Origin of the sequence: Chitinophaga varians, assembly GCF_014529945.1 — a bacterium.
Lineage (GTDB): Bacteria > Bacteroidota > Bacteroidia > Chitinophagales > Chitinophagaceae > Chitinophaga > Chitinophaga varians.
Window position 1 is genome coordinate 288357 of sequence record NZ_JACVFB010000006.1, and the last position, 115343, is coordinate 403699.

Genomic DNA, 115343 nt, shown 5'->3' on the forward strand with positions numbered 1-115343 from the left:
TGAATGGGGAATCGTGGCGGCAGTTCCGCTTTCCGGGAGGCGCCTGTCATGATTTCATCCAGACTGATCTGCGCGTGACTGATCAGTTTTTTCCTGCCGCCGGAGTAATGATAACAATAGAGCGCTCCTTCGCGGTCTACCGTTAGCAGGAAATCCACTTGGGGCGGATGTGTGTTCAGTAGGATCTGTATCTCCGGATGGGCGGAGGTTTTCCCGCTGGTGATCAGGTAATATTCTGTATCTGTTTCTTTTTTTTCTAAGGCGGAACGCAAGGCATCGGCCATATGCAGACCGTTGTCCAGCAATGTCAGGGAGCTTACTACGCCTGCGGGGGTATCCAGATTCATGGAGTAGGTATTATGCTCACCCAGGGCCATGACGATGATGGTAGTTCCCTTTTGCTGTTGCTGGTGGCAAGCTAATGCGGCGGCTATACCAAAGGCGCGGGGCGTGCCCCACATTTTCAGGGTGATGTCCAGCAGGATAACGACTGTCTTTTTGCGGTCCAGCGGGGGCTCTTCCCGACGCAGGTACAGGGCTTCATTGTTAGCAAGACGGGCAGTCAATAGCAGATCGTCCTGTGCCAGTTCACTGATCAGCAGGCGATCGTAGGAACCTTTGTTGCTAAGGTCGGAGTAGCCGCCCAGCTGATGGTTGCCGCTATTGTAAGTATGCATGGGTACATGGATTGTAGCCATGATATGTCTGGCAAGCCTGCTAATACCCGCGGTCTGTTCAATGCTTTCCAGTTGTGTCAGCAGGTCATTGTGGCCGGGTAATGGTAATTCGACCGGCAATGGTTGCGGAGGTATGACATCCGGTTGTAAAGCTGCCAGCAATGCGGCGCGGTCCGGGAATTTTTGGCCTGCCTGTGAAAGATACTCCAGGTCGAAGTGTATGGTATAGAAAATTGCTTCGCTGGTGCTGTAGTCGCCGGGCGTAAAGAATTCCAGTGCTTCAGCCGCCTGTTGGCTATTGGCGTGCGGTGTAATGCCATCGAACAATGTTTTCAACAGATGGGCCTGTTGGTGGTAGGCACGCAGTTCAGTTGGGAGGGAATGCACCAGTTCCAGTAAATGACAGGCATAGTTCAATTCGCTGATAATATCGATGGCTGGTTCCGCCATCTCCATCGCGTCATAATGCTCCTTCACTTTCTCTTTCAGCTGCCACGTCGTGAGGGCGGCATGGGTATGGCTTTCCTTACAAGTAGCCAGTATAAACAGGATGCTGCCCAGCGGTGGCCATCCCGGCGGTATCATCTTCCACAAAAGTCCTGTCAGGGCTTCTGTATAACAGACGGTGAAGCCGTTGTCCAGCTCTATGACCTGACCATCTTCGCCCCATTTCCAGCAATAGCCACGGGTAAGTTCAAAATACGTTGTCATAAGTTTCGGGTTGCGCAGGGCCGGAGTGGGTAGCGCGGATGCCGCGCCGGGTGGCCGGCACCAATGCATGTTGGGGAATACGTTCCCAGCTGCCGTCCGGATGAAACAGCAACAGGTATTCCTGTTGAGGGTCCAGCTGTTGTACGATCAGCGGTGCGATACCGGCTGGTTGTAAGGCAAAGCCGGCAGGCAGCAGCAGTTGCTGTTCTCTCACGTAAGCTTTACCGGGGATGGAAGGCAACGGGTGACCGATAATCAGCACCCTGTCCTGGTTATCGGCGGCAAAGGATAGTTGTTGCAACCGTATAGCCGGTGCTGTTTCTCCGTAGGTATGCCAATGGGCGAGGGTGGTGAGCAGGGCCGTCGTTTCGCCCGGTTGGGCTATTGGTATTAAGGTGATGCGAGCGCCTTCGTTAACGGGGTGCGGCATACCTGATACCGGCAGCGACACCGTCAGCCATTTGGGCAGTGGTTGCCATACGAGTGCATTATCAAGTATGTCCGTTGGCGTTAGATCACCTTTTCTGAATAGTCGTTGGGCACTGTCCACGTACCAGGTACAGATGGCCGGCAGCTGTAACAGCAGCGGATCGACCGGTTCCGTGGCGGGGATGCCTCTCAGCCATACAGCGGTGTTATCTGCCGCTGCTTCCAGGCGGGGCAGATGCCTGACGGTACCCAACGCGGTGTATTGCTGTAACGGCAGTTGCAGTATGATGCCTGTCCATGGCGGCATCATGACTGCTGCATGATTTGTTGCCATAAGCTGGTAATCGGTTGCATTACATATTCACGACGGGTAGGATTGGTAATCCATTCGCAACGGCCGTTGAGGTAACGCAGCCGGTCTTTGATAGCCGCTTTGTCGGCTGGTGAAAGGGCGCTGTCATTCCATTGAATGGTCATCTGCTGGAGCTCACGATATATTTCATCGGCGTCGGGAAGGCCGCTGTGGCGGGCGCGGGGGTGCTCCTGTTCACCGGCCGGCTCACTGTTGATCATCTCATCCACGATGGCAGCGATAATGGGTTGTTGTTCTTCTGTATCCCAGATATAACGCAGTACCCACATATCGGAGCGTTGCGCAGTAGTCCTTTTGCTGACCAATGCGCTGGCTGCGATGAGGCGCTGCAATTTTACCGCACGGCGGTCAGACACCTGTAAGCCGGCATTACGCAGTTGTTGTATGAGTGTGAGATAATCCGGTCTGACAGCATCCAGATTAACCAGACTAATCTGTTGTTGCAGTTGGGAGATATCATCATGGGTGATGGAGGCGGTGACGCTGTCGTTTGTCTGTTCCAGCTGCCATCCGGCCTGTAGCACGGCGGACAACTGTTGCGGATCTACGTAGTCACATTTCACTCTGATCAGAAAACGATCGTACAATGCCTGCAGCGCTTCATCTTCCGGCAGGTGGTTGCTGGCGCCCACGACCATGAGGGCCGGCAGTTGACGTGTTTCACGTCCACGGCGGAAAACCCGTTCGTTGAGCACCATCAGGAGGCTGTTAAGGATAGCGCTGTTGGCGTTAAGCAGTTCATCCAGGAAGATGAAAGCGGCTTCCGGCAACATGCCTTCCGTATTGGTGATCAGCTCACCTTCCCGCAGTTTGCGGATGTCAAAGGGACCGAAAATTTCGTTGGGTTCTGTGAAGCGGGTGAGCAGGTACTCAAAGGTACGGCCATCGATGTGGCTGGCCAGTGCTTTCACGACAGCGCTTTTGGCGGTGCCCGGAGGGCCCAGCAGGAAAAGGTTTTCACGTCCGGCGAGGCAGATGCCCATCAAATCAATGACATCATCTTTTCCGATAAAGGTGTGCTTTAGTTGCCGGAGCACGTGATTCAGTTTGTCTACGAGTTGTTCGTTCATCGTACAGGACGGTACCGCCAGGGGCGGAGATGGGTTAATGTATCGGTTTTTAGTCCCGAAAGCTGCTATGGAATCCGGGCCACAGCAGATCGGCATAATTGCCGAGGGCGGCTTTGACGGCGGTCATTACTGTGGGGTTGCTGCATCTGCCGGTGTCCTTGCTGGCGATGACGCGGTCGGTATAGGCCAGCAACAGCGAAGGGTGTCCGGTGATAGCAGTGATGGGGATGTCCGGAAAGATGTTCATGCCGGTTGACGAGAACGGCCACTGGGCGGCTGTTTCGGTGATGCGTTGTACCAGCGGATCTGCGGGTGCAAGGTCTTTGGCCATGCCGAGCAGGTCGGGAAGATAACGCAGACACAGGTCGGCGGAGTAAACGGCTTCCGGTGCGTTCGCTCCCGGATGTTTGGGCAACCATTGATCGATGCCGGCATTGTCGATATGCCGTAGTCTGATCAGTTGTGCTGCCCTGTAAATGAAGCCTGCTGCCCACAAGGCGGTATCGCCGTCGAAAGCGGGCGCTTGTCCGGGCATGTCGGTAATATCGTGCTGATAATAATTCAGGAGCACCGTCCGGGCTTCGGTCAGGTCATCCTGGGAAAAGGGATGAACCACAGTGGCTACAGTCACTTGTCCATCGCGGACCAGGGTGGTTATAAAAGAGGATAAGCTCATAGGTTGCTGTTGTCATCTATGCGTGCGGGATGGCATCAACTGCCAAAGTAATAAAAAACCGCTAAATAGCAGCATCCGGGTGAGGATCTTCTTCGCCTTCTTTCCATGAGCTGGCCAGAAATACATAGTCAACGATATATCCCTCTGCGGTGATGGTTTTACCGGCCAGTTTCATCAGCGGGTTGTTCATGAAGGGGTTGGCGCTGGCAGGGCGTATCAGGTAATCGCCCTGATCGGTGACAAAATAAACGCCAAGGTGCTCGCTTTTGGAGCGCTGGCCGAAGGTCCGCAATACCAGACGACCGGTAAGGCGGATGATATTTTTTTCGTGATGATTATCTGCTGACATATTCACGGTAGCCCAGTATTTGATTGTTTTTTTCTTTTACTACCAGCACTTTGGTACTGGTGCGCTCTCCACTGACTGCTGATTCCGAAAATACATGAAATTTTACAGATGGCATGGAAGTGCCTGATGCAGCGTTCGTCGGCAGGCTTTTCCGCTGGCTGATGAATGTTTTGGCAGGCGGTGGCGTGGTGAACTGCTTTTCTCCCAACAGCGAATGCATGGCCGCTTCCAGTGCGGGATCGGTGGCATGAGTGTCTGCCGTATGTTCCGGTGTGACCAGGAAATCGTCGAGCATTTTACCACGGGCCTCCAGATTATCGCGGCGGTTCTGAAGGGTGTTTACAAAAGGCTGTGTAACGCCGTCAGTGCTGGGATCTCTGTCGTTGATCACCGGCTGCAGTGACGGGTCGCCCAGCAGATAAAACTGGGCCGCTGTTTTCAGCTCAAACGGATCGAGGGTGGGACCCATTTCATGCAGGAAGCGCTGACGGGCTTCGAGCAGTGCCCTGCCGGTGGAGGCGCCATTGAGCACGTTGATCAGAAAAAACTGCGTCAGCAGGTCCGCCAGCCCCTGGCCGGTAGGTGGGCCGTAGGCGATGTTGGAAGCGCCCACAAAAGCGATGGCGTGATTAAGTAAATAGCTGTTGGCCATGCTCATCAGCCTGGCCGCATTTTTCTGCGGGTCGTACAGTTGGCCGCCATAGCAGCATTCAGCCGCCACTACGGTGCCGGTGCTCAGTTTGGCCGTGATGGTGTCTGAGCGCATGGCCAGCGGGAAATCGGCTGATTTCTGGCCATAGTAGCCAGGATTATACACGGCACCGTGGCAGTTGATGAAATGTGTTTTCGGCATCATCTGGGTAGACCAGTTGCTGCCGTTCAGGGTATCCGTGCCCGGGAATACCAGCAGGCTGTTTTTGTCGCCGAATATGTTTTGCAGGCTGTTTTGCGTTGAGTCCTGCCAGTCAAAAGTACTGGCAGCGAAATAAGGCTTGTACACCTGCAGGGGTTGTGATACTGTGTTCAGTATGTCTTTTATGAGTGATCGCAGATAGGCCGGATCAGCCACTCCCGGAACGTCCGGCAGGCGACCGATTACCCGTGTGGGCGCAATAAATTTGCCGGGATCAGTGTCATAGGGTGCCTCGCAGGCATAGGGCAGATCGCTGGGGATAAGGCTGTCAGGGTCATTGTCTTTCAACAGGTTTTTTAACCGCTGGAAGGGAACAATGTCCTGGGCGCCCACCAGCATGATATAACCGGGAGAATAAAACCGGTATAAATCATCGATCGCTTTTTTATGCTGGGCTTCATCCGTTACGTCTGTCACCGGGGCCGACTGGCAGGCCTGCATCTGTGTAGCATCATCCAGAAAAATCAGTTGTGTGGACAATTGCCTGCCGGCATCAGCTGCCTGCAACGCTTTAAGGTCGTCCAGTAACACCTGATGCTGGTCTCCATACTTCTTCTGTAAGGCCGTCTTATTGGTTATAATGAGCTTCGTTGTCAACATATGAATCGCGGGGCTTGCCATATATCCTTCATTAAAGCGCTAAAAATATTAAAATAAAAGGATAACCCGCAAGCTTCCGGTAACAATATTAACGTACCGCTACGCAAAGGACTTGCATAGTGAAAAAGGAAACCGTATTTTGTTGCAAACGTTTGCAGATGAAAACATATTTCCGGAACTTATGTCTTCTGAGCGGCCTGCTGGCAGGCCAGGAAGCCGCCGCACAGGTCATCGCCCGCTATACCGTACAGGCTGGCGATATCGCCCGTTACAACAGCATCGTACATATAAGGCTGGAGCAGCCGGCAGACACTGAAACCCTGCTGCTGGAAGAAGTGACGGGTAAAAAACGTATGCCCGTCGCCGTTACAGCGGCTGAAGGGGAACTGTGGTGGATACTGGAAGGCCATACGCCCGCAGGCGCCAACAGATCGTACGAACTGAAAAAAGCCAACCGGAAAACATCCACGCTCCCGGCCATGCAGGTAACCGATGACCGCCGTGCCCTCCTGCTGCAACAGGGGACAAAAAAAATTCTGCAATACAACTACGCTACGGTGGAACCACCCGCCGGCAGTGATACGGTATATCGTCGCAGCGCCTTTATCCATCCGCTGTGGGCCCCCAACGGTGCGGTACTCACCAACGCTTTCCCTAACGCCGGGCACCGCCATCATATGGGCATCTGGAATCCATGGACCCACACCTCTTTTGAAGGAAGGGAGACCGATTTCTGGAACGTTCAGAAAAAAGAAGGCAAAGTACGTTTCGTGAAAATGGAATCCGTTACCTCCGGCAACGCCTGGTGCGGCTTCAGCGCCCGCCAGGAACATGTGGCATTGCTGAAAAACGGCACGGAAAAAGTAGCCATCAACGAAACCTGGAAAGTGCGGGCTTATCCGGCCACCGACAACGGGAAGCGCCGCTTATGGGACATCACCTCCCTGTTCACACCGGCCACCAGCGATGGTATCACCCTGCTGCAGTATCGCTATGGCGGCGGATTCGGACTGCGTACCACCGCTTCCTTCACCGCCGGCACCAGCCAGGTGCTTACCGCTGAAGGCAAAACCCGTAAGGATGCTGACAGCACCCGCGCCCGCTGGGTGAAAATAACCGGCACCACGCCACAAGGCAAAGCCGGACTGCTTATCATGAATGCGCCGACTAACTATGACTCCCCGGAGCCACTGCGCGTGTGGCCCGAAAATATGGAAGGCGGTGAACTGATGCTCAACTATTCCCCCACGAAAATGAAATCCTGGACGCTTACTAACGGCAATGAGTATACGTTGACCTACCGTGTAATGGTGTACGATGGCGATATCACGCCGGCAGAAGCAGAAGCCGCCTGGAAGGATTTTGCTTTCCCGCCGGTAGCCCGGAAAGAATAAGGATCTATTTTGTGATGTCATGCTTTTTACTTTACTTCGTCACGGAAAAAGGTTGACCCATCCCCGGATTTCCTGATATTGAAAAACTAGCTACCATATGAAAAGTCTACAGGACCTAAAGGCAACGTTGACGAGTATCCACGAAAAAGATAAAAAGCAGATATTTCAGGCGCTGATCACCGCGGAAATACTGGCATTGCTGTTATTGGCAGTGGTCCTTACCTCCGTCCTCAAAAGCAGTGCTGAGATCCCGCCATTGCTGATCCTCATTTTTTGCTTCATAGCTATCGGCCCGGTAATCCCTTATGCCATCATGCTGATGCAGGCCAGCAAGCGCCAGCAGAAAATCGACGAATTGGTGGAATGCCTGCGGAAAGGGGAGACTGTCAGTAACCTGAACACCTACACCGATTACAAACTCATTTTGCCGCTGCGCATTATCCGTGTCCGGTTGTTCCCGATGGAATATGCACAGATCGTGATAGGTCCCGGCAGGAAGTCTTATAAACTACCGCTTTCCGAAGAAAATGTACAACCTTTCAGGGCTTTTGTGAGCATGGCCGGAACAAGCACCATCGCTGGCAATAACCCCTCTGCCAACTGGTCCGCCAATTAAACAACCATGCCGTAAGGCTGTTATAACTGTATGAAAACATTAGCCGAATTTAATACGTTTGTAGACCAACAACTGGATGCGCAACTGCAGCAACTGGAAAAACAACGCAAAGCCGGACAGGCCTGGGTACGCCGCATGCGCATCCTCGGTGTGGTGCCGGTCATCATCTTTTTCGTCTTCCTGATGTGGGTGGTCATCCCCCGGCAGGAAAACAGCGGTGCCAACAGTTTGTCTGTTTTCCTGATATTAGGAGCAGGGATCGTTATCACGCTGGGACTGAGTTTCGCACTCCGCCGTTATATGGCGAAACAAAAAGGCATGCAGGAAATGGTGGATTATAAACAGGACTTTAAAAATAAAGTGATACAACCCATCATCCGTTTTATCGATCCTGCGTTTACTTATCAGCCGCTGAACCATGCCAGTTATGAAGAGTTTACCGAGAGTGGGTTGTTCGCCCGCAAAGCGTATAATATCACAGGTAATGATCAGGTTTTTGGTAAAACCGGTGATCTCACTTTTCAGTGGTGCGACCTGAAGGTGACGCATATGCCTACTGTTACCCTGCGTGGACTGGGTGCTGACGTGGTTTTTGAAGGCACTTATTTTATGGCGCAGTTCCCCCGTTATTTTAACACACCGGTATATATCGTGCCGCGTGTGACGATGATGGAAAGTCTCACGTCTGCCACACAGACGGACACCGATTATATTGAAACCTGGAATCTGGGGAAAAAGGTAACGGCAGCGGATGCTGCTTTTAATAAAGTCTTTATGGCATATGCCAAAGATGCCGATGAAGCGCAGCAGTTACTCACCGTGTCTTTACTGGAAAAGATCACCCGTCTGCAGGAGCGTTCACAGGCACCTTTGTTTTTGTCGTTTTACAATAACCGCATTTATATCGGCATTAGCCATGGTGAAGACTACTTTGAAGCCGGTTTGCAGGATTCATTGACAGACCGTCGTCTGCTGACTAATTTTTACATGGACTTTGCGGGCTTGCTGGAGATCGTGGATGATCTGCGGCAGAACGGCAGTATCTGGACATCCATCGCTTTTTCCCGTTCTTAAAAGCCCTATCGTTTTTCTGTGGGGGAGTCGGCTGTTTCTTCCGCTTCTTCTTCCTCTTCGCCCAATTGTGGCTGCATCAGTGACTTGATTTTGGATTTCTTCAGTTTATCCACTTCCGCTTTCCATTCTTTGCCAAATACACGGCTCATGCGTTCATCGATTTCAAGGACGAGCGTAGATTGTTTATTCGTATAGGCGTAATCGTGATAATCTGCCGCCAGGAAACTGTATACAGAAGAAGAGATTTCATCATCCGTCATGGGGATGCCGCATTTGTAGGCCTGTTCCAGCAGGGTGTGATAGCGGCCGCTGTCTTTTCGCCGGCTGAGCTCTACTGCCTGATACCAGGAAGTAGCCGCCTGTGACAGATATTGGTGCTGTTCTGCCAGGGCTGCCTGTTGCAGGAACCATTCGATTGCCGTGCTGTAATTGCGTCGTACCTGGGCATAGGCGCCCTGGTAACCGTATGCCTGGATCAGGAGTGCCAGGCAGGCGTTGTCACCCATTTGTACACCCTGTTTGGCAATACGGGTGGCTTTTTCCAGCAGTAGTGGCAACTGAGGATCACGTTTGAAATTAAACAACATGCCGGCATAAGAAAGATGCGCCGTTACAAAGAGCCCTTTGTTCCCGCTGCGTTGTGTGACTTCCAGCATCCGTTCGCCCCAGTAGTGCAGCCGTTTGATGTCTTTGTCTCTGGCGGCATTGCCCATTTCGAACAGGCATTTGCGATACGCTATTTCCGGATCGTTGGGATTGCCCGCCGTAGCGAGGCGTTGGATGGCATTGGCCAGTTGCAGCGGTACATGAAACGAGATGATTTGTCCGGGAAACGGGCGGTCATTGATCAGCAGATAATCTTTTCCCACATGGTCTACTACGGTAATACGCACGCCTGCCGGAATGCCCAGTTTGAGCAGCCGCGTCAGCCAGTTGGCAAAACTGCGGGTATCGCTCACCTGCCATGGAAGCAGCGATAGCACCAGTGTTTTAGGCTGGTGAGGTAACGCTTCGCGGAAAGATGCTAACAATTGCAGCAGCTGTTTATCCTGTGGTGCGGCGGCCGGCAACTGCCGGAAAGGCGCAGGGTCCCACAACATCGCACTGTCTTTGGTTTCCATTTCCTGGAATAGTGCTGCGCTATTGTCGTAAGTGGTCAGCCAGTCTTTGATGATGGCAGCGCTAAAGGTGTCTTCATCTTCAAATGGCGTCAGGTGTGTTACAAACACTTCGTCCAGTTGGCCATGCGGCGAAGATTCCAGCTTAAAGAAGCCCTCATAGAGTCTCGCTTCTTCCGGTAATATCATGAAGCGGACAAGGCGCAGCGGATCATTCCCGCTGACAGCCTTGCGCCAGTGTGCCTGAATTTTATTAATCTCCAGCGCTATCGGGTTGTGTTCATTCATTAGCAGTTCAGGTTTACCATGCCTCCTTTAATGTCCGTTGTGGTGCCCCCGTCTACCTTAATAGAGGTGCCTTTGATGGATACTTGCGTATTGCCTTCCGTTTCGTGATGGAGAGCGCTCATTTTCATATTGGCAAGGCTTTTCAGCTCGTGCAGGGTGTCGGCGGTCGCGGTTATTTTATCAGCGCCGCTGGTAATTTTATTGGACTCATTATCGACGGTGATTTGGGCCGCTCCTTCCCCGATGATTACTTTTTTGGTGCCTTTCAAATGAATTTCCTTAGACAGGAATTCTATTTGGTTGGGGGCGTCTACCACAATTTTGTCTTCGGTTTTTACGGTGACCAGTGTTTGCGATTTCACTGTGATATTGCCCGATCCGTCCATGATCATGGTACTGCCGTTTTTATCGGTGACGGTCACGCTGCCGGTGTTATCATCGAGCTGTATCAGGTTACCGCTGCGGGTTTTGATAGCTTTCATATTGTTCTGCGCATCGCCGTAGCCACTTTTGGACTTGCCGTTGAACTTACTGCCTAATACAAAAGGCATCTCAGCGTTACCTCCTTCAAAGCCGATCACTACTTCTTCGCCTACTTCCGGTACAAAGTGAAAACCGGTACCACCTCCGGCGGCCGGTGATGCCTGGCGTATCCAGGGGCTCATGTCATTTTGTTGCTGCCAGAAGAACTGCACCCTTACGCGGCCGAGTTTTTCCGGATCGTTGTTGTCCTTTACGATGGCGCTCTGCATATCTGCTTTCGGCACCAGGTGGGGATTACTGTAGGGGGGCACTTTTACATCAGCCGGAATAGCGGTAAAAGAACAGTGATAGTTGCCGGGCGTGCTGGCATAGTGCGTTGCCGAGATAACGGTGTAGGCACTTTGTCCGGTATCGCTGGCGATGTTGATCTGCTGTCCGGGCATGACCGGCAGTTCGCTGATGCCGCTTACCCGAACAAACGCTGCTGCGTTGACTTTGTTCTGTACCTCCTTTACCTGCTTCAGTTCATCCTGTGTATAACCGTGATGCACAAACGTTTGTTTCTGGGAAGAAGAACTGTACAGGTCATCTGACGCAGCGGAAGAAAGGTGCATCAGCGGATGGGAGCCGGCGTCCGCTTTCTGCGATTTTTCGCTCAGGGGAGAGGCTTTCATCATATCGTACGATACATAGTTAATCCGTTGCGGTGTTACGGCAGCAACGGTTTTTAGCTGATGAAGCGTCACGTTTTTGGTGAGTTTCACTTCGTTTTTCTGGGTGTCGCCAATGACGAGGGCGCTGCCATCGTAATACATCCATTCGCCGTAGCGGGCGGAGATACGCACGAGGAAATCGAAGTCCGTCTCGTTATATTGTACGCAATAGGGGAGGGTGCCTTTATGAGCGGGCACCACCTGTGTCTTCAACAGGCCGGAGCTGGCATCCTGCAGGGCGCCCTGCATCACCTGTTGCAGGGATTTCTGATAGAAGGAGGTGCTCTGCGGAACATCGTCCAGCAGAATGGTGGGACTGACGCCTGAAACCTGAAAACCGATCGCCGCGCCATCTTCCTCGATGACGGCCATACTGGTGATCAGGCCTTTAAAGCGGAAGTTGTCGAAGTTGATGGAGATGCCTTTACCAATATATTTTTCGATGATTCCCTGTTGATAGGAGAGGTTGCTGCTCAGGCTACCGGGGCGCCACAGGAAGCTGAAGTAATGGTGGCTGCCGATGGCCTGTTCCAGCGTCACATTTTTAAACTCCACCGGTCCGGCATAGCCTTCAATGCCTATTGTTGACTTATTCAGAAATTTATCGTCACCCATAGTATTCAGGTTTAAGAATTTTTGTCAATGAATGCATACTTGTGGTCAGTCTTTCGGGTTGACTTTGATCACGCCTATTTTTTGAAAATCGATATCACCGCCTTTGACGTCTTCTACATGCATGTAGATAAAATATTTGTAGGGCTGCCCGGAAGCGTCCCTGGGGTTGGGGTCGAAGTTGCTGGTATAATTGCGGGTCAGTGATCCCGGAAGGGTTTTGTTGCGCCAGGATTGCTGATAGGCGTCTTCTGTGAGATAGAGGCCTACGAACTCCGTGCCCCAGTGCCTGTTATAGGCGTCCAGCATTCTGGCGAGGGGGCCGTATCCGCCACCTTGTTCGGGAGGGGCCTCTTGCGCCATGTTGATATTGTCCAGGTCTGCCTCTTTGAATTTATCGTTGCCCATGATGTCCAGCAGTTGCGTGGCGCCGGGTACGTAGTCGATGCCGGGGAAGTTGCCTTCACCTGCTTTTTTGCTGCTCAGGTCGGCCATGATTTCACCGGGATTTCCGGCCAGTACCCCTTTTACGAGGTCTCTTTCTTTGAACAACCCTTTATAGATATCATGTGCGCCGCTGAAGCGTTGAATACCCTTTCTGAACTTCATGAGGTTTACACCCACCGGCGCCTTGGTGAACTCCTTTATTTTATCTTGCACGGCAGCTGTTGTTTTGTCCTTCAGGAATCCGATGTCCCGGTTGATCTGCCTGTCTATGTCAGGGGCGGTATGCAGCCGGTAACGGGAAAGACTATCTGTTGCGGAGGCCGTCTGTGTTTTGTTTTCCGCTATGGTCGGCCACATAAAGGTGACCATCCTGCCGAATTGTATATCGAGTATGAAGGTGCCTACCTCCTGCACATATACGCCCAGCAGGTTGTTTTGCAGCTGGCAGTAGATGTGGGAGGCGGGTATAAGTGTTTTGGTGAGTCCGGCATTATGCAATACTACTGGCAGATGATAGGCCATGGCCGTTAGTCCCTGGTTGAGCCGTTGTTGCTCCGCTTTACTGAACTGGATGTCTGTGTTGGCATTGGTCAGAAAGCTTTCGTTATACCATTTTTGGTGATCACGTTGTTCCAGGTGTTCGCCCATATGGATATCCGCCAGGGTACGTTGCAGCGCCAGCAGGATAAAGCGGGCCACCACTTTGATATTTTCGGGGATATGCTCCATGGCTTAGTCCTCCCATTTTCTTTTATAAGCGACGTTACCGATTTTAAGTTCTCTTGCGGAGATCACGATGTGGGTGATCATGGGGCTGCTGCCGGAGTGATGGTAACTTTCATGAAACTGTACGCAGATGCCTTCCGTGAATTCCACGGTGCGGAGGCTGGAGTCATGATCGCGGCGTTTGAAAACGATGGTGCCGTCGCGTTTTTCCTCCGGGGAGATCATCCATTGTACCAGGTCGGTATCGCGGGCCGATTCCAATACCAGGGAGATGGTCCCGCCGCGGGGCATGGTGCTGGGTTTGCCGATGGCGTCAGTCCCCTGGGAGAAACCATAATTACATTCCAGTACATTGGCTGACTTTCCGCCTATAATCAGTTCTGCCTTAAAAGACATAAAAAAGTATTTTTTTAGTGTTAACAATCCGGTTATCCTATGGCTATACGCAAATAGACACAGGCATAACAGGTGATATACGAAATTTATATGGTCGTTGTGATCCTACTGTTGTAACAGGTAAATGGCGCGGTCCTATGAAAGATAATGGTGACGCATGTTTCCGGGCAAAAGGTCCTTGTGACGGGTCTCTGGTTCATGGATGCTGAAAGGTTTTTCTCTTTTCAATAAAGGTTGTACGAAAATAAATATTCTCGTGCATAAATCGTGTAAGTAAGATGATTTATTTTCGATCATGAATAATGTCTTTACCTATTTAATTGGTAGACATCCTTTCGATGTCCGGGATACTTTTTTTGTCGAATAAAAAATTTATGTATTAATTTTATGTTTAAAATAATTTTTGATTTTAATGAGATGAGATAGCAGTAGATCGTTTGTAATGTATACTGGTATTGTGTTTCTGGAAACTTCAAAAGCGTATACTGATAGGTGTTACCCCCATAGTAAATATTTATGAAAAAGATAATGTTAGCCTCTGGTAAGAATTTCTTGCAGATTGAATTTTATGTAAATGTTTTCGCAGTATCTTTACCCAACTGCTTTTGTTAAGCAGCTGCGTTGTTGTAACTGTTAACTTGATTAGAAAAACCTTGAATCATCCAAATGACCCTTTCAACATTGACCATATTCAGCGTTGAACTGCAATCCGCCATCCGGATTGCGCAAGCAATTGCAAAAGATCATCATCATGTGCAGTATGCCCCTGCGCACCTGCTCCGTGCAGCCATGCATAAGGAAGTAGGGCTGGCGCCCCTATTGCATCAGATGAATATAGACGTATACTATCTGGAAGAATGGGCCGAAGTCAGGCTGGATGAGTTACCCCGTACATCCCGCACTGTAGATGACATAGAACCCGATGATGCTGCTGCGGCAGTATTGCAGGAAGCCCTCAGTATAGCCCAGGAAGCCGATAAACCGGAAACAGATGCCTGGAGCCTGCTGATTGCGTTATGTACCCCCGGCGTGGGCTTTTCCTACGAACAATTAAAATCGTTCCCCTTTACCCGTGATCAGCTCATTGCTGCCAGCCAGCAAGGTCGCAGCAAACCCGACAATACCGCCAACGGTAAAACGACCACAGCGGCCATTAAACCGGCCTCGCTGAAGTACGTGTACCGGATGACAGACCCGCAACTGTTGCAGACCTATCACCCGGTCATCGGCAGAGATGGCGACATACGCGCATTGTCGGAGGTGCTTACCCGTAAGGACCGCGCCAGCGTATTGATCATCGGCGAAGGCGGCGTAGGCAAAACGGCGCTCGTGGAAGGACTGGCCCGTGCCATCGCACAAAAGCAGGTGCCGCTGCAGTTACAGCAATCCGATATATATGCCCTCGACTACGGCGCTTTTATTGCCGGGGCCGCCTATAAAAATGAACTGGAAGACAGACTGCTTCAGATCATTCAGCAGCTCAAACAAACGGGCAGGCATATACTCTTTATAGATAATCTTCATACCCTTCTCGATAAACAATCCGGCGGCGGCATGGCCAACGTCATCAAGGCTGCGCTGGGAAAAGGTGAGATCATCCTCATCGGGACCACCACCCCGGAAGGTTTCCGTAAACTCATTGAGCCGGACGCTATTCTGCGCCATCGATTTGAAACCATCACCCTGGGAGAGCCGGATGAAACACAGGCTGTCAGGATGATGAGCGCCGTAGTGCCCGTGTATGAAAGCTTTTATCAGTTGCAGGTGCCCCCCGATGCCACCCGTGAGGCTATACGCCTCTCCCGGCGTTACCTGAAAGAACGTTGCCTGCCAGACAGCGCTATCAACCTGCTGGACCGTACCATGGCCGCTATCCGCGCTATGCAGGACACAGGCGCTCCACTGTTGCTCTCCCTGCGGGAAGAGCTGGAAACGCTGCGTGGTAAGGAAGACTTACAAAGTGAAGACCTGCACTGGTTTTACCGGCAACTGACTGACAGACTGGGCGCACTGTTGACCGGTAAATTGCAGATAGAAACAGAACTGAACAAAGTAACGGATACCAACACGCTGCTGGATGCCCTGCAACAGCTGCTGGACCAGCTGGCCGATGTGGTGTCCGTGCAACATAAGACCGTAACACCTGTTGATCTGGCTACGATGATAGCCGGCATGACAGGCGTACCGCTGGGCAAAATCCAGTCACAGGAAAGAGAACGCCTCGTGGCCATGGACCTGCACCTGCGTAAAAGAGTAGTAGGACAGGACCACGCACTGAAAGCGGTGTCTGACGCCATTCTGGAGTCACGCTCCGGCCTCAGCAGACCCGGACAGCCCATCGGTTCTTTCTTCCTCCTCGGACCTACCGGTACCGGTAAAACGGAGCTGGCGAAATCCCTGGCAGACTTCTTGTTCCAGGACGAGCGTTGCATGATCCGCTTCGATATGTCCGAGTTTAAAGAAGAACATGCGGCAGCCCTGTTGTATGGCGCGCCTCCGGGATATGTGGGATATGAGGAAGGCGGCCTGCTGGTGAACAAAATACGGCAACAACCCTACGCAGTAGTATTATTCGATGAGATAGAAAAAGCCCATCCATCTGTATTTGATATCTTCTTACAGATCATGGACGAGGGTAAATTACACGACAGACTGGGAAAAACCGGGGACTTCTCCAATGCGCTGGTGCTCTTTACCTCTAATATCGGTAGCGACGCCATCGCCACTTCTTTTGAGCAAGGTGTGATCCCGCCGTCACAACAACTGATGGAACTGATGACGCGTCACTTCAGGCCGGAGTTCCTCGGCAGGCTGACGGAGATCGTTCCTTTCGGACCTATCCGGCAGGAAAACGTAGAGAAGATATTTGATATTCATCTGCAACATCTGCTGCAATTGTTGCAACAACAACAGATCACGCTGACGGTTACACCGGCAGCCCGGCAACATCTCGCGATGATGGGCTATTCGCCCCGTTATGGCGCCCGCCCGCTGCGGGAGGTGATCCGTGGCCAGCTCCGCAAACCACTGTCACGTATGATCATCGACGGCAGCCTCAGCAAGGATATGTCAGTAACGCTCGACCTCAAAGAAGATAAACTGGATTGGTCTATCCACAAGTAAAAAACCTCAAACAATAAAAAGGGACAGGGAATAGATCCCCCGGCCCTTTACTAATTTGGAAAATCTCAAAATGTTTTGTTATGAATGACAACTACGGAATTGGTGGCACAGAAGTCAAACTGGACGCCAATGAAGCCATTGCGGAAATATCGCATAACCGTACATTGTTTGCTGAAAAACTCACCCAGCAAGCACCTGTAAAGCCTGAAATTGTGGAAGGGCTGACTTCCGTGGAAGCCGTTTTTGAACACTTCAAGCCCAGCCTCAATGTAAGCTTTCATGATGCTGAGGGCCGTCCGGTGCCGGAAAAACTGCAATTCCACCACCTCGGCGATTTTGGCGTGAAAGGTATCACCGAACAAAGCGCTTTCCTCAACGACCTCGCCACAGAGAAAGAGCAATACCTGAAAATCATGAAAAACCTGAAGACCAACAAGATCCTTAAACAGGCACTCGCAGATCCGGAGGCAAGACAGGCCATGCTGAACGCTATACGCGGCATGCTGAAAGACCTGAACACAAAATAGTTAAACGGTTCCCCTATCCCGGAACATAATATCATTTCTTATGGCAGAATTACAGAAAAACGAGGAGTTGCAGGACCTGCAAAACGCAGGGCAACAGGCTGCAGCCAAACCAGAAGTTAACCTCGCCCAAAATATTGAGAGTCTGGTCAAATACGGCGGCTTCGATCTTATTGAAGCAGCCGTGGAAGGCGCCCAGAACCTCAACCCTGAACGCAAAGCACGCCGTAATATCTTCCTCACGGAAGCTGGTAAAAAATCAGAGAGGGATAAACTCAGAAAAACACTGTCACTCTGGGAAAAAGTGCTCTCTGAAGCTACAGAACTGCCGGAAATGGTGGACTTCTGTAATGAACACGCCGCCGAAGCAGAACAAGTGCTGAACAAAAACCTCGGCGAAGCAGTGGAAGGTACCCGCGAACTGGAACAGGCTTACCGTAACGTTGCCCTGTTCTTCAAAAATACCGAGTCCGACAAAGTGAAGAATATCTCCTTCATCAATGTGGAACTCGAACAACTGAAAGATCTCGATAACACCCGCTTTATCGACGCTATCCGCGAAGAACTGGTGGCCAACTACGACCGCCTTGATCTGCGTGATAACTACAGCTTGTTGGTTATCCCGGGTTATCTTGGGTCCAACAAGGTGCTGGAAAAATGGGCTAAAATAGCACATGAAAACAAGGCCATGCTGGTGACAGACTTCGCTCACCTCGACGCTCCGGACGACGTAATGGAGATGTTTGAACTGGCCAACCTCACCGGTGGCGAAATACATCGCTCCAACGTGATCATGTCCTGTAACTGGCTCGTTGGCCGCGGCAAATTCGATGAAGTAGGAGAGGACGATAACCTCTATGTGCCGCCTTCCGGCGCACTCGCAGGTAAAATCTACAAAACACTCATGTCTCAGGTAACAGCCGGTAAAAAATTCGGTGGCATGAATGAAGTAGATGGCGTACGCTTCGAACTGAAGAAAAGCGAAATCGCCAGCCTCGAAAAAATGGGCCTCGTTCCCATGGTGAAAGAATACGGTAAGGTAATGGCCTTCAGTGCCAAGACACTGTTCAACGGCGATAACCTCGGTCTGCAGACTTACTCTGTCGTACGTGTGTTCGACTTCGTGACCAAAGTGCTGATGGACTTCCTGAACCGCCGCGCTTTTGAAAACTTCAATGCCAATACCCGTAAAGACCTCATGAAGCAGATCATCCGCTTCCTCGATGGTATTACCGGTCCGGACAAACTGATCGAAGATTTCAACATACGTCGTTTTGAACAGGACCCTATTCAGAAAGATCGTATCCACCTGGATATTCACCTGAAGCCTTACTTCCCTGCCAAAAACTTCCTGATTAAAATGGAAGGCCAGAAAGGAGATGATGCGGCTGAGTGGGATACTACCTATGAACAGGATAAATAATCAGTCCAACTGATTACAGGCTGGCAGTGATCATCGTTGAACAAACCGGCAACGACCTGTACAACGTTGATCATTGCGGCATAACATAATTTTATTTCGGTTGTTTCTCAGGTAGATAAACAACCTGAGAGCCAACTCAACGTTAAGTGTAAATACAATGAAAGCGGTGCGCAGTATTTTATTTTGTTTGTTAATTGGAACGGCCCCCACAGCGATGGCACAGCAAATCGGAAGAACCGATACTGTGCTGACAAAAAGAGGCGCTTCTACCCTTATTACCAGCGGATCCCCTATCACCACGTTCCAGATCGGTGATGGAAAAAATACAGACTATGATTACCGGATCGTAGACGGAAACATGGCGGTAGTAAGAGCAGTCACAGCATCTCCCAAGCCTACCAATCTGATTGTCCGTGAAGGAGACAATATTCACTACATGATCCTCACCTATCGTGAGAATGCAGACTTGTCCAAACTGAAGTATGTGTTGTCAAGGAAACAGGCGGGTGGAAAAGAAACCGCTATGGCCGGCACTCCTGAGCCCAGGCATGGCGACAAGGATTCTGGTAATAAGAACCAGACGTCCTTTAAACTGCCTGACGAAGATGACAGCGCTCCACTGATCAGTGTGGATACCGTTACAGTAAGTGATCTGGCGGAAGATTTCAAAAAGGACAGCAAAGTCAATCACAACTACGAAGTGAAAATTGACGGTGTAAGCCTTGGTTATGCCAAAGCGATGACGCTCAGTTCGCTGAACTACTTCTGTTTCCATATCCGTAACAAAAACAAGGACCCGTACGAGTTTGTAAAGGCTACGCTGATACACAAAGAGAAAAAGGATACAGCCGTGCTGCATACCATGCCGCTGCTGTATAAGAAAGGTCCTGCTGCGATTGAAGCCCATGGCGAAGCACAGGAAGTATTTGTAGTGCCTTCCAGAACTTTCAAAAAAGAAGACGAGATCATCATCGTACTGGAACCTGCTGAAAACAAGCCGCAACTGGTGCTGTATGTGCCTGCGAGTACATTGCCCAAATATATGTTGACAAAATAGGAAAACGTGTCATGAGACGCTGGTATCTTATAGGGTTGTTTGTCTGCCTTCTCACTGTTCCGGCTATGGCGCAGCAGGTTGACTTCTGCGGCGAAGTGGTGCCAATGGAGCGGGACTTTGTGTCGTTCCGGCTTATGGACGTCATTAAAAGGAATCTTCGTTACCAGGGATATCTGCCGGCACTTCGTTCCAAGGCGGAGATGTATTTTCCGGTGATAGAACCTATTCTGCAACAGTATCAGGTGCCACTGGACTTTAAATACCTGCCTATTGTGGAGAGCGGCCTTACCAACGCCACGTCTCCGGTAGGGGCGCAGGGCGTATGGCAGATAATGCCGGGTACCGCCGCAGAACTGGGGTTAACCGTTGCCGGCAGTTACGATGAACGTAATCACCTGATAAAGGCCACCCATGCCGCCTGCCGGCTGATACGGATGTTGCATGATCAGCTACAGTCCTGGACCCTGGCCGCTGCAGCCTATAACTGCGGCGCAGGCAATATCTCCAAAAACATCCGCCGGCAGGGTAGTCGTGATTATTATCAGCTGATGCTGAATAATGAAACGGCGCAGTATATCTACAAAATCATCGCTATCAAACAGCTGTTTGAAAGCCCTGAGCTATACCTGCCAGGGTTTGGTTATAATGTCTTTGCCAAAAGCGACAGCAAAGGCTCCGTGTTTGCCAATCCGCAAACGCCGCCTCCCGGTAATATTCAGGATTTTAATACCATTCGCATCAACATCGGCAAAAAAGCGTTGCCGAAACAATCCACCACCGTATATACTGCCCGTTTGCAGACCAACACCGCTTTTCACGACGGAGAGCTGGTGAGTATTCATATGCTGGACAACATGCAGGCCAATGGCGTGTATGTGGGACGTAATGCCAGTTTATCGGGCAAAGGCTGGATTGTCAGCAACCGGGTGTATGTGGACCTCGGCTTTGGGAATACCGTGGTGCTTTGCGCTACAGATGGTAAAAAAGGGGTGCCGCTCGATCTGTTAAAGACCGGCGGCGAAGTAAGGTTGCTGAATACAGATAATCACATCAGTACATCGTTAATGAATACACGGAATGGGAATGTATTGGCAGACTTTTCTTCCAGCTGGAGCAGCAATTCCTCTTTTAAATAATGCAGATTGGCAGATGGGTATTTAGCGATGGACTGTTGTAGTTGCAGCTTAATATCCATAGTCCTTACATAACCCGCATTGCCGCCGGGTTGCAGGCTTACGCCTTTAGTTACGCCGGCTGCCTTCAGCTCCTTGCCGAAAATAGTGCGGCATAATGCTTTGATATCTTCCGGCGTCACAATCCTGTTGTGCGACAACAAGTGGGAACGATACAGATTGATTTTCTCATCAATGTTCAACCGGTCTTTGCCGCCTTGTGTATTGGTCAGCAGGGTAATGCTGCCTGGTTTGGTTTGTATGCTGCCATATTCCAGCAGTTTGCTGCCCATGCGGATATTATTGGCAGCAGTGCCGTTGGTGGAGTAAAATTCAATGAAGATATAAGCGGCATTTTCTTTCGGCTTCACCATCACATAGGGAATATTTCCTTTGTTGGAACCGGGTTGCAGCTGTTCTTCCAGCGAAGCGATCAGCTGGTGCAGTTCCCGCATGCGATTGGTGACGTAGTCATTTTTTACTTCTTCGAACAGCGAGCTTTCATCCCGTATCACTTCCATGAGATAGGCGATCACTTCTTTGGCCTCGCGGGTATCGAACCGGCCGATGCCGCTACTGCGGACTACCAGTTCTCCTTCCTGCATCTGGCCTGCTGTGGCGAAGTTGCGGACATAGTAATCTGTTCCTTCCAGGTCGTATACTCTTTTGATATCGAAGAAAATATCCGGTGTCTGGAGGGGGATAATATTGAGATAACGGTTCAGTTTCAGTGACTGTTCGTTGTTTTTTTTGTTGATAACAGGGAAACAGTTGATGCTGCAATAGAGATCTTCCAGCAGCGTATGATGCAGTGCTTCCGGGAATTCGATACGGATCCACTGTACTTCTTTCTGTAGCTTTTCTGCTTCCTGCCCGAAGGTGCTGACCAGCATCGCAGGCAGCGGGCTTGCACCTGTCTTATGGGTACGTGTATCCGTAATCGTGAGGAAGTGTTTGCGGAACCGTTGCAGAATATGCTGGCTGTAGCGGGCGTTGGTATCTACAGCCACTTCCACCATTCTTTCTATTTCTTCCTCGTCAACAGGGCGGCTGTGGTGATAGCCGGCTTTTACGGTCACCTCTGTATCGTTAATGAAAAAGCGCGCCAATGGCAGGTAGTGATAGAACATCTCCTGCTGGTGGACATTGCGCAGGTCAAAGAAGAATGACATGCCTTCGTAACTGAGGTTGGCATCTTCGAGCGAGAGTCCCAGCCACAGGTGATTAGGTGCCGCGTCCGGCAGGGTATGGCCCTGGAGGATTTGTTCTTTGAACCAGTTGTCGCGGGTTTCGTATAGTTTGCTGCCGATGCCCAGGTATTGCACATGGCCTTTAAAGAGGCGGTGTGTGGTGACTGGCGAAAAGAAAAGGTCCTGGCTGTTATGCCCGGCTTTGGTATGGTGATAGAATTGATGATCGGCCTGAATATCGGCGGAAGTTTCGGTAGACATGGCATGGAGGATACCAAAGGCAGGCTGGCTGCTGGTGATAGGTTCCGGCATCATGATCTGGGCCAGCCTTTCCACGAGGCGGGCGTGTGAAACATCTACTTCGCCTGATATTTTTTCCAGTTCGCTGGCACAGGCTTCCAGCAGGAGTTGTACGATGGGGTCAAAAGAAGTTTCCACTTCCGCGTCGGGGTATCCCCACAGGCGGGCAGCGGTTTTCAGCATACGGTCCTTTATCCGCTCTTTTTTTTCTTTCATGTATCAGGTAGTTGCACGCAAAGGCGCTATGGAGCGCGAAAGCGCAAAGATTTTTAGACAGTTGTTAATCGTACGACAGTGGGCTGATATAAAAGTAGCTGGTGTACTGGAAGGGGTTGTTGTTTTTGGCCAGTGTACCACTAACGGTGACCCGTATCTTTTTTTTCATCTTACGGGCGGGCGCCAGCATCAGCTCTTCCTGATTGACGGCCGCTACCACACGTATCTGTGCCAGTCGTTTTTCGTACCGTAGTACCGCCGTTTTAACGGCGTTTTCTATTTGTTCCTTCACCTCGTTGTTAGAGGCTTTGATATCAAAATCACTGTCCCACCACTGACAACCGTACTGGGGGTCGTCTTTATTTTCCCCCAGTACAGTAGTGATCAGCAGGTGAATATGTTGTGCTACGGATTCTTCCAGGTTGACAGCCGGCACGTCTTTCTTTTGCAGCAGCTGGGAGAAGTCCATGGGTAGCTTATAATATTTTCCTTTCATGGAAATCGATTAAAAAATACCCAGTAATTTTTTCCGGTCGTACATGATCCTGATCTCTTTCACGCATCCGTTGGCGTCTTTGACCAGGTTCACTTTTTCTATTTTGAATTTCTTTTTGCCGTATATGCGTGAGCAGAAGTGGGCAAAGTTATCTGTTTCCTTATCGTTGAGCAGTACACGGGCCGACAGGTTGTCGCACAGGTACTTGGAGAAATCGCCGGCGCTTTTTTGTTTGGTCGTCACCTGTGTGAGCATGAACAGGAATTCGTCATCGGCCACTGCCGGTGCGGTGGGGCCTTTGGGTTTTTCCGGCTCCACAGTGGGTGGTGGTGGCGGCGGTGGTGTGAATCCCGGATCGGGGGTGGGGTCCACGGCCTGCGGCCTTGCGGGGAAGACCGTGATACGTTTCATCACCATGTGGGCGGTGTCGCCATTGACGATCAGTGACAGGGTCCTTTCGCCTGGTGAGGAGAACGTGTAGGTGACGGCTGACTGCGAGTGGGCCTCAGCGTTATCCTGCAGGAGGCGCCAGGTCCAGCTGTGTGCGCCGGGTGTTTTATTGGAGAAGGTGACCGGTCTGCCGGCAAACACTTCACCGGGGCCGTCGATAACGGGGAAGATATCCGGGTGTGCTTCTGTTGGGGCCGTTGGCGCGGCGACGATAATGATTTCCTTGTTCCAGGCGCATTTGCCGGCAATCAGGGTGATCATGTAGCTGCCGGGTTTGTTGAAGGAGTGGTATACCTGTGCGCCGGTTTGCCGGGCAGAGGAGTCGCCAAATTCCCAGGAGAAGGTATTCCTTTTTTTATCCTTGTTATCGGCATTGAAGGTAATGACTTCGCCTACCGTGTAGGCTTTGCCGGAAGTATGTTGTTTGTTACTGAGAACGATGTCTGTGGTGGTGCAGTCTTCCTTTGAGTCCAGCTGGAATGCCAGCAGTACGACGCTGATCAGGAATAAGCCAAAGAAAGTCCACAGTACCATGGGGTCAACATGACTGGCAATTTTACCAAAGGGTCTGAACGAATTTACCTTGTGTTCATTTTCGGGTTTACGGGGGGCCATTGGTTTTTCAGGTTTTACAATTTCAGATCCACAATTTTAGTGTTTTTTTGGATAACTTGCCTATGTAGCCGCAGCGTTTTTTCTTTTTTCAAAAATTGAGTCACATATAAATGTAATATATTATTTTTGGGGCAGATAGTTAGCCCGGATAACCATAGGAACAGTTGAGATTAGATAGTTATGCTAACGACGACGAGCCCGAAAAACCTAAAATAGTAACCTCATGGTAAACAACGCCCAGAAAGCGGTGGTATTGGAAGAAGTGATCACACATGTTGCGGAATTCCCTTATGATGTAAGGGCGGAGGTGGTGGTGGGCGAACTGCTGGACAATCAGGTACGCAGGGAAGAAGTGGTGGTACAGCTAAAGAACGTGTTTACCCGATCATTTAATAAAGATATTCTTCATGTAAAACTGGATGACAGTCAGCCATATCAACCGTATATGGTGATGTCGCTATCACGGGATGGCATATATGACCGTTTGCCGGAGGGTTTGTTTCATGAATTCTCGGAGCAGCGTAAAACGCGGGGAACGGTGGATATGGTGGCCCGTTATAAGCGGCAGCAGCAGGAAGAGTTGCAGGCGCGGCGTTTTTTTCAGCCCCTGGAGAACGAGTTTTTTCTGCAGCGGGTATTTCTGGAGCAGCGGGAAAAGCATTTGTTGTTTGATGTGTTTGGTAAAGATGCCGACATGTTGTTCAGCCAGTTCTGGGATTTGCCTGAGGGGCTGCCTGGCGCTGCGGCCAACAGGCTGGTGAAGCTGTTACCATATATGCATCGTATAGCCGGCAACTACCGTATGATCCGGCTTTGCCTGCAGCTGGTGCTGGAGCAGGATGTGGAGATCAGTGTAGATCATACGCCGCAGGCTGTACGAACAGAGACCGGCGTACCGCTCGGCGAATGGCGGTTAGGAGTGGATAGTATGGTGGGGCAGGTATTTTATACAGATATGCCTAAGGCTACGGTGACCATCGGTCCGCTGCAACGCCAACGGGTATATGACTACCTGCCGTGGCAGCCTTATGGCCGCCTGCTGGAAACCTGCTATGGTTACCTTTTTGCGGCAGATATGGATATCAACACTGTACTAGTGCCTGATCCGGCCGACAAAAAGAAGACCCTTTCCGATCAGCAGGTGGAAGATGGACTGATGGGATATAATTTTTTCCTGTAGCCACTTTTTTATGCTGATGTGGAATTATTTTTGTTAACATTGTTAATGCGTAAAAAACGCTGTTATGTTAAAAACCCAAAAAAAAGAAAAACCTGACATACCAGAAGAGCTATGAGATACACCGCTAAATTCTATTTGATGCTGGCCGGCGTTATGGCCATAGGATCTATCATAGTGGCTTTGCTCAGCAGATACATTAAAAATTTCAGTCTTTTTAAAAAGAAGGCACTGTTGTATTTAGCATGTATGACGCTGATCTTTGCCGTGATTAGTTCCATCCCTTTCCTATTTACCCACAAGAACCTCATGGACCAGTATCTTTTTTATCAGGTATGGTTTCTCGGGCTGGGTATATTGCACTGTCACTTTATGTATACCCGCTTCTGGGCCAACGAAACGACGCTGGGGTCTGAACTGGCGTTTATTGTCGCGATCTGGTTGTTTGGAGGTGTCGGATTTGTACTGGTGAACCGTTTTCTTGACAAGGACGCGTTTCTTTATTACCCCATGCTCACCAGTATGTTTTCCTTTGTGTTGCCCACCTTTGTTTATAAAACCTTTGAGAGGATGATGGCTATTCCGGTGAAGGTGCACCGGTGGTGGCAATATCCCATGTATAAAGAGGTGCCGGAGGTAAATGACGACGATATGCGTGATTTGATCGTGATAGGGCTGGAAATGGAGAAAGGGAAGGCTGACCGTAACCGGACCTATTTCAGGGCCCGTACGCCCATTAAAATGGACCTGGGCGACCTGTTTTATCATTTCATCAATGACTATAACGACCGTTATCCGAATACGCCGATTGATTTTGTGGACGATAACGGGCAAGCCTATGGCTGGGTGTTCCACCTGAAGCCGAGGTGGTTTGGCGCTGCCAAAACACTGGATCCTCAGAAGGCCGTGTTTATGAATGGGATCAAAGAGAACAGCGTGATCATTTGCAACAGAATTATGTTATCCTAAACGTATTATTATGGCCGAGCCATTGAAACATTTTCCCGTGAACTGGGTGGACGGGATGAAGATAAAGAAGCAGCATTTTATCGATACTGAAAATGCGATGCTGGACCAGATCAGGGATGCGCTTGCCTGTGGTGTAAACGCCCTTAATTATGGTTTGTTGCCGCCGAAAGCAGAACATAAAGAATCGCTGCGTTGCTGGTTTGTGACCGATAACCAGCACCTGTGGCGGATAAAACTGACAGAATGCAGGGCGATAACCCCCGGTGGCGCCCGTATAGAGATACCGGAGCATACCGTGCATTCGTTGCGTTATGCCACCACTTTCCCGGAAGCTACCTACACCTGGGAGCCGGAACATACGGAAAGTACCTATTATGTGTTGATACAGATCAATCCATTTAACCGGCAACCGAGCGGTGAGCCATTGCTGGAAGAAGAGCCGCCACGCCTGCCATATGCCACGCCTGAATACAGCCTGTACGTATTGCCTGCCTCTCAACTGCCACAGGGACAGCTGGGCAGCTATCAGGCCGTGCTGGCCAAGATAACGGTAACGGACGGACGGCCGCAGATGGATGATGATTATATTCCGCCATGCAGTATTGTTGTTGCGCATCCGGCCCTTATCGACCTGTATCACGAACTCGATCAGTTCCTTGGACAAATGGAACTGTACGGTGTGCATATTGTACAGAAGATCTATGGCCGCAACCAGAATAATGACCTGGCACTGGTAGTATTGTACATTACGGAGAAAATGGTGCAGTTCCTCGGAACGCGTATCACCCAGTTCCGCTGGCTGGCACTGAATCAGCCGCCGGCACAGATGCTGGAGGTCATAGCCGGACTGGCGCGCACCATGAAAAATGCGATCGATCAGCGTGCCGGCGCGGGCAAGGAAGAACTGCTCAATTACCTGTCTGAATGGTGTGAACTGCGACAGGGTGAACTGGAAAACCTGATGATCAATTGCGCCAATATCCGTTATAAACACCTGGACGTACGGGAATGCCTGCAACCCATGATTCCGTTTGTACGGGCGGTGAATAAACTCTTTGAAAGCCTCAGCAGGCTGGATTACATTGGCCGCAAGCAGGACAGCAATATTTTTGTGAAAGAAGAATCTGCAGAAGATTCCGAATACCTGCGTAAACATAAAACCAAACGCTGGTTCTTTACAGATTGATAATAATAGTTGCAGGCTTTTGGCAGACAGCTTTTGGTGTACTCATTAACCGGGTAGTTGAATGAGTTTCGCCGGAAGCTGCGTCCAGAGCCAGCAACTATCTGCGATATTAAATTTATCTAAACCAATAACAGCTTAAAGCTCAGATTCGTATGCAAGTATTAAACAAGCAGGAGAGAACAGCTTCCTTCTTATGGTTCCTGTTATTTTTTGTGGTCACGGTAGCACTGTTTGTGCTGGCCATCTTTTTTAATTATCAGGTGCCATCCAGGGAAAATGCATCCCTTCGCAAGGAGTTGACCGCTTTCCGCCAGGAACAGGCGTTCCAGGCAGAGTTCCTGCAGAAGCTGGACAAAGTGAAACATAACCTCGACTCTATCAATCTCCCTAACCAGAATGCCAATTATATGGACCAGGTAATAGCCGGTTCACTGGCAGAGATGCGTAATTCCATTCCAAAAGATGTGGTAACACATTATGCGTTATATGACAATATCGTGCAGGCATGTCTGTCATTGCAGCAAACCAAACAACAGCTGCGTGAATTGCAGAATGCACAGCAAAATATCGCAGGACTGAAAGAGCAGGTGCTGGACCTGACCAGCAAGCTGGAAAGCAAAAGCAGGGACCTTGATAACTGCCGCCAGATGATGCTGCTTAATAGCCGCGCTCACTAACGACGGTGGATAACCGTTTTGTTCCGCATAAAAATTATTTGTTAATACTAAAAAAGTAGTTAGGATCGTTGACTGAAACAAAAAATTGACTTATATTTGAAGCTCATACTTTTTCCTTTTTAATAGGTATTTTTCTTTATTGTAACCTTAAAAATTAACCCGACATGTCCTTCAAGTCAATTTTCACAGTTAACGGAGAGAACTACAATGTTCAACACGTCTCCTACGACCTCAGCCAGGAAACAGATGCAACAGGCCGCCCTTCAGCGATCACTCGCGGCGGACGCATCAGAATGACCGTAGAGTCAACTGGTAAAACAGAACTCTTTGAGTGGATGGTAAACAACTTTGAAAGAAAAGATGGTACCGTTACTTTCTACAAAAGAGACACTGATTCCAAACTGAAAACGTTGGAATTTAAAGAAGGTTACCTGGTTAAGTTTGAAGAGTCTTTCGACTACGAAAACAAAAACCCAATGGTCATCACCTTCACCATTTCCGCCCGTGAAATTAGCATGGGTAATGCAAAACATGTTAATGAATGGGTGTGATAAACTCCAGACATTATTGAATTAGCAGGAGGGGCTTTCGTAAGAAAGCCCCTTTATATTTTAGACGCATGTGTGGCGATTCGGCTTATCATGTTGCTGCGGATATGCTGCGTGTATGCTTTGTTTTAAGTTGTACGGCGCCTGTCTGCTACGCTGCCGCGGAGATGTTTATTGTGCGTGCCTGATGCTAAGTTGCACTAAGTCCATTTGTCACGTTACTGCGAACAGGTTGCGGTTTGTGTGTATGCCTCGTGTGAAGTTATCTTGAGCCAGCCTGACCTTTGTTACGAAGGGCGTATGACAGTTAGCGTGCCTGCCTTGTATATTAAGTTGCCTTCAGCCTGTGTGTTTTTGGTAACTGCGGAAACGGCAGGAAAGCAGCAGGAAAAAGTGTAATTATTGTGTATATTTCTGTATGACCTATATACCACTATCAGAAAAAGATATACTGGACCTGCTGCATCAATTCGAATCCTGTACGCTGCCTAAGGCTGAATGGACACACGAAGCGCATCTTGTTGTGGCGATAGCTTATAACGTGCTTTATGGCCGTGTGGAAGCGCTCGGGCGAGCGAGGAAAAACATCATCCGTTATAATGAAGCGGTGAATACTCCCAATACGGACCATAGTGGCTATCATGAAACGATCACGTGTTTTTGGATATGGCTGACAGATTGCTTTTTGAAGACGCAGGAGGATAAGTCGATAGTAATGGTATGTAACGCGTTTATGCGTTCACGTTATACTTATAAACGGATGCCGTTGCATTATTATAGCAGTTCACTCCTCTTTTCAACGACGGCAAGGAAAGCTCTTGTGGAACCTGATTTATCTCCCCTTATTATGACGAACATAACCATTGAAAATTAATTCAGATATGGGTAGCGGTTATTATGACTGAAGGGAGGTGTTGCCTGTAATTGGCTGCTGCAGCTTGTTTACGGGTATTAATATGGACGAAGTATACACAATCTGTGTATCTGTTAACCCGGTATGCCTCGCCTGTTCCTGGTTTCTTTTGGCTGCATAACTTGCATGAATACAGGTGTTTAGGTGTATTGCGAATGACTTTGGTATGTCAATTGCAAAATGTTGATTAACCAAAACTGATGTTATGAAGTCAATGCTTAAAATTGTTGGCCTACTGCTGTTAACCGTTTTTTTGTTTGCCTCCTGTAGCAAAAATACTGACCCTGCAGATGTTGATATTTTTGCCGGAACATTTAGAGGAAAGATCACTTACAGAGATGGAGAAAGGAATATCACACAGGACAATGGAAGTGTGTTTGTAACAAAGGTGGGTACACGTTATGATTTCAGATTCTCTGATGCCATTCCTGATCTTACCGGTGTTGAATTTGAGAGAAAAGATGATAATACGATGGTGAATATAGGGTCGTCCGGAACGGGTGTGATTACCATCAATAAAGATAAACTGGTGATTGGATTTACAAGAAATAACCAGGTATGGGGAGCAGATTGTACGAGATAGGTTTCCGCGTAATAGTCAACAAACAGAAGCAGCCGGGCAATAGATCATGCCGGCTGCTTTTTGTTGGCACTGTGACCGAATTTATTTGATATTGTTATTGATGTGTACCTGCGCATAATGATCATCTCTCGGTTCACTTGGATGATAATCTTTTGCGTTGATCGTAACGGTGTCGTATTTGGTGGTGATGGTCAGTGAAAAGTCGTCCGATTTGAGATGGATGGCAGAAAAAACAATTGTTCCAGCTCCTTTTTCAATGAATGTTTTTCTGGTAAGCATGCCCGTCCTGACCTCGGTGTCCCAGTCTGTTTTTTTGCCATTTTCGTCCAGTAGCCCGTCTTTTCCTACACTACCGCCCACCATCAGGAATGGCTCTTTCGTGCCTGCGCGAAGCTCATATTTTACCTCTAATAATTCCGGTTTGGGAGGTGGGGCAACGGGTGGTTCAATGGGGGCTACTTTGTCATTTTTTTTACAAGCCACTGCGAGGGCCAGTGCTGACAGTAATAGATACTTTTTCATGGTTACCTTGGATTGTGGTGATAGGTTTGGTTGTGATACTTCTTCACTCACCGAAATTATGCCAGAACAGTGCTATGTTTCCATGTGTGCCCATAAATCCGGAGCTGGATAAGATGCCATCGAATGTTTCGTTAAACATGAAGGCTTCAGGCAATATTGCCTGAAGCCTTTTTGCACTCGTTATTTTTCGGCATTTTGCTGCAGCCAGTTTAGTCTTCGTTGATCGGGGAGGTGTGTAACGCTGAAGTTTTCAAACTTCGCCTGAAATCCTTTTCCATCGGGTGATGCAGCCATGAGGCCAATCATCACGGGATGATTGTCTTTTAAAGGAGCGTTGCGGGTCATTACGTAATGCTTGTCATCGTAGGAGTAATAGATCTCCACGGCGTCCAGTCTCCTGACGGCCTTGATCCAGATGAAAGGCGGTGTTTTGTCCAGTGGCAGTACGCTCCAGTCGCTGGTTTGGTTGGTGACCACCGTGCTTACATTAAACTTGCCGTCGTAGAACTCTACGCCGGTTTTGATGTAGTGTTCCTGGTCAATCCTGATCATCATTCCCATCTGATCAAACCGTGCCTGGTAGTCGCCGGTCAACTTTACTTTCGCTTCAAATTCACCACCGTAGGTTGCGTAATAGAAAGGCGCGTCATCTACTGTAAAACCATAATGTGATATACGCCAGTAATCCGTCTGGGGGGTAACAAACATAGACAGGGCGTTTTGTTTTACTTCCCATTTGGCCGGCTCATTGAACCACTGCATTTTCTCCAGCGACTGCGCTGAAAGCGTGTGCAACACAGACATCATCCACACACTCAGAATAAGTTTCTTCATACGGTATTTAAAATTTGAATCGGTTTCCGTTGGTGATTATTAACCATGTAAAATATATACCTTCGCAAAGGTAAATCCCTGTAAATGAATGGGCAATGGTTAAAAATAACCATATTTACTTATCATGAACATACTGGATACGCTCAATGACTATTTGCTGCTGCAGACATTTGATGACAGCGATGCATCCGTGAAACTTTCCCGGTCACAAATGATAGCGCAGGTGTATGCGCAGATGGAAAATTCCGTCAGCGTGTTAAGTGATCTGAAAAGCAATAAAAGTTACATCTATACCGGTGGAGTAGCTGCAACGCTGGGCATCGAACAATCGGCGGGCATGAAAGAAATCGGGTCTATCTGGGAGGAAGACATTCTCCGGAAAATACAGGAAGAAGACCTGATAGAGAAATACGCGCTGGAGCTGCGCTTTTTTCATCTGCTGAAAAGCCTCCCTGTAGCGGAAAGATCGGATTATCAGCTGGTGAGCAATATTCGCATGCGCGATAAACGAAACACCTATGTAGCGGTAAAACACCGTATGTTTTATATTCAGAGTACGGAAGATGGCAGCATCTGGCTGGCGCTATGTCTGTATAATCTTTCATTTGAAGCCGGTGCAGCAGCGGCGTATCAGGGATCGATCGTCAATACTAAAACGGGAGAAACGATTGGTGACGACGAGTATCAGGTGGATGACATCCTGACCAGCCGGGAGAAAGATGTGTTGCTGCTGATCAAGAAAGGGAAAAAGAGCAGGGATATTGCGGCGCTGCTTTCCATCAGCGTTAACACGGTGCACCGCCACCGGCAGAATATCCTGGAGAAACTGCATGTGGCTAATTCTATGGAAGCCTGCAGGATGGCGGAGTCACTAAAGTTGATCAGTTAACTTTCCTTTGCGAGGGCAGCGATGTCTTTGACTTCTAGAATTTTTTTAGAATAGCCATGGATGGTAACATTGATCATGGCCTTTCCTACTTCTTCCAGCGTAAGGAAATAATTGGGGAAGATACTTCTGAGGAAGTATAAGAAACTCAGCATTTTGTAAAGTGTCTTCAGGTTCTTCGCTCCCGGGGTAGCTTTCATAAACGCCGGACGGAAATTGTAAGCCGCTTTAAACGGAAGTTTTGTGAGATCGTTTTCTGTTTTCCCTTTCACGCGTGCCCACATTACTTTTCCTTTTTCGGAGCTATCTGTGCCTGCACCGGAAACGTAACAGAAGGTCATGCCCGGATTGACGGCTGCCAGGCTGCCGGCGAAGTTTAGTGTAAGCGTATAGGTGACAGCGTAGTACGCCGCCTCTTTCATGCCAACAGATGAAACGCCGAGACAGAAGTAACAGGCGTCATATCCTTTCAGCTGGTCCACGATAGGAGAGATGTCGCTGAAATTGTTGTGGAGGACCTCCATTACCTTGGGATGCACAAACCCTGACGGTTTGCGGTTGATCAGCAGGATTTTTTCTACGTTGGGATTGGCGATACACTCCTGCATCACGCCTTCCCCCACCATGCCGGTGGCCCCGGTTATGATCACTTTCAGTTTCATGGACGACAGTTGTTATGGGTGTGATAATTTCTCCCACCATTTTTCCCAGACTTTGCCGGGCTGGCTGAGATCTACTTTTTCTCCGATTTGTGGTGTAATGGCTGGTATGTGGGCAGCTTCCGCAAGTAGGGTAGTCTGATGGAGCGGTTCATACCACGGATGTTGCGCCAGTTTGAATTTGGAATTGTGTACCGGCATAAAGGCCGCTGCTTTCAGTTCCCCTGCTTCTTTGACCACTTCATTCGGGAGCGAATGGATATAAGGCCATCGCTCGTTGTATTGTCCGCATTCCAGTATGGCGAGGTCGAAGGGGCCGAAGCGTTCTCCGATCTCTTTGAACTGGGGGCCGTAGCCGCTGTCGCCGCCGAGGAAAAGCTTCTTAGTGGGTGTTTGTAATACGTAGGAGGTCCACAGAGAGATGTTCCTGTTAAAGAGCCTGCCGGAGAAATGTCGTGCAGGCGTTAGCGTTACATGGAAGCCTTCGAATGGCGTGATGCTTTCGTACCAGTTCTTTTCTGTCAGTTTACTTTTATCCCAGCCCCAGTATTCAAAATGTTGCGCTACACCCAATCCGCAAATCACTTTTCCTACTTTCGGCTGCAGTTGTTGTATGGTCGAATAGTCCAGATGGTCCCAGTGATCATGGGAAATCAGCAACAGGTCTATGTCCGGGAGGTCATCGACCTGGTAGTGATTGGAGCCGGGAAAGGCTTTTACTGATCCTCTTACCGGTGAGGCGTTGCCGCTGAAAACCGGATCTACCAGCAGTTTTTTTCCATCTACCTGTATAAAATAGGAGCTATGTCCAAACCAGACCAGCACATTTTCTTCGGGGCGAAGGTGTTTTAGGTCTGTGGTGACAAATGGAATAGGTGATGTTGGCTCCGTGTCTGTATGTTTACCAAAGAAATGCCAGAGCACTTTAAACATATTTTGTCCTTCTACCAGCGCCGGTGTGGGGATCTGGTTTTGGAACTGTCCGTTTTTATAATTGGGAAGCGTGTTGAAATATGCTTTCCGCTGTATGTCCGGCGCCTGGCCGTATTTTTTCTTCATTAATCCAGTTTTAATTTTTCTTCTTCCAGATCGATGTGATGCAGGAATTTCCTGACGATCTCTTCATCTATCTGTTCTTCGGTCTTATTCTTATTTAGCAGAAAATTGCGTTGTTCTTCGAGTATTTTTTTATAGATCGATTTGACGTTCTCGGGGAGGGCTACTGTTTTATTGAATTGCAGCTGGTTTTGCCATTGGAGTGCCTGTTGTTGCAGATGGAGGTTCTGTTCCATGTCTGCCGGGTGATTCTGTTGCAGATAGGTGAGTGATGTACGGGCCAGCTCTTCTCTGATCATGGTTTCTGTTTCGTCTTCCGGCAGGTGGTCATGAAAATCCGGGAGCTTTACTTTTTTGATCAGCAAAGGAAGTGTTAAACCCTGCAGGACCAGCGTTACGAGAATGACGATAAAGGTGATGTACAATATCAGGTTACGCTGGGGAAAGAGTACGCCGTTGTTGAAAGCTATGGGGATAGACAGCGCAGCTGCCAGGGACACCACGCCCCGCATGCCGGTCCATCCGAGGAGGAGTGGCGCTTTGAAGCCGGGGTTTCTGTCGGCCACGGTAATGAAACGTCCGGCAACGACCGTGGTGATAGCTGCTCCATAACCTGCCAGCAGTCTGCCGACGATCAGGGTGGCGGTGATTAAAAGCCCGTAGCCGGTAGCCTGATAGAAGCTGATACCTTCCGCTTTGAGGCCTGCCGTTATCTCGGGCAGGTCCAGGCCGATGAGGATAAAGACCAGTCCGTTCAACAGGAAGACCAGGCTTTGCCAGACGGTCTCTGTTCTTAAACGCGAAGTGCCGCTTAAAAAGCGGTGTCTGTGATAGGAGAGGAAAAGGCCGCCACTTACCACGGCGAGCACGCCGGACGCATGGGCTGCTTCAGCGCCGATGTACATGGCATAAGGCGTGACGAGGGTGAGGATGACGTCCATGTTGACATCGGTGGGGAGTAATTTATGGGCTTTGATGAAAATGAATCCGATCAGCAGACCGATGGCCACGCCGCCGACAACCATCCACACGAAGGTGAAGGCCGCCTTGTAGAGTATGAACTGGCCGGTGGCTACGGCCACCATGGCGAAGCGCATAATGATCAGGGAAGAGGCGTCGTTGAGCAGGCTTTCTCCTTCCAGTATGGAAGCCATTCTTTTGGGTACTTTGACGAATTTCAGGATGGCGCTGGCGCTCACCGCATCCGGCGGGGAGACGATGCCTCCCAACAGGAAACCCAGTGCCAGCGAGAATCCGGGGATGAACGCATTGGCCACCAATGCCACCGAGATGGCGGTGAGGAATACCACTACAAAGGCGAAGCTGCCGATGATCCTCCGCCAGTGCCAGAGCTCTTTCCAGGAATTGGCCCAGGCGGCTTCATACAACAGCGGAGGAAGGAAAATAATAAAAATCAGTTCGGGATCTATTTTGAGGACCGGGATACCGGGGATGAAACTGACGGCTAGTCCTGCCAGTACGAGCAGTACAGGGTAAGCCACTTTGATCCGGTTGCCCAGCATGATTAATAACACTATCAAAACGATGATGGCCAAATAAAAGGGGAAATGTTCGAGCATGCGGCGTGTATAGTTAAAGGTTGATTAAAGCACTCTCCGGAATATGATTACATATATTAAATTTAGTGCTTTAAATCGTTTCTGATAGTGATTATTTAAATTTAATAGAACGATGGTTTATCGCCGTATACACCTGGTTTGTTGACACCTACACTGGCCCTGACATCTTTCTCCGGATGTTTGATGATGTCCGTGATATAGGCTGCTACGGCTTTGCGGGCTACTTCTGTACCGGTGAAGGGCTCTCCCTTCCGGGTGGTTTCGTAGTCCGTTTCATTTTTGTCGGTCAGCCAGGAAGGTCTTACGAGGGTATAGTCCAGCGAAGAGGCTTCAATAGCATCAGCAGCCTGCCTGTATCGTACGAGGTCTTCCCCGATCATCTTTTCATTCCATGCGCCGAACTTACCCGGAATTTCATGGTAGATGCCCAGCGAGGTGATGAAGATGAGGCGTTTGACGCCATGGGCTTCCATCGCCTGTATGATAGCTTTGGCCAGCTTTTCCATCGGGCCGGCAAGATTGGCATATACGATATTCTGACCTTTGACGGCTTTGTCCAGGTCCTGATGCTTCAATACATCGCCTTCGATGACGGTGGCGGAAGCGGGTACATGCGGAATTTTCTTTTTGTTTCGGGCGAACAGCGTCAGCGCCACGTGGTCATCTTTTTCCAGTAGAGGGATGGCCTGTTGCGCGATAGCACCGCCCGCGCCTAATATCAGTACTTTAGTTTTTGCCATGACGATTGATCTTTAGGTGATTAAACAGGTCATTAACCTGACACCTGGTCAGGTTAATGACGAATAAGTGAACTAAATATTTTCTTTGAGGAAAGGAATTGCTTTTGCAAGCGCCTGAGACACTGCTTCCGGTTTATCATAGAGGTCGTAGTGGGAGACCCCTTTCACCACCAGTAATTCCTTTTTTTCTGATTTGGCCCTGTGGTGGATTTCGTAACCATCTCTGTAGGCGCCGAACCCGCCCGGTTTATCGCCAATGATCACCAAAATCGGTTGTGTCAGCAATACTTCGGCCAGGTGGAAAGCATCCCATCCGAGACCGGTGCTTAAGCGGGAAAACAGTACGCTGGTAGCGCCATTAGGCTTTTGTCCCCTGGGTGTTTTGTAGTAGTCGGTTGCTTCCAGCACATCGATGTCCTGAATACCGGCTTTTCTACCTTCTTCCACAGATGCGGGCAGCAGGTTGTTGACCATTGGCGTGCCGCCACGGGCTTCAGCCGTACGTTGTCTGGCCAGGGCTTCCAGGCTTTCCACCGGCGACGCGCCTGCAAAACCGTCCCTTAGTAACCGGCCGAAGTTGACACCGGTAACAGAGACCACAGCTTTGATACGTCTTTCGGTCATGGCGGCATTCAGTGAATATGCACCGCCGCCGCAAATACCGATAATGCCTATACGGTTTTCATCCACATAAGGAAGTGTGACGAGATAATCAACGGCGCAGCGGATATCTTCAACCCGTTCGTAGGGATCTTCGATAAATCGTGGTTCACCGCCGCTTTGTCCCTGAAAGGAGGCATCGATGACCAGCACCACAAACCCTTCTGCTGCGAGTGCTGTACCATATATGTTTCCGGAAGTTTGTTCCTTGCAGCTTCCGATTGGATGGACGCTGATGATGGCCGGATATTTTTTTGTTTCGTCGAAACCTTCGGGAACGAGCAGCAATGCTGCATTTTCCCATGCTCTGTTTTTGTATTTTATTGTCTGTGACATATACTATCTGTTAGAGATTTTTTTTAAAGAAAGGAGCCAATACGTTAACGGCTTCCGCTACATATTGAGGAACATCATACAGTGACATATGATTGGCGCCCTCCACGATATGAAAGTTTTTGTCTTTGCTGGCCACGCGGTTGAAGAGGTCGTCGCTCATCCATTTGCTGCCGGCCACGCTGCCTGCTACGATCTGCAGGGGCTGATTAAAAAACGCTTCGGCCTTGTTGTAGGCGTCATAGGAGATGATCTGGGTGAGGCTTCTGGCAGTAGCGAAGCCGGGGGCGGTGGGATACTGGCATCTGTCGGTATGATAGTATTCCCAGGCTTCCCGCAGTTCTGCGTTAGGGGCATCTTCCTCTTTCAGCGGGGCCAACGGCATGGTAGCTACGGCAGCGCCGCTGGCGTCGTTTGTTCTGGCGTTGGAGCCTGCAACCAGGTAGGGCAGTGCATCAGCATCTTTGACATTGTTATCCCAGCCATTGCGGAACATGGAACCTATGTTGACGGCGCTTACGGTGCCTACTGCTTTGATGCGGTGGTCGTTGATCGCGGCATTGGCAGTATAGCCGGCTCCGGCGCAGATACCCATGGCGCCGATTTTTTCCGGATCGATGTAAGGCAGTGTGGTAAGGTAATCGATCACAGCGCTGACATCTTCCGTTCTGATATAAGGGTTTTCCAGCTGACGTGGCTCTCCGGTACTCTCCCCCTGGTAGGAGGCATCGTAGGCGATGGTGACAAAACCCTGTTCCGCCAGTTTTTTAGCGTATAAACCGGCAGTCTGTTCTTTTACGCCCCCGCCGGGATGACTGACCACAATAGCGGGGTACTTTCTCTGCTGATCAAATCCTTCCGGAAAATTGATGATCGCAGACATCGTAATGTTGGTGTTGTTGCTATTAGGGAAATTTACTGTTTGTGACATAATGATAAGCTTTTAATTGTTGTTGATTTTGACAGTACAAAGTTAAAAGCAGTCATCCCCTGAAAATGTAGACGTATTACGTTAAAACGGAGACATTTTACTGTTTATGGCCGGTCTCTTCCATTCAATATCTTCTTTGGGACGTTATTACAAACAAAAAAGCAACCTGTTGGTTGCTTTGATGCTATGATGAAGCAGGCGTATTGACGCTTACTGATTGCGGAATACCCTGGGAGCGATGCCTGTTTTCCTGCGAAAGAAACGGGCGAAGTAGTTGGGGTAATCAAAGCCCAGACTATAGGATATTTCGCTGACTGATAAACTTGTGTTTTTCAGTTTGTCTTTTGCCAGTTGCAGCACGTAGTCATGGATATGATCAATAGGTGATTTGCCGGTAAAATGTTTGATGAGGTCTCCGAAATAATTGGGCGAGAGATTGGATCGCTGTGCGAAGAAGGCCACGGACGGTAATCCTGCCACGTGTTCATTTTGCGTGAAGAAGTCTTCCAGGTTTTTATAGAAATCGGCAATCACCTTGTGATATATTTTACTTCGGGTATCAAATTGCCTGTCATAAAAAATCCGGGTATAGGATAATATCAGGGTGATGTAGGAAGTGATCACTTCCCTGGAATAAAATTCTTTCTGAAATTCATCATGCGCTTTTTTGAAGATATCCCAGACGATGGTTTCTTCCTCTTTACTCAGGAAGAGGGCTTCATGATTGTTATAATGCATGAAGCTATAATCTTTGATGTGTTTGTTGAGGAATTTGGCGCTCACCAGGATAGTATAACCAGCATCGGGGGTTGTAATGTCCCAGTCGAGCGAATTATGGGGACAGTCCGCATACATATGCGACTTTGCCTGATCCTCCTGCAGGTTAGCGGGGGTAGTACGTTTGTCGAACGGTGGTTTGATGGCTATCAGATAGAAGTCGATGGTAACGGGGGCAGACTTTAGCCGGATATCCTGCTGATCTGCAAAATCGACGATATGGAGTTCTTCATTTTTAAACCCTTTGCTGATGTTTAAATAATTGCTGAACTCGCGTATGTTGAATATTCGTTTGGCCATAATATGCAAAGTTAAGGTCCGGAAGCGACGTGGTAAGGATACATATTCAAGGTAAATGGATACATTTTACTGATTTTTTCTCATTTGACGGTATACTTTCTTACATGACGGCTAAGGGCCGGCATAAGCCGGCCCTTAGATTTCAAAGAGAAACCTTAAGATATATTGTAACTGATGAAAATGCCGTGTATACATGACAGTTACCCTATCATGCCTGCTACCTGTTGGGTTATTGATACAGGTATCTCAATGCAATGATATCATTAGCATTGAAAGGACGGTTTACACCGTTGGGGATACATGCCAACATCCAGCTGTTGGGATCTCCGCCGGTAGGAGTGCCCGGGATGTTGATAGCGCCTACGCCGGCAGAACCTTCGTTACCGCCGGAGCCGCAGCTATAGGCACGGTTGAAATAGTCAGTGTGTCTGAAGCCGATAGTATGGCCGATTTCATGGGCAATAACGGTAGCCAGATAGTTCTGGTTCGGGTTGCTGCCCAGTGCGTTGGCATCGGAGTTCAGTTTGATTGGGCTTGGCGGGTTGCCGGTAGAGCAGTTAGGGAAACCAGCAGATTGTCCGAGGATGCCGGCGCCAAGGCTGGCATACTGGATCTGGATTTGTCCGCCACTGGATACGCGGGCAAATTTCAGCCGCAGGTTCAGTGCATTGTAACGGGCAATGGCGATATCGGTAGCGGTAGTATAACCGGCAGGCAGGCCACTGATAGAAACAGTGAGCGTACGTGGAATACCGGTGATCAGACAGCTGGTACGATATTGCTCATCGTTGGCAATACGTAATACAGGAGAATTGGGTTTGTAATTCAGTGATTCGTGGGTCAGGTAAATATCACCTTCTACTACGTAACCACCTTCCACAGAGCGAACATTATCGGTGTTGTATCCGAGGCTGGCAATCTGATTTTTTACGCCGTCGGAAACTTTTTGTTGTTCTTGCTGAACAAGATCCTGTGAGTTATCTCTTTTACAGGAATACACCACTCCGCAAAGAATGGCAACCATCAAGGAGAGGCCGGCGGCCTGTTTAATAGTGATTTTCATTTGTCAGGTTTTGAGGGTTTGGGTTTACATCAAGTCTGAAGCAGGTTGACAGATTTTGGTTGCTATCATTGAATTGGGCTATCGATTTTGGTCGCTACAGATATATGTATAAGGGCTCTCGTTAAAATGAAGTTAAATAGTGTCACTGCATTGTGTTTGCAAGCCGCTCCTTTTTTTGTTTTGCCGATAGCCAATCCTATCAATGATTGGCAGGAGTGTCAACTACCGTTAACAATTCGTTTAGTTATTCAAGTGTTAAGCATGGATGGTGCTGAATGTTGCTACAGGAGCAGGTTTGATGCGCTTTTTGAATGACGTAAAAAGTACTCTTTTCCGTTACTGACGGAGACTGTTATACGTTAAACCGGCAAATTGCTGCTTTCCCTATTTACTTTTTATAATTGACAAAAAGTTTTCGCAGGCAGTAAAAAACTATTTTAACTTTATTACAGGATCAGATACGCTAACAGGACATTTCCATGTTTACATGCTGGCAACATTATTATCAACAGGACCGAATACTTAAACTGCTTGAATGCATACGGATAGTTGGCGAGACATGCCAATTCATCGTTTATTCTTACTACCCCGGGAATACACATTAACAACAGCTTTTATTACTATTTATTATCAACATTGATACTATCGTCATGTGTCGGCAATGCCACAGGCGTGCTTCATGCGCCAGGTGAGCAATCAGCCCCATCGTTCTAATCAGTGCTAACAGGTTTTTATTTTCTTTTCGCCATGATTGCATCATGACAGCACCGCCTTATGGCGGTGCCTTGCCCTCCTACGTCATGGCAGTACGTTCTTCATTATTCTTTTATCATCGCGGGTCGTTTCTTTTTATCCTTTTACCATTTATTTCTAAAATGTGTGTTTATGAAGCGCTGGATCTTTACTTTGTTGATGTTTTTCACAGGCCTTTCAGCCGCATTTTCCCAACTCAAAGTTGGTTCTAACCCCAGTCAGATCAACAAGTCCTCCATTCTTGAACTGGAAAGTACCCGGCAGGGCCTTTTACTGCCGAGGATACCCGGCGCCAATCTTACTGCGGCGCCATTGAACACTGCTCCTGATGGTATGATCATTTATGTGACCGATTCTGCCAGTCTTTTTATCAGGAAGTACGGGCAGTGGCAGCGTATGTCTGCAGACAGTATCAGCACCTGGAACATTACCGGCAACGCTGGTATAGATTCTACCAAAAACTTCCTGGGTACTACCGATCAGCAGCCGGTGATCTTTAAAACAGGCAATACTGAAAGGATGCGCCTGACGGCCGGCGGCAGCATTACCATGAGCGCCGGCACGGTACCGGCAGGTACCAACCAGTTGCAGGTACTGATGATAGAACCGGCTACAGGACAGTTATTGCAACGTACCATATCAGCGGCAGCCTTCAGCAACGCTATCGCTTCGCTGAACGGATTAAGGGACACCGCACAGACATTTGCCGTAGACAGTGCCGTGGCTAAAGATTTTACCATTAGTTCCGCCAGTGGGGTGCACACCTTTAATATACCAACACAGACAGGCACCGGTGCTACCTCACGCGGGTTGTTATCTTATGGAGACTGGCTGCGGTTTGATTCCTCTGCCCGATTCCAGATATTACACACCTTATTTGCTGTTACACCCGATGCTAACGGAATCAGTGTCAGTAATGGAACACTAACGCTGCATGCAGCAGACGCCACTAATCCTGGTGGTGTTTCTACCGTAGATCAGACCTTCGGCGGCAACAAGACTTTCCAAAACAATCTGCATATCATACAAAATACCACTATCGACGGCAATCTGCTGCTGACGACCATCGGCAGCGCCGCCCCAACGGACAGCAACAATGTGTTGATCCGACGAACAGACGGCACCCTGGTGCAAAGACTACTGAATAGTAATGCCTTTAAAACACTGGCGACAGGCAAAAGCCCCGGCTCTGTCAATGATATCAACATCGACAGCAGTTCAGCTACGCAGACGGTGATCAATATTCCCGATGCATCTACTACCGTACGAGGCGTGGTGAATCTTCTCAGCGGGCAGACCTTCGCCGGTTACAAGGGCTTCAAAGACTCACTGGCGGTAGGTGTGGCGGAAGGCACCAAAGCCAACTCCAGTTTCCAGGTCAACGGCTCTATGTCTACCAACCTGACCAAAGTGACCAGCAGCTATGCCGTCACTGCGGGCGACAATACCATACTCGCTGACGCTACCGGTGGCGCGCTGACCATCACCCTTCCCAGCCCGGGCACTATTGCCGGCCGTATTTACACCATCAAAAAAATCGGCAGCGGCGGCATCGATAAAGAAGTGACCATCGCCACCAGTGGCGGTACTATCGATGGTTCCAGTAACTATATTATCTACAACGACTGGACGTTTGTGACGCTGCAGACAGATGGCACAGACTGGTACGTGATTAAGAAGTAGCGATCTATTCCTACTGCTTTCATCATTCAACTAGCTGTTATGGGAAGTACATTTCATGTGTGCCGTTTGATGATCTTCCTGCTGCTGCTTCCACTGTTTTCTATTGCGCAACAGTTAAAGCTGGGCAAGAACCCCGCCGTTATCAATAAATCATCTGTGCTTGAACTGGAAAGTCAGTCGCAGGGATTGTTGCTGACCCGGATACCGGATACCACGGTGGCGCCATTGACCACAGCGCCGGACGGTTCCATCCTCTTTTATCGGGGGGATAACAGTCTGCGTGTGCGCAGCAGCGGCGCCTGGAGAAAAGCGCTTTTTGCAGTAGACACTACCGATATCGCTAATTTTTTTCTTAAAGTACGCTCCCTTTTTAGCGCCGGTACTGGCATTGTATACAACAGTGCAACCGGTGTTATTTCGGTGTCAGGTTCTGCGGGAGGAGCGTGGTTGTTGGGCGGGAACGGCGTAACAGCTTTGCAGAACCTCGGCACCACTACTAATTTTGATCTGCCATTTATCACCAACAATACCGAGAAAATGCGCATCAGCAGCACAGGCAGTGTAGGCATCGGTTCCAGCGCCTTCAACGCCACCAATCCGGAACGCCTGTTGGTAGACGGTGGGACATCTACCTCTAACAGCGTCATACGCGGCCAGGGTAATGTCAACAGTAATGTGCAGATCAGCATACAGAACCTACATGGGGGCCAGAGCGCCAGAACGGATGTCATAGCCTATGCCAACAATGGCAATAGTTCCAACAATTTCATTGACATGGGCATCAACTCCGGTGGGTATAATAACGCTACGATCATTGGCAGCACCAATACCGCCTACTTATATGCTACCGGTAACAATTTTGTGATTGGCAACGCCAGCAACAACAAGAACCTGATATTTATTACCGGCGGTACCGCTACCACCAATGAAGCGATGCGGATAGACGGGACCGGGGATGTGGGAATTGCCAATACAGCGCCGGCAGCCAAACTGGATGTGGGTGGCAACTTCAAACTGGGCGCGGCTGGTACCGTGGTGAGTAGTATGATCAAATCGAATTTTTCATTGTCAGACAATACTACCAACATCACTAATACCACCAGCCTGACGAAGACGGCCACTGTTACCGGCGCCAATCTGAATGCATCAGTGATCGTGAATCCGCGGAGCGCGCTGCCACAGGGCCTGGCCATAGCCTACGCTTTTGTGAGTGCCGTGAACACCGTTACCATCAATATTATCAACAGCGGGGGAGGCGCCAGCGGTAACCAGAAGCTGGGCAGCGTCACCTTCGATGTCACCATTATCAATCCCTGATGCGTAACCGTATCATCCATATGGTTGTCTGGCTCGTGATAGGAACGAAAGTATGCGTTGCGCAAACGGGCGTATATGTGCCGCAGGGAGGCGATATCAGCGTGCATGCGCAGGATACCGTGGCCATCTTCAGCGATGTGAAAAATGATGGCCGTTTTGGTTCTTTGAAAGGAAGCGTGGTGAATTTCTACGGGAGTAAATGGGAAAACGCCAACGGGGCGGTTTTGCCGGATGAAAATGAATACAACAATACGCACCAGCTGCATATGGGCGGTATTTTCCGCTTCCTGCAGGTAAAAGGTATTAACAACGGAGCACAGCATATCTATGGGGGCTACAGCGCCAGCGCTGGTGCTGGCGCGAGCTTCCCTAACCTAAGTATTGGTAATGTAAATGATGTTTACCTGGATGATTTAAGCGACCTGAAAGTGCGCTATCACCTCAACTTTGAAACGGGACACTTGCTGCTGAACGGTTGGAACCTGGTGGTCGGGAATGGTTATCCCGGTGATATTACCGGTTATTCGGACCAGTCCTTTATCGTAACAGGTTCTCAACCGGGCGGCGGCTTTCTGTTCCGGGAACAGGTGGGTGCTGCAGACAGCACGGTGGTATTTCCCATGGGCACTACTACCGGCAGTTATTCGCCCATGGCATTGAGGAATAATAGCAGTGCGCCGAAAACCATACAGGCCAGGGTGTTCGACAGTGTTTACCGTTATGCCCTGTCAGGAAATATGGACGCATCCGGTTTCGTGCTGAAAACGTGGCACATCAAACAGGACTCCGGCTCGCTCAACAACGTAACCGTGGTGGTACAGCATCAGGTGGCAGATGAAGGCAGTAATTTTTCCCTGAATCGCGACAGTAGTTATATCACCCGCTATGGCAGCGGGTCCGGATGGGACACCGTAGCGCCTTCCGGCGTGAGGACCCCGGGCACATTGACCACCGGCCCCTTGCAACGCAATACTTACCTGAACGGCCGTACGTTCCGCGACGGTGGAGAAATTAACACGTTCCTGTCGGTAGCGACATTTAAGAATTTCACTTCCGACGTGGCCCTCTTTTTTGAAGCTTACCGGGAAACGATTCAATGGGTAGGTACCCACTGGCGCTCAACGAGGGAAGTGAACCTGGACCACTATGAATTACAACGGCGACGGGAGAACGAAGACAGTTTTTATACCGTGGCCAGTATTGCGCCACATAGCCTGAACGGTACCAGTAACGGCCCGCTGGACTACCATTACCGGGATGATGATTTGTATGACAACTGGACTTACTACCGGCTAAAAATATTCGGCCGTGACGGAAAAATATTTTATAGCGCCATTAAGCCGGTACCATGGCTGATCGAGGTTAATATATCACCCAATCCCAATGACGGTAATTTCCGGATAGAGCTGGTGGGCATACATCATCAGCTGCGCATGGTGATGCATGATGTGGCCGGCCGGGAAAGAGATAGCCGGATCATTACCAGCAACATTACGATGATATCAAAGGCAGATTTACCTGCCGGATTATATATCCTGACATTCTATGACATAGAAGACGCCAATCGCGAGGTGGTGACCAGTAAAGTGGAAATTATTCATTAATCAAATGAGTGTGCGGTCAGCGTAGCGCGGAGCCATCGTCTGATCAGTATTTTTTAAAAAAATAAAAAAAACAAAAAACCCGACTTCTTGTAAAACAGCAGTAAGCCCAAAAAAAGCCTGTGTAAAATCACAGGCTTTGCTGTTTTTATTTAGTTAGGGATGGAAACATTTTATATGGAATCAATTTTCTTGTTTTGAAAATTTATTCTATATTTAGAATATAACTATTCCAGACACGCAGCCATTCATCAGGACTCAATAGCGCAATTATCGATGAAGCCCTTTAATGTTTTCGTGGTGAAGCCCTCAAATACATAACCATCAAATGTCTACTAATATCTATAGGGGAGGAAGCCCCCACTGTTTGTATGACGGACAGACATGTCGTTACCTTGTCCATGTATTTTTCATTTGAATGTTCCTCTTCGCTTGCATATCTCACCCTCATAAATATCGCTTATGGACAAAACCACAGCAGGTCTGGATGCATTTCTGGCTATTTCCGTACCGCTCACCGGCTATTCAAAAATAGCCCTGGTAGCCACGGGAATGGCGCAGTCTTATCTGGACGCCGTTCACCGGGTTATCGGTACAGAGATGACCGATGAATACCTGACCCTTACAGCCCGTATTCTGCAGCAGACGGGCGGCAAAGAACCGGCGCTCGACCGGGAAATCAGGCAGCAGTTGCTGGCCAGCCTGAAATACGGGCCCCTCACCCGTAATATCATTCAAATGTGGTATTGGGGAGCATGGCTCCCGTTGCCTCCCGCCTGGATGGCGAAGTACGGCAAAGGCATTAAGGGAAATGAAAACCATTTTGTTTCCCCGGAAGCTTACCAGCAGGGGCTGATATGGAACGCCATGGGCAGTCACCCCGAAGGCTCCAAACAGCCGGGTTTTGCTTCCTGGAGCATTGCGCCGTTGTCATAATAACGGTCAGGTATAAACGGATACATCTCACTAAATCACCCACAACAATGGAAAACAAAGAATATGATGTAGTCATCGTAGGTTCCGGTATTGCCGGATCTATCGTTGCCAAAACGCTGACGCAGGCCGGTAAACAGGTATTGCTGCTGGAAGCCGGACTGGAAGCAGGAATGGCCTTCGATTCAGAAGGCGCTTATAAAAACTATCAGGATTATCTGCGGTCGTATTATATGGCACTGGCCAAGGTGCCCAATGCGCCGTATCCGGACATAAAAGACGCCGAATCACCCAATGTGCTGGACATGACGCAGATCAATGGTAAACCGGACACCAAAGGGTACTTTGTGCAGAATGGACCGTTGCCGTTTGCGAGCGACTATGCCCGCGCGGCCGGGGGCACTACCCTGCACTGGCTGGGCACCTGTCTGCGTATGCTGCCCAATGATTTTAAAATGCGCAGCAAATACGGTCAGGCCGTAGACTGGCCCATTGACTATGAATACCTGAAACCTTACTACGAAATGGCAGAACGGGAAATAGGCGTTTCCAGCGATGTGAGCGAACAGATTTATCCTAATATGGGAAATGACTTTTTTGGTAAGGATTATGTGTTTCCCATGTATAAAATTCCCCAGAGTTATATCGATAAATCGTTTATAGACGGCATAAAGGGGCTAAAAGTTTCTCTTAACGGAGACGTATATACGCCGGAGTGCACCAGTACGCCGCAGGGCAGAAACTCTACGCCGAACGAAAAGTATCGTTACGCCGCTACTGTGTGGAATAAGACCAGCCAGAAACTGGAGCTAAAGCCCTTCCCCAAAGAAAGCGATGTGTATGTGCCGGTAGGCGCCATCTGGGACCCATACTCCGGACAACGCTGCGAAGGCAATGCCAGCTGTGTGCCCATCTGCCCCGTGCAGGCGAAGTACAACGCTTTAAAAACACTGAAGAGCGCTAAAAAAGAACACCTGACACTACTCAGTCAGGCGGTGGCTACCCAAATTCATATCGATACCAGCAACGGCAATATCACCGGGGTGTCGTATAAACAATATCCACATCCTGACAGTAAAGACTATACGACCGGCACGGCCAAAGGCAAGATCTATGTGCTGGCAGCCAACGCCATTGAAAACGCCAAAATACTGCTGGCGTCAGGGGCCTGCAAAACCAGCGACCAGGTGGGGCGTAACCTCATGGACCATACGGTGCTGCTCACCTGGGGACTGATGAAAGACAAAGTATATCCTTTCAGAGGACCAGGCTCCACTACCAATATCCCCACCTTCCGGGACGGTGATTTCAGAAAGCATCATGCCGCCTGGATATCGCCTATTGACAACTGGGGCTGGGGCTGGCCTACCGGCTCACCGGACACAGACCTCGACCACGCCGTGTCTACGCTCAATTTGTATGGTAAAGACCTGCGGACCTACATCGGCGATTTACTGTCCAGACAACTATTACTGCATTTTGAATGTGAGCAGTTGCCGGAAAAGACCAACCGGGTGACCATCGATAACAAGTACCTGGACAATATCGGGAATTACCGGCCGATCATCAATTATAACGTGGCCGACTACTCGCTGAAAGCCTTCAAAGCCTCCAAAACAGTGTCTGACCAGATTTTTGCCGGCATGGGGGTACAGGACTATACAAACTACCCCGCTAACGAGCCTGACTATACGACTTATGATGGTCAGGGATACGTATTCCGCGGGGCCGGGCATGTGGTGGGCACACACTGCATGGGCACCACTGAAAAGAATTCTGTGGTGAACCGGGACCAACAGGCCTGGGACCATAAGAACCTTTATCTGGTAGGAGCGGGCAATATGGCGACGCTGGGCACTTCCAACCCCACGCTTACGTTGGCAGCGCTATCCTTCGCCGCCGCGGAAAACATTTTAAAGGCACTCAAATAATCATTCATCTTAATCCACCATCCACATGGAGACCAATCAACTCATTTCAGGCGTCCGTCATCGGTTGATACGAAGCGGAGAGCCTACCCTCACAGAGTTTAACAAGATCACCACCATAGAAGGGCTTCGTTCACACCTGCAGGTGGCGATAGAACTCGAACATTCCACTATTCCGCCTTATCTGTTTGCTTTGTATTCCATCCGGGAAAATACCAACGACACCTCCGCCCGGGCCATCAAAGGGGTGGTCATGGAAGAGATGCTGCACATGATACTGGCCTGTAATATCCTCAATGCAGTCGGCGGGACACCGGCGATATCCCATAAGGAGTTTATTCCGGAGTATCCTACTTATCTTCCTCACAGTAACAAGGCTTTTGAAGTGAATCTGCAGAAGTTCTCCAAACCGGCTATCGAAACATTCCTGAAAATTGAAAAACCCGCCGGAAAGGACGCGCCACCGCAGCCCGATCGTTACGCTTCCATCGGACAGTTTTATGAAGCGATCGTGGACGGACTGAAGAGACTGGGCGCCAAAGGCAATATCTTTACCGGTAAACGTTCCCGGCAAATCAGGCCCGAGCAGTTTTACGGCGGCGGTGGCGGCCTGATAGAAGTATACGATCTGGCCACAGCGGAAGAAGCCATCTCGGAAATAGTAGGACAAGGGGAAGGGATAGACGGTACCATTGAAGACAACAATCACCAGCTTTTCGGCGAAGAGCTGGAGTACGCGCACTATTTCCGTTTTAACGAAATCCACGAAGAGCGCTATTATAAGCCCACAGATACGCCAAAGGGTGGCCCTACCGGTGATAAGTTCCCGGTGGACTGGAACCAGGTGCACAACATAAAGGAGAACATCAAAATGAAAGATTTCAAAAAAGGTACCGAAGAGTGGGATATGATGTACCGGTTCAACAAGTGTTATTGCGATATGCTACGGGTGATACATCAGACCGTAAACGGGGAGCGGGAAAAGCTGGAACAGGCGGTGATGATGATGTACCAGCTGAAGTATCTGGCGCAGGGACTGATGAATGTGCCCATGGGTAATGGTTTATACGCCGCGCCCAGTTTTGAGTATGTCGTATAACAGTTCAGCAATCATAACAGCCTTATCGTGCTGTCTGGGGAGCCATTATCGGCTCCCCTTCTTTTTATCTTGTGGAGATAACCATTTTACGTCGTATAAGGATATTCCGATTTATAGTATTATTTTTCCTGCCGGAATTTTTTATTAACCTATATGGAGTACCAACCAGGGCTACATTTGTTAGCGACATTGTATACCCAGAGAACAGATTTATTATTGGAGAGTAGCAGCTGGCGCGCATTTATTGATACCCAGATAAAACAACATGAACTGACGGAAGTGGGCAATACGGTGCACGATTTCCCGACGGGTGGTTATACTGCGGTGCATTGCCTGACAGAATCACATATTTCCGTACATACGTGGCCGGAGTATGGTTTATGCACCTGTGATGTGTTCCTGTCCAATTTCAGGAAGAACAATGATGCTATTACCACTGCTATGATGGAGGCATTACACCGTTTTTTCGAGGTTACCCGTCATGAATCCCATTGTATCAGAAGATAGAATCCTTATACCTTCATGAGTGTCCAATTTTCCCCTGAGTTAATTTGTCCTTCGTGCCAGCAGTCCCATCATGTATTTGATGCTGAAAAGGCACTGATGTACGTGTGTGGCAACTGCTATGCGGTGATCGAAGTCGGCCCGCGCGCTATTCATTCATCCTATACGCTCCATCGACCCAAAAGAACGCCCTTGTTGCGGACGGGCATGCGCGGCGTATTGAAGGAGCATGCCTATACGATCATTACCGTAGCCGAACGATATGAAACCAATACAGACTACTATTGGTTTGAATACACGCTGATGCGGGACCATGACCGGAAACTGGCCTTCCTGTCTACCTACGACAGTCATTGGAACTTTCTGGAACCATTGTCTGGAGCGGATTTGCCCAAGCCCGCCAGTAATGGCGACGTGACAGGGCTCTCCTGGCAGGGTGGTTTTTTTGAGCGTTTCAGTAAGTACAGAGCAAAGTACAACTATATCGACGGGGAACTGCACTGGCAAAGTAACCTGCGCAAAGGCCTGGATTGTGTGGAATATATTTGTCCTCCGCGATTGCTGGCGGTAGAGACAAATCCGTATGATCAGCGTGAAAAAGATTATTTCGGCGGAACGTATACCTTACCCGAAGAGGTGAGTAATGCGTTCCTGAATGGGGCCGCCATGCCGCCGCGTATAGGGATAGCGCCCGCCCAGCCGGCGAAGGGAATCGACCCGCAGCGTTTTCTGAAAGGCACACTGGTATTCTGTGTGCTAGCCCTGGTCATCCAGATCATGTACGCCTTTAACAGTAAAAAAGTGCCGGTGTTCAATGAACGGATTTATATGGATACCTCTAACGTGAACAAACCTGTTATCTCTCCTTCTTTTAAACTGGAAGGAGGCACTTCCAATATGGAGGTACAGCTGGAAACAGACGTGGACAACAGCTGGTGCGAAGTGGAAGTTAATCTGGTAAACGAGCAGTCCGGAAAAGAAACGGCCTTTGTGATAGGGGCGGAGTACTATAGCGGCGTTTCCGATGGAGAGCGCTGGAGTGAGGGGGACCGTATGCAGAAGGAATTTGTGTGCAGTGTACCTGCCGGCACTTATCATTTCGTGACCACCTTCAGTAAAGATACGAATGGGCCCCCTGTGAGCATAGGCCTTACCGCCTGGTGGGATGTGCCTTCCCTGTGGAATGCAGTCCTGCTGTCTATTGTGATGGCGCTTGTCGCCATTGTTATCTGGGCTATCCGCCGGTCATTTGAATCCCGTCGATGGGAAGGCAGTAACCTCTAATCTCGTAACGTATGAACATCATTATAAAAAAAATCGGGGAGTTGTGGCAGACAGACAAGTGGCTGATCTGCGTATTTACTTTATTCCTTGTCACGCTGTTGCTGAGTAACCATTATGGTTACCGGATTTGCAACTGTACCAGCACCGAGAAATGGGAGCCGGGCGGAAGCCGTAACAGCCGGTCACATGGCGGTATTAATCGTTTTCATCATAAATAACATCCTTTTTATGGAAGTATTGCAGTTTAAGTATATCCTGGCATCTATCGTTTATTCCCTGCTGGGAGTGGTCATCCTGGTGGTAGCTTTCTGGTTGGTAGACCGGATCACGCCGGAGAATGCCTGGAAAGAAATTGTACAGAACAAAAATGTAGCGTTGGCAATTGTGGTAGGGGCTTTCATTATTGCGATGGGCCTTATTATTAGTTCAGCGATTCATGGTTAAATCACAGCAGCGCGCGTGGAGATATTATTACTTTTTTCTGTATTTGTTATTGCTACCTGCGGACTGATTTATGAGCTGGTAGCGGGTACGCTGGCAAGTTATCTATTGGGGGATTCTGTGACACAGTTTTCCACCATTATCGGCGTCTATCTGTTTGCGATGGGGATAGGCGCCTGGTTGTCGCGTTTTTTTAAGAAGGAGTTATTGAGTTGGTTTATCCAGCTGGAAATCCTGGTAGGGTTTGTGGGCGGTATCAGTTCCGCGGCATTGTTCCTGTTGTTCGAACATGCCATGTCTTTCCGGCTGGTATTGTATCTGCTGGTAGGACTTACCGGCACGCTGGTAGGGTTGGAGCTGCCGTTATTGATGAATATTCTCAAGAACCGTTATGAATTCCGCGACCTGGTGTCCCGGGTATTTACCTTTGATTATATTGGCGCTTTGCTGGCGTCGATTGTGTTCCCCTTGTTGCTGGTGCCTTATCTGGGGCTGATCCGCACGTCTTGTTTTTTCGGTATCCTCAATGTATTGGTGGCCATGATTGTGTTGGTTAAGTTCCACCGGGAAATTAAATGGGCAGCATATTTAAAGATCAAAGCGATAGCGGTGATCCTTTTTCTGACAGCTATCTTCATCCGGGCAGATGCCATCATGAGTTTCGCGGAGGGCATGGCTTTCCGCGACCCGGTCATATTTGCGCATACTTCTCCCTATCAGCGGATTGTATTGACCAGCGGGAAAACAGATCTCCGGTTATATCTTAACGGCAACCTGCAGTTCAGTTCAGCAGACGAGTACCGTTATCATGAGGCGTTGGTGCATCCGGTGATGATGTACGCCCGCGCTCATCAGCAGGTGCTTATTCTGGGTGGTGGTGATGGCATGGCAGCACGCGAGCTGTTGAAGTACCCTGATGTGGAGCATATCACGCTGGTGGACCTGGACCCTGCCATGACCCGGCTTTTCCGGGGGAATACGTTGCTGACAAAACTAAACGCCCATTCTCTGCAATCGCCCAAACTGTCGGTGGTGAATGCCGATGCCTTTCAGTGGCTCAAAGCAAACAAAGCCCTCTATGATGTGGTGATCATTGATTTTCCGGATCCTGGTAACTATGCTGTAGGCAAGCTATATACTACTGCTTTTTATCGTCAGCTGCGGCGCTCATTGAGCGACAGCAGCGTAGTGGTGGTGCAGTCCACTTCTCCTTATGTGGCCCCCCGGGCGTTCTGGTGCGTAGATACTACGTTACAGACTTGTGGGTATCATACCATCCCTTATCATACCTATGTGCCTTCTTTCGGAGAATGGGGATATGTGATGGCCTCTCCTTCAGCATTGCATCAGCAACAGGATGCTGTGCCGGAAGGGTTGCGTTACTTCGCTGCCGCCGTATTTCCGCAGATGCGGCAGTTTACAGCAGACATGGATAAAAGGACCGTTCGTCCCAATCAATTAAACAACCAGGTATTGGTACAATATTTTGAAGATGAATGGGGAAAATACCAGGAGTAAACCACTGACGAGGAAAGACTTCCTGCGTTATATGGCATTGATCGCCGGGGGAACCATCACCGTGGGGCAGTATACGGCATGTACCAATAAAACAGATAAATACGCTCATATCACCGGTAAAATAAACGGCGCGTCTGCCGCTGTAGGCCACCGTTTGCGGTCGGGTGGATTTCCCACGCCTACCGTTACCGGGCATACGAACACGGTGATCGTTGGCAGCGGCGTGGCCGGGCTGTCCGCCGCGCGGAAGCTGCGGCAGCACAGCATACCCTTCACCATGCTGGAGCTGGAGCCAACAGCCGGTGGTAATGCCGGTTATGGCGAAAATGCCTATTCCGCTTATCCGCTGGGCGCACATTATCTCCCGTTGCCCAATCCGGATAATAAAGCATTATTGGCATTACTGGAAGAAGCAGGTATTCTCACCGGCTATGACCCTGACGGCGTACCGGTATATCATGAAACAGACCTTTGTTTTGATCCGGAGGAGCGATTGTTTATTCACAACAGATGGCAGGAGGGACTGATACCACAACTGGGCATTACGCCCGCTGTGGCGGAGGAGATCCAACGTTTTCTGGCCGAAATGGAACGTTTGCGCCGGGTGAAAGGCGCCGATCAGCGTTTTGCCTTTGATATTCCGGTGGCCAACAGCTCCACGGACCCGCTGTTTACAGCGCTCGATCACATCAGCATGAAAACATGGTTGCACCAACAGGGGTATCATAGTGAGGAGTTGAACTGGTACCTGGATTATTGTTGTCGTGATGACTATGGCGCAGATGCCGGCGCTATCAGTGCCTGGGCGGGCATTCACTATTTTGCCGGTCGCAAGGGCAGGGCCGCTAATGCAGATGCGTCGCAGGTACTGACCTGGCCACAGGGCAATGGCCGGTTGACGCAACATCTGCTGCAATTCAGCAAGGATGCGCTGTTGACCAACAGCCTGGTGTACCAGGTATCCCGCGTGGGGGAAAAGGTGCAGGTGGATTATTATGACGTAAAAGAACATATTACCAAAGGCATCATCGCTGATCATTGTATCATGGCTACTCCCCAGTTCATTACCCATCGGTTATTGCCGGCAATGACGCACGCCACTGCTTTCGTATATTCACCATGGGTAGTTGCCAATGTGACGCTGGACGAGGTCCCCGCGTCGAGCGGGTATCCGCTCAGCTGGGACAACGTAGTATATAAAGGACGTTCGCTCGGGTATGTCAATGCCCAGCAACAAACGCTTTCAGCGACTGCTCCCCCAAAGCAGGTCATTACCTGGTATCTGCCGCTGGACCACCTGGGTGCTGTTGCCTCCCGCAAATACGCGCTGGCATTGGACCACGCCCATTGGGTGAAGTTGATTGCTGATGATTTGGAAACGGCCCACAAAGATATACACCGATTGATCCGGCAGATAGATGTACAGGTATGGGGGCATGGCATGGTAAGGCCATATCCTGGTTTTATCAGCAGTGAAGAACTGAAGAGAGCCCGTGAGCATCCGTATCCGAATGTTTTTCCGGCCCACTCGGATTTGAGCGGGATCTCCATTTTTGAAGAAGCTTTTTATCATGGCAACAGGGCCGCGGATGAAGTGATAGCGCGTAGCTGAGCATATTGATCGATATAAAAAATGCCCCGGAATTTTCCGGGGCATTTTTTTGATGTTGCAGGTCAGGGCTGATTAGTTCCAGCCACCGCCGAGTGCCCGGTAGATATTTACCATAGCATTCAGTTGTTGCTTTTTGGTTTCGATCAGTTCAAATTTTGATTCCAGCGCATCGCGTTGTGTCAGGAGCACTTCCATATAATCTGCGCGGGCAAACTTGAACAGGTCGGTGGAAATGTTGATGGACTGCGTGAGCGCTTCCACCTGCTTTGATTTCAGATCGTAGCTTTTTTCCAGGTTGTTGATCTTCGCCAGCTGGTTGGCCACTTCCACGTAAGCGTTTAAGATGGTACGTTCATAATTGTATACCGCTTGCAGCTGTTTGGCATTGGCGCTGTAGTAAGTGGCTTTTATCGCGTTTCTGTTGACCAGCGGCGCCACGAGTTCTCCGGCCACGGAGTACAGCATGGATTCCGGTGTTCGCAGCAGGTAGCCCGGATTAAAGGCATTGTAGCCGAACGACGCTGAGATGCCCAGTGAAGGATAGAACTGTGCTTTGGCCACTTTGATGTCCAGCTGTGCGGCTGCGAGGCCCAGTTCCGCCTGTTTGATATCGGGGCGGTTGGCCAGCAGTTGCGACGGGAGGCCGGCATGAATAGAAGCGGGTACCAGTTCATCGAAATGTTGGCCATCTCTTGGAACCGGCTGCGGATAGCGCGCCAGCAGGAAGTTGATCCTGTTTTCCGTTTCGGTGATCTGCTGTTGTATGTCGTATTGCAGGCTTTGTGTTTTCAGCACTTCAGCTTCAAATTTACGTACAGCCAGTTCCGTTACCCGGGTGGCTTCTTTTTCCAGCTTCACGATGTCGAGGGCGTTCTGCTGGATGGCCATGTTCTTTTTCACGATCTCCAGCTGATTGTCGAGTGCCAGCAGTTCGTAGTAGGAGTTAGCTACTTCGGCCACCAGATTGGTGATCACGAAGTTCCTGCCTTCTACGGTGGAGAGGTAACGGGCCACGGCCGCTTTTTTAGCGTTGTGCAGTTTATGCCAGATGTCTACTTCCCAATTGGCGTATACCCCTAACAGGTAGTCCGGCAGCGGGTCGGGCATTTCCTTGCCAGGCTTGATTTCTGTGCTCTCTTCCAGTGCGCCGATATTGGTGTAGCGACCTGCTTTATCGAGGCCGGCGCCTGCCCTCAGGCCTACGCTGGGCAGGTATTCCCCTTTTCTGGCCCTTACTTCATTACGGGAGATCTCTATCTCCTGCAAGGTGATATTCAGTTCCTGATTATTTTTCAATGCTGTGTCTATCAGGGCCACCAGATGGGGGTCGGTGAAATACTCTTTCCACTTCACCTGCGCGGTATTCACACTGTCCTGTACGTTGTTGTAGCTGTCGGGGACATGTTTGTCGACTGTTTTTCCCGTCAGCTTCGGCACCTTACAGGCCGCATAGGTGAGGGAAAAGCAGATGAGTCCTATATATTGATATTTTCTTCCTGGCATATGATCAGTTTCTTGAGTTAAAGCTGTCTTCTTCCATGATGAGAATCTTACGTTCGGTCAGCGGTTTCTCATCTTCATCTTTGATCAGCTTGCGTTTAGCGGCGATGCTGCCGAATATGTAATACAATCCCGGGATGAGGATTACCCCGAAGAGGGTGCCTATCAACATGCCGCCCAGGGAGGAGGCGCCGATGGTACGGTTGCCGATGGCGCCCGGACCGGTGGCGAAGATGAGCGGTACCAGACCGGCAATAAACGCCAGGGAGGTCATCAGGATCGGGCGGAAACGTGTTTTGGCGCCTTCAATGGCGGCATCGAATACGGAAACGCCTGAACGGTGTTTTTGCGCCGCGAACTCCACGATCAGCACCGCGTTTTTGCCCAGCAGGCCCACCAGCATGATCAGTCCCACCTGTGCGTAGATATCGTTGGACAGTCCCATTACTTTGATCAGCAGGAAGGAACCGAACACACCGGCCGGCAGGGAGAGGACTACCGCCAGCGGCAGTACGAAACTTTCATACTGGGCAGCCAGGATGAGGTATACGAAGAACAGTACGATCAGGAAGATGTACAGCGCTTCGTTGCCACGACCGGCTTCATCTTTGGAGAGACCTTCCCAGTCGATGCCATAACCATGCGGCAGTGTTTTAGCGGCCACCTCCTGGATGATTTTGATGGCTTCGCCGCTGCTATAGCCGGCAGCGGGCTCCCCACGGATAGCGGAAGAGTTGTACATATTGTACCGGGTGATCTCATTGAGGCCGTGTGTTTTTTTGATGCTCATAAAAGCAGAGTAGGGCACCATTTCATCACGGTTGTTTTTTACGTAGAGGTTCATCAGGTCGTCCGGCAGTCTGCGGTATTCCGGTGCAGCCTGCACGTATACCTTGAGGAAGTTGCCGAAGCGGATAAAGCCCAGTTCATAGGTACTACCGATGAGGATGGAGAGGTTGTCCATGGCTTTACCGATGGAAACGCCTTTCTGCATGGCGGCCTGGTTATCTATCTGCAGTTCGTACTGCGGGTAGTTGGCGCTGTAGAAGGTGAAAAGGCCGGTCAGTTCCTTGCGTTGCTTCAGCGCGGCCATAAATTCATCGTTGACTTTCTCCATCTCTTTATAATCATCGCTGTTGGTTTTATCCAGCAGACGGAGGGAGAAGCCACCCGCCGCGCCATAGCCTGGTACTGCCGGGGGACCGAAGAACTCGATGGTGGCGCCGGGTATTTCCTTACATTTCTCTTCCAGTTCGTTGATGATTTGTGTAACGGAGTGTTTACGTTCCGACCAGCCTTTGAGGTTGATCAGACAGGTACCGGCGTTGGAGCCGCGGCCTTCCGTCAGTACTTCATAGCCTGCCAGTGCGGATACGGACTGGATACCTTCCACATGTTCGGCGATTTCCTGTACTTTCTTAGCCAGATCGTTGGTACGTTCCAGTGTGGACCCGGGAGGTGTTTGGATGATAGCGTAGATCATGCCCTGGTCTTCGCTGGGGATGAAGCCGGAAGGCAGTACCGTGCTGACACCGAAGATACCCACGCCGAAAGCGATCAGCAGGCCAAAGGTGACTACCCGGCGGCTGACGATTTTTTCCATCAGGCGGGTGTACCGGCCGGTGAGTTTTTCAAATCCTCTGTTGAAAGCGTCCAGGCCATACTGGATAGGCGTTTTTTTCTTAGGCTGGCCATGTGTGTTTTTCAGCAGGATGGCGCAGAGTACAGGCGTGAGCGTGAGGGCCACCACGCCGGAGAGCACGATGGAAGTAGCCATGGTGATAGCGAACTGCCGGTAGAAGATACCCACGGGGCCGGGCATGAACGACACCGGAATAAATACCGCCGCCATCACAAACGTAATCGCCACGATAGCGCCGCTGATTTCATGCAACACCTTTTTGGTGGCGGCATATGGAGCAAGGTGTTCCTCTTCCATTTTCGCATGCACGGCTTCAATTACCACGATGGCGTTGTCCACCACGATACCGATGGCCAGCACCAATGCAAACAGGGTGATGAGGTTGATGGTGAGTCCGAACACCTGCATAAAGAAGAAGGCGCCTACCAGTGATACCGGTACTGCCAGGGTGGGAATGAGCGTAGAGCGCCAGTCGCCCAAAAACAGGAATACCACGATAGCCACCAGCACAAAGGCTTCGCCGAGGGTGTGGATTACTTTTTCGATAGAGGCATCGAGGAAGGTAGATACGTCGTAGCTGATTTCATAGTCCATACCGGGTGGGAAATCGGCTTTCATCTCATCCAGTTTCGCTTTTACTTCTTTGATGACATCGCTGGCGTTACTGCCGTAGGTTTGTTTCAGGACAATGGCCGCAGAGGGGTGGTTGTTCAGGTTGGAATAGATATCATAAAATTCGCTGCCCAGTTCCACGTCTGCGACGTCTTTCAGACGGAGGATTTCACCGTTCGCATTGGCCCGGATGATCACGTCCTTGTATTGTTCCGGCTGATTATATCTTCCCTGGTAGGTGAGCACGTATTCGAGGGCTTCCGAACGTTTACCGTCGCTTCGGCCGAGGCGGCCGGGGGAGCCGATGATACTCTGACTGCCCAGCGCTTCCATCACTTCATCGGTAGAAACGTTGTAGGCGCGCATCCTGTCGGGTTTCAGCCAGATACGCATAGCATATTGGCGGCTACCGAGGATCTGCGCGTTACCGATACCTTTCACCCTGCTCAGCTCACGGAGGATGTTCACGTTGGCGTAGTTGTACAGGAAGTTCTCGTCCGCTTTGGGATCTTTGCTGTATACGTTTACATACATCAGCATGTTGGGCTGAAGGATGTTTACCACGATCCCTTCGCGTTGTACCAGTTCAGGCAGACGGTTGGTCACCTGTTCGATACGGTTTTTTACGTTTACCACGGCCTGATTGGGGTCGGTGCCCAGATCAAAGACCACTTGTATGTTGGCCTCACCGGCGCTGGTGGCGTCGGAGGTCATGTACTTCATGCCCGGAACGCCGTTGACCGACTTTTCCAGCGGGATGAGCACGGATTTTACCAGCACGTCTGCGCTGGCCCCCGGATAGGCTACGCTCACGATCACCCTTGGCGGCGCAATGGATGGGAACTGTGAGGTAGGCAGGGTATTGATGGCCAGTATGCCCATGAAGATAATGACAAGGGATATCACTATCGCAAAGACAGGCCTTTTCATGAATATATTAAACATGTCGCTTTTTCTTTAGGTGGATGCTTGCGTTATTCCGTTGGTAACTTCAGGTGGGACATCACCTTGGCCGGTTCTTCATAGTCGAAGGCGATTTTGTCTTTGTCTTTCACCTTCCGTAAACCTTCCAGCAGTATTTTATCGTTTTCGGCCAGTCCTTCCTGTACTACATACAGATCGGGCATCTCCGCACCGATGGTGATGGCTTTTAAAGTGACGATATTGTCTTTCCCTACTACGAAAACGTATTTTTTATCCATGATTTCCATGGTCGCTTTCTGCGGAATGATCAGGGCATTTTTCAGGGGTACGTCCATGAGGATGCTGCCTGTTTCCCCGTGTCTGAGCAGTTTATCGGGGTTAGGGAAATTGGCCCTGAAAGCGATGTTACCCGTTTCGTTGTTAAACTCGCCTTCGATGGTTTCCACTACGCCGGGATATTTGAACACTTGTTTGTTGGCCATCAGCAGGTTCACTTTCACCTCTCCTTTTGCTTTCAGGCTGGCCTGATAGTCGAGGTATTCCGGTTCAGACACATTAAAATACACCCACATGCGGCTGTTGTCTGAGAGGGTGGTGAGCAGGTCGCCATCACCTACGAGGCTGCCGAGTTTCAGATGGAGGCGGTCTACGATGCCATCGAACGGAGCTCTGATCTCTGTAAATCCGAGGTGTACTTTAGCCAGTGCCAGTTCTGCTTTTGCCTTTTGTAGCTTAGCGTTGGCCAGCGCCAGTTCATTTTTGGAGACTACGTTTTTGTCGGCGAGGCTTTTGGTGTTTTGTACCTCAATTTCTGCCGCCTGTGCTTCCGCTTCGGATTTTGCCAGTTCTGCTTCATAGAGTTTAGGCATGATCTTAAACAGGAGCTGGCCAGACTTTACCATCTGGCCTTCATCTACGTTGATGCCCTGCAGGTAGCCTTTTTCCTGGGCCCTTAGTTCAATGTTGCGTATGGAGCGTATCTGGCAGACATATTCCCGGGTAATGGTGGTATCCATTTTCATAGGACTGGTCACCAGGAATTTGGTAGCTTCTTCTTTTTCTTCTCCTTTGGACGATTTGCAGCTTGTATGGCACAATAAGGCATACAGGCCCATGAGCATGACGATTCTTTTCATATAAAATGATGCTTGGATTCAGGTCGGTGTGAACATTCTTAACGCAGGGACATGACAATCCCGATGCCATAGCGGGTATGCTATGCAGACAACCTGGTCAGATGTTTTTTATCAGTATGTAAAAGTGAAATGAGGCGATGTTATTCGCCTGCTATAGCGCAGGAATCAAATCCTGATGACGCGATTGACAATAAACTTTTCAGCAGCCGTACAGGAAAAGTGAGAGAAGCTGGGTCGGTGGTTGCTGAAGAGGATGGGAAAAATACATCCGGGCTGAAGGGCATAAAAGGAAGTAATACGGCAGATGCCGGTCTCCAGCAGTTTCCTGAAGGATTCCGAATCGCTTTCTTCCTCGATTTCCGTTGCTTTCATCTTGTCGCCTATGCTTCCTTTATCGGAGGGAGCTGCACAGACAACAGCATCGCTGTTGGGCATAGTAACCAATTCCGCCAGGGCCGGGTTTTCGGTGGTCAGTTGGCAGGATGGATCTAAACGAAGTTCGTCCGCATGTGCATAGCTTCCTAATAAAAGAAGACATAATGACAAGAGATATCCTATAAATAGTCTCATCATTAGAACTCAAAAATAGTATCAAAACAATTAAGTAGGTATAGTTTGAAAATTAAATTTACTTTAAAATCCGTGAAAGCAGGATGGATGGCCATTAGGCGGGAATGACGGGAAAAAGTGTAACTTAGATCGGTAGCGATCTTTCCCATTTAAAGTTAACGACCATATGAAAAAACCGATTCAATGGGCCCTTGTGTTACTGTTCATCAGTCTGGCCGCCTGTAAACCCAAAAGAGCCATCCAACTCAGAGAGGCCATTGTGCAGAAAGAACGGACAGCGCTTCATATCCTCGTCGGTAAACAAGGCGCCGAAGAGCAGAAGCTGCAATGCCTGATAAAGGGCGACTACCCCGGCGCGCTGGCAGCACTGGACAGAGAAGAAAAGGATTTCGACCGCCTTATCGACAGCATCAAACTATTACCGGCTGACGGCATTAAACAGGGTGAGCCATTGAAGGCCGCTGCTGTGGACTATTACACCGCTCTGAAAGAACTGCAGCTTTTTGACCGGCAGGAGGTGACACAACGGGAAATTGCCCATCACCTGAAAGGCGACGAGGCGATGGCGGCACATCAAAAGATATATGAGCTGGATTTACAGAAACAGGAGTTATATAAAAAGGTGTATGGAAAAGATACTACGTTGCAGCGGGCCAAAGAGCAGTTTAACGCTGAACATGGGATATAACTAACTGTCAGTATATTTAGCCTATGGATGCAAAAAATGTTTTTATCGCCGGTGAACGATATATAGGTCGTATCAATTGGGTACTGACAGATGGAAGCGAATGGTATTATGTAGGCGTGGGAGATGATTATAATGAAGAGAAAGTGGAAGCCTTTCTTCAGCGTCATTTTGGAGAGGCGGAACTTTTTCTGATTATAGACAGGCATCGGGTGGAAACATGCCCGGCCGCTACTGCTGCCCGGGTGATAAAAACGCTTTTCGCAAGTAATGGTCTCACCGTTAGTAACCGGGACTTTACCAAAATGATGGTGTTTAATAAAATTGGTGTGATGAAATATGGAAGCAGGATATGATCTTAATATAAATCCGGTTTCATCACCCCCATTTCCTGATAATGTTTCTTATTCATCTCATAGTGCATCTCCGTCACCTGGTTCAGGTAATCCTTCAGCGGAGGTAAGGTATATTCCTTTCTGATCTTATCCACATTTGCGGAATCGAGCAGTCCGTTTCTGGGAAATGCTTTTCCGGTAGTGGTGACCTGATAGGCGATTTGTGTACCGAACAACTGCTTCCTGCCGGCATTGATCTGCACCCGGTCAAACAGATACGCATAATTATTGGGGTTGGCATTCTGCTTTTTAACTTCTTTGTTCATCGCTTTCAGCACCTTGGTTTGAAACTCCGGGAACTTATCACAATGTTGTACCAACAGCCAGAAATTAGTGGACCCGTCTTTCCCGACCATATTGAAGCCAGGGAACCCATATTGTTTAAAGATCGCTGCCAGTCTTTGCTGATGGATGGCATACACACTGTCTTTAAAATGGTTCCATTGCCCGGTTGTATAGTCTTTATAGGGGCCTTTTTTGATATCAGCCGCGATCTGGTCCTCTTTTACCATGTCAGCCAATTCATTTTTTATCGCCGTTTTTTTATCATCTGTGAGTCTTACAGCGCAGCTGCTCCATATCATTGTGATGGTCAACAGGGATATAACTTTCATCATGTTGGTTGATATTAGGGTAGCTGAAGATACAGGAAATAACGGAAGTCTAACGGATTTTTACATATGGAAATACCTGTTTACCGTTGTGGGCTACAAAGCCGGATATGCCACCTTTCTCATTTCGGGTATACTCAATCTGACTGTTATAAGATTTAAAAAAGAACCAGTCCTTTTTTTCTGCAAACACCTGTTCGGGTGCAAAATTGGTCCACGTGATGTACAGATTACCTTCCCGCACCGTGACAGACGCCTTAAACTCCGGTTTGCCGGTAAGCTGGTATTCGCCGATATACGCGGAAAGGCTGTCGGCCGGAACTGCCATACTTTTTCGGGGTATGTAGTAATTGGGATCGTGTTGGATGATACGATGAAGGCTCAACGCATAGTCTTCAAATCCGAGCATTTCGTTACGCAGCAAAATAATGCAGGCATGGTCCTGAGGGATGCGTTTGAAATGTGCCTGAAAGCCCCAGATGCCGCCATTGTGGGCCATAAACTTCATGCCGGGTGGTTGTTCTATATACCAGCCATAGCCATAGGTACCCTTGTAAGGGGTGAATGCTTCCTCCAATGAAGCCTGACTGATGATCTTATTTCCATATAAGGCGAGATTCCACCGGTATAGATCTCCTGCCGTGGTATAGATAGCCCCGGCAGCATAAGTAGCGCTTGAATCGGCGATGCGTGCCCGCTGGTGGATGGATTCATTGAGCACTTCATATCCTACGGACTTATACGGACTGGATAAGTGAGCATAATCAAAGCCGGAATGAGTCATGCCTGCTTTATCGAAAATAACTTCCCGTACCATCTGTTCATAGGGTTTACCGGAAACTTTTTCGATGATATACCCTAATATCATATAGTTGGAATTACTATAGCTGTACATGGAGTCGGGTGGGAATTCCAGCGGCTTAGCAGCTATATAATGCCAGAAATCCTGTTGATGGAACGGTTTGTCTGCCAGATCAGCCAGGTAGTGCGGGTCGGTGAAATTGTAAATACCGGAGGTATGTGTCAGTAAGTTTTTGATGGTGATCCTATCTGCATACTGGTATTCCGGGAAATACCTACTCAGTTTATCATGGATGTTTAACTGATGCTGTTCCTGCAACCATAGGATTACCGTGGCAGTGAAGGGTTTGGTAACGGAGCCGATCTGGAATATGGAGTTGGTATCGTGGGGGATTTGTTGTTCGTAATTCCGCCAGCCATATCCTTTAAATAACAGGATGCTGTCGTGGCGGGCAACAAGGGCTACGCCATTGAAAATGTGGGTGTCTGTGGCGGCCTGCATCACTTCGTTCAGTCTCTCACTATCGGTTTGCGCCTTTAAACAACTAGCAATCAATGAAACAACTAAGATGAGTATAGTTCTTTTCATGATGAGGATATTAAACCGGGAAGGAAATGGCTATCCTTATAAAGATAAAACAGGGTCGGGACAGATGGAAGTCAGTTGACGTTAAATAAAATATAAAAAGGAATACAGGTCATCCGCTATTAGCGGACAACCTGTATCTCATAATCTTCAGCCAGGCCATAATCATACAGATCATACTCGCTTCCTGACGGTTGTGTTTTGATGTTATACCATTTGCCAGGGTCTACCAGTCCGGGAACAGGTTTGTTGTAGAAGGGACCCAGCAGGTTTTTCAGGCTACCGATCACGGTGACGACTACTTTGTTGTCTCCTTTTTTTACGAGTTTCCCGATGTCCAGCCGGTTGGGCTCAGCGGTGATGATACCGGCCAATACATCATTGACTGTTACGGTGGCTACGGTGCCCTGCCATTTGCCCAGGGCTACAGCGTATGACTTGCCCGGGTCCGTTGCGGTGAAAGTTTTCGTGTAGGCGATGCCCTGACTGTATAACGGCAAGCCCTGTTTGTTCCAGTAGCCGGTTTGTAAGGGCTGCGGTGGCACTATGCGCCAGCCCTGCGCGGCCGCCTCCAGATGGAAATCGCCCAGAATATACACCGGTTCTATCTCTGCATACACACGCATCGGCGCTACAGTGACGGCCAGTTCGTTGTCTCCGGCTTTTAAGTGACGGCCAATCTGGTACACACCAAAGGAACGGTCGAGCCACCATTGACCGGGTTCGTTCTTAACGGCTATACCGTTAATTTTCACCTCGTGCCAGAGGCCCGGCTGCTCTACGACTGCCTTGAAATGCTGAAAGTCCATGCCTTCTTTCAGCTGAAAATGATAAACAGCCGTGTAGCCGGTACCGGTAGAGAACGTGTCCCGTTTTACGATGGCGTCTTTAAACTGGGTGCGGTTGTTCCAGGGGTTACCCACACCATCGGTAAACCCATGATGTTTAAAAGCTGTATTGGAGGCCTGGCCTACATGCAGGTGACGGTAGCTGGTATCCGGCCGGTGTAGGTAGAGATCACAAAAATCAACGGTGAGGGCATTGTCTGCCTGCCGGGATACCTTTGTGGCCGAAGCATTCACGGTGGCCCATTCGCTGGCCTGTGGCCTAAACTGATATCCCGGTTGTTTTTTATCTGCGACAAACAACATCAGACTGCCGGCAGGCGGAATGGTTACACCAAACTGCACGGTGTTATTGATTTGTGCGGCAGGGTAGCGGTAGATATTACCGGAAGGCATGTCCAGCTCCAGTACATCGTTGCCGGGCATGCTGATTTTCCCGGAGGAAGCGTTGGTCATGCTGGCATTGGTCAGCAGCAACAATTCGCCATTGGCGAGTTTACGGCGCTGGTGATAGATATTGCCACCGATACTGTCGCCCTGCGCGGCGGATATATGAAAACCTTCCTGTTGAAATAAAGCTGTGCTCACGGCCTGTATTTTATCTGCCGGTATGATAGTGGCCAATTCCTGATTAACCGCGCCATCTACGCATCGCAATGGCTCAAAGCAGACTACCTTGCCGCCGGCGGCCACATATGTTTTGAGTAAGCGGAAAGTGGTGCCATTGATGTTTTCCATGCCAGGTGGTATCACGACCACTTTGTAGGCCCGCTCTCCGATCACAAAACGGTTGCCCGTTATGTGGCCATGGTCTTTGATGATGTTTTCAGAGCCCAGATCATACTCCAGCTGCGCGCGTTGCATCGTGGTCACAAAATCATTAAAGCTTTTGGTGATATCAAAGAAACGTTTGTTCTCACCGTCTCTGGCGTAATACATCCAGGCGGACGTAGTAGGCTCAATGATCAGGATATCATTATACTGCTGCCCTTGTGTCAACAGATAAGACAGCCGTGTGAAGTAATGGTTCATGAAACGGTAGTACGGCCACCATGGCTCGTGATAGGAGAAACTAGGCGGATAGTCATATTTACGTGCACCCGTCAACGTCATGAAGGACAAATGCTGGTTCATGAAATTAACGCCCAATACAAACTGCCAGTCGGCCAGCCGTTTCATATCCTTAAAGGTGAGCTCCCAACCGCCACCGCCATAGGTTTCAGACAGGGCACGTGTTTTATTCAGCTGATTAGCGACACTGCTCAGTTCCTTCACCGCGCGGATATTGCCAAACTGCACAGGTTTATCTTCGTTGAATTGATTGAACAGCATATCAATGCCCGGCATCTGATGCCAGGCGTACATGGCCATGTTGTCCGGGCCGTGGTAGGGACTGGGCCAGCCATGTTCCCAGTAGTGGCCAGTCCACACGAGCTGGTGCTGCTGCATGTAACTGGCTACAGGTTTGGACCACCGGTCAATGAACAGCTGTAGCAGCATCTCGTAGTAGTTATGGCGGACACGCTTCCAGTCACCCGTTTCTTTGAAGAGAGAAGGTAAATGCAGCCGGAGGTCATACCCCCAGTTGGCGTAAAACCGGTCGAACAGGTCAGGCGTCCAGCGTACACAGTTACGTCCTTCGTTGATGATGGTAGGTTCATCGGAGAACACGCCCCTGATGGTTTTGCCGAATTCTTTACCGATTACTTTCTCATAACTTTTGTAGGTGACGTCGATGAATTTCTCCGTGACGCCTTTGGCCATCAGGTCTACATAGGACACGCCGATAGGACCGGCGACAGATCCGCGGTTGGACCGCTGATAGTTTACTTTCCTGAATAACTGATAATGACCGGTCTTTCCTGCTTCTTCAGGTAGGTGATCGGTGACGTCTCTGGAGACACCGTTTTCTTCTTTAAGACACAGAAAGAAGGGAGTCACGTCAACGGGTAAACGATTGACTTCTTCCATATACAGCATCTGTCCCTGATTGTAGGCTTCCGGCATTTGCTCGCCTACCAGTCCGCCGGCAAAGCCGGTAGGGTAGGAGTTTTCGTCGTATATCCATATATTCAGTCCCAGTTTTTTCCCTTGCTGTACGGAATACTCAAATAAGTCGAACCACTCTTTCGACAGGTATTCGGTAATTAATCCCGGGCGGGCGTGAATGATAATACCGCCGAAATCATTTTTCCGGTAATCAAGCAACATGGAATCGATGTTGCGTTTGGTGACTTTGGTGTTCCATACCCAGAAGGGTACTGTTCCATAATCGCGGCCAGGATTTTTGAATTCGGCGGCCACTTCTTCAAACCGTGGTAACCTTTGCTGTGCCTGTGTATTGGCGGATGTCAATACAGTCGCGGCGGTCAATGTACGGTATAAGAACCGGCAGATGCGCTTTTGCATGCTAATGTTCGTTTTTAGGTTTGTCACTATTGTCCAGTACAGTACGCGTGATGATACTTCTGCGGCCCGCCGGCGTGATCACGATGGTTTTGAGCATGATCGTTTTCCCTTTTGGAACGGTGATGGTCACCGGCCTGGTGTATAGATGGTCATAGTCTCCGGGAGGCCGGTTGTTGAGCGTATAATAGATGCGGGCGTTCGGTACCGGCGACGACGTTACTTCAAACCGGAAAGTATCCGTGTTGATAGTAGTGTCAACGTAGTCATGCACTGGCGGCACGCGGTAGTTCATACCTGCTTTTTCAAAACGCTGCAGCTGCATCGGCAGCGCGAAACGGGCGAAGCGCTGGTAGTCCTTGTTCGTGGGAGAAGTCCATCCTGTTTCTGCCAGTGCCAGCATACGTGGCAGCAGCATGTATTGCAGTTTGGAGATATCGGGAATATGCTCTGTCCATAGGCAGGCTTCCACGCCCATGATGTGTTGGCGCGCTGGAGCCGAAAGCGCCGGATATTCCGGGTTGTATTGATAAGCTTTCCAGGCGGGCGCATCTCCACCATGACTGGAAGGTTCCTGCTCGGAGGTGCTCTGGGCATAGTCAAAATAAAGCCCGTTGCCGCCCGGCGCCAGTATGATGTTCAGGCCTTTTTTGATTTGTTCAACAGCGCTCTTTTCTCCGAACCGGTTCATCACCACTATGTCTTCTTTGATATCTCCTTCCGCGATCTCATCCCATGCGATCATTTTTTTGTTTTTCGACTGAATGATTTTATTAAGCCGGGAGATAAAATAGCCCTGTAAGGCGTGCGTGTTGGGGATATGGTGTTGCTGCATAAACTGCTGTACGCTGTTGTCCTTCTCCCAGAAAGCTTTATAACATTCGTCGCCACCGATATGGATATACGGGTAGGGAAACAAGGCGGCCACCTCACCGAATACTTTGTCCAGAAACTGATAGACTTTTTCATCGATGGGGTTCAGGGAGTTGTCTACATACATTTCAAAACCACCGCTGGGAAACCATTTAGCGAAGCTACTACCGGGATTGACGTTGATATCCGGATTGCGCGTTACGCACAGCCACGGATACGAGGCGATGGCGGCCATGGAGTGCCCGGGTACATCTATCTCTGGTAGTATTTCGATGTGCCTGGCGGCTGCATAACGAATCACTTCCTTTACTTCCTCCTGTGTGTAGAAACCGCCATCCGTGGCTTTTTCGCCGGGTTGTGGCGGCAGCGTGTTGCCGCTGAAATCTATACGGGGAACCCGCCAGGCGCCTACACGCGTCAGTTCAGGGAAACTTTTTATTTCGAGCCGCCAGCCCTGATCATCTGTCAGGTGCCAGTGAAAGCGGTTCAGTTTGTAGTAAGCCATCAGGTCTAGCAAATCTTTGATCTGGCTGACAGTGAAAAAATGCCGGGACACATCCAGCATCAGGCCGCGGTAACCGAAGCGGGGAGCGTCTTCTATGCTAACACATGGGATAGTGGCGGTGCCGGCTGTTGGCGACGGAAGGAGTTGCAATAAGGTTTGCATGCCGTAGAACAGACCTGCGTCACGGCCGACGAGCGTGATGCTGTCTGGTGTTACCTGTAGGCGGTAGCCTTCCCGGGGCAAAGCGGTAGCGCCGCGGTCGGTGATGATCAGTGCCGGCGTTTTGGTAGCGTCGGTAATGACTTTATTTTTGAATGGTAGCTGGCCAGTGAGTAGCGCTATGGCGCGTTTGTCCTGTACATCCGCCCGGATAACGGTGTGTGCGCTGAAAGTAAAACTGCCGGCACCTTCTTTTACCGATTGCGGCATGGGTATCAGCGACTGCGCCTTGCCGTTGATGATGCCGCTACAGAGAACGATCAAACAACACGAATATATCTTCCCGTACATTATTGATAATTGTCGTAAACGATTTTTATTTTATAAAAGCAGGCACCGTTCACGGTCCTGGTCCCTTGCCATTGCCCGCCGGCGGTATAGAAGTCGATGGTGCTGGTAGACCAGTCGTTGAGTGAACAGCTGATCTGCGGCCGCGGGTTTCTATTGGCGTCCGGTCTTACCAGTACAATCTGTCCGCTGGGTTGGTTGCCTATGCCTTTCACAAAAGTGAGATTGTTGGTAGGCGCCATGGTTAAGGCTTTGGTAGTTTTGTTGAATACATATTCGCCGCCGTTGGTGGTTACCCACAACAGGTTTTTATTACCATAGCAGGCGCTTACTTCATGTCCCCAGGCGGTGGGCAGTGTAACGCGGTATTGTTTTAACTCTGTTAATTCCGGCTGGGCATCGGTGCCACCCACTGCCAGTGCCGTGAGGATATGGGCGTTATTGGATACGTCCTGCCCCGTTACCCACAGGGCATTGATTTCGGGGTCCCACAGTACGGCATGTGCTGCGCCGAGCGTAAACTCCGTATAGGTGGCGTTGTTAGCCCCCTGTGAAGCGGCATATACCCGGACCCAGTTACCATCGGAGGCGGCGAGCGCGATATTGCCGTTGGGCAGCAGTTCTGCCGAATGGAGATTGCCGCCGATCACTTTCGACCATACCCGTTGTCCGGCAGGATAGGTGATGATAGCAGCCATGTTATTGTCGGCGATGACGGCCGTTCCTTTCCGGAGTTTGAAATCGGTGCCGCCGCCAAAACGATTGATTTCATCGGCGCTGAAACCCAGCGTGGTCGTGGGCGACCAGCTCCATTTTTTAGCATCGGCCGTGTTCCAGTCGGTGACGTTGGGATCATAGATTTCCAGCTTTTTGTTGGAGCCATTGGTGAGCGCCAGCGGAAGGCCGGGATAAGGCTCGGGTTTTTGCACGGCCGGTGGGTTAACAGGAGGCGCTGTGGCCCCCTGTTTTTTACTGCAGGCCAACTGAAAGATGATCAGTGCAGCTGCGGTGATGGTCAATATGATTCTCTTCATGATATCAGTAGTAGTTAGGATCGAAAGTCTTCGCTTTGTAGATGGCGGCGCCGCTTACGGTGCGGGAACCGGTCGCATTGCCATTGGTAGCATTGTAGAAATTAACAACGGAAGTGCACCATGCGTTAAGGGTACAGCCACTGCTGGGGCGTGTTTCGACCAGTGTGTTTTGGCCGGGCTGACTGCTGATGCCTTTTACGAAAGTCTGCTGTGCCGCGCCGGGTACGTCGCTGAAAGTTTCGGTGGATATATGAAAAATATAGGTGCCACCGTTAGTGGAAAACAGTAACTGGTCGGGGTTGTTCACATCGGCGGAGAGGTCATGGCCCCATGGTGTGGTGAATCCGGTATAAGATTTTAGCAGCTCCAGTTTGGGATTGGTAATGGTGCCGCCGCTTTTAGGAGTGTTATAACCATATTTCCTCAACTCATTGCCCAGCGCCCACAGCACCTGACGGGTTTTGTCCCAGAGTACGGCGTGTGCGGAAGGAAAATAGTATTGTGTGTTAGCGCCGTGGTTCGGTACCGGCTGCGAAGAAGAATAGATACGTATCCATCCCTGTGGCCATTCTTTGCCGGCGCTGGCCACTACGCAGTTGCCATCAGGCAATATCTCCATCGCGTGCAGCGCGGTGGTGTCGTTGAAGCCCATTACCCAAAGTTTCTGTCCACGTGTGCCCGTGCCCGTATAACGGGCAATAGTGGCCAGTCTGCCTGAGGTGGCAGTGATGACCTGTGCCGTGTTGGCGAACACGGTACTGTTCCGCACCTTGATGTCGGTAGGTGAGTCCCAGAGGGGGATCTCACTGGTAGCATTATACGACAGGGTGGTAGTGGGCATCCACGACCATTTGGCCGTGGTCCAGGAAGCATCCGCGGGGTCATACACTTCAATTTTTTTGGTGGCCTGATTGGTAATGGCTACCCAGCAGCAGGTAGCTTCGGTCTGTGCCTGCGGGCCATCTGCGGCGGCTGTTTTTTTGTCTTCGGGTTGTAGCTGTTCCGGCTGCCGTGAACAGGAGAGGGTGCATAAAACCAATACCAACACTGTCCAATGAACACAGGCAGACCGAAGGCAGGGATTTCCTGCCTTCTTCATCATGTTTTTCATGTGTGTAACTTTTAGTTAGTAACCAGGGTTTTGTGTGAGTTTATCATTCAGCAGCATTTCTGCATTAGGTATGGGAAACAACAGCCGCATTTGTACGACGTTGTAACTACCCGGTTGCAGATAGCTGTAAAGCACTTTTTGTTTCGCGCCAAAGGCATTCATAACGGTGATGGCATTACCGGTACGCACCAGATCGAGCCAGCGTTTGTTTTCAAAGGCCAGCTCCACTCTTCTTTCTTTCAGCAGAACAGCCTGTAAGGCGGTCTGGTCTGTGGTGGTGATATTGTGCAGGGCATCGCCGAAGGCGCGTTGTCTGACCATATTCAGGTATGTCAGCGCTTCGCCGGATTTGCCTTGCTGGTTCAGGCTTTCGGCCAGGAGCAGTAAGGTTTCTGCATAACGGTAAACGGGCCAGTTGTCGTTGGTTTGGTTGCCGATGGTATGTGCATGCAGGAATTTTTTCGGAAAAGGACGTCCTGTTTTGCCGGCAGGTGGCGTATAGTTGACGGACGATTTGACAGCGGTGGCTGTGAAATCATCGGTGGCGTTGAAGTTACCTTCTGCGATGGCGATGGAAGCATCGAGGCGCTGGTCGCCTGTTTCAAAAGCGCTGATCAGGTCCTGCGTGGGCGTATTGAAGCCGCCGGTATTGGTGATGCTGTTGTAGTTGACGCCGGTCACCACGGTGGTATTGGCCATGCGCGGCAGGAAATTATACACAGAAGCATCGGTATTGGCCTGTGGCACAGCCAGACCGGTGTTGAACTGTATCTCGAAGATGGATTCCTTACCGTTTTTGTTGGCTAACTGAAACGCATCACCGTAATTCTGAAACAGGGAATACCCCATGGCGGTGACTTGTTTCAACGCAGCTTCTGCCTGATCGTACTTTTTCATGTTCAGGTACACGTCCCCCAGTAAGGTGAGGGCTGCGCCTTTGGTAGCGCGACCGGTCTGCGGAAACGTGGTAGCCGGAAGTTTCGCGGCAGCATCGGTGGCATCGGCAACGATCAGGTCATATACTTCCTGTACGGAAGCACGCGGAATGTAGGTCTCTTCACGGCTGAGCGGTGCTCGCTTGTAAATAGGCAGCCCGCCGTAAAAACGTACCAGATCAAAATAGGCGAGTGCGCGGATAAACTTCACCTGCCCGATGATAGCATTGCGGGCCGTTTCGGACAACTGAATATCATCGATATGGTCCATGATCACATTCACCGCAGAGATAGCGTTGAAGCCCGCATTCCATTTCCCCGGCGTCTGGTTGTTGTATTTATCATCCAGAAAATCAGCGACATTGTAGCGGTTCACGGTGGCCACTGCCTGATCGGAGGATTTGTAATCGTAATGGGTATTGTCTGATCGCATTTCACCCATTACCCACGCGCTCTTATTGTTATAAAGACCACGCAGCTGGTTATAGGCACCGTTGACAGCGAGATCAAAATCATTCTGATTTTTGAAATAACTTCCCAGCGTAGTCCTGGTGGGATCATTTTCGGTAAGGAACTTTTTACAGGAGGTGGCTGCCAGGCTTAGCGAGATGAATATATAACAGGAGATCTTTTTCATGTTGTACTGATTTTTAAAGGCCAAGGTTGAAACCGAAGGTGAAGGTCCGTTGCAGTGGGTAAGCCCCGAGGTCCTGCCCCTGTTGTGTTACAAATGCCAGTCCACCGGCGCTTACTTCCGGATTGCCGGGATAGCTGGTGAAGATGTACACGTTTTGTGCGGAGGCGTATACCCTTAAGCTTTTGATAACAGGTGTCCTGAATTTTGTCAGCGTATATCCCAGCGAGATATTGTTGATGGTGAGATGCGACGCATCGTGGATAAACAGGGTGTTATCGGTACGATAGGCGGCGGTGGTGTTGGCTAAAGTGCGTGCCACACGGCCGTTTCCGGGATTGTCTTCAGAGCGCCAGCGGTCGAGCAGTTCCGGTGGACCATTGAACACTCCGTCCAGGTTGTAGGTGCTTTCCTGCATACCGTTTTTCAACTTGTTGCCGTAGGTACCGGAGATGGCAATACTCATATCGAAGTGCTGGTACTGGAACGAGTTGGTCAAGCCAAAAATGAATTGGGGATTAGGATCACCAATCACGGTCTGGTCTTCCGGGAAAGTGATTTTACCATCACCGTTTAAGTCTTTGAACCGCACGGTACCAGCCTGAGAGAGCGTGGTGGTGCCTGTTCCGTAATATTTAGGTCCGGCGTCGGCTTCTGCCTGATTTTTAAAGATGCCGTCAAAGATGTAACCGTAGAACTGTCCCACAGGTTTGCCTACCAGTGTGCGATAGTCGGTAAACTCTGACAACGTGGTCGTAGGTTTATCCGCGAAAGAAATGTTGTTCAGGCCGATCCGTTTAACCATATTTCTGTTGAAAGAGATATTGAAGTCGGTGTTCCATTTAAATTTACCCACGAGGTTTTTCGTGCTGACGATGATCTCATGTCCCCATTGACTGATATCGCCGAGGTTGTCCTGCACCGTGGAAAATCCGGATGATTGCGGAACCGGCAGGGTGAACAACAGCCCTGCTGTCAGCTTATTGTAATAGTCGTAAGACAAATTGATTCTACCATCCAGTAATCCGATATCGATGCCGGCATCGAACTGGCGGTTACGTTCCCAGGAGAGGTTTTGGTTACCCAGGCTGCTTTGCACTTTTCCCGGAGCGAGGTTCCCGGAAAAGGTATAATTAGCGTTATCGATACGGGCAGCAGTCGTATAGTTATCGATTTCATTCATGCCTGTCAAACCGAAGGTGGCCCTTACTTTCAGGAGGCTCAGCTGAGGTAAGTTTTTCATGAATGGTTCATCACTGACTATCCAGCCTGCGCCTACGGAAGGGAAAGTGCCCCATTTGTTCTGGTCGCCGAAGCGGGAGGAGCCGTCTCTTCTGAAGGTGGCCTGTAGCATGTAGCGGTCTTTGTAGCTATAGTTCAGGCGGCCGAGCCAGGACATCATCGTCCAGGCGGCGGCGCCGGACGTGTTGGTGGTGAAGCGGGTAGCGGCGCTCAGGTAAGGTATGCTGTTGTCCGGATAGTCGCGGCCCACTACATCGCTGAGAAATCTGGTGGACCGTTGTACGGTGAAACCGCCCAGCAGGTTCAGGGAGTGGTCTTTGCCAAACTGTTGTTGATAGTTCAGCGTGTTTTCGTTTAGCCAGGAATAGTCGTTTTGAACAGCGGTTTCGCCCAGTGCGGAGTTGTTGCCCGGCGGCGCATTTTCAATCGGTAGCGCGTTGAAGCCGCCCATAGAAGTGGAGGGGATGAACCTGTTGCGGGTCATGCTGGCGATATCGGTGCTGCCGGAGGTGCGGAAGGTGAGGTTATCTGTGAGTTTTACTTCCGTGAAGATGTTGGCAAGTAAACGTAAGCGGTTTGCATCGTCTTTCACTTCCAGGAGTTGCCGCAGCGGGTTGGCCCATACAAACTGGTTGGTAAAGCCGGAGATGCCCAGCGCCAGTGAGCCATCGGGGTTATAGGGAGAACCCATGGTGGGCATCATGGAGGCCGATGCAAAAATGGCCCGTTGCCCGTCGATGTTGAAGCCGTTGCCTTGTCGGTTGTTATGTTCCAGTTGCACCGAGGGTGCTACGCCCACGCCGATTTTGACCCTTTTTCCCGGGTTGAAATCGCCATTCACGCGCAGGGAGAAACGCCTGTAGCCGGTGTTGAGCAAAATGCCCTGCTGATTAAAATAGCCACCTACTACGCTGACAGCGGCTTTGTCGTTGCCGGCGCTGACAGACAGGCTGTAGTTTTGTACCGGTGCATTTCTGGTGAGCACGCTGAACCAGTCGGTACCTTCGCCATACTGTTCCGGATTTTGATATACCGCGGGGATACCGCCGGTATAGCCTTCGTACTTGATTTTATCTTCATAAAAACCTTTCATGTAGGTGGCCAGCTGGGTGGCATTCATGACAGGTGGTATCAGTTCGCGCATCAGAGAGGCGGTGCCGTAGTAGGAATTAAAATTGATTTGTGTGGCGCCGGCCTTGCCTCTTTTGGTGGTGATCATGATCACGCCGTTGGCCGCACGGGAGCCATACAACGCCGTAGAGGAGGCGTCTTTCAATACGGTGAAAGATTCGATTTCATCCGGGTTGATATTATTGATATTGTCAGGATCGCCCAGCATCGGCTGGCCATCCACTACTACCAGCGGACGTACGTTGGAAGTGAGGGAGGCGGCGCCGCGGATACGAAGGTCCATTCCCTGTCCCGGCCGGCCGGTGGTTTGCGCTACCTGTGCGCCAGGCAGTTTGCCCTGTAATCTTTCCGCGAAAGTGCCGGTGGGCTGGTCTTTGATATCGACGGCCGACAGTTTGGCTACAGACCCTACTATTTCGCGGGTACTTTGTTTACCGTAAGCTACCACTACCTCGTTTAGCTGTGAGGAGGTTTGTTCCAGTTGCACATTGATAATAGTCTGCCCATTGATAGCCACTTCTTTGGGAGTATAGCCCATGTAGTTGAATAATAACACCCCGCCTGCATCAGGCACAGCGACTGTATAAGAACCATCAGCCATGGTGGTGGTACCGGTTTGCGTGCCTTTAAGCCTGACGGCGACGCCGGGCAAGGGATGGTTGTCCACATCTGTCACGCGACCTTTGATGGTAATGGCAACGGCGGTTGTTTCTTTTCGTGTGATGACAATCGTGTTCTGATGAATGGTCCAGGTAAAGGGCTGATTAACGAAGCATTGTTTCAATACCTCTTCTACGCTGGCATTGGAGGCTTGTATTGCTACCAGTTGAGCGTCATTCAGGATTTCAACGTTCCACAGTACGTTGTAGGTGGTTTGCTTGCGAATCTGACGGAATACATCGCGGAGCGTGATCTGTTTGGCGGATAACGTCACCTTCTGGGCATAGCTGGTGGCGCTGACTTCCATTAACGCTGCGATCATTAAAACGATGGTCAGTTTCATTATCAACAGGATTTTTTTGTACGTGATACCGGCTCTGTCAGGGCACACGACAGGTATGTAAAATTTCATTACATTTGGATGTTTGGGTTTAGTAAAAACTGTGACGGCAATAGCGAATAACTTGTTTTTCACAGGTAAGCTCAAACCGGCCGGGGGTGCGGGAACACTCCCGGTTTTTTTATAGCTGCCTGTGTAATGCAGGTGTTTTATGGCATAACGGTGATCCTCCTTCCATTGGTTTTAAAGTGAACAGTACCGGTTAATTCCAGCATATTTAATACTTCAGAAACATTTTTTGAACGGGACAAACTGCCACCAATCGCTTTCCGGGAAACATCGCCCTGGTAGCTGATTTCCACATCGTACCAGCGACTGATCTGTCGCATGATGCTTTCTATTTTTTCATTGTCGAAGATGAAGTACCCGTTTTTCCAGGCCGTGGCAGATTCTGTATCGGCGCCGGCGGTGAGCAGTTTACCGGTGGTTTTGTTTAAGGTAACTTCCCTGCCGGGCGCCAGTAGGGCGTTGGACGGGCCGTAATCTACTTTCACCGCGCCTTCCAGTAGTGTCACGGTATTTTGTTGCTCGTCAGGGTAAGCGTTGATATTAAAATGTGTGCCCAATACCCTTACTGTCATCGGAGTGGCGGAACCGGTGCTGGTCGTTACGAGGAAAGGTCTGGATTTATCTTTGGCCACCTCGAAATAAGCTTCACCGGTGAGCGCCACGTTTCTTTCATTGCCAGAGAAAGAGACGGGGAAACGCAGGGAGGAGCCGGCGTTGAGCCATACTTTGGTGCCGTCCTGCAAAGTGATCTGGTACTGGCCGCCATAGGGGGTGGTAAGCGTGTTGTAAACAACTGCGGAAGCGCCGTTGTCTGTTACCTGATAGGAGAGTTGGCCGCTATCGGTTTTATTAACGGAGGTGTTGCCCTGGTGGGAGATGACGCCGCTTTTCGCTTCTTCCAGTACTAGTTTATCGCCGTTGTCCAGGGTTAGTATCGCCTTGTTACCGCCGGGACGGATGTCTGTAAGTGCCAATGCCGCATTGGCCGGTTGTGCTGGTGGACCTAACTGCATAAAGTAATAGTATCCGGCGAAGCCAAGGAGCAGCAGCACCGAGGCGGCGGCCGACAGGTACATCCATCGCCTGTTACGGGCTGGTGGCACTTCCGGTATGTTGATTTGCCGGCTCAGGCGCGTAAGCATGCGCTGACGTACCTGTTCTTCTTCATCCTCATTTTCCGACAGCCATTCGATATCCGTTTGATTGTGCTCCTGGTACCAGGCCATGAGTATGGCCTCTTCTGCCGGCGTAATGCTGCCGTCCAGGTATTTTTCAATGAGTTGATGTATGTTGTCCTTCAACGTATAAGGTTTATCGTTATACAGAGATGTACCATAAATATTGTTTTACCCTTAGTGGAGAAATATTTTTTTAGGAAATAAACAGCGGGAGGAGCAGTGGTATCCACAGGCAGTGACGATTCAGTTTGAGCTTCAGTACTTTTAAGGCTTTGGTGAGATGAGCTTCTGCCGTTTTGCCGGCGATGCCCATCTGGTGCGCTATCTCCGGGATGCTCAGTCCTTCCGTTCTGCTGAGCCGGAACACAAGCCGGCATTGTGTGGGCAGCGTTTCTACGATACCATTAATTTGTTGTTGCAGCAGTCTGGTATAAATTTTTTCTTCTTCCTGAGAAGACGCTGCCGGGGCGGCCGTCTGCTCCATAATCTGTGTTCTTCGCTTTTGCCGCAATATGTGTTTAAAGACGGATAGCCTGACGGCAGTGGCCAGGTAGGCTTCCAGGCTGTCAATATGTTGATCTTTACGCCTGTTCCAGAGACTGATAAATACCTCCTGTACAATTTCTTCTGCAATAACCTTGTCTTTGCAATGATGGAAGGCAATGGCGAGCAATGTCTTCCAGTAGCGGTTGTAAATGTCGGCAAAGGCGCGGCCGTTGTCCCCGCGCAGGGACATCATCATATCAGCATCGGATGGTGGCCGGTGTTCTTTCATGTGACAGGCTGGTCTCCTCCACCAGACTTATTTGCATAGATACACGGCACTTTCCTGCGGCAGGCAGAAACGTTGTTGTTCATAACATGGGTGGATGGTTACAAAGGTATGTACCATAAGGGGGGCCGCTACCCTTAGTGGAGGCAAAAAAAATTAGGATTTACGGCAGGAAGGCTTTGAGGAGGAGCTGCGCCCAGATATAGGGGCGGTTCAGCCTGAGTTTGAGTACTTTCAGGGCTTTGGTAAGGTGTGCTTCCGCTGTTTTCTCTGCAATGCCCATCCGGTGGGCTACTTCGGGAATGGTCAGCCCTTCTTCTCTGCTGAGTTTAAATACGAGGCGGCATTTTTCCGGCAGCACTTCTACCACGCCGTTGATCTGTTGTTGGAGAAACCGGGTGTAGATCTGTTCTTCGTCGAAGGAAGCGGTATCCGGAACGGCCACCTGTTCTCTGATTTCATCCCTTCGTTTTTGCCGCACCTGTTGTTTGAAAACGGATAATTTTACAGCGGTGGCCAGGTAGGCGTTTACGTTATCGATATACAGTTCATTTCTTCTGTTCCACAGACTGATAAATACTTCCTGTACAATTTCTTCCGCAATGATTTTATCCCGGCTGTGCAGGTAAGCGATGGCCAGCAATCGTTTCCAGTAACGGTGGTAGATTTCGGTAAAAGCGCTGCTGTTGCCCTCTCGCAAGGACATTATCAGGTCAGCATCAGTGGGTGGCTCGTACCGGGTCATGTGATTTGTGTGGTACGCAACATTATAAAAATAAATTCAGATTTTATATCAGGACAGGAAAAGATAATAATAAGGAAACAGCATATCGGAAAGTAAATTTGACAAGTTGATTTGTTTGATAATTTTTTGTATTTTAGATAAATGGAACATTGATCAGATTAACCCGTGTCTTATGTTTGTTGTTATTAGTTATACCCGAACGTCACTATCGCCTGCTAACGCTATTCTTCTCCCGGAGTGGTAACCACGTTTTCCCACAGGCATATCTAACATATTTTGAAAAATGATGTGTTAATAACCGCATTTTTCCCAGGGCTAAAGCCTTGGGCTACGATGTTTTTCAGGCTGTTTTAGCGTGTTAGTCCACGAAAGCGCGCAGCATCGAAGGTATCATTAACACATCGTTTCAAACGTTTATGGTGCTGAACAACCCGCCCATGGCCGTGTCATTTTGACTAAAGACAGGGAGGATTTACTATTAAATGTTATGAAAATGAAAACGAAAAAACCCTCATTGACCAAAAAACTGATGATCAACAAATCCACTATCGTTGCGCTGACAGATCAGAAAGATCAGTTAAACGGACGTATTTCCTATCACACCTTCATCAATTGCGATGATGAAGCCCGCAGGAAAGGTCAGTTCTGCTAAGCATGATTTTTAATTGATGCCGGAGGCGTTGTTGTTATTCGTTTTCCGGCCCCCGGGGTTAAAACCCTGGGCTACGATGTGTTTCAGGTTATTTATGAGTTAGATTCACACAAGAGGCATTGATAGCAGTAAAGCTATTGATATAGCTGTGTTCTCAAGCCCCAGGCAAAGGGAGAGTTAACCTTCCTTCATGAGTTTAAGCACAAAGATGGTCTGAAACACGTTGTAGCCCAGGGCTTTAGCCCTGGGTTTATGGGATCATAATATCTCCACATATCCATCGGTTCCGTTCACCCGTATCCGTTGGCCGTCTTTGATAAGCTGTGTAGCATGTTCCATGGCTACTACAGCAGGAAGGCCATATTCCCGGGCGATCACGGCGCCATGCGTCATCAGGCCACCTACTTCTGTCACCAGTCCTTTGATGGATACGAACAACGGTGTCCAGCTGGGATCGGTGTAGGCGGTGACCAGGATGTCGCCTTCTTCCAGATTGGCATCGGCCATGTTCAGTATTACGCGGGCGCGTCCTTCAATAATACCGGCGGAAACGGGCATCCCGACGATAGCGCCCGTCGGGAGGTGATCTCGTTTGTAACGGCCGTTGATGATTTCGCCTTCAGACGTCATCATCCGCGGAGGCGTCAGCTTTTCGAACCGTTTAAATTCTTCCTTCCGTTGATGGATCATGCCGTTATCCAGCTGCCGGCTGCCTATCACTTCACGGAGTTCCTGGAAAGTAAGATAATAGATATCTTCTTTTTCCTGAATAACGTTGGCCTGTACCAGTTGTTCCGCTTCTTTCAGCAATGCCTGTTTATAGATCAGGTAACAGCTCACCAGCGCGTATTTGGGATACTCGCGGTAACCCAGGAAATTCCGCATCATGCTGATCTTTTGTTGCGTTTCGGCGGCCAGCTGTTCTCCGTCGGGCAGTGCCTTTAACCGTTGCAGGAGCTCCTTTTCTTTTTGTAAAGCTTCCTGTTTCCCTTGTTCAAACTTCCGGGTACCCGCGCCCGGTTCAAAGTTGCGGATATTACTGAGAATAAGCGGAACGAGGCTGAGCGGCTTCTCGCTCCAGCGTGTTTTGGTGATATCTATTTCTCCGACGCAGCGCATACCATATTTGCGGAGATAGGCCGCAATGGCTTCCTGCGCAGCAGTTCCGCCTTTCAAAGCAGGGAGTTCTTCGAGGAAATGATCGTTGGTGGTCTGTTGCAGGAAGGCGACCACTTCCGGATAGGGGCGGATCACATCTGCCACGTCCAGCAGCTCCAGCCCCATTTCGGAGGTGACGTTGTTGGGGACGGACTGAGAAAGGGTGCCCGCTACGCCCTTTTCGCCTAGCCATTTTTCAATATTGTCGTTAAGCCATGATAGGGCATCTACGGCTGCCACGATGATCTGCAGGCTTCGTGGTTCAAACAATACCTTTCGGGATTGCTGTATATCTTCCGGAATAAAATCCATTAGCGCCAATCCGGATTTGGTTTGAATGTTTTGTTTTAGCAGTTCAATGGAAGCCTGACTATTCCTGATGAGTTCAGCGGGGATGGCGGGATCGTTTTCCACTGGCGGTTTGCCTTCATTCGTTGGAAGATGGCTGCCGGCTGGCTGTTCCTTTGTTTCCTCTGGCAATGGTTGGATGAAATCCCGCTCCATGATGGTGGTGAGCGCATCTCTGGTCAGTGGATCAGATTTACCGAGTGTGTTCAGGATGGTTTTTTGGCCGGATGGTGTTGCCAGAAAGCGGGAGATGTCGACAAACAGTCTGCCGCCGGCGGGGTACATCTGTGCCTTGGTTACCATCAGGAAAAACGAGAGGCCCAGCGGTTTCATGGCGTCGGTCATCATCTGGTTATGGGCAACAGACGCATATACGTGATTTTCCTGGTCCGGTGCTTCGGGCACCGGATATAAGGTGGTGATAGGTCTGCTCTGTACGATATAAAATGTATCGCCGGCGAGGCACCATTCTATGTCCTGTGGACTGCCGAAGTGGGCTTCAATTTTTCTTCCGAGGTGACTGAGGGCTACGACTTGTTGATCGGTCAGTGAGGGCTGGTCCTGTTGTGCCGGTCCGATAGGCTGGGTGTGTGTACCGCCGTTTTCCGCTGCCACGATGGTGAGGTGCTTGTTGGATATTTTCCGGTCGATGACCTGCCCGTCGCGGACTTTAAAATTATCTGCATTCACCAGCCCGGATACCAGGGCTTCGCCAAGGCCGAAGCTGGCATCGACAGAGAGTACTTTTCTGTTGGAAGTGACCGGATCTGCGGTGAACATAATACCCGATACTTCCGGGAAAATCATTTGTTGCACCACTACCGACAAACTCACCTTGTGATGTTCCACTCCTTGTTGCAAACGATAGGTAGCGGCCCTGTCGGTATACAACGATGCCCAGCATTGGCGGATATGTTGCAGGATGGCGGCTGTACCGGTGATGTTCAGGTAGGTGTCCTGCTGACCTGCAAAGGAGGCGGTAGGCAGATCTTCCGCTGTGGCGCTGGAGCGTACGGCGTAGGCTTTGTTTTCCCCCAGCAGGAGCAGCTGCTGCGAAACAGCCGTGGCGATATCTTCCGGAACAGGTATGCTTTCGATGGTGGCGCGGATTTGCGCGCAGACATCGCTGATGTTTTTCCGGTCATCTGCCTGCAGCAGCGACAGCTGGTCCAGCAGGGCATGCAGCGTGGCGTGGTTGCCGGTGGCGGTATTATAAGCAGCTGTTGTGACACAGAAGCCCGGCGGTACCTGTACGCCCGCTATACGGCATAGCTCCCCGAGATTGGCGCCTTTGCCACCCACCCGGGACACCATCGTCTTATCGATTTCGGGAAAATCAAGTATGTAAGCACACATATATTATTGATTGTTGAGTTTAGTAGTGGTTTCCTGCATGATTTCAATGGCCTGGGAGAAATAGCGTTCGATCACTTTGGCTTCCTTTTCGGTGAAAGAGGCCGTCAGTTTCTCTGATTTACTCCGGAAATCTTTATACAGTGGCTCAAACAACGCCATGATGAGTTTGGTGTTGGGCTCAATGAGCACCTTCCTTCTGTCGCCTTCCGCGAATTTTCGCTTTACCAGATTTTTCTTTTCAAAACGGTCTATCAAACCCGTGATGGCGCCGGTTGTCAGGCCGGTTAAAGCAGCCAGCTCGCCGGCTGTCATCTCGCCCCGTTCCAGCAGAAAGCCGAGGTATTTATGGTCCGTGCCGGAAAGGCCGGCTTTGCGGGCAACGGCTTCATGCATCTGGAGAGAGGTGTATGCATATGCCTGGGTCAGTTTTCTGATCTGTTTAATGAGGTCCTGGTCCATTTTTTTTATCTTATTGGATAAATATATTAGTTGCTAAGATAAATTACCTCGGGACATTATCCAAATAATTTGCGTTAAAAAAAGTCTGACGGTAGCGTACGTTTGTCTGATTGGACGGTTTGGGGGTAACTAACGGACAAGGGGAGGCGCAGGGCACATGGGGAAACCGTATGTTGACAAGATGCCCGCGAATGATGCCCCATTTCCTGCGGATATTAAAAACAGCTGCCGCTTTTCAGCTTCTTTTCTCATTTTTGAAAGCACGGATTTACACATGATAAGATGAGTATTTGCCACCGGCTATATTTTTGACTATTTCCTGGTTTAAAAAAAAATCTACTGTATGATTGTGGAAAAAGCAGGTGGAATCGCATCGTATGTTTGAGGAGAGCGGTAGAAGGGGGAAATTCGAAACAAGAAACACCAGCAGGTAAACGAAGCAAATATTTTTTTATGGCAGTAGGATTATTTACAGCGCCCATTTTCTATGTGATCGGTACAGGAGATTTTTTGCACTCATTTTTCTCAACGATCGTTTATCGGTTGGAGGGCAGTGACTGGGGCAGCAGATTTCCGGTACTGATGAATGAATTGTTTATTGATGGAATATCCCATACACAATGTGAAGCTGCTTTGCAGGAGCTGGCGGTCATTAAAAAGGAATTGGCCGCGTTGTCTACAGACCAGCTGATATGGGATATTGAAGATCTTTCGAAACAACCGCCATGGGGAACGGATATCGCGCCTACCATTACCAGTCTGGCCAATTACTTTGTGACCAGTGATGGTAAGCAGTTGATCACCGTATTTGAAACGGCTTTAAACACTAGCATCAGCACGCAAAGGCCATTGATCATCCGGTCGATGTAGGATTTTAAAAAATGAATCGCCATGATGATGAAACAATTATGCTTTATACTGTTAAGTACAGGCTGTATGGGACAAGCAAAACCACAGGCGCCGGCAGACAGCAGCTGGCTGAAAAAATCATATGATCATGTAGTCCTGATCGAGGATAAATATGTTGCGGAAGCAGCGGGCAATTATCTGGTGGACCTTCCGCTGGTGGAGGCTGCGGATTCCAATTATACCTTTTACCTGGGCGCACACATCCCGGTAACGATGTTTACAGCGACCAGTACTTTTTATCCGGGTATCAGGGAGTTTACGCTGATTGTACCGGACTGGGAATTTTACCACCAGGTAGCGGAAGGCGCCTCCAGCAGGAATATGTGTGCAGAACCTGCTACCACCAACATTTATTATCATATCCGCAGAAATGATACCGCCGTTATAGTAGATAGTGTCCGTGTGCAGGGAGAGCAGCCGGCACTGAAATATATCACGCCCCATGCACCTTCGGATACGCTGGTGGTATACCGGACAGAAAGTTACGGGTCCGCTTGTTGCCCGCCAGATCCGCAATGGAAAAGGACCGCGGAAAACGCTGCCATGATAAAAGATTTTGAGCGGAAACATAAAGTGTCTATCACCGGTACTTATCGCCAGAACTCCGGTAAGGAAGGGGAGCATACCGATTACTATACACTGCCCGGCCTCACCACCAAACAACGATTAGATTTTTTACTGACGAGGCGCTGGCAGTGGATCGTCAATAAGGAAACGAAACAGATCGTGTTCAGGCCTCAGTTTTTCACCCCTACGCTGATACCCGTTGAGAAAGAGGGTTTCAGGGCCATGAGAACAGCCACCAATGGTGAGTGAAAATGAGCCGATAGAAAAACTTAATACTTTGGTAATATTGAAACTATGATTTTTGCATCGGTAATTTATATTTCCGATGGATCACAGACAGGCTTCTGATAGTGAGTTGTGGCAATGTTGTCAGCAGGACGACATGCAGGCGTACAATGAATTGTTTAGCAGATATTATCCCCGCATGTACCGTCTTGCCGGCCGTTATATTGACGATGCCATGAGAGCAGAAGAGCTGTGCATGGATTTGTTATTCCATCTGTGGGTAAAACGTCATGAAATCCATATCAGCAGCAGCTTTTCAGGGTACCTGTTCCGTTCTGTCCGTAACCGTGTCATCAGTGAAATGCGCCGTAACATTCCGGTGATGGCCGGTCTTGATACGATAGCGGAAGAAGTGCCGGTGGAGCGGACCTCTGATTACCGCCTGCTGGCAGATGAAGCCGAACGTACCTACCGCACTGTACTCAACGAATTGAGTCCGCAACGCCGCCAGGTGTTTATGCTTAGCCGGGAAGAGCATCTTACCTACCCCGAAATAGCCCGACGGATGAACCTCTCCGTCAATACGGTGGAAAACTATATGGTGGCGGCTTTGAGCCGTTTGCGGAAAAGACTGAAAGAAAACGTTCCTTCCGCTGTTATCCCGCTGTTACTACTCAGTGATTTTCCTGCCTCGCTTTGGTAACCCGGAAGTGTAAAAGCTTACGCCGGATGATAAGTATGTGCTATCACTCCTCCCGGGAAAACTTTCACATCCACCAGCTTTAGGTCAAGCTCTTTCGACAGGCCATTGAATATCGGCAGCCCGGTGCCCAATGCTATTGGATGTGTAACTAAATGGTATTCGTCGATAAGGCCTGTTTCAATCAGGCTCCGCATAAATCCTGCCCCTCCATGCGCTAAGATCGGGTTCCCCGGTTCTGCTTTGAGCGCTTTGATATTTTCCGCCAGGTCCCCGCTACATACACGCGCTTCGGCCCAGGATACCGCAGCAGGCGACTGTTCAACAGCTGGTACAATTCCGCTGGCTACATCATATTGCCTGGCACTCTCTACAGCCCTGGTGGTACGCGCCGGATCAAAACCTGTAGTTCCTTTTTGGGTAAAGAAGGCTTTGGGGATCTCGTTCATCGGTTTGGCGATAGGCAGGGGCGAAGTGGGCCAGTAAGACGCCATATCATGAAAGCTTTTACTGCCCATGATATGCAGTCCTGCTGATTCACAAAGCGCGATCACCCAGGCCGTTGATGTTTCATCTGCGGATTTGAAGAGCCAGTCGAGCCGGCCATTGCCGGAGGCGACAAAGCCGTCGACGGACATAGACATTTTCATCATTAGTTTTCGCATGATCAAAAGATTTTGTTTTTCAAATGTAAGCCGACGGAACAAAACTCCGCAGGGGGCAGTACGACAATCAGGGGGGCGATTGCGCCATTTTTCCGAGTGGTTGATACTAAAGGATTACAGCGCCTTTAACCCGGATAAAAATAATTCCTGAAAAAAATATTTCCCGCATAGGTGGTGCCGGATTCGTTTAGGCGTCATCGTAAATAGAGAAGATCGTATAGCCGGTTGGGTTATCATCTTCCTGTTATATAAATACAAAAAATGGGAAAAGCTGACAGCTACTTACTTCAAAAATTCCTGGAAGGCCGTTGCACCAATGAAGAGCTCCGGCAGGCCAGGCTATTGCTGGATACCGATGAAGGCCGGGCATTGCTGGATGAACTCATGCGTCGGCGGGAAATGATGGTCTGGGACAACCCACCGGAAGAAAACGCCGCCATGCAGCCGCTGTGGCGTCAAAAGCAGCAGGAGATGCAGCAACGGATTACCGCTTATGAAGCTGGTAAGGTGACAGAAAAGAAGCCCGTTGTCAGCTGGCGTAAAGTGCTCCGTTATGCGGCTATCTGGACCGGCCTGATCATGCTGTCCGGCCTCGCAGTATGGAAATTCGGTAAGAGCCGCCGGCCGGTACACTATGTAGAGATGGATAACCCAAAGGGGGTGCCGCAGCGCCACGTATTGCCCGACAGCACCGTGGTATACCTCGCGGCCGGCAGCAGGATGAAATACCCTGATAGTTATCCGCAAACAGGCAGGGACATTGAACTGAGCGGAGAAGCGTTTTTTGATGTGGTACGTGATGACGCCCATCCTTTCTCGATACGGTCAGGCACCCTGCTGACACGGGTGCTGGGCACTGCTTTCCGGGTAACCGCTTATGAAGGTCAGGCACAGGAAGTGGCCGTGGCCAGCGGTAAAGTGGCCATCAGTGCCCTCCGGAAAGAAAAAGCAACTGAACTGGCACAGCTGACGGCAGGCCGTAAGATCACCTGGCAACCTGCAACAGGGGAAGTCACACAAAGTGCGGCCGATATCAGCAGCATTGAACAATGGAAAGCAGGCGACCTGGTGTTTGCCGATCTGCCTATGGAACAGGTGGCACAGGCATTGGAACGTCGCTACGGCGTGGCATTCCGCTTCGAAAAAAATGCTATCGCGAAACATGTGGTGAGTGGCACTTTCTCCGCCACCGATTCACTCCCCGGCGTGCTGGACATGCTGGGCTTCGTAGGGAAATTCAGTTACCGCCTGACGGCCGATGGAAAAACATGCATGATTAAATAAACACTAAAACAACGCCTATGGACCGTAACGCTACCTAACCTCTCTAAAAGAAAGTGTCCCGCCGGAGGCAGGACACCAGTAGCTGTCAAAGCCCAACGATGTGGAAGTCCGATCGGCTTTACAGCAACATTTACCAATTAAAAAACAATCAGTAAAACAGTTACAATAATATGCAAAAAAACACATCCTCATCAGGATTATTGGCCGTTGCTCTCCGAACGGGAAAGCAGCTGCAACTTTCCATCACCACTATAGCCCTGTTTATCCTGATGATGCCGCTGCCGGCCAGCAGCCAGCAATCCGATAATCAGCAGATCAGTCTGCAAATGTCCAACCGCAGCATCAAAGAAGCCCTTGCTGAAATACAAAAAAGAAGCAACGTTAAATTCGTTTATGGCGACGATATCAACAAATATGCCGCCGTAAAGGTGTCTGTCAATGCCAACAACATCACGGTGAAAAACGCGATTGAACAGGTGCTGAGAAACACTAACCTGCGCTACACCCGCCGAAATGATCATATCATGATCGATGAAAAGCCGGCAGCAAGCGCCCCTGTACCACAAAAGGAACAGGATAAACGTCCCGGCCGCATCACCGGTAAAATCATCAGCGACCGCGGTGAGGCGCTTATCGGCGCTTCCATTCGTATCGCAGGCGGCAACCTGGCTACACAGTCCTCAACAGACGGGAGTTACACCCTGACCGTTGCACCCGGCAACTATACCCTGGAGATCAGCTATATCTCCTTTCAGACACAACGTATCACCGGCGTAGTGGTCAACGAAAACAGCAACACCCCGCTTACCGTGGCCATGAAAGCCAAAACCAACACGCTCGATCAGGTGGTGATCACCTCCGGATACAAAAAAGCCAGCGTATCAGGGCTGTTGACAAAACAGAAGAATGCGGTGGAATTATCAGATGGCATCTCTGCCGAACAGATCTCGCGCAGCCCGGACAACAACGCGGCAGACGCGTTAGCCCGTGTGACAGGATTAACGACCATCGATAAAAAATACGTGGTGGTACGTGGCATGGGGGAACGGTGGAATGAAACCGCGATAGATGGCATCACGCAGCCCAGTACAGAACCGGTCCGTAAGTCGTTTTCCTTCGATCTGATACCGGCCAGTATGATAGATAATATCGTAGTGAGCAAAACACCTACGCCGGATATGAACGCTAACTTCACCGGCGGATATGTGCAGGTGAATACCAAAGATATTCCTGATCAGAACTTTTTCACCGTTTCCCTCGGTACTTCCTACAACGACCTCAGTACCTTCAAAGAGCAGCTGGGACGTAAGTCCGGGAAATATGATTACCTCGGTTTTGATGACGGCCGCCGCGCTCTCCCGCAGAGCAGTCAGCTGAAAAACCTGGTGGAGCTGGCGGAGGAAATCAAGGGTAATGCACTAAAGAATCCGAATCTGTATGAGCAATCCAGATTATTTACCAACGACAACTTCACCACTTATTCCGGTACCACGCCGTTAGGTTTGAATGTGAAACTGGCAGGCGGTAAGGTATTCCGGCTGGGCAAGGAAAAGAAAAATAAGTTGGGTATTGTGGGCGCGGTGTCTTTCAGAAACTCACAGGAAACAGAACAAATCGATTTCATTACGAGAGGTGGCTGGCAAAGCGCGCTGGGACTGAATCTGGCAGATGATCATCCGAACCGCCAATACGGGAACACCGGCAATACCTACAATTTTAATTCCACCTGGGGAGGCTTGCTGAACATGGGTTTCCAGATAGGTAAAACCAAACTGGCATTTCGTAATATCTACTCGCATATCTTCAACCAGGATTTCACGCAGGTGAAAGGCTGGAGCAGAGACCAGACAAATTACGAAACAGACATTCCGGCAATTGAAGAAGTGAACAGGCCGCTGTTTACCAATTTCAGGCAGCATAAACTGGAAGGCCGGCATGACCTGTCATTCATGCAGGTAGACTGGAGCCTGGCCCATACCGAGATCCGGAGAGATCAGAAAGACGTGACCTATCTGGGGTATTCCAATGTGAAAATTAATGATGAGGTGATTAACTTTCCCGCCACCAACGTGGTCAATAGCGCCAACAGATTTCCGTTTGGCCGGGGAAACTACGCCTACAAGGGCAGAGACCTGAACTGGAGCGTGGCCACAGCGTTTCCGTTTAATGTGCGTACAACGAAGCAGCTCTTTAAAGTGGGCTACTTCGGCGCCAAAAGAAACGGGGTCCAGGATTATTTTGAAGCAGGGCTGTACAATCTGCCCAATAACCTGTCCAGAGAGTACTGGTATCTTTCCGCTGCCCAGTTACAAGACCCTAAGAACTTCCATGAAAACGGATTTGCCTGGCTGCCTACCGTTGCCGGCAATTCCAAATATGAAGGCAATATGTACCAGCATGCGCCTTTTGCTATGTTCGACAACCATTGGAGGCAGTTCAGGCTGGTATGGGGGGTGCGTGCAGAATATTTTAAGTACGAGGAGTTGCAGAATCCCAATGATGGCCGTTTCGGCCCGGCCACGGCACCGCTGCCGGAGGAAAAGAAATGGCAGTATCTGCCTTCTGTCAACTTTACGTATAGCCCATGGAGTGATGTCAATTTCCGCCTGGCTTACGCTAAAACGGTGTCCCGGCCGCAGTTTGCAGAAAGGAACCGCTTCTCTTATTATGATCCTGTGTATTCTGCCTATATCTGGAACGCACCGGTAAAGTCTTCCGTGACCGATGGTTATGACTTCAAAGCAGAATGGTATCCCGAGCCTGGCGATGTGCTTTCCGCCGGTGGGTATTATCGGGACATTGCAGACCCTATTGAAATGTACAATTTCTTTTCTGCTACCAACAAGAGTGAGTTCACCCTGAAAAATTCAAAGCGGGCACAGGTCTACGGAGTGGAAGTCGATGTGCAGAAAAACTTCGGTTTTATTCATGAAACATTGCGCCACCTCAAATTTTCCGGTAATCTTTCACTGAATAACAGCAAGGTGGATACCTATGGCAGCACCTCCATCGATGAAAATGGCAATCCCTTTGAGAAAGATAACAACGGTGCAGCTGTTTCCAGGGAGATTGTATACCGGGACAACCGGCCTTTGTACGGCCAGTCACCTTACAGCTACAACGTGGGCCTGGCTTATATTACTGACAGCTGGGGCGTGAATATGCTGTACAACAAAACCGGTAGGAAATACATGCTGGTGGGTTCCGAGTTGAAGTATGCCGAATGGCAGAATCCTTACGGGAAAGTAGACATGCAACTGAGCTACAAATGCCTGAAAAATAAAAATCTGGAAGTGGTGCTCAATATCTCCAATCTCTTCAATGAAAGTATCCTGTATTACAACAACGCTGCCAGCTACGGATATGATGCGGAGGTAAAGAATGAAAATAACAGAATGGACCCGCGGTTAGGTAATCCCATCTTCTACAATAAACATATTGTATTACAACCCGGCAAATCCGATAACTACGATAAAGGAGATCAGGTAACCTATAAATCGCATACAGGACGGCGGTTTACGCTGAATCTGAATTATAAATTCTAAAAATATTGACATGAAGATATTACAACAACTGGCCGCTTTTATGGTGGCCCTTTCACTGGTTTCCTGTACCAAATCACAACAAGCGTTTTTTCGGGAACATAAAATTATTGACATCCATATTAACGGCTACATCGCGCAGGACTCCCTGCAGCTGAAGCTGGGTAACAGCATCATAGAAGCGTCCGAAGATGGATCGGCTCATTATTTTCAGGGACGGGTGAGTACGAAGCAGGTATCTAACGGCCCCACTACCTTTTCCGTTTTCGACAGCAAGGGCGTACCGTTGCTGGAGAAAAAAATTGACGGGACAGCGCTTTCCAATACCGTCAAGTTCTACTATGACGGTACTTCCCTCATCGACAAGCTGCCGGAAATTCCGAAGCCAGCACCCGGAAATGTGGGAATGCTTATTAACTTCCCGGAAAGGCCATTCAGTAAAGTCCCTGCTAAAGACATTGCGGTGGAGGTGTATATCGCTAAAAGGGGGCAACCCACCATCAGAAAAGTGTACCCGCTGAATGAAGAAGGAAATGTTTTCGTGGACCTTACTATCCCTGCTACCTACACCTCGCTGACGCTCAGGATGGTGAAGGCAGCCAATCCGTCGGAGATGTATCTGGACAATTCCAAAACAACCATCGTGCTGATAAACGTGCCCAAGCCTGATAAAGGAGCGCTGGTGTTGATAAAGGAATATGCGGATGGCGGTAACTTCATGGGGATACAAGGCATAGAACTGACGCAGTATTTGAACTAATAATAGAAAACGAGCCACTTTGGTGGCTCGTTTTCTATTATGGGAAAAGAAGCGTAACTTGAATAGGGAAGACCTGATGCCCTACTTAGATGCAATGTTTGCCATCGGCCGTTTTAGCGCCTTACATCAAGAATTATACGGTTGTCACCATTGAGGAAGATCTCGATAACGAGGTGTTTTATCCCAGCGGGTATATTGATCTGGTCATTAATCTGTCCGGGTTTGCGGCCACCATCATCAACGGCAGAAGAAAAGATACGCCTGCCATAGAACTGCTGGGGCATCTTACCCTTCCCACCCGGCTGACCGTGACAAAAGGTACGACGGTGCTGATAGCCCGGATTTATCCACACGCGGGTACGTTGTTTTTTCCTAATCCACTTTCTGAATTTACCAATTATGCCACTGACCTGTATGATGTGCAGTTACAGGAGCACCGCGAATTACACGACAGGATCATGGAAGCCGTTACCATTGATGGCAAAATCAGGGTATTGGAGCAGTTCTTCCTGGAACAACTGAAACAGCGGGAGCAGCAGTTGAAGAAAGTAACGGTGGTGCAGCAGCTTTCTCAGTTGCTATTATCGGGAGATGATAAACTCGATCTGCCCGCTATTGCCCGGGAATCGGGGATTTCTGAGCGATATATCCAGAAGCTTTGCCTGTTGCATATTGGTATCAGTCCCGCTGCGCTCGTAGCTGTGGCGCGGTTCAACAGAAGTCTGCGGCTGGTGCTGGACACCCCGGCGTCACTGACGGCCATTGCCTACGACGGTGGCTACTACGACCAGGCGCATTTTATCAAAGAATTCAGGAAGTTTACCGGCATTACCCCTTCTGAGGCCAGGCAGCGGCTGATAAAAAATGATGTGGCATTTCAGCAGGCGGTGAACATCGGCTTTTAGTTATTTTTTGCCGGATGATTGCTGCTGAACATGTCTCTGTGCATCCTCCAGCCTTTTTCTGTTTTTTTCCAGATGACGATTACTTTGCCATCGTCTATTTTGTTGCCCTTCAGGTCTGTCATTTCATAATAGCTTTCTTCCGTGACAAAGGTCTGTCCATCGCCATAGAGGTGTTGGATGGCGAATTTGCAGTGCACTTTCGGGCCGTCTTTGAAAAACCGGGCGAGGTTGTTTTTACCGCATACCGGCGCTGCATTAGGCGGGTAGAGGCAGGCATCGTCCGTATAACGTGTGAGAATAGAGCCGTCGTTTTTATTGGCTAAGTCGGAATAGATAGCGTTGCTGGCTTCGATCGCTTTCCTGGCTGCTTTTAACGGTTGATCTTCAGACTGGGCGTTGTCCACGGAAAAGGCAAGGGCCAACAGGCCGACCATAAGGAGTTGTTTCATCTGTTTTTTTCTACAAAACAAATGGTTTTAAGCAGCCCGGAATTGTAAAATTACGAACAAGGGGGTATTGGGGGGAGACAAGTTTAGTCGTGCGCTGTCAGCAAAAAAAACATGATAAGATTGCTATGCCGTGAGACAAAATAATTATCAAAATTCACAAAATATCAAACAACGCTATATTTGATTCTTTTGCATTTAATAACAAAGTCAGATGCTGGATTTTCCACGAATTCGTGGTTAAACATCAAAGGGAAGAAATCAAAGGTTATTTCGTCATTCTCATGATTCAGTATGGCCGCATTAATCACCACCGAAGAAGTATTCCTGTTTTCAATAAACCGAAAGCACATCACTTCCTCAAAGACCAATTTAACCTGCTCCCATTCAAAATCATTTTCGCCATTCATACAATGAATAAGCACTTCAATGTTCCCTTTGCCGGAAGAAGAATGGGTGTAACTCTCAATAGAAAACCCGAGAACCAGGGCGTCGGCAAAATTGCCATACTTTTTAACTATTTCCGTTACCATATCTTTTAGTCTTTCCTGCCAGTACTTTGCCTGACCTGGGTTTTTCAGCACCCCGGGCCATTGCTCTCTTTACAGCGCTGGCCAATCCTACCCTTTGTTCTTTATAATGGGAGCGCAAAACACATACTCCATGCCATCCACTTCATCCATCACCTCATCTACTTTTACGAAGCCGAGGGACTGAATCAGGTTCAGCGATGGCAGATTCTCAGGGGATACAGAGGCAATAAAACGATCGACCCCGAAATGATGGTGCGCCCAGTCGAATGCAGCTGTTACGGCTTCTCTGGCGTATCCTTTTCTCCGATGAGGTTCAAATATCTGATAGCCGACTTCTACGGCATTCTTCATATATTCCTTCAGGGCGTGGGGGTCGGGGGCGGCATGAAAACGGATAAGGCCGATGGCCTGTTTTTCATTGGTGTGAATGATGGCCCTGGAAGACCAGGGAGCATAGCCGGCATTCAACGCCAGTTGTTGCTGGTCGTGTTGCAGACTGCTGGGATGTTCCAGAAATGCTTCGGTGACCACTGCTCCCAACAGCTCAGATGCTTTCGGCAGGTCGGCGGCCAGGCACGCGTTTCTTATTTCATCTCCCAATAACCGAAGCGTCAATCTTTCGGTGATAATATCATCTAACAGGGAAGGCATGCTACGGGCTTTTAAGCGGTTATCTGTGCAAGGTAGGCATTTAGTGTTATTTGAGAGATATAATGTTATTCCGGATAGCATATAGTACCAGTCCGGTTACATTGCGGGAACCTGTTTTCTGCAGCAGGTTATTCCGATGGCCGTTCACTGTTTTGACGCTGATAAACAGCTCCTGTGCAATTTCTTCGGCGGTATATTGTTTACATACCAGTTGTAATATCTCTTCCTCTCTTTTGGTGATGGACAGGTTCTGTGGCTTGTGCCTGATTGTTCTTACTGTTTTAAGCTGTAGTGCTTTCAGGGCGCGCTCGTTGATATAAGACCCTTTCGTATGCACCGCGAGGATGGCTTCCTGTACTTCCTGCGGGGCGCTGTCTTTTACCAGATAGCCATGTGCGCCGCACTGGATCAGCTGATTGATAAAATGATCATCATCATGTACCGACAGGATGAGGATTTTCATATCGGGATAGCTATCTGTAAGCGCCTGGGTAACGTGTTGCCCGCTGTATTCTTTATCGCCGTCCGGCGGCAGTGAGAGATCCACCAGCATAACATCCGGAAGGACGGCAGCCTCGCGCAATTTAGCGGGTACGGAGTACCCATCAGAAGATTCGAAAATCACCTGCATGTCTTGCCATCGGTTGATAATGGCTTTCATGCCTTCTCTGAAAAGTGCCTGGTCTTCCACTAATCCAATATTGATTTCTTTTTTCATAGGGTGGTGTATTAATTGGGTAATGTTAATCGGACGGTGGCGTAGTATCCACCGGTATTGCGGTTGCCCATTTCAAGTTTTCCGCCGAGCGCATTTACCCGGCCTTCCATGCTTTTAAGGCCTAAGCCTTTGCCGGGGTTGCTTTCCGGCAGGCCTCTTCCGTCATCGGTATACTGGCATACCAGTTCCTGATCGCGCCGGGAGAGGTTGATCCGGATAGACCGGGCGCCGGCATGTTTCAGGGTATTGTTGATCATTTCCATTACAATACGGAACAGGCCCAGGTTCACCAGCCAGGGGAGGTCTTGCAAGTCGTCATCGCAGTTCAGTTCGATGTTTATTTTGCCGGCGCTGTTGATCTGTTCCGTTACTGACTGCAGCGTTGCCGGCAATCCGAAAGATTCCAGCTGCGGCGGCATGAGGCGGTGGCTGATACTTCTGATGCTGGCCAGCGCGGTCTCTGACAGCTGTCGCACCTGTACCAGCCCTTCCTGTAACTGCTGAGTGCCATGGGTACTTTGTTGTTCGAGTACCATGAGATGCATACGCATGATAGACATTACGGCTCCCAGTTCATCGTGGAGGTCGTGCGCAATTCGTTTGCGTTCTTCTTCCTGCGCTTGTATGTTGGAGCGAAGCAGGTCATGTTGATAGACGCTCTTCAACGCCTCCCGCTTGAGTTTCTGCACAGACAGATTCTTTTGAAAATGCAGGTTCAGAAACACCACGCCGATACCGATGATAAAAACGATGACGGCAAGTGGTAGCAATGCATTTAAAAAACTCAGGTCTTTGATCGTTTCCATAGGCCTATAAAAAAGCAGGTATACATCACAATAGAGAAAAAAGCAAGAAATATCCAGGCGTATAAATTCAGGCTTCTGCTGAAATCAACGGTGATCACAGAACCGAAGTAAAATATCAGTATGCTGGAAGAGTAGTAGATGAACAATCCTGAATTGATCCAGGTGAGACTTTTGATGTGGGCGCCACTGGTTTCTTTGACGATATCACTCAGAAAAAACCGGTAGGTGAACAACGACAGGATCACGATCAGGACAGATTCTACGGTCAACGCAATAGAGTTGAAAGTATACACCGGTTGAATGAACAGCGAATTGGCTATGGTAAAGAGGAGGAATAATATGGCGATGAGCCATATTATTCCTGCGTCTATGAATCCGTTGAGAATGGTATTGTAGAACCATGCCAGACAAAGGAATCCCGCTGCTACGTATAGGTGTAACAGTGGCATATTGTTTTTGCTGAAGAACCAGAAACCCAGGGAGGTAAACTGGATGATGCCTGACAGGAAGATGAACCACGAGAACACTTTCAGCTCACGGGGCAACGTGCCATAATGTATGGCGGCATATACGACCGTGACCAGAATCGGCACATGCGATAACACTATTACAATTTCAGAGAAGCGCATAGATTATTTGTCTGCTTTAACGGAGGGTTCTATCGGGCAGGTTTTCGGGCAGGGCGCGTTGAGGTCCAGCACATACCTGTCTGTTTCTGCGATAGCTGCTGAGTCGATGGGGGCGATGATGGGGTTGGCCTCTTTGTTAAGGATCACATCTCTGCCGGCAAGCCATTTATCCGGGTTCTTATCCTGCAGGCAGGCGCCTGTTACCGGTACGATGTATAGTTTGAAGCCTACTTTGTCCTGAAATCCGAGGTATACACGGACATGTTTGAACCTGCACATGGCGGAGTCGGCAAGGTTTGGCGGCATGCCCATGGCTGCCAGGAGGTCTACGGCGCGGATGGTATAGGATTCGATGGGTGCGATGCCGTCCCAGTGCCTGCGACAAAGACTGTCGTAGGAGTAGATGTTGCGGCGGGCCGTTACGAGATCGGCCAACACGCGACCTACCTTGTCAGAGGCCTGGCTGCATTCAATTTTAGGGGGTGTATCCGGAGTGTTGTTGCCGGAGGATGGCTGGTCCTGGCATCCTGCCGCAGCAAGGCCCAGTAAAAGGGCGAGGGAGAAAAGGTGCTTCATCTTACCTGTGGTTTATTTTGGTGATAATTAATGACGAATACCAACGATACTGCAATGTAATTACAAAAGCATGCAGCTGTCACACCACCTCCTCAAAAACAGGTATAAATACCTGCTTCTTTTTCAAAAACGGATAGTAATATCTGTTTTCAAAAATACTCAATTCTCCTCTTACCGCCATCTGTGATCTTATGCAATTTTACAAGGCAAGGTTGATGCAATGCGCATCACACGGGAAAGCCGAAAACCGTAAAGAGTAGGCAGTAATAAAGCAAATCCACTGATTATGACGACACAGACATTAACTCCGCATGCCCTCTCCACTTTCAGGTCGTTCCAGATGCCGCAACTGAAGGACATCGAGCCTGAAATATTTGTAAAGAAGTACGATCTGCCGGCCGGGATGTTGGCTGCCGAAGCGGATACCCTTGGCTGGGATACCGTCAATTCCATCAGGATGCCGTTAGTGAATGAAACCCTGGAGAAAAGTTCCCGTTATCCGAAAGAATTCCACGATACAGTATCTGATACCTGGAGTATCGGTGGCAGGTTCAATGCCTGGAAACTGGTGCGCGGTGGTTCCGGTGCCATTGTGTTCATGGAGCTGCCTATGCCCGAGGCACATATGGCCTTTGGCGACAAGAGCCTTCAGTTCAATGATGGTTCAGCTACTATCGCTATTAAGCTGACTTATCTGCCGCAGGAACCTACCGGAAAAGCTGTTGCCGGAGAACCGGCTGAAGGCAAGCCGCAGTTCCTGGTGGCCAACGCGCAGGCCCGGGGTGCCAGTGATCCTGCTGTAGTGATCCAGAGCATAGATTATGGCACGAGCGCGCCGGACCCCATGCTGGATGCCCTGTTCAAAGGTGCGCTGGGCGTATGGCTCAATAAAAATGTGGCGTTATTTAGTTATGTCTTTGCGGTGGTGAACATTAATGCCCTTGCTTCCAAAGAAGCTTTCCAATGGCTGAAACCCACCTACACCAGCTATGCCTATTTCAACGGTCCTACCGACGAGTCCAGCTACTTCGGTGTGTTGAACATGACGTCCGGCGATAGCGCTGAAGGACTGAGCAACCAGCTGCCACCCTCCAGTATACCCGCGGGTTGTAAAGCCGCTTTGCTTATCTCCAACAAAAAATTCCTCAACAACATGGTGATGCCAGGGATGAGTACTGCATTCCCAAGAGCCGCACAGGGTACCTTCGCCGTTACCGGTAACAACACCGTGATCGAAAAAGTAGGAGATGACGTGGAGCTGGACCCCATCCCTGTCAACGGTATCAACTACACTCCCTGGCTGCAGGATTTCACTTACCAGATCGTTGGTGATGAAATGCAGGTAAACACCAAAGTAAAAGTATCTGTAGGCCTTGGGATAGATGTGTTTATCCAAAATACAGGGTACTACAAAATAAAGCTGGTCAACAAACCGGACGGCGGCGGCCAAACGCTCGACTTTGAAGAAAGCAGACCTGGTAAGACAAACAGCTGGAACGAAATTGCGACCTGGGCCATCGTTACGGACGCTATCATCGCTGCTATTACCGGTTGCACTGCGGGGATAGCCAAATTGATGCTCAAAGAGACATTAAAGAGAGTGGTCGCCTATGTGATCGTAGCCATCATCGTAGGTATTATTGCTGCTATTCCTTCCATCATAGCACAGGTGGTGCAGGGTAAAGCCGCGGAAGTGCTGCCTTCTATCGGTAATATGGTGGCTGATGCTACCGGTGATATTAAGTGGCCCAATGCTACCGGCTTCACTCCCGAAAAAGCGGAAATGAATGGTTCACTGCAAATTGGCGGTAAACTTGACCGATAACCCTTTTATCTGTCACCCGGACAGCCATCGGTTGTCCGGGTGCTGCCTTCACTCCAAAAATTTATGCCATGAATACTTTCGGCTGGGATACTGTTTATGTGGTAACAGTGGATAAAATCAATGCGTCGCTTCTCGCTAATAAAGATAAACTGGTATTGCAATTTGATACCAGCAATAATAAAGAGTTGCCGGTGAGCGCTGTGGGGAATTTTTCCCGCTGGGAGATTGTGGAAGGCGGCTCGGGCGCGATCCTCTACCTGAAGCTCGGCATCAGCGATGGTAAAGTCGTATTTACCAATACCGGACAGGAGTATGACCTCGCCGGTATGGCGCTGGTGGTGGCCGTTCAGCTGGCGATGTTACCAGGGAAAACACTGACGCCATCGCAGGAACTGAAATTCGATATCAGGTCGGTAGGTGACCCGGGAGATCCGCCGAAACCGGGCAGTATCACCCCTGTTGCCCTTCATGATATGGATGGTAAACTGGACCCGGCACAACGAGCGCTGCTGATGGTGGCGTTGGCCACCGTCATTATGCAAAATGCCGGTCAGCTGACCTATGTTTTTGCGACCATCAATCTGGTGCCGCCGGGTTCCAACAACTGGCTGACACCCGTAAAATCGGGCTACGCTTTTATGAGCAGGGCCAACGCGCCGGGCGCCCTGGCCATTCTCAGCGTCACCACCGACCGTAATATCACGGACCTGCCCTTGCAGGTAGACGGACAACTGCTGTCTCCCGGCTACGACGCTTCGTTTGGCATTTCAAGAGCGCTTTTTCTGAAGCACGTGATGATGCCCGCATTGCCAGCCGTATTTGGCCACGGCACCCAACCGGATTATTTTGTGTATGATAACAAAAGCGACGGCATACAGAGTACGCAGGTTATCACCATGAACAGCGTAAAGTCAGGCGCCATCTACTATCAGCCGATACTGACATCTTTTAAACTCACCACCACCGGCGATGGGCTCTTCAGCCAGTATGAAGGTAGCTGCGACCTGAAAGCCGGTATCAGCATGCGTTTCTGGATTGATCCCAGCAACAGGGCGATCTATAACAACGGCAGCAAAATACTGGACTTTCTTCCCGATCCCAATCCTTCCTATAGAAAAGAAGTACATATACCCTGGTACTGGTGGTTCGTGGGATTGATCGTCAGAGCTGTCATAGAATTGATCGTTCAGGCCATAGGCAGCAGTATAGCCAAATCCCTGACCGCTGATGTAGGCAGGTACCTTACCCTGACGAGAAAACCGCCCACCTCCATTCAATGGACCGGCGCAGAGCGACTGGATATTCAGCGGGCATCCCTCGACAAGGGATTTTACATGCAGGGTAATCTGCTATAGGCGTCAACGCGGGGAAGAACTTTTTAAAGCATTGGAACAATACGGACATGAAAGATTTGAACAGGCCATCAAACCATTTTTTGGGGTGAAACATGAAAACAGTTTTTCCATGTGCCTGGATGCCTGTGAAAAGGATTAACAGGCCATCCACTCCCTAAATGCTGCCGCTGAAATCACACTCCCAAAGTGATAAAAAGCATCTTTGTCTTTTGCCAGTGACACGTGGTCCGGGATGACTTCAAATGTGTCATAGTCGGCGTTTTCGAGAAGGTTGTCCTGCGCATAAATATTTTTTGCATCCCGGCCGTAGTTGAAGTTGAGCGCCTGAAATGTTGCCGGGTCGGCTTTTTTCAGCTTCTTTCCCCGCCAGAGCACATATTGTTTATCCCTGGCGTAGCAGGAGTCGATAACCGTGAAGGTGCCGGAGTCGATTCCCTTTATGCCCAGTGGTTGCCGGGAATAGTATTCCATCATCCACAGTCCGTTTTTATCTTTTGCGTAGGAGGTTGTTTTTTGGGGCAGATGACGTTCATTGAGCACGTAGCCGCTATCCAGCACTTCAAAAGTTTCATAGTCCACTTTTTTATCGACGCCCGCGATATTGTAGATATGCTGTCTGTCTTTCGCGAAGTAAATGTTCAGTACTTCAAATGTTTCAGGGTCTGCGTTTTTGAACACATCGCCCATCCGGTAGCACCTGTTTTTATCTTTCGCAAAATCCAGTTGACAGACAAAGGTTTCCGGATCTGCCTGTTTAATGGGATAGGTATTGTAACATACGCCTGTTCCATCGATGACGTAGTAGTTGTTTCCCTCAGGAAGTTCTTTTTTAGATGCTACTTTGGCGGGTTTGGTCCACATGATTGGGTTAATTAAGTGCCTGCATGCCAAGATAAGAAAGAATCTGCATAATAGCGTGAGGCGGGGAGCCGCCTTTTGCCGGGAAAGTCGCCGAAGCGGACCACAGTCTGCATATAGACCAACCGGAGCATTTTGCCGCTGCCGTTAAAACGTTTCTGAGGTCAGTGGACGCTCTTACCTGCCGATAAGGCACTGCCGTGAATAACGTGAAGCGCTGCCTTCAGATCAGGGTCGTTATGCGTAACAATATCTGCCGGCGTATAACGTATTGTCTTGTCTGGTACTATTCCTTGCCCCTTCACCGGGTGTTTGAGTACAGACACCAGCCGCAATAAGGGAAAATCGATTTGTATGCCGCTGCGAGGCAACGTTAAATGTTGAATGGTGCCGCCACTGCAACCTTCTGAACCGCCTCCGGTCTCCCTGCCGATGAATATGGCGTTGTGGCAGTTTTGTTTAATGGCTGCCGCCGTATGAGCGCCGGATGAGAAGGTAGCGCCGTCTGTTAGTATGAACAGGTTGCCGGTGTAATGATCGTTTGTTGCTATAGGGGTACTGCCCATTAAATCGCCAAATACCGGCTGGAAGGCTACCAGATAATGTCCCTCTTTTTTAGTGCCGGTAGGTTGAAAGCTTTGCGAAAAGCTGCCGGATATCTCCGGGTCGAAATAGCGTTCCAATGTAGTTTTTGTGGGGTCCGGCACCCTTGCCCATACGTTGCCTATCATCTGAAAAGGCGCATCGGCGAGATAGGTCAATAATTTGGCGGCTATTCTGATGTCGCCGCCGGTATTGTGTCTCAGGTCAATGATGAGATTTCTGATTCCTTTCTCCTTTATTTCCCGGAAAACCTTCTGAAAGATGACCGTATCGCCATATTGATAGGTATGTACTTCAAAACAGGCAACAGCAGCGTTGGGAAGGTAACGCAGTGGCAGATATTCCGTTTTGGCTGATGTGGTCCACCCTTCATAATTGTCAATTTCTTTCATCGGTTCCGCCAGCGGCGTTTGGGCCGAAACGGTGTCGACGGTTACATTTTTTACGCTGCCGTCTTTTGTACGAACGCGGATATGATAGGGAGGTGCCCATTTATAGTATTTATTACAGGCATCTTCAAATCCATCGTACTCGCTTAAAAACAATTCCTTGAAGGTGCGGTTGTTGCCATCCATGGCATATAAATCGCTGCCGTGTTGTATAATATCTGCTACAGGGACATCGTTTACCCATAACAGTTCATCACCGGTGTGGAGCGCTTTCTCCTGGTGATGGGTAACCCAGGCCCTGTTATCCTGTACTAAAACTTTGAATGGTAGATGAAATGTGTTATCGCCGGGGTATCGCTTATAGTGAGAAGAATGTTTGATTTGCGTATGTCCACATTTTAAGACGCTCACCAAAGGAGAGATAGCAGTCATAAACCCGTCCTCAGACATCGGCTGTTGGAGTGAGCTGGTAATGCGCCTGTACAGGCTGGTCATGCTGTCTTCCTGTGTGTACAGGCCGTACGCCGGATGCAGCGCTTTGAAAGCGGTGAATAAAAGAGAAAGGTCCTCTTTCATATCTTTTGCAGACAGCAGCTGTCGGGTGGTATCACCGCCTGGCGTTTTCTCAGCCGGCTGTTTGTTTCCACTTTGATTGTTGCAGCTGGCCGATGCAGCACATAACATGACGATAAAAAGTAGCGCTGTTGTCGTTTTTGTTTTCATGACTATCGGTATTCCTATGTTCGGTGGGATAGGATACCCTATAAAGATATCAAGTATTTGTTTAATAAAAATAGGTTGTCTTACAGCTAAGACAACCTATTTTATCAGCACCTGATCAGGTTAGTGATAGGAATCGGTAAAGAAAATACCGGCGGGGAACTTCGTATAGTTTTTATAGTTAGCGCTCAGAATAGCTTTGTTGTTAAAGTTAAAGGCGCTGATGTTATTGATCAGATAATCTCTGCCATAGGCTTTGATGGTAGTCAGGTATACTTCACCTGTAACCGGATGCACAGCGATATTGTTATAGGCTATGTTAGCATTTTCCACCACTGTTTTGGCATCCACCATAAACTCAGTTGAGCCGGTGCTGAAAACGTGGCGGTATATTTTGGTGCCGGCGCCGCTGAAATAAAGCGTATCACCTTTAGCAGTGATACCAGGTGTGGCGCCAAAACCAGCACTTACGCTACCGGCAACGATGTCGTTGGCTTTTATTAAAGAATAATCCCGGAAATTGATCTTGGAGATTTTAGCAGGCGCTCCGGTGGTGGATACCCAGATATTGCCATCGCTGGCTTTTACCACGCCGCTGACAGATGCTTTCATATCCAAAGCATAGGTGAGCGTGTCCTTATTGGGTTCAATGACATATACTTTGCTGCCGGCCGCCGCAAATATTTTGTTGTTGGAGACGGCCATCGTCAGTTTGGCGGCAGACCTGGAGCCTTTGATAAAGGTGAGGGCTTTGGTCACAGGATTAAATCGGTACAAGCCGTTGTTATCCCGGATGATGATATTTTCTTCGTTTAATACCCCTACGTGCGTAGGCCAGCTGAGTGTTGCCAGTTCATCGTTGTAAGCAACTTCTTTTTTAAGCGTTTCTGCATTGGCGACTATCAGCAGCCCGTCGTTGTTGAAAGAAGCACCCACCGCGTTTTTCTTTCCGTTTTGGGAGATGATATATACTTTGTTGCGATAGATGTATAAGTCCTGCGCTACATTTCCGAGCTCAGTACCATTCGCTTTAAAATAAGCGCTGTCGGTAACCACGCCTTTAGAGCTGATAAAAGTCAGCGAGCCATTTTCCGTTGTCATGTTCCCTTCGTTTAACACAAACGTGCCGTACTTATATTTGCCATATACGGTAACATTCGTCTGAGAAGAAGCTTTTTGGTTGTTAGTGGAAACGGTGACGGCGATGGTGTGTTCTCCTATATCAGTGGAAACAAATTTGAAGATGGAATCGTTAGCTGTGCTGCCTTTGCCGTTTACAGACCAGGTGAAGGTGCTGCCCTGAGGCGCTTTGGCTTTGAACACCAGGGTGTCTTCCTGTGCTACACCGTTTTGAGAAAGCACATTGATTATTTCTACAGTGGAAGACCCGGCTGGTATAGGCTCAGTGGAGTCTTTTTTGGAACAGGATACCAATGCGACGGCGACGAACGCCCCGAATGCGAAAACGTTTTTTTTCATAAAATTCTAATACTAAATGACTGGTCCGATAGCCTGCCGGATAACATACGAAAACAATAAGACGCCGAAATAATTTCAGTGCAAGTTGTATTCAAAGCTCTATCCTCGAAGCTTTAAAAATTATCTGCAATGGCAGGTCTCCTGGCTTGTTCTCACTTCCGACGGCCTTCCCATTTTTATTCACTAAAAACAGTGGCGAGTAGATGTCAGCGTGTTGTTACAGAACTTACAGTAGCGGGTCTGCTCAGGATTTACACCTGATTCCCTATTAATTTTAACATCGTGAAACCTATGTTAAAAACCAATCGCGGCGCGAAAGTACAATAAATTATTGAAAAGAAATGAATATAATCACCAGTGCTGTTTGTATAGGAAACTAAAAGTTAATACTTTAGTGTTCCCTTTAAAAATAGAAAAGAACGATGATTAACCCAACAACTAAAGTTTACAGGAAGCAGGTGGTGGAAGGCTTTTCAATCCCTGCGATTATCCATAACGGTAGTTATTTCTTTGTTGATATTGATGTGTATGCAGATGGCAGAGTGGACTGCTGGAATTTTGAGGATCTCGAACATTTTAAGAAAGATGTCAGCAGAGGCTGGGTAACGTTAAGTATTCCGGACAATAAGGAAATTTCCATTCATGGCCTGGGAAACTGGACGATCACGAACGGCTCCTGGTTGTTTAACGAGGAAAGCTTTATCGCGCATGTCTTAAACTTAATCAAAGCATTGAACCCTACAATGGAAAACATTTATCACTACCGTGAAAAAGTTGTCAAGGGTGTCAGGATAGGGGACAGCGCAAACGGCTCCATTTACAAGGAGCGGAAAAGCTCTCCCAATGATCTGTTCCCGGAAAAAATAAATGGCAGCAGTGTCCATCTGTTTTACAAAGTGGAGGATGAATATTATCTGACGCGGGTGGTTGTTTTCCCGGACAGTACCATTAGCCTGGACCGCTTGAAAGAGCCGGTAAACATAACGCTGGCGGAGTTGGAGGAGCTTGTTAATAAAGGAATAATAGTTGCGGCGGTTCCTGCTGGTTCCAAAGTGAATATCCATGGTCTCGGCAGTTTTACTATTCACAAAGAGCAATACTCCACAGATATTGAAGATAAATTACTGGAGATACAAGACCTTATCAGGGAATTAAGAGGAGAGCCTTCCCTCGTCGAGGTTTGCAGGGCAGCGTATCAGCAATACCTGAATGACCCGACAGTCGGGAATAAAGAACAACTGAAAATTAGTTACGAGGCGGTGCCCGATCATCATAAAAGATATGTCGGAGATATGGACACCAAAGATACCGCCGTAAGAATGATCATTTATGGTGAACAGGAAATTGAGAACTGGTCGCACTATCGGGTAGCCAAAGCAATGGGCGAGGAAAAATTACCCACTATTAAGGTGCCGAAGCCCAAAGATGAGCATGATGCATAAACGCTAATTCCAGTTGTCAATTTTAACGTCAACAGGAGAGGGATTGCCTTTTCCTGTTTCTATCAGTGATTTCAGGCTCATCAGGAATATGGCCCATTTAGTACTGCAGTGATGCATGAACTCTACCGGCTCCTTCCAGTTCAGATGCTTAAATAGTACGATGATATAATCGCCATCCTGTTTCAACTCAAAACTAATGGTCGTGCCGATCCATTCTTCGTGTCCATCTATTACTTCCCATTCCACCTGTGTAGGGGCGTCGAGTTTTTTAACTTTTATGTCGAATCCTCCCGCATCAAACCGGAACTCGATGATATTGCCAGCCTGATCACCTGCTCCCTTTGTGTTGGTGGTCCACCAACCGGCGAGGCCGTCTTCTGTGGTAAGTGCGCGGTAAACGTCGTCGATAGCGGTAGTTTTGATGCCTACCCGGTGTAAGATGTTCGCCATAGGAAAATGTTTTTTCAAAAGTAGTTGTTTATGTGAAATTCTATGGGAGGTGATATGGACAATGTGAGAAGGCGATGTGGACGCGTGGAGAGAAGCTGTGTAACAATCGCGGCTACACTTTTTCAGTTTTCTGATGTTGCATAGCCAGCTGCTTTACCACGCGAATGATCCCTTTTTTATCATCTTCGTACAACTCATGCAGTTGCTGCTGCGAAAGTATCCGGCAACCCCAGCCGTTTTAAAAGTAGCCTGATAAACCTACTCTACCATAAATTCCAATCACTGCAGTTCCGGTGATGTAACCATCTTCGACGGTGATTGCTGTGGAGAACCGGCGGAAGACCTCGTGCAGTAATGTTTCATCCAGAGGTTTAAAGGAGCGCAGATCATAGTGGGCTACATGTAGCTCATAAGCTTCATAGGTATAAATGATGGGTACAGTAAGCACTCGGGGTTTTGCTAAGTGAGGTCCAGGTCGATGTGGAAATCATTTCCAATATCCCATACGCGGGATTGTTCAAGCGCAATTTCATTGCTGTCAAGGAACCGGTCAATTATGGGAATCAACGATTCGTTTTTTAGTCTTTGCCAATCCTCTTTTATTTTGTCGGTTGCTTCCATACCAAAGTAAAAATCAAATCGTTGTGTGCCATCCTGGTTTTTAATTCTCTGTTGAAGTATAGGCAGCAGTTTCTCATCATGAATGCCCTTAACAAATTCGCCCATAATGGATTTCCGGCTGTCAACCTCCAGCCGGTCAATTTCCACGATGTCTTTATCTCCGGCATCCTGTCTGCAAATTCTATCCGCGATAAGCCGTGCAATGTTATCTGAATAAGATGAACCGGCAGATTCATTCAGGGTGAAATCATCATTCAATAATAAGAAGTCTGCCATATGAATAGAATAAAACTCCAGGTCTCTTTTATCATAATAAAAGGCTTCTGTCAAACTGTTTAATGGTCCGAAAATGCCATTATCAACCAATCGTATATTTTTATCTTATCCATGCATACATCTCTTAGAGGTGATTTGTTATCTGCTAAAATTATCGGCTATCAGGTAATTATAGCAGAAACTGGTTTAAATAGTATTTTTGTTTATATCGGGCCAAACCCTAACATCTTTCCGTGCGTTACTTCATGGGCATTGTCCATGACTATTATACCGGAAATGTTGTCACAAATTTCTCTAAAAATAAAGTAGTATGCAAACGATATTGGGAGCCAATGGACAAATTGGGGAAGAACTAGCGAGAGAACTTAAAAGGAGTTTTACTTCAGATATCAGAATTGTAAGCCGTAAGGCACAGAAGATAAATGATACGGATAGTGTTTTCCCGGCGGACCTGACCATCAAAGAGAATGCCGTTAAGGCAGTAGAAGGCAGTGATATCGCTTACTTTACTTTAGGACTTCCGATGAATTCAGATCTGTGGGAAGAACAATTTCTGCGTATTACCGCCAACGTGATAGAGGCCTGTAACGTCCATAGAACAAAATTGGTTTTCTTTGATAATACTTACATGTATCCGCAGGATGACCGAGCGCTTACAGAAACAACTCCTTTTGCTCCGGTGGGCAGAAAAGGCAGGGTAAGAAAAGCGATGGCCGACCTGGTACTGCAGGAAATGTCAGCTGGCAAAATTGAAGCAGCGATTTGCCGTGCGCCGGAATTTTATGGTCCGGCCAAAACGCAGAGCATCACGAATTCTCTGATTTTCGATAATATCAAAAACAAGAAAAAGCTAAAAGTACCCCTGCGAGACGATAAGTTAAGAAGCCTGATCTGGACGCCTGATGCCAGCAAGGCAACTGCTTTGATCGGAAATACACCGGATGCCTACAACCAAACCTGGCATTTACCAGTTGATGATAACCGGTTAACTTATAAACAGTTCATTGCATTGGCCTCTTCAATTTATAAGGAAGACCTGAAATACACCGTCATTCCGATGATTGGCTTTAAGATAGGTGCCCTTTTCAATAAACAGGTAAAAGAACTGCAGGAGCTACTACCCCGATATCAGCACGATAATATATTTGATGATGCCAAATTTAGAAACCACTTTCCTGATTTTCGGATAACGACTTACCGGGAGGGCATTGAACAAATAAAAAGTGAATAACAGCGTAGTATTGGTAACTACTATATGACGAAGATCTTATTGATAGTGACCAATGTAGAAACTTGTGCCAGCTGTGTACGCAGATCATTTTTGCTTGTCAATCACTTCATTTTTAATATAGTTTCGAACTACTTCGTAGTTATCAATGGGTGCTCCGTCAAATGTATCGTCGTTAAAGTCATGATGAACCGTCCTGTCCCGGTAAACATTCCATTCGATTAGCGGGAAGTATTTAGGCGTCTCTGTAATCCAAAAATTACCATATCCACCTGAATAGGCTCCTATAGGTTTAAAATAAGCATTGAATAATCGTCCGTCAACCGACTGTACGGCTTTAGTTTGCCGTGTTTAATCCAGTCGTAAATAGTAGGCTTGGTAACCTGAAATAGCTGACAGACTTCTCCGATTACTTTTTTCACAAAAAAAACATATTATTACATAATAATAGTAAGCAACGCTTATCATGTAATTCATGTTTGTCCGGGAATCCTTTGCTATTATTCGATCAATTTCACAACAAGAATATAATCGTTAACCTATAATCTAAGCCCACTATGTTAAATGTTCCCCACAGATGGCTATTATCTAACCTTATCTTGTTGTCCTTTCTTGTGGTATCCTGCTCGAAAGATAATAAAGAAGGTCGATCTTTCTTGGACGATCAGCTTTTAACCGATGCCCGAAACTGGTACAGTGCTACATCAAAGGCTACAGGTGAATTGAACTGGGACAAGGCTAGGGCATTGACAGATACCAGTATTTCCATACCGGCACCGTTCAAATATAAGTTGAGCAAAGGAGGCAAAAGCATTCGTAAAGTTGTAATAATTCGAACGAAATCGGGGTTTAAGGGATATCTTTTGGTGATCATCACCACCCCTCAATACGGCGCGCAAAATAAAACCTTTAAGCCAGCTGAATTTTCAGGAATTTCAGGCCGATACGACCTGAACATGAGGTTTCAGTATGGATACTATTACGAACAGGGTATCCCGAAATACAAGGCTGATTTTGAGTCATTCGCCAGCAGACAAGTGTATGATCTTACCGCCCAAACAGAACGGGTATGTAAATTCCTCCAAGACACCTATGTAGATGCAGATGGCGTATTTACTGTTTATGGATACTCATTATGTGAAGATGACGATCCAGTTGGTTCTGGTGGAGGTGTTACTCCGCCTTGGGAAGAAGGCATTGGTGGTGGCACTCCTGGTAACGGAGGCGGACATTCGGGGCCCCCTGAAGAACACGAGGAGCTGGATCCTCCTGGATCTGATCCACAACCAGAAAAGATCCAGGCTATCAAAAGCGAGCTCAAAAACTCTTGTCTTCAAGCAGCTTTTAGATCCACGTTAAATGTAAAATTATCGGGGTGGATGTTTGAGACCATTCAGGATATGTTTGGTGGTAAGTCAAACTACGATATTATATTTAGGGAAAAATCGGGAAGCGAGATGGCAGGAAAAATGGGAGAATATGACGTTGTGGATTCACATACAGGTTCCGGCATCGACGGTTCCAATGGTGGAGGGGTTTTGTATATCAATCTGAATGCAGATCTATTGCCCAAAGCTTCGAAGGAGTTTATTGTCACAACACTTCTTCACGAATCGTTACACGCCATTATGAGAGTACAGGGAATGTCATTTTCAAGTCCATTGGTAAATCAGCACGAGAAAATGGCATCAGCTTATACAGACAGAATCGCCGCAGCATTGAATGTAATTTTCCCGTCGATCTCGGCTAAAGACAGAAGTGATCTGAGTTGGGCCGGCCTTCAGGAGACGTTACAATGGACTTCACAAACGTTAAGGGATAAAACGGCTGAACTGGCGAAAGATCCGGTAGCGTTAGCCAATGGTGCAGCCGCGAGACTACAGAATATTGCTAATCATCAGGATGGAAATTCAGGGACTGCATCCGGTTGCAAGTGACGGTACATTATTTCCCAGCCACCAAAATTTATTTAAACATGATCAAGTATTTGTTTTCTTTCGCCCTGTTGATTTTATCGGTAACGACTTTCGCTCAAAAAACGGACACTCTCAAAAACAAAGAGTTTCAGAAGTTGCTGAAATTCTTTGCCAACGAAAGGTTATTACTTAGAAAAGAGGCCTGTCCTGAGTGTACCTATCTAATTAACATCAAATTGTTTTTTGATAAAAACAGGAAGGTAAAGAAGATTATCTTATCAAAATCAACTCCGGAATCGCTTCAAGGTATGTCCGGGAGGCTAGAAAAATTGGACATTAACTGGGGTTTGTTTGTAGCTAAAGCAGCTGGCAATGACAGTTTCATAGGGATACTACCTGTCGTATTCGCCTGTGAAGGCCCAAAGGATCGGCTGACTCTATCATCCAAGGGAAGCATATTTGATTTGTATCAGTTTGAAGATGGTTCTCTTTCAGATAAATGGGAGATGAATAAATACCAATTCCTTAATGGTGTTGTCATCACCACTACTTCTGTAGAAGTGGATACCGGTGATTATTTCATCAAAAAGAAACAGTAGTTATAGTTTAACTAATTCGTTGCAAAAATACCATTTGCTAACAGAGCGAAGTCCGTTCCGAATCCGCGAACGGGATGCCGAAGGCGGCCCGTTCGATATTCGCGGACGGGTAGCAACGCTGCTATCATTCTTTCGGCCGTTCCCGGGATTGCAATAGTTGCTGAATGTCGTTCTAAAGAAAATAGACCCTCGACCGGATTTTGTACGGCTTTAGTTTGCCATGTTTTATCCCGTCGTAAATGGTAGGCTTGGTAACCTGAAATAGTTGACAGACCTCACCGACTTTATAGAGGGGCTTGTAGATGAGACCGGGAGTATCATATACCGGGGTACGTACCGGCTGCCTTTCCAGTTGGCTAACCTCTTCCCGCACCAATACACGCAGCATTTGCCAAAACTGTTCCGGCTCAATTGAAAACAGTATTGGCGCAGCCGTCTGTACGTTTCTTCCTCTCTTTTCCATATTATACCGATTTATACAGCAAATATGGTTGCTCAGGAAAAAGAAAACAGGTCTTTGAAACTGCTGCTCCAGCAGTTTTAGCTGTTGGATGCCTTCATCAAATTGCATTGTTTCTAAGATAGTAAAGGCTCCTTCAAAACTCTTTTCTACTTCTACAATGTGGTGGGGCTTCAATTTCGGGCGCTTATCATGACATGACCTATTTTCTAAAAAATCAAGTGACATCATAAGTAAAGAAAACTATTATACCTCCAATATTTGACTACGATCAAAGTACGATTTCAGTTAAGACTATTGATTAACATTTTACTTTTTCATGAAGAATTGTGATAAAGAAGAAATTATGGAATACATTCCAGTCCCCACAGGTTTGGATAGTTGAGTGCTTTTAAATTAATCATGTAAATACGGACTTTTGTAAAGCTAACTTGCAAGAGACTAATAAGATATTTAGTATCTTAGTAAAAGCTGATTAACCTGCATAAAGTACGGGAAAGCCATCAGGGTTATACAATCGCAACTTGACTAAACACACGACTAAAAAACAAAAAGCCCACGCTCTCGCGCAGGCTTCTCGAATTTCTGTGATCCCGCTGGGACTCGAACCCAGGGCCCATACATTAAAAGTGTATTGCTCTACCAACTGAGCTACGGAATCATCATTCAGTTGAATGGAGCGCGAAGGTATGTATTTATTCCATACTTCCAAAAAAATATTTTAAGGAATAATCAGTCTTTCTCCGAAACGCTCTCCGATAGCGGATTTCAGCATTTCTTTTGTGAGATAACAATGATTGATAGATTCCATATGCACGGCTGTCACCCGTGTTTGAGCGGGGTGTTGCAGTACTTGTAATACATCTTCGGCTGTCATGGTGATGGGATCTCCGGTGAGAAATTGTGCGGCGCCGGCGTTGACGATCGTATGTGTGGGTTGGTATTGGTCAAGTGCTGCTTTCACTTCTTCGCACCAGATGGTGTCGCCGGCGATATAGAGGCGGTCGGCTCCTTCTTCCAATACAAAGCCGGATACGGGGGCCATCAGTTTGCCGATTTCGCCGGTGCCGTGCTGTCCTCCGGTGCGGGCTATACGAATACCTTCCCATACAACGGTAGTATCTACCGGGATCAGCTGAGTGAAACCTTGTGCGGTGAGTTTTTCCACATCTTCCGGCTGGCAGAACAGCGGTAAATGTTTAGGCACCAGCTGTTGCGCGGCCACGTCCCAGTGGTCACGATGCAGATGCGTGACGATCACGGCATCGATTGTTTCCAGCAGTGTAGCCAGTTCCGCATCGCTGATGGGCAGGTCTATAAGCGGGTTACGGCGTGTGTTGGCAGCATTGGGAACCGTATCCAGGGCGTCTTTGTGGCTGAGCATAGGGTCTACCAGTATTTTGTGGGTGCCCCATGCTATGATAAGGGTAGCGTGACGAAGAAACTGTATTTGCATAAAATAAGAGATCAGGTAACAAATATACCGCAAAAAAATAGTCCGTGCCTGCTAAGCACGGACCGTTGGTCATATAACGCTAACGAATAAACGCTTAAGTCTTCCGTAGTTTAACGGACTGCACAAAATGATGATGCCCTTTTTCCAGTATCAGGCTGGCGCGGTAGCGGGTAGGGGCGATATTCTGTTCCAGATTAGGTTTGTTGATATCTTCCCAGATCTGAGTGGCCAGTTCCACGGTGGCGGCATCCGACAGGTGCGCGTAGCGGTGGAAAAAAGATTCCGGATTCTGGAAGGCGGTTGCCCGCAAAGACTCGAAGCGGGAGATATACCATTTACGGATATCTTTTTCTGCGGCATCTACATAAATAGAGAAATCGAAGAAATCAGACACGAAAATGGCCGGGTCTTTGTCTTTCTGTTGCTGACGAGGCCTTACCTGCAATACGTTCACGCCTTCTACGATCACGATGTCGGGTTGTTCTATCCATTGCAGCTGACCGGGCAGCACATCATATTCCAGGTGGGAGTAGAGAGGGGCGGCCACTCTTTCTTTGCCGGACTTCACATCGGCCAGAAAATGAATCAGCCTTTTGATATCATAACTTTCAGGGAAGCCTTTACGGTTCATGATATTATTGGCATCCAGTATTTTGTTGGGATAGAGGAACCCGTCGGTGGTGACGAGGTCCACCCGTGGATGGTCGGGCCAGGCCTGCAGCAGTCGTTGCAATACGCGGGCGGTGGTGCTTTTACCTACGGCCACGCTGCCGGCTATGCCGATAATATAAGGCACTTTCAGCTCCTGGCTGCCGAGGAAGCTGCTGGTAGCTTTATGCAGCGCCTGTGACGATTTAACGTACAAATTAATCAGATGGGCCAGCGGCAGGTATATCTGGGTGATCTCCTCCTGTGTAAGCGGTTCATTCATACCGTGCAGCTGCTCGAGGTCGTAGTAGTCCTGTAGTTGCAACAGCGCGTCACCGCTCGTTTCTGCCCATTCCTCACGGGAGAAAGTGATATAGGGAGTATAACGTTCTCGTTTAAGGGACGTGGTCATTTTACAGTTATTCTTGTATATAAATAGTCTTGATGTTCAAAAATTCGTGTGTGCCTTCCAGTGACAGCTCCCTGCCATAGCCGGATTGTTTGACACCGCCAAAAGGCAGCCGTGCATCGGACCGCACCAGGGCGTTGATAAAAACGTTACCGCTTTCTATCCGGGTGGCCAGGCGTGCGGCCTTGTCCAGGTCGCTGGTCCAGAGCGCGGAGCCCAGGCCGAAGTCAGTCTCGTTGGCCAGTGCGATCGCTTCGTCTTCGTTGGCAGCTTCAATAATCACGGCCACCGGTCCGAATATCTCTTCCCGGAAAGCGGTCATATTGCTGGTGACGCCGGTCAACAGTGTCGGGGCAAAGTTACATCCTTCATAGGTGCCGCCCAATTCCAGTTTGGCGCCCTGGCTGATGGTGTCCTGTAGCTGCTTGCCCAGTTCTTCGGCCAGGTCCGGACGGGCCATCGGCCCCATATGGGTACTGTCGAGCATCGGGTCGCCCTGTTGCAGGTTTTCCAGCAGGCGACGTACCGCGGCGGTGAAGGCCGGCACAATCTCTTTTTCTACGATCCACCGTTTGGCGGCAATGCAGGACTGTCCTGCGTTCTGCATACGTCCCTGTACGGCGGTCCTGGCGGCGGCCTCCAGATCGGCATCTTTCAGCACGATGAACGGATCGCTGCCACCCAGCTCCAGTACTGTTTTCTTCAGGTATTTGCCCGCCAGGGCGGCCACGCTTTTACCCGCTGGCGTGCTGCCGGTCAGCGTTACGCCCTGTATCCGCGGGTCGGCCACTATCGGCTCCAGGTCCCTGGAGGATACGAGCACCGACTGGAACGTGCCTTCCGGGAAGCCGGATTCCATAAAAACTTTCTCGATGGCCAGCGCACAACCACTCACATTGCTGGCGTGTTTCAACAGACCGGTATTGCCGGCTAATACATTGGGAATGGCAAAACGGAAAACCTGCCAGTAAGG

102 protein-coding genes, 1 tRNA gene and 1 riboswitch (2 of these 104 cut by a window edge) are annotated in these 115343 nt (G+C 49.1%); of the genes, 44 read left to right on the forward strand and 59 right to left on the reverse strand.

All coding sequences use genetic code 11. The annotated features are described in order from the left end of the window. From ICL55_RS27565 to ICL55_RS27590, 6 genes are all read right to left on the reverse strand, one after another. A protein-coding gene (locus ICL55_RS27565) for a hypothetical protein (protein ID WP_188103694.1) crosses the window boundary here: on the reverse strand, nucleotides 1–1388 show its 5' portion. The gene continues 961 nt to the left of window position 1, outside the view; 1388 of the gene's 2349 nt are visible here — the first part of the coding sequence; its start codon is at nucleotides 1386–1388; the stop codon falls past the left edge of the window. Then, nucleotides 1372–2151 (reverse strand): hypothetical protein, encoded by a 780-nt coding sequence (locus ICL55_RS27570; protein ID WP_188103696.1) that lies wholly within the window; start codon nucleotides 2149–2151, stop codon nucleotides 1372–1374. The genes ICL55_RS27565 and ICL55_RS27570 overlap by 17 nt, the downstream gene beginning before the upstream one ends. Continuing rightward, complete coding sequence (locus ICL55_RS27575; protein WP_188103697.1) at nucleotides 2124–3260, reverse strand: AAA family ATPase; 1137 nt, start codon at nucleotides 3258–3260, stop codon at nucleotides 2124–2126. The genes ICL55_RS27570 and ICL55_RS27575 overlap by 28 nt, the downstream gene beginning before the upstream one ends. 49 nt (nucleotides 3261–3309) lie before the next feature. Then, nucleotides 3310–3936 (reverse strand): hypothetical protein, encoded by a 627-nt coding sequence (locus ICL55_RS27580; RefSeq protein ID WP_188103699.1) that lies wholly within the window; start codon nucleotides 3934–3936, stop codon nucleotides 3310–3312. A 61-nt stretch (nucleotides 3937–3997) separates the two neighbouring features. After that, the gene (locus ICL55_RS27585; RefSeq protein WP_188103701.1) at nucleotides 3998–4285 is read right to left on the reverse strand and encodes a hypothetical protein; all 288 of its coding nucleotides are present in this window, start codon (nucleotides 4283–4285) and stop codon (nucleotides 3998–4000) included. Next, nucleotides 4272–5798, reverse strand: a complete 1527-nt coding sequence (locus tag ICL55_RS27590; protein ID WP_223151623.1) for a C25 family cysteine peptidase — start codon at nucleotides 5796–5798, stop codon at nucleotides 4272–4274. The genes ICL55_RS27585 and ICL55_RS27590 overlap by 14 nt, the downstream gene beginning before the upstream one ends. A gap of 158 nt (nucleotides 5799–5956) precedes the next feature. Here ICL55_RS27590 and ICL55_RS27595 point away from each other — a divergent pair, with 158 nt between their 5' ends. From ICL55_RS27595 to ICL55_RS27605, 3 genes are all read left to right on the forward strand, one after another. Further along, entirely contained in the window at nucleotides 5957–7192 is a 1236-nt protein-coding gene (locus ICL55_RS27595) for a DUF6807 domain-containing protein (RefSeq protein WP_188103705.1), read from the forward strand. 97 nt (nucleotides 7193–7289) lie between these two features. Continuing rightward, a complete protein-coding gene (locus ICL55_RS27600) occupies nucleotides 7290–7808 on the forward strand; it encodes a hypothetical protein (RefSeq protein WP_188103707.1) in 519 nt (172 codons plus the stop codon). Between the two features lie 30 nt (nucleotides 7809–7838). After that, nucleotides 7839–8882 (forward strand): DUF3137 domain-containing protein, encoded by a 1044-nt coding sequence (locus ICL55_RS27605; RefSeq protein ID WP_188103709.1) that lies wholly within the window; start codon nucleotides 7839–7841, stop codon nucleotides 8880–8882. Between the two features lie 5 nt (nucleotides 8883–8887). Here the strand turns inward: ICL55_RS27605 and ICL55_RS27610 are convergent, their stop codons facing one another. From ICL55_RS27610 to tssD (ICL55_RS27625), 4 genes are read right to left on the reverse strand one after another with little or no spacing between them, the layout of a single operon-like run. After that, nucleotides 8888–10288, reverse strand: a complete 1401-nt coding sequence (locus ICL55_RS27610; protein ID WP_188103711.1) for a hypothetical protein — start codon at nucleotides 10286–10288, stop codon at nucleotides 8888–8890. Next, nucleotides 10288–12099, reverse strand: a complete 1812-nt coding sequence (locus tag ICL55_RS27615; protein WP_188103713.1) for a type VI secretion system Vgr family protein — start codon at nucleotides 12097–12099, stop codon at nucleotides 10288–10290. Before ICL55_RS27615 ends, ICL55_RS27610 begins: the two co-directional genes overlap by 1 nt. A gap of 45 nt (nucleotides 12100–12144) precedes the next feature. Further along, entirely contained in the window at nucleotides 12145–13272 is a 1128-nt protein-coding gene (locus tag ICL55_RS27620; protein WP_188103715.1) for a hypothetical protein, read from the reverse strand. A 3-nt stretch (nucleotides 13273–13275) separates the two neighbouring features. After that, nucleotides 13276–13665, reverse strand: a complete 390-nt coding sequence (gene tssD / locus ICL55_RS27625) for a type VI secretion system tube protein TssD (RefSeq protein WP_188103719.1) — start codon at nucleotides 13663–13665, stop codon at nucleotides 13276–13278. 666 nt (nucleotides 13666–14331) lie between these two features. Here tssD (ICL55_RS27625) and ICL55_RS27630 point away from each other — a divergent pair. The 5 genes from ICL55_RS27630 (at nucleotide 14332) to ICL55_RS27650 (ending at nucleotide 20928) form a co-directional block, all read left to right on the forward strand. Then, nucleotides 14332–16788, forward strand: a complete 2457-nt coding sequence (locus ICL55_RS27630; protein ID WP_188103721.1) for an AAA family ATPase — start codon at nucleotides 14332–14334, stop codon at nucleotides 16786–16788. Nucleotides 16789–16868: 80 nt separating this feature from the next. After that, nucleotides 16869–17315, forward strand: coding sequence for a hypothetical protein (locus tag ICL55_RS27635; protein ID WP_188103723.1), 447 nt, complete (start codon nucleotides 16869–16871; stop codon nucleotides 17313–17315). Between the two features lie 40 nt (nucleotides 17316–17355). Then, nucleotides 17356–18735: a DUF5458 family protein gene (locus ICL55_RS27640; RefSeq protein ID WP_188103725.1), complete on the forward strand. Its 1380-nt coding sequence runs from the start codon at nucleotides 17356–17358 to the stop codon at nucleotides 18733–18735. Between the two features lie 244 nt (nucleotides 18736–18979). Beyond that, nucleotides 18980–19792 (forward strand): hypothetical protein, encoded by an 813-nt coding sequence (locus ICL55_RS27645; RefSeq protein WP_188103727.1) that lies wholly within the window; start codon nucleotides 18980–18982, stop codon nucleotides 19790–19792. A gap of 11 nt (nucleotides 19793–19803) precedes the next feature. Then, nucleotides 19804–20928 (forward strand): lytic transglycosylase domain-containing protein, encoded by a 1125-nt coding sequence (locus tag ICL55_RS27650; protein WP_188103729.1) that lies wholly within the window; start codon nucleotides 19804–19806, stop codon nucleotides 20926–20928. On the opposite strand, the gene ICL55_RS27655 is transcribed toward ICL55_RS27650, so the two are convergent. From ICL55_RS27655 to ICL55_RS27665, 3 genes are all read right to left on the reverse strand, one after another. After that, entirely contained in the window at nucleotides 20838–22670 is a 1833-nt protein-coding gene (locus tag ICL55_RS27655) for a type VI secretion system baseplate subunit TssF (protein ID WP_188103731.1), read from the reverse strand. The two genes, ICL55_RS27650 and ICL55_RS27655, sit on opposite strands and share 91 nt — an antisense overlap. 64 nt (nucleotides 22671–22734) lie before the next feature. After that, the gene (locus tag ICL55_RS27660) at nucleotides 22735–23166 is read right to left on the reverse strand and encodes a GPW/gp25 family protein (RefSeq protein WP_188103733.1); all 432 of its coding nucleotides are present in this window, start codon (nucleotides 23164–23166) and stop codon (nucleotides 22735–22737) included. A gap of 9 nt (nucleotides 23167–23175) precedes the next feature. Beyond that, nucleotides 23176–24231: a PKD domain-containing protein gene (locus ICL55_RS27665; protein ID WP_188103734.1), complete on the reverse strand. Its 1056-nt coding sequence runs from the start codon at nucleotides 24229–24231 to the stop codon at nucleotides 23176–23178. 223 nt (nucleotides 24232–24454) lie between these two features. Between ICL55_RS27665 and ICL55_RS27670 the strand changes: the two genes are divergently transcribed. From ICL55_RS27670 to ICL55_RS27700, 7 genes are all read left to right on the forward strand, one after another. Then, complete coding sequence (locus ICL55_RS27670) at nucleotides 24455–25411, forward strand: hypothetical protein (RefSeq protein WP_188103737.1); 957 nt, start codon at nucleotides 24455–24457, stop codon at nucleotides 25409–25411. 111 nt (nucleotides 25412–25522) lie between these two features. Beyond that, a complete protein-coding gene (locus ICL55_RS27675) occupies nucleotides 25523–26377 on the forward strand; it encodes a TssN family type VI secretion system protein (RefSeq protein ID WP_188103739.1) in 855 nt (284 codons plus the stop codon). 10 nt (nucleotides 26378–26387) lie between these two features. Further along, entirely contained in the window at nucleotides 26388–27563 is a 1176-nt protein-coding gene (locus tag ICL55_RS27680; protein ID WP_188103741.1) for a hypothetical protein, read from the forward strand. A gap of 152 nt (nucleotides 27564–27715) precedes the next feature. Beyond that, nucleotides 27716–28240, forward strand: coding sequence for a type VI secretion system TssO (gene tssO / locus ICL55_RS27685; RefSeq protein ID WP_078672121.1), 525 nt, complete (start codon nucleotides 27716–27718; stop codon nucleotides 28238–28240). Between the two features lie 164 nt (nucleotides 28241–28404). After that, on the forward strand, nucleotides 28405–28791 hold the full coding sequence (gene tssD, locus ICL55_RS27690; RefSeq protein ID WP_169224728.1) for a type VI secretion system tube protein TssD: 387 nt from the start codon (nucleotides 28405–28407) through the stop codon (nucleotides 28789–28791). A 415-nt stretch (nucleotides 28792–29206) separates the two neighbouring features. Beyond that, nucleotides 29207–29662 carry a hypothetical protein gene (locus ICL55_RS27695; RefSeq protein ID WP_188103744.1) on the forward strand — a complete coding sequence of 152 codons (456 nt, stop codon included), beginning with the start codon at nucleotides 29207–29209 and terminating at the stop codon, nucleotides 29660–29662. 244 nt (nucleotides 29663–29906) lie between these two features. Beyond that, entirely contained in the window at nucleotides 29907–30284 is a 378-nt protein-coding gene (locus ICL55_RS27700; protein WP_188103746.1) for a hypothetical protein, read from the forward strand. Between the two features lie 81 nt (nucleotides 30285–30365). Here the strand turns inward: ICL55_RS27700 and ICL55_RS27705 are convergent, their stop codons facing one another. Both ICL55_RS27705 and ICL55_RS27710 read right to left on the reverse strand, forming a co-directional pair. Continuing rightward, complete coding sequence (locus ICL55_RS27705) at nucleotides 30366–30806, reverse strand: hypothetical protein (RefSeq protein WP_188103748.1); 441 nt, start codon at nucleotides 30804–30806, stop codon at nucleotides 30366–30368. 180 nt (nucleotides 30807–30986) lie between these two features. Beyond that, complete coding sequence (locus ICL55_RS27710; protein WP_188103749.1) at nucleotides 30987–31640, reverse strand: DUF1349 domain-containing protein; 654 nt, start codon at nucleotides 31638–31640, stop codon at nucleotides 30987–30989. A gap of 124 nt (nucleotides 31641–31764) precedes the next feature. Between ICL55_RS27710 and ICL55_RS27715 the strand changes: the two genes are divergently transcribed. After that, on the forward strand, nucleotides 31765–32529 hold the full coding sequence (locus tag ICL55_RS27715; protein ID WP_188103751.1) for a response regulator transcription factor: 765 nt from the start codon (nucleotides 31765–31767) through the stop codon (nucleotides 32527–32529). Here ICL55_RS27715 and ICL55_RS27720 read toward each other — a convergent pair. From ICL55_RS27720 to ICL55_RS27755, 8 genes are all read right to left on the reverse strand, one after another. Beyond that, the gene (locus ICL55_RS27720; RefSeq protein ID WP_188103753.1) at nucleotides 32526–33188 is read right to left on the reverse strand and encodes a Rossmann-fold NAD(P)-binding domain-containing protein; all 663 of its coding nucleotides are present in this window, start codon (nucleotides 33186–33188) and stop codon (nucleotides 32526–32528) included. The two genes, ICL55_RS27715 and ICL55_RS27720, sit on opposite strands and share 4 nt — an antisense overlap. Nucleotides 33189–33200: 12 nt before the next feature. Next, a complete protein-coding gene (locus ICL55_RS27725) occupies nucleotides 33201–34244 on the reverse strand; it encodes an MBL fold metallo-hydrolase (protein ID WP_188103755.1) in 1044 nt (347 codons plus the stop codon). Further along, complete coding sequence (locus ICL55_RS27730) at nucleotides 34244–35821, reverse strand: Na+/H+ antiporter (protein WP_188103757.1); 1578 nt, start codon at nucleotides 35819–35821, stop codon at nucleotides 34244–34246. The genes ICL55_RS27725 and ICL55_RS27730 overlap by 1 nt, the downstream gene beginning before the upstream one ends. A gap of 101 nt (nucleotides 35822–35922) precedes the next feature. Continuing rightward, a complete protein-coding gene (locus ICL55_RS27735) occupies nucleotides 35923–36561 on the reverse strand; it encodes an SDR family oxidoreductase (RefSeq protein WP_188103760.1) in 639 nt (212 codons plus the stop codon). 72 nt (nucleotides 36562–36633) lie between these two features. Continuing rightward, nucleotides 36634–37557 carry an alpha/beta hydrolase gene (locus tag ICL55_RS27740; RefSeq protein ID WP_188103762.1) on the reverse strand — a complete coding sequence of 308 codons (924 nt, stop codon included), beginning with the start codon at nucleotides 37555–37557 and terminating at the stop codon, nucleotides 36634–36636. 10 nt (nucleotides 37558–37567) lie between these two features. After that, a complete protein-coding gene (locus ICL55_RS27745; protein WP_223151624.1) occupies nucleotides 37568–38485 on the reverse strand; it encodes an alpha/beta hydrolase in 918 nt (305 codons plus the stop codon). Between the two features lie 210 nt (nucleotides 38486–38695). Next, on the reverse strand, nucleotides 38696–39562 hold the full coding sequence (locus tag ICL55_RS27750; protein ID WP_188103764.1) for a helix-turn-helix domain-containing protein: 867 nt from the start codon (nucleotides 39560–39562) through the stop codon (nucleotides 38696–38698). A gap of 229 nt (nucleotides 39563–39791) precedes the next feature. Beyond that, a complete protein-coding gene (locus tag ICL55_RS27755) occupies nucleotides 39792–40625 on the reverse strand; it encodes a M57 family metalloprotease (protein ID WP_223151625.1) in 834 nt (277 codons plus the stop codon). 885 nt (nucleotides 40626–41510) lie between these two features. On the opposite strand from ICL55_RS27755, the gene ICL55_RS27760 reads away from it, so the two are divergent. From ICL55_RS27760 to ICL55_RS27815, 12 genes are all read left to right on the forward strand, one after another. Continuing rightward, complete coding sequence (locus ICL55_RS27760) at nucleotides 41511–43061, forward strand: autotransporter outer membrane beta-barrel domain-containing protein (protein WP_188103766.1); 1551 nt, start codon at nucleotides 41511–41513, stop codon at nucleotides 43059–43061. A gap of 39 nt (nucleotides 43062–43100) precedes the next feature. After that, entirely contained in the window at nucleotides 43101–44378 is a 1278-nt protein-coding gene (locus ICL55_RS27765) for a hypothetical protein (RefSeq protein WP_188103768.1), read from the forward strand. Beyond that, on the forward strand, nucleotides 44378–45982 hold the full coding sequence (locus tag ICL55_RS27770; RefSeq protein ID WP_188103770.1) for a T9SS type A sorting domain-containing protein: 1605 nt from the start codon (nucleotides 44378–44380) through the stop codon (nucleotides 45980–45982). Before ICL55_RS27765 ends, ICL55_RS27770 begins: the two co-directional genes overlap by 1 nt. Nucleotides 45983–46441: 459 nt before the next feature. Next, nucleotides 46442–46915 carry a hypothetical protein gene (locus tag ICL55_RS27775; RefSeq protein ID WP_188103772.1) on the forward strand — a complete coding sequence of 158 codons (474 nt, stop codon included), beginning with the start codon at nucleotides 46442–46444 and terminating at the stop codon, nucleotides 46913–46915. A gap of 47 nt (nucleotides 46916–46962) precedes the next feature. Beyond that, nucleotides 46963–48843 carry a GMC family oxidoreductase gene (locus tag ICL55_RS27780; RefSeq protein ID WP_188103774.1) on the forward strand — a complete coding sequence of 627 codons (1881 nt, stop codon included), beginning with the start codon at nucleotides 46963–46965 and terminating at the stop codon, nucleotides 48841–48843. A 25-nt stretch (nucleotides 48844–48868) separates the two neighbouring features. Continuing rightward, nucleotides 48869–49939, forward strand: coding sequence for a ferritin-like domain-containing protein (locus ICL55_RS27785; protein WP_188103776.1), 1071 nt, complete (start codon nucleotides 48869–48871; stop codon nucleotides 49937–49939). A 177-nt stretch (nucleotides 49940–50116) separates the two neighbouring features. Further along, on the forward strand, nucleotides 50117–50446 hold the full coding sequence (locus ICL55_RS27790) for an S-adenosylmethionine decarboxylase family protein (RefSeq protein ID WP_223151626.1): 330 nt from the start codon (nucleotides 50117–50119) through the stop codon (nucleotides 50444–50446). Between the two features lie 15 nt (nucleotides 50447–50461). Continuing rightward, nucleotides 50462–51727, forward strand: a complete 1266-nt coding sequence (locus ICL55_RS27795) for a DUF4178 domain-containing protein (RefSeq protein WP_188103780.1) — start codon at nucleotides 50462–50464, stop codon at nucleotides 51725–51727. Between the two features lie 11 nt (nucleotides 51728–51738). Next, complete coding sequence (locus ICL55_RS27800) at nucleotides 51739–51945, forward strand: hypothetical protein (protein WP_188103782.1); 207 nt, start codon at nucleotides 51739–51741, stop codon at nucleotides 51943–51945. Nucleotides 51946–51955: 10 nt separating this feature from the next. Next, nucleotides 51956–52171: a DUF350 domain-containing protein gene (locus ICL55_RS27805; protein WP_188103784.1), complete on the forward strand. Its 216-nt coding sequence runs from the start codon at nucleotides 51956–51958 to the stop codon at nucleotides 52169–52171. A 15-nt stretch (nucleotides 52172–52186) separates the two neighbouring features. Further along, the gene (locus tag ICL55_RS27810) at nucleotides 52187–53686 is read left to right on the forward strand and encodes a polyamine aminopropyltransferase (protein WP_343067891.1); all 1500 of its coding nucleotides are present in this window, start codon (nucleotides 52187–52189) and stop codon (nucleotides 53684–53686) included. Beyond that, nucleotides 53661–55298 (forward strand): FAD-dependent oxidoreductase, encoded by a 1638-nt coding sequence (locus ICL55_RS27815; RefSeq protein ID WP_188103786.1) that lies wholly within the window; start codon nucleotides 53661–53663, stop codon nucleotides 55296–55298. The genes ICL55_RS27810 and ICL55_RS27815 overlap by 26 nt, the downstream gene beginning before the upstream one ends. 72 nt (nucleotides 55299–55370) lie before the next feature. On the opposite strand, the gene ICL55_RS27820 is transcribed toward ICL55_RS27815, so the two are convergent. The 4 genes from ICL55_RS27820 to ICL55_RS27835 form a co-directional block, all read right to left on the reverse strand. Beyond that, nucleotides 55371–56801: a TolC family protein gene (locus ICL55_RS27820; RefSeq protein WP_188103788.1), complete on the reverse strand. Its 1431-nt coding sequence runs from the start codon at nucleotides 56799–56801 to the stop codon at nucleotides 55371–55373. A 4-nt stretch (nucleotides 56802–56805) separates the two neighbouring features. Beyond that, nucleotides 56806–59997, reverse strand: a complete 3192-nt coding sequence (locus tag ICL55_RS27825; RefSeq protein WP_188103790.1) for an efflux RND transporter permease subunit — start codon at nucleotides 59995–59997, stop codon at nucleotides 56806–56808. A gap of 29 nt (nucleotides 59998–60026) precedes the next feature. Next, nucleotides 60027–61112 carry an efflux RND transporter periplasmic adaptor subunit gene (locus ICL55_RS27830; protein ID WP_188103792.1) on the reverse strand — a complete coding sequence of 362 codons (1086 nt, stop codon included), beginning with the start codon at nucleotides 61110–61112 and terminating at the stop codon, nucleotides 60027–60029. Nucleotides 61113–61277: 165 nt separating this feature from the next. Continuing rightward, entirely contained in the window at nucleotides 61278–61685 is a 408-nt protein-coding gene (locus ICL55_RS27835; RefSeq protein ID WP_188103794.1) for a hypothetical protein, read from the reverse strand. A gap of 163 nt (nucleotides 61686–61848) precedes the next feature. Between ICL55_RS27835 and ICL55_RS27840 the strand changes: the two genes are divergently transcribed. Together ICL55_RS27840 and ICL55_RS27845 are read left to right on the forward strand one after the other, a co-directional pair. Further along, entirely contained in the window at nucleotides 61849–62370 is a 522-nt protein-coding gene (locus tag ICL55_RS27840) for a hypothetical protein (RefSeq protein ID WP_188103796.1), read from the forward strand. Between the two features lie 23 nt (nucleotides 62371–62393). Next, on the forward strand, nucleotides 62394–62723 hold the full coding sequence (locus ICL55_RS27845; RefSeq protein ID WP_188103798.1) for a hypothetical protein: 330 nt from the start codon (nucleotides 62394–62396) through the stop codon (nucleotides 62721–62723). A 2-nt stretch (nucleotides 62724–62725) separates the two neighbouring features. Here the strand turns inward: ICL55_RS27845 and ICL55_RS27850 are convergent, their stop codons facing one another. The 11 genes from ICL55_RS27850 to ICL55_RS27900 form a co-directional block, all read right to left on the reverse strand. Then, the gene (locus ICL55_RS27850; protein ID WP_188103800.1) at nucleotides 62726–63379 is read right to left on the reverse strand and encodes a DUF6624 domain-containing protein; all 654 of its coding nucleotides are present in this window, start codon (nucleotides 63377–63379) and stop codon (nucleotides 62726–62728) included. 46 nt (nucleotides 63380–63425) lie between these two features. After that, the gene (locus ICL55_RS27855; RefSeq protein WP_188103803.1) at nucleotides 63426–64763 is read right to left on the reverse strand and encodes a serine hydrolase domain-containing protein; all 1338 of its coding nucleotides are present in this window, start codon (nucleotides 64761–64763) and stop codon (nucleotides 63426–63428) included. A gap of 119 nt (nucleotides 64764–64882) precedes the next feature. Beyond that, nucleotides 64883–68014 carry a glycosyl hydrolase gene (locus tag ICL55_RS27860; RefSeq protein ID WP_223151627.1) on the reverse strand — a complete coding sequence of 1044 codons (3132 nt, stop codon included), beginning with the start codon at nucleotides 68012–68014 and terminating at the stop codon, nucleotides 64883–64885. A 1-nt stretch (nucleotide 68015) separates the two neighbouring features. After that, complete coding sequence (locus ICL55_RS27865) at nucleotides 68016–69872, reverse strand: beta-N-acetylhexosaminidase (RefSeq protein WP_188103805.1); 1857 nt, start codon at nucleotides 69870–69872, stop codon at nucleotides 68016–68018. A gap of 26 nt (nucleotides 69873–69898) precedes the next feature. Continuing rightward, complete coding sequence (locus ICL55_RS27870) at nucleotides 69899–70930, reverse strand: DUF6528 family protein (protein ID WP_188103807.1); 1032 nt, start codon at nucleotides 70928–70930, stop codon at nucleotides 69899–69901. A gap of 4 nt (nucleotides 70931–70934) precedes the next feature. Further along, entirely contained in the window at nucleotides 70935–72041 is a 1107-nt protein-coding gene (locus ICL55_RS27875; protein ID WP_188103810.1) for a DUF6528 family protein, read from the reverse strand. 15 nt (nucleotides 72042–72056) lie between these two features. Beyond that, a complete protein-coding gene (locus ICL55_RS27880) occupies nucleotides 72057–73613 on the reverse strand; it encodes a RagB/SusD family nutrient uptake outer membrane protein (RefSeq protein WP_188103812.1) in 1557 nt (518 codons plus the stop codon). A 13-nt stretch (nucleotides 73614–73626) separates the two neighbouring features. Further along, nucleotides 73627–76986, reverse strand: a complete 3360-nt coding sequence (locus ICL55_RS27885; RefSeq protein ID WP_188103814.1) for a TonB-dependent receptor — start codon at nucleotides 76984–76986, stop codon at nucleotides 73627–73629. 206 nt (nucleotides 76987–77192) lie between these two features. After that, nucleotides 77193–78353 (reverse strand): FecR domain-containing protein, encoded by a 1161-nt coding sequence (locus tag ICL55_RS27890; RefSeq protein WP_188103816.1) that lies wholly within the window; start codon nucleotides 78351–78353, stop codon nucleotides 77193–77195. Between the two features lie 70 nt (nucleotides 78354–78423). Next, complete coding sequence (locus ICL55_RS27895) at nucleotides 78424–79005, reverse strand: RNA polymerase sigma-70 factor (RefSeq protein WP_188103818.1); 582 nt, start codon at nucleotides 79003–79005, stop codon at nucleotides 78424–78426. 160 nt (nucleotides 79006–79165) lie between these two features. Further along, a complete protein-coding gene (locus ICL55_RS27900) occupies nucleotides 79166–79747 on the reverse strand; it encodes an RNA polymerase sigma-70 factor (RefSeq protein WP_188103819.1) in 582 nt (193 codons plus the stop codon). A gap of 493 nt (nucleotides 79748–80240) precedes the next feature. On the opposite strand from ICL55_RS27900, the gene ICL55_RS27905 reads away from it, so the two are divergent. Further along, nucleotides 80241–80399: a class I lanthipeptide gene (locus ICL55_RS27905; RefSeq protein ID WP_188103821.1), complete on the forward strand. Its 159-nt coding sequence runs from the start codon at nucleotides 80241–80243 to the stop codon at nucleotides 80397–80399. Between the two features lie 258 nt (nucleotides 80400–80657). Here the strand turns inward: ICL55_RS27905 and ppsA are convergent, their stop codons facing one another. Then, complete coding sequence (gene ppsA, locus ICL55_RS27910) at nucleotides 80658–83261, reverse strand: phosphoenolpyruvate synthase (protein WP_188103823.1); 2604 nt, start codon at nucleotides 83259–83261, stop codon at nucleotides 80658–80660. Nucleotides 83262–83264: 3 nt separating this feature from the next. Continuing rightward, nucleotides 83265–83720: a MarR family winged helix-turn-helix transcriptional regulator gene (locus ICL55_RS27915; RefSeq protein WP_188103826.1), complete on the reverse strand. Its 456-nt coding sequence runs from the start codon at nucleotides 83718–83720 to the stop codon at nucleotides 83265–83267. 453 nt (nucleotides 83721–84173) lie between these two features. Here ICL55_RS27915 and ICL55_RS27920 point away from each other — a divergent pair, with 453 nt between their 5' ends. The 3 genes from ICL55_RS27920 to ICL55_RS27930 all read left to right on the forward strand — a co-directional run bounded on the left by ICL55_RS27920 (nucleotide 84174) and on the right by ICL55_RS27930 (nucleotide 86124). Next, entirely contained in the window at nucleotides 84174–84590 is a 417-nt protein-coding gene (locus tag ICL55_RS27920) for an immunity 70 family protein (RefSeq protein WP_188103829.1), read from the forward strand. 66 nt (nucleotides 84591–84656) lie between these two features. After that, nucleotides 84657–85445: a hypothetical protein gene (locus ICL55_RS27925; protein ID WP_188103831.1), complete on the forward strand. Its 789-nt coding sequence runs from the start codon at nucleotides 84657–84659 to the stop codon at nucleotides 85443–85445. Nucleotides 85446–85521: 76 nt separating this feature from the next. Beyond that, nucleotides 85522–86124 carry an RNA polymerase sigma-70 factor gene (locus tag ICL55_RS27930; protein ID WP_188103834.1) on the forward strand — a complete coding sequence of 201 codons (603 nt, stop codon included), beginning with the start codon at nucleotides 85522–85524 and terminating at the stop codon, nucleotides 86122–86124. A 17-nt stretch (nucleotides 86125–86141) separates the two neighbouring features. Here ICL55_RS27930 and ICL55_RS27935 read toward each other — a convergent pair whose 3' ends face one another. Beyond that, the gene (locus ICL55_RS27935) at nucleotides 86142–86786 is read right to left on the reverse strand and encodes a dihydrofolate reductase family protein (RefSeq protein ID WP_188103837.1); all 645 of its coding nucleotides are present in this window, start codon (nucleotides 86784–86786) and stop codon (nucleotides 86142–86144) included. Nucleotides 86787–87047: 261 nt separating this feature from the next. On the opposite strand from ICL55_RS27935, the gene ICL55_RS27940 reads away from it, so the two are divergent. The 4 genes from ICL55_RS27940 (at nucleotide 87048) to ICL55_RS27955 (ending at nucleotide 93277) form a co-directional block, all read left to right on the forward strand. After that, a complete protein-coding gene (locus ICL55_RS27940; protein ID WP_188103839.1) occupies nucleotides 87048–88070 on the forward strand; it encodes a FecR family protein in 1023 nt (340 codons plus the stop codon). A gap of 170 nt (nucleotides 88071–88240) precedes the next feature. Continuing rightward, nucleotides 88241–91615: a TonB-dependent receptor gene (locus ICL55_RS27945; RefSeq protein WP_188103842.1), complete on the forward strand. Its 3375-nt coding sequence runs from the start codon at nucleotides 88241–88243 to the stop codon at nucleotides 91613–91615. A 10-nt stretch (nucleotides 91616–91625) separates the two neighbouring features. Continuing rightward, nucleotides 91626–92372, forward strand: a complete 747-nt coding sequence (locus ICL55_RS27950) for a hypothetical protein (protein WP_188103844.1) — start codon at nucleotides 91626–91628, stop codon at nucleotides 92370–92372. An 89-nt stretch (nucleotides 92373–92461) separates the two neighbouring features. After that, nucleotides 92462–93277: a helix-turn-helix transcriptional regulator gene (locus tag ICL55_RS27955; protein WP_188103846.1), complete on the forward strand. Its 816-nt coding sequence runs from the start codon at nucleotides 92462–92464 to the stop codon at nucleotides 93275–93277. Here the strand turns inward: ICL55_RS27955 and ICL55_RS27960 are convergent. The 7 genes from ICL55_RS27960 to ICL55_RS27990 form a co-directional block, all read right to left on the reverse strand. Continuing rightward, nucleotides 93274–93726, reverse strand: coding sequence for a YybH family protein (locus ICL55_RS27960; protein ID WP_223151628.1), 453 nt, complete (start codon nucleotides 93724–93726; stop codon nucleotides 93274–93276). The genes ICL55_RS27955 and ICL55_RS27960 overlap by 4 nt on opposite strands. Nucleotides 93727–93890: 164 nt before the next feature. Then, nucleotides 93891–94307, reverse strand: coding sequence for a hypothetical protein (locus ICL55_RS27965; protein WP_188103849.1), 417 nt, complete (start codon nucleotides 94305–94307; stop codon nucleotides 93891–93893). Nucleotides 94308–94343: 36 nt separating this feature from the next. Then, nucleotides 94344–94907 (reverse strand): GNAT family N-acetyltransferase, encoded by a 564-nt coding sequence (locus ICL55_RS27970; protein ID WP_188103852.1) that lies wholly within the window; start codon nucleotides 94905–94907, stop codon nucleotides 94344–94346. Nucleotides 94908–94953: 46 nt separating this feature from the next. Then, complete coding sequence (locus ICL55_RS35300) at nucleotides 94954–95625, reverse strand: response regulator transcription factor (RefSeq protein ID WP_246496652.1); 672 nt, start codon at nucleotides 95623–95625, stop codon at nucleotides 94954–94956. An 11-nt stretch (nucleotides 95626–95636) separates the two neighbouring features. Next, entirely contained in the window at nucleotides 95637–96431 is a 795-nt protein-coding gene (locus ICL55_RS27980; protein WP_188103854.1) for a sensor histidine kinase, read from the reverse strand. Next, the gene (locus ICL55_RS27985; protein WP_188103856.1) at nucleotides 96410–97060 is read right to left on the reverse strand and encodes a hypothetical protein; all 651 of its coding nucleotides are present in this window, start codon (nucleotides 97058–97060) and stop codon (nucleotides 96410–96412) included. Before ICL55_RS27985 ends, ICL55_RS27980 begins: the two co-directional genes overlap by 22 nt. 3 nt (nucleotides 97061–97063) lie before the next feature. Continuing rightward, nucleotides 97064–97636: a hypothetical protein gene (locus tag ICL55_RS27990; protein WP_188103858.1), complete on the reverse strand. Its 573-nt coding sequence runs from the start codon at nucleotides 97634–97636 to the stop codon at nucleotides 97064–97066. A 286-nt stretch (nucleotides 97637–97922) separates the two neighbouring features. Between ICL55_RS27990 and ICL55_RS27995 the strand changes: the two genes are divergently transcribed. Both ICL55_RS27995 and ICL55_RS28000 read left to right on the forward strand, forming a co-directional pair. Continuing rightward, nucleotides 97923–99461, forward strand: coding sequence for a TULIP family P47-like protein (locus ICL55_RS27995; RefSeq protein WP_188103860.1), 1539 nt, complete (start codon nucleotides 97923–97925; stop codon nucleotides 99459–99461). Between the two features lie 68 nt (nucleotides 99462–99529). Continuing rightward, on the forward strand, nucleotides 99530–100816 hold the full coding sequence (locus ICL55_RS28000; protein WP_188103862.1) for a TULIP family P47-like protein: 1287 nt from the start codon (nucleotides 99530–99532) through the stop codon (nucleotides 100814–100816). Nucleotides 100817–100951: 135 nt separating this feature from the next. On the opposite strand, the gene ICL55_RS28005 is transcribed toward ICL55_RS28000, so the two are convergent. The 3 genes from ICL55_RS28005 to ICL55_RS28015 form a co-directional block, all read right to left on the reverse strand. After that, a complete protein-coding gene (locus ICL55_RS28005) occupies nucleotides 100952–101677 on the reverse strand; it encodes a DKNYY domain-containing protein (protein WP_188103864.1) in 726 nt (241 codons plus the stop codon). A 161-nt stretch (nucleotides 101678–101838) separates the two neighbouring features. Continuing rightward, nucleotides 101839–103389, reverse strand: coding sequence for a S41 family peptidase (locus tag ICL55_RS28010; RefSeq protein ID WP_188103866.1), 1551 nt, complete (start codon nucleotides 103387–103389; stop codon nucleotides 101839–101841). Between the two features lie 120 nt (nucleotides 103390–103509). Further along, nucleotides 103510–104865, reverse strand: coding sequence for a DUF5074 domain-containing protein (locus tag ICL55_RS28015; RefSeq protein ID WP_188103868.1), 1356 nt, complete (start codon nucleotides 104863–104865; stop codon nucleotides 103510–103512). 114 nt (nucleotides 104866–104979) lie between these two features. Further along, nucleotides 104980–105186, reverse strand: a riboswitch (cobalamin riboswitch). Between the two features lie 101 nt (nucleotides 105187–105287). On the opposite strand from ICL55_RS28015, the gene ICL55_RS28020 reads away from it, so the two are divergent. After that, nucleotides 105288–106307, forward strand: a complete 1020-nt coding sequence (locus ICL55_RS28020) for a DUF7638 domain-containing protein (protein ID WP_188103870.1) — start codon at nucleotides 105288–105290, stop codon at nucleotides 106305–106307. Between the two features lie 3 nt (nucleotides 106308–106310). Here ICL55_RS28020 and ICL55_RS28025 read toward each other — a convergent pair whose 3' ends face one another. Both ICL55_RS28025 and ICL55_RS28030 read right to left on the reverse strand, forming a co-directional pair. Continuing rightward, nucleotides 106311–106757 carry an SRPBCC family protein gene (locus ICL55_RS28025; RefSeq protein WP_188103872.1) on the reverse strand — a complete coding sequence of 149 codons (447 nt, stop codon included), beginning with the start codon at nucleotides 106755–106757 and terminating at the stop codon, nucleotides 106311–106313. 459 nt (nucleotides 106758–107216) lie between these two features. Further along, nucleotides 107217–107654 (reverse strand): hypothetical protein, encoded by a 438-nt coding sequence (locus ICL55_RS28030; RefSeq protein WP_188103875.1) that lies wholly within the window; start codon nucleotides 107652–107654, stop codon nucleotides 107217–107219. A 310-nt stretch (nucleotides 107655–107964) separates the two neighbouring features. Between ICL55_RS28030 and ICL55_RS28035 the strand changes: the two genes are divergently transcribed. Further along, the gene (locus tag ICL55_RS28035; protein WP_188103877.1) at nucleotides 107965–108885 is read left to right on the forward strand and encodes an NAD-dependent epimerase/dehydratase family protein; all 921 of its coding nucleotides are present in this window, start codon (nucleotides 107965–107967) and stop codon (nucleotides 108883–108885) included. A gap of 281 nt (nucleotides 108886–109166) precedes the next feature. On the opposite strand, the gene ICL55_RS28040 is transcribed toward ICL55_RS28035, so the two are convergent. Next, nucleotides 109167–109304, reverse strand: coding sequence for a helix-turn-helix domain-containing protein (locus ICL55_RS28040; RefSeq protein ID WP_188103880.1), 138 nt, complete (start codon nucleotides 109302–109304; stop codon nucleotides 109167–109169). A 135-nt stretch (nucleotides 109305–109439) separates the two neighbouring features. Between ICL55_RS28040 and ICL55_RS28045 the strand changes: the two genes are divergently transcribed. Further along, entirely contained in the window at nucleotides 109440–110819 is a 1380-nt protein-coding gene (locus tag ICL55_RS28045) for a hypothetical protein (RefSeq protein WP_188103882.1), read from the forward strand. 38 nt (nucleotides 110820–110857) lie between these two features. Further along, on the forward strand, nucleotides 110858–111397 hold the full coding sequence (locus ICL55_RS28050) for a hypothetical protein (RefSeq protein WP_188103884.1): 540 nt from the start codon (nucleotides 110858–110860) through the stop codon (nucleotides 111395–111397). Nucleotides 111398–111569: 172 nt separating this feature from the next. Here ICL55_RS28050 and ICL55_RS35305 read toward each other — a convergent pair whose 3' ends face one another. The 5 genes from ICL55_RS35305 to ICL55_RS28075 form a co-directional block, all read right to left on the reverse strand. Next, entirely contained in the window at nucleotides 111570–112088 is a 519-nt protein-coding gene (locus tag ICL55_RS35305; RefSeq protein ID WP_246496653.1) for a helix-turn-helix domain-containing protein, read from the reverse strand. Nucleotides 112089–112445: 357 nt separating this feature from the next. Beyond that, nucleotides 112446–112518, reverse strand: a tRNA-Lys gene (locus ICL55_RS28060). 60 nt (nucleotides 112519–112578) lie between these two features. Further along, nucleotides 112579–113313, reverse strand: coding sequence for an MBL fold metallo-hydrolase (locus tag ICL55_RS28065; protein WP_188103886.1), 735 nt, complete (start codon nucleotides 113311–113313; stop codon nucleotides 112579–112581). Nucleotides 113314–113407: 94 nt separating this feature from the next. Further along, on the reverse strand, nucleotides 113408–114373 hold the full coding sequence (coaA, locus tag ICL55_RS28070; protein WP_188103888.1) for a type I pantothenate kinase: 966 nt from the start codon (nucleotides 114371–114373) through the stop codon (nucleotides 113408–113410). A gap of 7 nt (nucleotides 114374–114380) precedes the next feature. Then, nucleotides 114381–115343: the 3' portion of an NAD-dependent succinate-semialdehyde dehydrogenase gene (locus ICL55_RS28075; protein ID WP_188103890.1), read on the reverse strand. It continues 393 nt past the right edge of the window; the window shows 963 of its 1356 coding nt (coding positions 394–1356); the start codon falls outside the window, past its right edge; its stop codon occupies nucleotides 114381–114383.

Coding starts and splice junctions, on each gene's coding strand:
- ICL55_RS27600 (WP_188103707.1), top strand. CDS start 7,290: ATGAAAAGTCTACAGGACCTAAAGGCAACGTTGACGAGTATCCACGAA.
- ICL55_RS27595 (WP_188103705.1), top strand. CDS start 5,957: ATGAAAACATATTTCCGGAACTTATGTCTTCTGAGCGGCCTGCTGGCA.
- ICL55_RS27855 (WP_188103803.1), bottom strand. CDS start 64,763: ATGAAAAGAACTATACTCATCTTAGTTGTTTCATTGATTGCTAGTTGT.
- ICL55_RS28045 (WP_188103882.1), top strand. CDS start 109,440: ATGTTAAATGTTCCCCACAGATGGCTATTATCTAACCTTATCTTGTTG.
- ICL55_RS27915 (WP_188103826.1), bottom strand. CDS start 83,720: ATGGACCAGGACCTCATTAAACAGATCAGAAAACTGACCCAGGCATAT.
- ICL55_RS27705 (WP_188103748.1), bottom strand. CDS start 30,806: ATGAAAAAGTATCTATTACTGTCAGCACTGGCCCTCGCAGTGGCTTGT.
- ICL55_RS27815 (WP_188103786.1), top strand. CDS start 53,661: ATGAATGGGGAAAATACCAGGAGTAAACCACTGACGAGGAAAGACTTC.
- ICL55_RS27670 (WP_188103737.1), top strand. CDS start 24,455: ATGGTAAACAACGCCCAGAAAGCGGTGGTATTGGAAGAAGTGATCACA.
- ICL55_RS28010 (WP_188103866.1), bottom strand. CDS start 103,389: ATGAAAACAAAAACGACAACAGCGCTACTTTTTATCGTCATGTTATGT.
- ICL55_RS27695 (WP_188103744.1), top strand. CDS start 29,207: ATGACCTATATACCACTATCAGAAAAAGATATACTGGACCTGCTGCAT.
- ICL55_RS27770 (WP_188103770.1), top strand. CDS start 44,378: ATGCGTAACCGTATCATCCATATGGTTGTCTGGCTCGTGATAGGAACG.
- ICL55_RS27830 (WP_188103792.1), bottom strand. CDS start 61,112: ATGAAAAGAATCGTCATGCTCATGGGCCTGTATGCCTTATTGTGCCAT.
- ICL55_RS28035 (WP_188103877.1), top strand. CDS start 107,965: ATGCAAACGATATTGGGAGCCAATGGACAAATTGGGGAAGAACTAGCG.
- ICL55_RS27955 (WP_188103846.1), top strand. CDS start 92,462: ATGCAATGTTTGCCATCGGCCGTTTTAGCGCCTTACATCAAGAATTAT.
- ICL55_RS27725 (WP_188103755.1), bottom strand. CDS start 34,244: ATGAAGAAAAAATACGGCCAGGCGCCGGACATACAGCGGAAAGCATAT.
- ppsA (WP_188103823.1), bottom strand. CDS start 83,261: ATGTGTGCTTACATACTTGATTTTCCCGAAATCGATAAGACGATGGTG.
- tssO (WP_078672121.1), top strand. CDS start 27,716: ATGCAAGTATTAAACAAGCAGGAGAGAACAGCTTCCTTCTTATGGTTC.
- ICL55_RS27730 (WP_188103757.1), bottom strand. CDS start 35,821: ATGCTCGAACATTTCCCCTTTTATTTGGCCATCATCGTTTTGATAGTG.
- ICL55_RS27765 (WP_188103768.1), top strand. CDS start 43,101: ATGGGAAGTACATTTCATGTGTGCCGTTTGATGATCTTCCTGCTGCTG.
- coaA (WP_188103888.1), bottom strand. CDS start 114,373: ATGACCACGTCCCTTAAACGAGAACGTTATACTCCCTATATCACTTTC.
- ICL55_RS27650 (WP_188103729.1), top strand. CDS start 19,804: ATGAGACGCTGGTATCTTATAGGGTTGTTTGTCTGCCTTCTCACTGTT.
- ICL55_RS27580 (WP_188103699.1), bottom strand. CDS start 3,936: ATGAGCTTATCCTCTTTTATAACCACCCTGGTCCGCGATGGACAAGTG.
- ICL55_RS27740 (WP_188103762.1), bottom strand. CDS start 37,557: ATGTCACAGACAATAAAATACAAAAACAGAGCATGGGAAAATGCAGCA.
- ICL55_RS27635 (WP_188103723.1), top strand. CDS start 16,869: ATGAATGACAACTACGGAATTGGTGGCACAGAAGTCAAACTGGACGCC.
- ICL55_RS35305 (WP_246496653.1), bottom strand. CDS start 112,088: ATGATGTCACTTGATTTTTTAGAAAATAGGTCATGTCATGATAAGCGC.
- ICL55_RS27985 (WP_188103856.1), bottom strand. CDS start 97,060: ATGCGCTTCTCTGAAATTGTAATAGTGTTATCGCATGTGCCGATTCTG.
- ICL55_RS27995 (WP_188103860.1), top strand. CDS start 97,923: ATGACGACACAGACATTAACTCCGCATGCCCTCTCCACTTTCAGGTCG.
- ICL55_RS27760 (WP_188103766.1), top strand. CDS start 41,511: ATGAAGCGCTGGATCTTTACTTTGTTGATGTTTTTCACAGGCCTTTCA.
- ICL55_RS27665 (WP_188103734.1), bottom strand. CDS start 24,231: ATGGCCCCCCGTAAACCCGAAAATGAACACAAGGTAAATTCGTTCAGA.
- ICL55_RS27750 (WP_188103764.1), bottom strand. CDS start 39,562: ATGGCCAAACGAATATTCAACATACGCGAGTTCAGCAATTATTTAAAC.
- ICL55_RS27845 (WP_188103798.1), top strand. CDS start 62,394: ATGGATGCAAAAAATGTTTTTATCGCCGGTGAACGATATATAGGTCGT.
- ICL55_RS27640 (WP_188103725.1), top strand. CDS start 17,356: ATGGCAGAATTACAGAAAAACGAGGAGTTGCAGGACCTGCAAAACGCA.
- ICL55_RS27575 (WP_188103697.1), bottom strand. CDS start 3,260: ATGAACGAACAACTCGTAGACAAACTGAATCACGTGCTCCGGCAACTA.
- ICL55_RS27945 (WP_188103842.1), top strand. CDS start 88,241: ATGCAAAAAAACACATCCTCATCAGGATTATTGGCCGTTGCTCTCCGA.
- ICL55_RS27700 (WP_188103746.1), top strand. CDS start 29,907: ATGAAGTCAATGCTTAAAATTGTTGGCCTACTGCTGTTAACCGTTTTT.
- ICL55_RS28020 (WP_188103870.1), top strand. CDS start 105,288: ATGATTAACCCAACAACTAAAGTTTACAGGAAGCAGGTGGTGGAAGGC.
- ICL55_RS27655 (WP_188103731.1), bottom strand. CDS start 22,670: ATGAAAGAAAAAAAAGAGCGGATAAAGGACCGTATGCTGAAAACCGCT.
- ICL55_RS27960 (WP_223151628.1), bottom strand. CDS start 93,726: ATGAAACAACTCCTTATGGTCGGCCTGTTGGCCCTTGCCTTTTCCGTG.
- ICL55_RS27870 (WP_188103807.1), bottom strand. CDS start 70,930: ATGAAGAGAATCATATTGACCATCACCGCAGCTGCACTGATCATCTTT.
- ICL55_RS28000 (WP_188103862.1), top strand. CDS start 99,530: ATGAATACTTTCGGCTGGGATACTGTTTATGTGGTAACAGTGGATAAA.
- ICL55_RS27795 (WP_188103780.1), top strand. CDS start 50,462: ATGAGTGTCCAATTTTCCCCTGAGTTAATTTGTCCTTCGTGCCAGCAG.
- ICL55_RS28005 (WP_188103864.1), bottom strand. CDS start 101,677: ATGTGGACCAAACCCGCCAAAGTAGCATCTAAAAAAGAACTTCCTGAG.
- ICL55_RS27660 (WP_188103733.1), bottom strand. CDS start 23,166: ATGAAAGGAAAATATTATAAGCTACCCATGGACTTCTCCCAGCTGCTG.
- ICL55_RS27940 (WP_188103839.1), top strand. CDS start 87,048: ATGGGAAAAGCTGACAGCTACTTACTTCAAAAATTCCTGGAAGGCCGT.
- ICL55_RS27720 (WP_188103753.1), bottom strand. CDS start 33,188: ATGAAACTGAAAGTGATCATAACCGGGGCCACCGGCATGGTGGGGGAA.
- ICL55_RS28030 (WP_188103875.1), bottom strand. CDS start 107,654: ATGGCAGACTTCTTATTATTGAATGATGATTTCACCCTGAATGAATCT.
- ICL55_RS27715 (WP_188103751.1), top strand. CDS start 31,765: ATGAACATACTGGATACGCTCAATGACTATTTGCTGCTGCAGACATTT.
- ICL55_RS27950 (WP_188103844.1), top strand. CDS start 91,626: ATGAAGATATTACAACAACTGGCCGCTTTTATGGTGGCCCTTTCACTG.
- ICL55_RS27990 (WP_188103858.1), bottom strand. CDS start 97,636: ATGAAGCACCTTTTCTCCCTCGCCCTTTTACTGGGCCTTGCTGCGGCA.
- ICL55_RS27785 (WP_188103776.1), top strand. CDS start 48,869: ATGGAGACCAATCAACTCATTTCAGGCGTCCGTCATCGGTTGATACGA.
- ICL55_RS27885 (WP_188103814.1), bottom strand. CDS start 76,986: ATGAAACTGACCATCGTTTTAATGATCGCAGCGTTAATGGAAGTCAGC.
- ICL55_RS27905 (WP_188103821.1), top strand. CDS start 80,241: ATGAAAACGAAAAAACCCTCATTGACCAAAAAACTGATGATCAACAAA.
- ICL55_RS27925 (WP_188103831.1), top strand. CDS start 84,657: ATGGGACAAGCAAAACCACAGGCGCCGGCAGACAGCAGCTGGCTGAAA.
- tssD (WP_169224728.1), top strand. CDS start 28,405: ATGTCCTTCAAGTCAATTTTCACAGTTAACGGAGAGAACTACAATGTT.
- ICL55_RS27875 (WP_188103810.1), bottom strand. CDS start 72,041: ATGAAAAACATGATGAAGAAGGCAGGAAATCCCTGCCTTCGGTCTGCC.
- ICL55_RS27590 (WP_223151623.1), bottom strand. CDS start 5,798: ATGTTGACAACGAAGCTCATTATAACCAATAAGACGGCCTTACAGAAG.
- ICL55_RS27570 (WP_188103696.1), bottom strand. CDS start 2,151: ATGGCAACAAATCATGCAGCAGTCATGATGCCGCCATGGACAGGCATC.
- ICL55_RS27780 (WP_188103774.1), top strand. CDS start 46,963: ATGGAAAACAAAGAATATGATGTAGTCATCGTAGGTTCCGGTATTGCC.
- ICL55_RS27895 (WP_188103818.1), bottom strand. CDS start 79,005: ATGAAAGAACACCGGCCACCATCCGATGCTGATATGATGATGTCCCTG.
- ICL55_RS27775 (WP_188103772.1), top strand. CDS start 46,442: ATGGACAAAACCACAGCAGGTCTGGATGCATTTCTGGCTATTTCCGTA.
- ICL55_RS27880 (WP_188103812.1), bottom strand. CDS start 73,613: ATGAAAAAGATCTCCTGTTATATATTCATCTCGCTAAGCCTGGCAGCC.
- ICL55_RS27610 (WP_188103711.1), bottom strand. CDS start 10,288: ATGAATGAACACAACCCGATAGCGCTGGAGATTAATAAAATTCAGGCA.
- ICL55_RS28050 (WP_188103884.1), top strand. CDS start 110,858: ATGATCAAGTATTTGTTTTCTTTCGCCCTGTTGATTTTATCGGTAACG.
- ICL55_RS27920 (WP_188103829.1), top strand. CDS start 84,174: ATGGCAGTAGGATTATTTACAGCGCCCATTTTCTATGTGATCGGTACA.
- ICL55_RS27835 (WP_188103794.1), bottom strand. CDS start 61,685: ATGATGAGACTATTTATAGGATATCTCTTGTCATTATGTCTTCTTTTA.
- ICL55_RS28025 (WP_188103872.1), bottom strand. CDS start 106,757: ATGGCGAACATCTTACACCGGGTAGGCATCAAAACTACCGCTATCGAC.
- ICL55_RS27745 (WP_223151624.1), bottom strand. CDS start 38,485: ATGTCACAAACAGTAAATTTCCCTAATAGCAACAACACCAACATTACG.
- ICL55_RS27585 (WP_188103701.1), bottom strand. CDS start 4,285: ATGTCAGCAGATAATCATCACGAAAAAAATATCATCCGCCTTACCGGT.
- ICL55_RS27615 (WP_188103713.1), bottom strand. CDS start 12,099: ATGGGTGACGATAAATTTCTGAATAAGTCAACAATAGGCATTGAAGGC.
- ICL55_RS27850 (WP_188103800.1), bottom strand. CDS start 63,379: ATGATGAAAGTTATATCCCTGTTGACCATCACAATGATATGGAGCAGC.
- ICL55_RS27840 (WP_188103796.1), top strand. CDS start 61,849: ATGAAAAAACCGATTCAATGGGCCCTTGTGTTACTGTTCATCAGTCTG.
- ICL55_RS27680 (WP_188103741.1), top strand. CDS start 26,388: ATGGCCGAGCCATTGAAACATTTTCCCGTGAACTGGGTGGACGGGATG.
- ICL55_RS27605 (WP_188103709.1), top strand. CDS start 7,839: ATGAAAACATTAGCCGAATTTAATACGTTTGTAGACCAACAACTGGAT.
- ICL55_RS27675 (WP_188103739.1), top strand. CDS start 25,523: ATGAGATACACCGCTAAATTCTATTTGATGCTGGCCGGCGTTATGGCC.
- ICL55_RS27980 (WP_188103854.1), bottom strand. CDS start 96,431: ATGGAAACGATCAAAGACCTGAGTTTTTTAAATGCATTGCTACCACTT.
- ICL55_RS35300 (WP_246496652.1), bottom strand. CDS start 95,625: ATGAAAAAAGAAATCAATATTGGATTAGTGGAAGACCAGGCACTTTTC.
- ICL55_RS27710 (WP_188103749.1), bottom strand. CDS start 31,640: ATGAAGAAACTTATTCTGAGTGTGTGGATGATGTCTGTGTTGCACACG.
- ICL55_RS27735 (WP_188103760.1), bottom strand. CDS start 36,561: ATGGCAAAAACTAAAGTACTGATATTAGGCGCGGGCGGTGCTATCGCG.
- tssD (WP_188103719.1), bottom strand. CDS start 13,665: ATGTCTTTTAAGGCAGAACTGATTATAGGCGGAAAGTCAGCCAATGTA.
- ICL55_RS27900 (WP_188103819.1), bottom strand. CDS start 79,747: ATGACCCGGTACGAGCCACCCACTGATGCTGACCTGATAATGTCCTTG.
- ICL55_RS27860 (WP_223151627.1), bottom strand. CDS start 68,014: ATGCAAAAGCGCATCTGCCGGTTCTTATACCGTACATTGACCGCCGCG.
- ICL55_RS27820 (WP_188103788.1), bottom strand. CDS start 56,801: ATGCCAGGAAGAAAATATCAATATATAGGACTCATCTGCTTTTCCCTC.
- ICL55_RS27970 (WP_188103852.1), bottom strand. CDS start 94,907: ATGCCTTCCCTGTTAGATGATATTATCACCGAAAGATTGACGCTTCGG.
- ICL55_RS27630 (WP_188103721.1), top strand. CDS start 14,332: ATGACCCTTTCAACATTGACCATATTCAGCGTTGAACTGCAATCCGCC.
- ICL55_RS27755 (WP_223151625.1), bottom strand. CDS start 40,625: ATGAAAATCACTATTAAACAGGCCGCCGGCCTCTCCTTGATGGTTGCC.
- ICL55_RS27805 (WP_188103784.1), top strand. CDS start 51,956: ATGGAAGTATTGCAGTTTAAGTATATCCTGGCATCTATCGTTTATTCC.
- ICL55_RS27930 (WP_188103834.1), top strand. CDS start 85,522: ATGGATCACAGACAGGCTTCTGATAGTGAGTTGTGGCAATGTTGTCAG.
- ICL55_RS28065 (WP_188103886.1), bottom strand. CDS start 113,313: ATGCAAATACAGTTTCTTCGTCACGCTACCCTTATCATAGCATGGGGC.
- ICL55_RS27620 (WP_188103715.1), bottom strand. CDS start 13,272: ATGGAGCATATCCCCGAAAATATCAAAGTGGTGGCCCGCTTTATCCTG.
- ICL55_RS28015 (WP_188103868.1), bottom strand. CDS start 104,865: ATGAAAAAAAACGTTTTCGCATTCGGGGCGTTCGTCGCCGTCGCATTG.
- ICL55_RS27935 (WP_188103837.1), bottom strand. CDS start 86,786: ATGCGAAAACTAATGATGAAAATGTCTATGTCCGTCGACGGCTTTGTC.
- ICL55_RS27800 (WP_188103782.1), top strand. CDS start 51,739: ATGAACATCATTATAAAAAAAATCGGGGAGTTGTGGCAGACAGACAAG.
- ICL55_RS27825 (WP_188103790.1), bottom strand. CDS start 59,997: ATGTTTAATATATTCATGAAAAGGCCTGTCTTTGCGATAGTGATATCC.